105 protein-coding genes, 7 tRNA genes and 1 pseudogene (2 of these 113 running past the window's edge) are annotated in these 112533 nt (G+C 71.0%); 79 read left to right on the forward strand and 34 right to left on the reverse strand.

Annotated elements, in window-relative coordinates; translation table 11 throughout:
• Together AQJ46_RS25770 and AQJ46_RS25775 are read left to right on the forward strand one after the other, a co-directional pair.
• Window positions 1–394, forward strand: the 3' portion of a protein-coding gene (locus tag AQJ46_RS25770; protein ID WP_059207872.1) for a 3-oxoacyl-ACP reductase. It extends 389 nt beyond the left edge of the window; 394 of the gene's 783 nt are visible here — the last part of the coding sequence; the start codon falls outside the window, past its left edge; the stop codon is at window positions 392–394.
• A gap of 21 nt (window positions 395–415) precedes the next feature.
• Window positions 416–1171, forward strand: a complete 756-nt coding sequence (locus AQJ46_RS25775; RefSeq protein WP_059207873.1) for a DUF2510 domain-containing protein — start codon at window positions 416–418, stop codon at window positions 1169–1171.
• A gap of 1 nt (window position 1172) precedes the next feature.
• On the opposite strand, the gene AQJ46_RS25780 is transcribed toward AQJ46_RS25775, so the two are convergent.
• On the reverse strand, window positions 1173–2375 hold the full coding sequence (locus tag AQJ46_RS25780) for an amino acid deaminase/aldolase (RefSeq protein ID WP_059207874.1): 1203 nt from the start codon (window positions 2373–2375) through the stop codon (window positions 1173–1175).
• Between the two features lie 1503 nt (window positions 2376–3878).
• On the opposite strand from AQJ46_RS25780, the gene AQJ46_RS59090 reads away from it, so the two are divergent.
• Together AQJ46_RS59090 and mycP are read left to right on the forward strand one after the other, a co-directional pair.
• Window positions 3879–4682, forward strand: a complete 804-nt coding sequence (locus AQJ46_RS59090) for a hypothetical protein (protein WP_059207876.1) — start codon at window positions 3879–3881, stop codon at window positions 4680–4682.
• A complete protein-coding gene (gene mycP, locus AQJ46_RS25795) occupies window positions 4679–5863 on the forward strand; it encodes a type VII secretion-associated serine protease mycosin (RefSeq protein WP_059207877.1) in 1185 nt (394 codons plus the stop codon). Before AQJ46_RS59090 ends, mycP begins: the two co-directional genes overlap by 4 nt.
• 13 nt (window positions 5864–5876) lie before the next feature.
• Here mycP and AQJ46_RS25800 read toward each other — a convergent pair whose 3' ends face one another.
• On the reverse strand, window positions 5877–6875 hold the full coding sequence (locus tag AQJ46_RS25800) for a serine hydrolase (RefSeq protein WP_059207878.1): 999 nt from the start codon (window positions 6873–6875) through the stop codon (window positions 5877–5879).
• A gap of 150 nt (window positions 6876–7025) precedes the next feature.
• Between AQJ46_RS25800 and AQJ46_RS25805 the strand changes: the two genes are divergently transcribed.
• Window positions 7026–7805, forward strand: coding sequence for an SseB family protein (locus tag AQJ46_RS25805; protein WP_059207879.1), 780 nt, complete (start codon window positions 7026–7028; stop codon window positions 7803–7805).
• 1 nt (window position 7806) lies between these two features.
• Here AQJ46_RS25805 and AQJ46_RS25810 read toward each other — a convergent pair whose 3' ends face one another.
• Window positions 7807–8181 carry a DUF1844 domain-containing protein gene (locus tag AQJ46_RS25810; RefSeq protein WP_059207880.1) on the reverse strand — a complete coding sequence of 125 codons (375 nt, stop codon included), beginning with the start codon at window positions 8179–8181 and terminating at the stop codon, window positions 7807–7809.
• A 332-nt stretch (window positions 8182–8513) separates the two neighbouring features.
• Here AQJ46_RS25810 and infC point away from each other — a divergent pair.
• The 10 genes and pseudogenes from infC (at window position 8514) to AQJ46_RS25860 (ending at window position 19236) form a co-directional block, all read left to right on the forward strand.
• Window positions 8514–9210, forward strand: a pseudogene (gene infC / locus AQJ46_RS25815) (translation initiation factor IF-3).
• 110 nt (window positions 9211–9320) lie between these two features.
• Window positions 9321–9515: a 50S ribosomal protein L35 gene (gene rpmI / locus AQJ46_RS25820; RefSeq protein WP_057614273.1), complete on the forward strand. Its 195-nt coding sequence runs from the start codon at window positions 9321–9323 to the stop codon at window positions 9513–9515.
• 101 nt (window positions 9516–9616) lie between these two features.
• Window positions 9617–10000 carry a 50S ribosomal protein L20 gene (gene rplT, locus AQJ46_RS25825; protein ID WP_057614272.1) on the forward strand — a complete coding sequence of 128 codons (384 nt, stop codon included), beginning with the start codon at window positions 9617–9619 and terminating at the stop codon, window positions 9998–10000.
• 96 nt (window positions 10001–10096) lie between these two features.
• On the forward strand, window positions 10097–10942 hold the full coding sequence (locus AQJ46_RS25830) for a TrmH family RNA methyltransferase (RefSeq protein WP_057614271.1): 846 nt from the start codon (window positions 10097–10099) through the stop codon (window positions 10940–10942).
• 48 nt (window positions 10943–10990) lie between these two features.
• Window positions 10991–12109, forward strand: coding sequence for a sensor histidine kinase (locus AQJ46_RS25835; RefSeq protein ID WP_059207881.1), 1119 nt, complete (start codon window positions 10991–10993; stop codon window positions 12107–12109).
• Window positions 12110–12253: 144 nt separating this feature from the next.
• Window positions 12254–13375 carry a phenylalanine--tRNA ligase subunit alpha gene (pheS, locus tag AQJ46_RS25840; protein WP_059207882.1) on the forward strand — a complete coding sequence of 374 codons (1122 nt, stop codon included), beginning with the start codon at window positions 12254–12256 and terminating at the stop codon, window positions 13373–13375.
• The gene (gene pheT / locus AQJ46_RS25845) at window positions 13375–15885 is read left to right on the forward strand and encodes a phenylalanine--tRNA ligase subunit beta (RefSeq protein WP_059207883.1); all 2511 of its coding nucleotides are present in this window, start codon (window positions 13375–13377) and stop codon (window positions 15883–15885) included. Before pheS ends, pheT begins: the two co-directional genes overlap by 1 nt.
• Window positions 15886–16031: 146 nt before the next feature.
• Window positions 16032–17087, forward strand: a complete 1056-nt coding sequence (locus AQJ46_RS25850) for a PP2C family protein-serine/threonine phosphatase (RefSeq protein ID WP_079072427.1) — start codon at window positions 16032–16034, stop codon at window positions 17085–17087.
• A gap of 194 nt (window positions 17088–17281) precedes the next feature.
• Window positions 17282–18622: a hypothetical protein gene (locus tag AQJ46_RS25855; protein ID WP_059207885.1), complete on the forward strand. Its 1341-nt coding sequence runs from the start codon at window positions 17282–17284 to the stop codon at window positions 18620–18622.
• A gap of 74 nt (window positions 18623–18696) precedes the next feature.
• Complete coding sequence (locus tag AQJ46_RS25860; RefSeq protein WP_037715720.1) at window positions 18697–19236, forward strand: NUDIX hydrolase; 540 nt, start codon at window positions 18697–18699, stop codon at window positions 19234–19236.
• A gap of 56 nt (window positions 19237–19292) precedes the next feature.
• Here the strand turns inward: AQJ46_RS25860 and AQJ46_RS25865 are convergent, their stop codons facing one another.
• Both AQJ46_RS25865 and AQJ46_RS25870 read right to left on the reverse strand, forming a co-directional pair.
• The gene (locus AQJ46_RS25865) at window positions 19293–19550 is read right to left on the reverse strand and encodes a hypothetical protein (protein ID WP_059207886.1); all 258 of its coding nucleotides are present in this window, start codon (window positions 19548–19550) and stop codon (window positions 19293–19295) included.
• A 210-nt stretch (window positions 19551–19760) separates the two neighbouring features.
• A complete protein-coding gene (locus AQJ46_RS25870; protein WP_277922227.1) occupies window positions 19761–20660 on the reverse strand; it encodes a 3-hydroxybutyryl-CoA dehydrogenase in 900 nt (299 codons plus the stop codon).
• Between the two features lie 158 nt (window positions 20661–20818).
• On the opposite strand from AQJ46_RS25870, the gene AQJ46_RS25875 reads away from it, so the two are divergent.
• The gene (locus AQJ46_RS25875) at window positions 20819–22078 is read left to right on the forward strand and encodes a glycoside hydrolase family 10 protein (RefSeq protein ID WP_059207887.1); all 1260 of its coding nucleotides are present in this window, start codon (window positions 20819–20821) and stop codon (window positions 22076–22078) included.
• Here AQJ46_RS25875 and AQJ46_RS25880 read toward each other — a convergent pair.
• Window positions 22047–22247: a DUF1918 domain-containing protein gene (locus tag AQJ46_RS25880; RefSeq protein WP_057614264.1), complete on the reverse strand. Its 201-nt coding sequence runs from the start codon at window positions 22245–22247 to the stop codon at window positions 22047–22049. The two genes, AQJ46_RS25875 and AQJ46_RS25880, sit on opposite strands and share 32 nt — an antisense overlap.
• 93 nt (window positions 22248–22340) lie before the next feature.
• A complete protein-coding gene (locus AQJ46_RS25885) occupies window positions 22341–23252 on the reverse strand; it encodes a DMT family transporter (protein ID WP_059207888.1) in 912 nt (303 codons plus the stop codon).
• Between AQJ46_RS25885 and AQJ46_RS25890 the strand changes: the two genes are divergently transcribed.
• Window positions 23251–24684 carry an aminotransferase-like domain-containing protein gene (locus tag AQJ46_RS25890; protein WP_059207889.1) on the forward strand — a complete coding sequence of 478 codons (1434 nt, stop codon included), beginning with the start codon at window positions 23251–23253 and terminating at the stop codon, window positions 24682–24684. The two genes, AQJ46_RS25885 and AQJ46_RS25890, sit on opposite strands and share 2 nt — an antisense overlap.
• On the opposite strand, the gene AQJ46_RS25895 is transcribed toward AQJ46_RS25890, so the two are convergent.
• Entirely contained in the window at window positions 24681–25307 is a 627-nt protein-coding gene (locus AQJ46_RS25895) for a DUF6461 domain-containing protein (RefSeq protein ID WP_159064049.1), read from the reverse strand. The two genes, AQJ46_RS25890 and AQJ46_RS25895, sit on opposite strands and share 4 nt — an antisense overlap.
• Window positions 25308–25392: 85 nt before the next feature.
• On the opposite strand from AQJ46_RS25895, the gene AQJ46_RS25900 reads away from it, so the two are divergent.
• Both AQJ46_RS25900 and AQJ46_RS25905 read left to right on the forward strand, forming a co-directional pair.
• Entirely contained in the window at window positions 25393–25833 is a 441-nt protein-coding gene (locus tag AQJ46_RS25900) for a GNAT family N-acetyltransferase (RefSeq protein WP_059207891.1), read from the forward strand.
• 73 nt (window positions 25834–25906) lie between these two features.
• Window positions 25907–26500 (forward strand): histidine phosphatase family protein, encoded by a 594-nt coding sequence (locus tag AQJ46_RS25905; RefSeq protein ID WP_059207892.1) that lies wholly within the window; start codon window positions 25907–25909, stop codon window positions 26498–26500.
• Between the two features lie 223 nt (window positions 26501–26723).
• Here the strand turns inward: AQJ46_RS25905 and AQJ46_RS25910 are convergent, their stop codons facing one another.
• Complete coding sequence (locus AQJ46_RS25910) at window positions 26724–27197, reverse strand: DUF6314 family protein (protein ID WP_059207893.1); 474 nt, start codon at window positions 27195–27197, stop codon at window positions 26724–26726.
• 138 nt (window positions 27198–27335) lie between these two features.
• Here AQJ46_RS25910 and AQJ46_RS25915 point away from each other — a divergent pair, with 138 nt between their 5' ends.
• Entirely contained in the window at window positions 27336–29813 is a 2478-nt protein-coding gene (locus AQJ46_RS25915; RefSeq protein WP_059207894.1) for an alpha-L-arabinofuranosidase C-terminal domain-containing protein, read from the forward strand.
• Here the strand turns inward: AQJ46_RS25915 and AQJ46_RS25920 are convergent.
• Window positions 29800–30237: a carboxymuconolactone decarboxylase family protein gene (locus tag AQJ46_RS25920; protein ID WP_059207895.1), complete on the reverse strand. Its 438-nt coding sequence runs from the start codon at window positions 30235–30237 to the stop codon at window positions 29800–29802. The genes AQJ46_RS25915 and AQJ46_RS25920 overlap by 14 nt on opposite strands.
• 183 nt (window positions 30238–30420) lie before the next feature.
• Between AQJ46_RS25920 and AQJ46_RS25925 the strand changes: the two genes are divergently transcribed.
• The 6 genes from AQJ46_RS25925 (at window position 30421) to AQJ46_RS25950 (ending at window position 37890) form a co-directional block, all read left to right on the forward strand.
• Window positions 30421–33003: a YfhO family protein gene (locus tag AQJ46_RS25925; RefSeq protein ID WP_225887398.1), complete on the forward strand. Its 2583-nt coding sequence runs from the start codon at window positions 30421–30423 to the stop codon at window positions 33001–33003.
• A gap of 65 nt (window positions 33004–33068) precedes the next feature.
• Window positions 33069–34097 carry an N-acetyl-gamma-glutamyl-phosphate reductase gene (argC, locus tag AQJ46_RS25930; RefSeq protein ID WP_059207896.1) on the forward strand — a complete coding sequence of 343 codons (1029 nt, stop codon included), beginning with the start codon at window positions 33069–33071 and terminating at the stop codon, window positions 34095–34097.
• The gene (gene argJ / locus AQJ46_RS25935) at window positions 34094–35245 is read left to right on the forward strand and encodes a bifunctional glutamate N-acetyltransferase/amino-acid acetyltransferase ArgJ (protein ID WP_059207897.1); all 1152 of its coding nucleotides are present in this window, start codon (window positions 34094–34096) and stop codon (window positions 35243–35245) included. Before argC ends, argJ begins: the two co-directional genes overlap by 4 nt.
• Entirely contained in the window at window positions 35242–36144 is a 903-nt protein-coding gene (gene argB, locus AQJ46_RS25940; RefSeq protein WP_057614250.1) for an acetylglutamate kinase, read from the forward strand. The genes argJ and argB overlap by 4 nt, the downstream gene beginning before the upstream one ends.
• Window positions 36141–37325: an acetylornithine transaminase gene (locus tag AQJ46_RS25945; RefSeq protein WP_059207898.1), complete on the forward strand. Its 1185-nt coding sequence runs from the start codon at window positions 36141–36143 to the stop codon at window positions 37323–37325. Before argB ends, AQJ46_RS25945 begins: the two co-directional genes overlap by 4 nt.
• A 19-nt stretch (window positions 37326–37344) precedes the next feature.
• Window positions 37345–37890, forward strand: a complete 546-nt coding sequence (locus AQJ46_RS25950) for an arginine repressor (protein ID WP_057614247.1) — start codon at window positions 37345–37347, stop codon at window positions 37888–37890.
• 91 nt (window positions 37891–37981) lie between these two features.
• Here AQJ46_RS25950 and AQJ46_RS25955 read toward each other — a convergent pair whose 3' ends face one another.
• The 5 genes from AQJ46_RS25955 to AQJ46_RS25975 form a co-directional block, all read right to left on the reverse strand.
• The gene (locus AQJ46_RS25955; protein WP_225887399.1) at window positions 37982–38782 is read right to left on the reverse strand and encodes an FAD:protein FMN transferase; all 801 of its coding nucleotides are present in this window, start codon (window positions 38780–38782) and stop codon (window positions 37982–37984) included.
• Window positions 38775–39566: an FMN-binding protein gene (locus AQJ46_RS25960; RefSeq protein WP_059207899.1), complete on the reverse strand. Its 792-nt coding sequence runs from the start codon at window positions 39564–39566 to the stop codon at window positions 38775–38777. The genes AQJ46_RS25955 and AQJ46_RS25960 overlap by 8 nt, the downstream gene beginning before the upstream one ends.
• 28 nt (window positions 39567–39594) lie before the next feature.
• Window positions 39595–40977, reverse strand: coding sequence for a ferredoxin reductase family protein (locus AQJ46_RS25965; protein ID WP_059207900.1), 1383 nt, complete (start codon window positions 40975–40977; stop codon window positions 39595–39597).
• A 78-nt stretch (window positions 40978–41055) separates the two neighbouring features.
• On the reverse strand, window positions 41056–41484 hold the full coding sequence (locus AQJ46_RS25970; protein WP_059207901.1) for an FMN-binding protein: 429 nt from the start codon (window positions 41482–41484) through the stop codon (window positions 41056–41058).
• 10 nt (window positions 41485–41494) lie between these two features.
• Entirely contained in the window at window positions 41495–42847 is a 1353-nt protein-coding gene (locus AQJ46_RS25975) for a ferredoxin reductase family protein (RefSeq protein ID WP_059207902.1), read from the reverse strand.
• Between the two features lie 150 nt (window positions 42848–42997).
• Here AQJ46_RS25975 and AQJ46_RS25980 point away from each other — a divergent pair, with 150 nt between their 5' ends.
• The gene (locus tag AQJ46_RS25980) at window positions 42998–43738 is read left to right on the forward strand and encodes a response regulator transcription factor (protein WP_059207903.1); all 741 of its coding nucleotides are present in this window, start codon (window positions 42998–43000) and stop codon (window positions 43736–43738) included.
• Complete coding sequence (locus AQJ46_RS25985; protein ID WP_059207904.1) at window positions 43735–45177, forward strand: sensor histidine kinase; 1443 nt, start codon at window positions 43735–43737, stop codon at window positions 45175–45177. Before AQJ46_RS25980 ends, AQJ46_RS25985 begins: the two co-directional genes overlap by 4 nt.
• Window position 45178: 1 nt before the next feature.
• Here AQJ46_RS25985 and AQJ46_RS25990 read toward each other — a convergent pair whose 3' ends face one another.
• Together AQJ46_RS25990 and AQJ46_RS25995 are read right to left on the reverse strand one after the other, a co-directional pair.
• Window positions 45179–45766 carry a pyridoxamine 5'-phosphate oxidase family protein gene (locus AQJ46_RS25990; RefSeq protein ID WP_059207905.1) on the reverse strand — a complete coding sequence of 196 codons (588 nt, stop codon included), beginning with the start codon at window positions 45764–45766 and terminating at the stop codon, window positions 45179–45181.
• 121 nt (window positions 45767–45887) lie between these two features.
• Window positions 45888–46787, reverse strand: a complete 900-nt coding sequence (locus AQJ46_RS25995) for a hypothetical protein (RefSeq protein ID WP_059207906.1) — start codon at window positions 46785–46787, stop codon at window positions 45888–45890.
• Between the two features lie 195 nt (window positions 46788–46982).
• Here AQJ46_RS25995 and argH point away from each other — a divergent pair, with 195 nt between their 5' ends.
• From argH to AQJ46_RS26015, 4 genes are all read left to right on the forward strand, one after another.
• Window positions 46983–48413: an argininosuccinate lyase gene (gene argH / locus AQJ46_RS26000; RefSeq protein ID WP_059207907.1), complete on the forward strand. Its 1431-nt coding sequence runs from the start codon at window positions 46983–46985 to the stop codon at window positions 48411–48413.
• 154 nt (window positions 48414–48567) lie between these two features.
• Window positions 48568–49539 carry an aldo/keto reductase gene (locus tag AQJ46_RS26005; RefSeq protein ID WP_059207908.1) on the forward strand — a complete coding sequence of 324 codons (972 nt, stop codon included), beginning with the start codon at window positions 48568–48570 and terminating at the stop codon, window positions 49537–49539.
• An 83-nt stretch (window positions 49540–49622) separates the two neighbouring features.
• A complete protein-coding gene (locus AQJ46_RS26010; protein ID WP_059207909.1) occupies window positions 49623–50189 on the forward strand; it encodes a TetR/AcrR family transcriptional regulator in 567 nt (188 codons plus the stop codon).
• Entirely contained in the window at window positions 50186–51709 is a 1524-nt protein-coding gene (locus AQJ46_RS26015) for an MFS transporter (protein WP_059207910.1), read from the forward strand. The genes AQJ46_RS26010 and AQJ46_RS26015 overlap by 4 nt, the downstream gene beginning before the upstream one ends.
• 80 nt (window positions 51710–51789) lie before the next feature.
• Here the strand turns inward: AQJ46_RS26015 and AQJ46_RS26020 are convergent, their stop codons facing one another.
• The gene (locus AQJ46_RS26020; RefSeq protein WP_059207911.1) at window positions 51790–52461 is read right to left on the reverse strand and encodes a lysophospholipid acyltransferase family protein; all 672 of its coding nucleotides are present in this window, start codon (window positions 52459–52461) and stop codon (window positions 51790–51792) included.
• A gap of 371 nt (window positions 52462–52832) precedes the next feature.
• Here AQJ46_RS26020 and AQJ46_RS26025 point away from each other — a divergent pair, with 371 nt between their 5' ends.
• From AQJ46_RS26025 to AQJ46_RS26035, 3 genes are all read left to right on the forward strand, one after another.
• Window positions 52833–53999, forward strand: coding sequence for a glycerophosphodiester phosphodiesterase (locus tag AQJ46_RS26025; protein ID WP_059207912.1), 1167 nt, complete (start codon window positions 52833–52835; stop codon window positions 53997–53999).
• Window positions 54000–54073: 74 nt separating this feature from the next.
• The gene (locus tag AQJ46_RS26030; RefSeq protein WP_059207913.1) at window positions 54074–54580 is read left to right on the forward strand and encodes a sigma-70 family RNA polymerase sigma factor; all 507 of its coding nucleotides are present in this window, start codon (window positions 54074–54076) and stop codon (window positions 54578–54580) included.
• 45 nt (window positions 54581–54625) lie between these two features.
• Window positions 54626–55123 (forward strand): GNAT family N-acetyltransferase, encoded by a 498-nt coding sequence (locus tag AQJ46_RS26035; protein WP_059207914.1) that lies wholly within the window; start codon window positions 54626–54628, stop codon window positions 55121–55123.
• A 62-nt stretch (window positions 55124–55185) separates the two neighbouring features.
• Here AQJ46_RS26035 and AQJ46_RS26040 read toward each other — a convergent pair whose 3' ends face one another.
• Complete coding sequence (locus AQJ46_RS26040; RefSeq protein WP_059207915.1) at window positions 55186–55614, reverse strand: hypothetical protein; 429 nt, start codon at window positions 55612–55614, stop codon at window positions 55186–55188.
• Window positions 55595–55954: a hypothetical protein gene (locus AQJ46_RS26045; protein ID WP_057614223.1), complete on the reverse strand. Its 360-nt coding sequence runs from the start codon at window positions 55952–55954 to the stop codon at window positions 55595–55597. The genes AQJ46_RS26040 and AQJ46_RS26045 overlap by 20 nt, the downstream gene beginning before the upstream one ends.
• Window positions 55955–56023: 69 nt before the next feature.
• Between AQJ46_RS26045 and AQJ46_RS26050 the strand changes: the two genes are divergently transcribed.
• From AQJ46_RS26050 to AQJ46_RS26090, 9 genes are all read left to right on the forward strand, one after another.
• On the forward strand, window positions 56024–56674 hold the full coding sequence (locus AQJ46_RS26050; RefSeq protein WP_059207916.1) for an HAD family hydrolase: 651 nt from the start codon (window positions 56024–56026) through the stop codon (window positions 56672–56674).
• A gap of 320 nt (window positions 56675–56994) precedes the next feature.
• On the forward strand, window positions 56995–58026 hold the full coding sequence (locus AQJ46_RS26055) for a methionine ABC transporter ATP-binding protein (protein WP_059207917.1): 1032 nt from the start codon (window positions 56995–56997) through the stop codon (window positions 58024–58026).
• Window positions 58023–58748: a methionine ABC transporter permease gene (locus tag AQJ46_RS26060; RefSeq protein WP_057614220.1), complete on the forward strand. Its 726-nt coding sequence runs from the start codon at window positions 58023–58025 to the stop codon at window positions 58746–58748. Before AQJ46_RS26055 ends, AQJ46_RS26060 begins: the two co-directional genes overlap by 4 nt.
• A gap of 67 nt (window positions 58749–58815) precedes the next feature.
• Window positions 58816–59643, forward strand: coding sequence for a MetQ/NlpA family ABC transporter substrate-binding protein (locus tag AQJ46_RS26065; protein ID WP_059207918.1), 828 nt, complete (start codon window positions 58816–58818; stop codon window positions 59641–59643).
• A gap of 146 nt (window positions 59644–59789) precedes the next feature.
• The gene (locus AQJ46_RS26070) at window positions 59790–60428 is read left to right on the forward strand and encodes a GNAT family N-acetyltransferase (RefSeq protein WP_059207919.1); all 639 of its coding nucleotides are present in this window, start codon (window positions 59790–59792) and stop codon (window positions 60426–60428) included.
• 121 nt (window positions 60429–60549) lie between these two features.
• Complete coding sequence (gene cbiE / locus AQJ46_RS26075) at window positions 60550–61761, forward strand: precorrin-6y C5,15-methyltransferase (decarboxylating) subunit CbiE (RefSeq protein ID WP_059207920.1); 1212 nt, start codon at window positions 60550–60552, stop codon at window positions 61759–61761.
• Between the two features lie 377 nt (window positions 61762–62138).
• Window positions 62139–65933 carry a nicotinate-nucleotide--dimethylbenzimidazole phosphoribosyltransferase gene (cobT, locus tag AQJ46_RS26080; protein ID WP_059207921.1) on the forward strand — a complete coding sequence of 1265 codons (3795 nt, stop codon included), beginning with the start codon at window positions 62139–62141 and terminating at the stop codon, window positions 65931–65933.
• Between the two features lie 167 nt (window positions 65934–66100).
• Complete coding sequence (gene cobA / locus AQJ46_RS26085) at window positions 66101–67342, forward strand: uroporphyrinogen-III C-methyltransferase (RefSeq protein WP_059207922.1); 1242 nt, start codon at window positions 66101–66103, stop codon at window positions 67340–67342.
• A 64-nt stretch (window positions 67343–67406) separates the two neighbouring features.
• The gene (locus tag AQJ46_RS26090; protein WP_059207923.1) at window positions 67407–68225 is read left to right on the forward strand and encodes a TrmH family RNA methyltransferase; all 819 of its coding nucleotides are present in this window, start codon (window positions 67407–67409) and stop codon (window positions 68223–68225) included.
• A gap of 62 nt (window positions 68226–68287) precedes the next feature.
• Here AQJ46_RS26090 and AQJ46_RS26095 read toward each other — a convergent pair whose 3' ends face one another.
• Complete coding sequence (locus tag AQJ46_RS26095; protein WP_208616990.1) at window positions 68288–69700, reverse strand: serine/threonine-protein kinase; 1413 nt, start codon at window positions 69698–69700, stop codon at window positions 68288–68290.
• Between the two features lie 196 nt (window positions 69701–69896).
• Between AQJ46_RS26095 and AQJ46_RS26100 the strand changes: the two genes are divergently transcribed.
• The 4 genes from AQJ46_RS26100 to AQJ46_RS26115 all read left to right on the forward strand — a co-directional run bounded on the left by AQJ46_RS26100 (window position 69897) and on the right by AQJ46_RS26115 (window position 72497).
• Window positions 69897–70172, forward strand: a complete 276-nt coding sequence (locus tag AQJ46_RS26100) for a hypothetical protein (RefSeq protein ID WP_057614212.1) — start codon at window positions 69897–69899, stop codon at window positions 70170–70172.
• Window positions 70173–70368: 196 nt separating this feature from the next.
• Complete coding sequence (locus tag AQJ46_RS26105) at window positions 70369–70551, forward strand: hypothetical protein (protein WP_057614211.1); 183 nt, start codon at window positions 70369–70371, stop codon at window positions 70549–70551.
• A gap of 618 nt (window positions 70552–71169) precedes the next feature.
• Window positions 71170–72108 carry an aminoglycoside phosphotransferase family protein gene (locus tag AQJ46_RS26110; RefSeq protein WP_059207925.1) on the forward strand — a complete coding sequence of 313 codons (939 nt, stop codon included), beginning with the start codon at window positions 71170–71172 and terminating at the stop codon, window positions 72106–72108.
• Window positions 72109–72188: 80 nt separating this feature from the next.
• Window positions 72189–72497 (forward strand): TFIIB-type zinc ribbon-containing protein, encoded by a 309-nt coding sequence (locus AQJ46_RS26115; RefSeq protein WP_057614209.1) that lies wholly within the window; start codon window positions 72189–72191, stop codon window positions 72495–72497.
• 48 nt (window positions 72498–72545) lie between these two features.
• On the opposite strand, the gene AQJ46_RS26120 is transcribed toward AQJ46_RS26115, so the two are convergent.
• From AQJ46_RS26120 to AQJ46_RS26140, 5 genes are all read right to left on the reverse strand, one after another.
• A tRNA-Val gene (locus tag AQJ46_RS26120) sits at window positions 72546–72617 on the reverse strand.
• Between the two features lie 31 nt (window positions 72618–72648).
• Window positions 72649–72720: transfer RNA gene (locus AQJ46_RS26125), tRNA-Val, on the reverse strand.
• A gap of 34 nt (window positions 72721–72754) precedes the next feature.
• Window positions 72755–72826, reverse strand: a tRNA-Val gene (locus tag AQJ46_RS26130).
• A 1-nt stretch (window position 72827) separates the two neighbouring features.
• A tRNA-Cys gene (locus AQJ46_RS26135) sits at window positions 72828–72901 on the reverse strand.
• Window positions 72902–72940: 39 nt separating this feature from the next.
• Window positions 72941–73013 (reverse strand) — tRNA-Gly (locus AQJ46_RS26140).
• Between the two features lie 178 nt (window positions 73014–73191).
• Here AQJ46_RS26140 and AQJ46_RS26145 point away from each other — a divergent pair.
• From AQJ46_RS26145 to AQJ46_RS26155, 3 genes are read left to right on the forward strand one after another with little or no spacing between them, the layout of a single operon-like run.
• Window positions 73192–74235, forward strand: a complete 1044-nt coding sequence (locus tag AQJ46_RS26145) for a chorismate-binding protein (RefSeq protein ID WP_059207927.1) — start codon at window positions 73192–73194, stop codon at window positions 74233–74235.
• Entirely contained in the window at window positions 74232–75053 is an 822-nt protein-coding gene (locus AQJ46_RS26150; RefSeq protein ID WP_059207928.1) for an aminotransferase class IV, read from the forward strand. The genes AQJ46_RS26145 and AQJ46_RS26150 overlap by 4 nt, the downstream gene beginning before the upstream one ends.
• A 49-nt stretch (window positions 75054–75102) precedes the next feature.
• Entirely contained in the window at window positions 75103–75930 is an 828-nt protein-coding gene (locus AQJ46_RS26155) for a GNAT family N-acetyltransferase (RefSeq protein WP_059207929.1), read from the forward strand.
• Window positions 75931–75937: 7 nt separating this feature from the next.
• Here AQJ46_RS26155 and AQJ46_RS26160 read toward each other — a convergent pair whose 3' ends face one another.
• On the reverse strand, window positions 75938–76456 hold the full coding sequence (locus AQJ46_RS26160) for a DsbA family protein (protein WP_208616986.1): 519 nt from the start codon (window positions 76454–76456) through the stop codon (window positions 75938–75940).
• A 224-nt stretch (window positions 76457–76680) separates the two neighbouring features.
• On the opposite strand from AQJ46_RS26160, the gene AQJ46_RS26165 reads away from it, so the two are divergent.
• Window positions 76681–77130: a hypothetical protein gene (locus tag AQJ46_RS26165; RefSeq protein WP_059208045.1), complete on the forward strand. Its 450-nt coding sequence runs from the start codon at window positions 76681–76683 to the stop codon at window positions 77128–77130.
• Between the two features lie 156 nt (window positions 77131–77286).
• On the forward strand, window positions 77287–77439 hold the full coding sequence (locus tag AQJ46_RS56270) for a hypothetical protein (protein ID WP_167363017.1): 153 nt from the start codon (window positions 77287–77289) through the stop codon (window positions 77437–77439).
• A gap of 80 nt (window positions 77440–77519) precedes the next feature.
• Here AQJ46_RS56270 and AQJ46_RS26170 read toward each other — a convergent pair whose 3' ends face one another.
• Both AQJ46_RS26170 and AQJ46_RS26175 read right to left on the reverse strand, forming a co-directional pair.
• Window positions 77520–78080 carry a CGNR zinc finger domain-containing protein gene (locus AQJ46_RS26170; protein ID WP_057614205.1) on the reverse strand — a complete coding sequence of 187 codons (561 nt, stop codon included), beginning with the start codon at window positions 78078–78080 and terminating at the stop codon, window positions 77520–77522.
• A gap of 210 nt (window positions 78081–78290) precedes the next feature.
• Window positions 78291–78704 carry an SsgA family sporulation/cell division regulator gene (locus AQJ46_RS26175; protein ID WP_004002642.1) on the reverse strand — a complete coding sequence of 138 codons (414 nt, stop codon included), beginning with the start codon at window positions 78702–78704 and terminating at the stop codon, window positions 78291–78293.
• A gap of 191 nt (window positions 78705–78895) precedes the next feature.
• Here AQJ46_RS26175 and AQJ46_RS26180 point away from each other — a divergent pair, with 191 nt between their 5' ends.
• From AQJ46_RS26180 to AQJ46_RS26210, 7 genes are all read left to right on the forward strand, one after another.
• On the forward strand, window positions 78896–79357 hold the full coding sequence (locus AQJ46_RS26180) for a TIGR02611 family protein (RefSeq protein ID WP_057614204.1): 462 nt from the start codon (window positions 78896–78898) through the stop codon (window positions 79355–79357).
• A 76-nt stretch (window positions 79358–79433) separates the two neighbouring features.
• A tRNA-Val gene (locus AQJ46_RS26185) sits at window positions 79434–79505 on the forward strand.
• A 382-nt stretch (window positions 79506–79887) separates the two neighbouring features.
• The gene (locus AQJ46_RS26190; protein ID WP_059207930.1) at window positions 79888–81177 is read left to right on the forward strand and encodes an extracellular solute-binding protein; all 1290 of its coding nucleotides are present in this window, start codon (window positions 79888–79890) and stop codon (window positions 81175–81177) included.
• Window positions 81178–81191: 14 nt separating this feature from the next.
• Complete coding sequence (locus AQJ46_RS26195; protein WP_057614202.1) at window positions 81192–82148, forward strand: carbohydrate ABC transporter permease; 957 nt, start codon at window positions 81192–81194, stop codon at window positions 82146–82148.
• Window positions 82145–83017, forward strand: coding sequence for a carbohydrate ABC transporter permease (locus AQJ46_RS26200; protein WP_057614201.1), 873 nt, complete (start codon window positions 82145–82147; stop codon window positions 83015–83017). The genes AQJ46_RS26195 and AQJ46_RS26200 overlap by 4 nt, the downstream gene beginning before the upstream one ends.
• Window positions 83018–83027: 10 nt before the next feature.
• Complete coding sequence (locus AQJ46_RS26205) at window positions 83028–83624, forward strand: hypothetical protein (protein WP_057614200.1); 597 nt, start codon at window positions 83028–83030, stop codon at window positions 83622–83624.
• A gap of 89 nt (window positions 83625–83713) precedes the next feature.
• A complete protein-coding gene (locus tag AQJ46_RS26210; protein WP_059207932.1) occupies window positions 83714–86449 on the forward strand; it encodes an exo-rhamnogalacturonan lyase family protein in 2736 nt (911 codons plus the stop codon).
• A gap of 69 nt (window positions 86450–86518) precedes the next feature.
• Here the strand turns inward: AQJ46_RS26210 and AQJ46_RS26215 are convergent, their stop codons facing one another.
• Window positions 86519–88897, reverse strand: coding sequence for an SCO7613 C-terminal domain-containing membrane protein (locus AQJ46_RS26215; RefSeq protein ID WP_225887400.1), 2379 nt, complete (start codon window positions 88895–88897; stop codon window positions 86519–86521).
• Window positions 88898–88981: 84 nt separating this feature from the next.
• On the opposite strand from AQJ46_RS26215, the gene AQJ46_RS26220 reads away from it, so the two are divergent.
• From AQJ46_RS26220 to AQJ46_RS55520, 3 genes are all read left to right on the forward strand, one after another.
• Window positions 88982–89428, forward strand: coding sequence for an SRPBCC family protein (locus AQJ46_RS26220; protein ID WP_059207934.1), 447 nt, complete (start codon window positions 88982–88984; stop codon window positions 89426–89428).
• Window positions 89429–89467: 39 nt separating this feature from the next.
• A tRNA-Val gene (locus tag AQJ46_RS26225) sits at window positions 89468–89539 on the forward strand.
• Window positions 89540–89667: 128 nt separating this feature from the next.
• Window positions 89668–91413: a DUF2207 domain-containing protein gene (locus AQJ46_RS55520; RefSeq protein WP_059207935.1), complete on the forward strand. Its 1746-nt coding sequence runs from the start codon at window positions 89668–89670 to the stop codon at window positions 91411–91413.
• 75 nt (window positions 91414–91488) lie between these two features.
• Here the strand turns inward: AQJ46_RS55520 and AQJ46_RS26235 are convergent, their stop codons facing one another.
• Entirely contained in the window at window positions 91489–92214 is a 726-nt protein-coding gene (locus AQJ46_RS26235; protein ID WP_059207936.1) for a 3'-5' exonuclease, read from the reverse strand.
• A 191-nt stretch (window positions 92215–92405) separates the two neighbouring features.
• On the opposite strand from AQJ46_RS26235, the gene AQJ46_RS26240 reads away from it, so the two are divergent.
• The 3 genes from AQJ46_RS26240 to thrS all read left to right on the forward strand — a co-directional run bounded on the left by AQJ46_RS26240 (window position 92406) and on the right by thrS (window position 96262).
• A complete protein-coding gene (locus AQJ46_RS26240; protein WP_057614194.1) occupies window positions 92406–92972 on the forward strand; it encodes a DUF4365 domain-containing protein in 567 nt (188 codons plus the stop codon).
• On the forward strand, window positions 92969–94183 hold the full coding sequence (locus AQJ46_RS26245; RefSeq protein WP_059207937.1) for a hypothetical protein: 1215 nt from the start codon (window positions 92969–92971) through the stop codon (window positions 94181–94183). Before AQJ46_RS26240 ends, AQJ46_RS26245 begins: the two co-directional genes overlap by 4 nt.
• A 102-nt stretch (window positions 94184–94285) precedes the next feature.
• Window positions 94286–96262 carry a threonine--tRNA ligase gene (gene thrS, locus AQJ46_RS26250; protein ID WP_059207938.1) on the forward strand — a complete coding sequence of 659 codons (1977 nt, stop codon included), beginning with the start codon at window positions 94286–94288 and terminating at the stop codon, window positions 96260–96262.
• A gap of 30 nt (window positions 96263–96292) precedes the next feature.
• Here the strand turns inward: thrS and AQJ46_RS26255 are convergent, their stop codons facing one another.
• Entirely contained in the window at window positions 96293–96907 is a 615-nt protein-coding gene (locus AQJ46_RS26255; protein WP_059208046.1) for a potassium channel family protein, read from the reverse strand.
• A 268-nt stretch (window positions 96908–97175) separates the two neighbouring features.
• Between AQJ46_RS26255 and AQJ46_RS26260 the strand changes: the two genes are divergently transcribed.
• Entirely contained in the window at window positions 97176–97736 is a 561-nt protein-coding gene (locus AQJ46_RS26260; protein WP_057614191.1) for an HIT family protein, read from the forward strand.
• A gap of 39 nt (window positions 97737–97775) precedes the next feature.
• On the opposite strand, the gene AQJ46_RS26265 is transcribed toward AQJ46_RS26260, so the two are convergent.
• Both AQJ46_RS26265 and AQJ46_RS26270 read right to left on the reverse strand, forming a co-directional pair.
• Entirely contained in the window at window positions 97776–99437 is a 1662-nt protein-coding gene (locus AQJ46_RS26265; protein WP_059207939.1) for a hypothetical protein, read from the reverse strand.
• Window positions 99438–99706: 269 nt separating this feature from the next.
• Window positions 99707–101905, reverse strand: a complete 2199-nt coding sequence (locus AQJ46_RS26270) for an elongation factor G-like protein EF-G2 (protein ID WP_059207940.1) — start codon at window positions 101903–101905, stop codon at window positions 99707–99709.
• Between the two features lie 273 nt (window positions 101906–102178).
• Here AQJ46_RS26270 and pgsA point away from each other — a divergent pair, with 273 nt between their 5' ends.
• The 12 genes from pgsA to secD all read left to right on the forward strand — a co-directional run.
• Window positions 102179–102943 carry a phosphatidylinositol phosphate synthase gene (gene pgsA / locus AQJ46_RS26275; RefSeq protein ID WP_059207941.1) on the forward strand — a complete coding sequence of 255 codons (765 nt, stop codon included), beginning with the start codon at window positions 102179–102181 and terminating at the stop codon, window positions 102941–102943.
• Window positions 102940–103857, forward strand: a complete 918-nt coding sequence (locus tag AQJ46_RS26280; protein ID WP_059207942.1) for a phosphatidylinositol mannoside acyltransferase — start codon at window positions 102940–102942, stop codon at window positions 103855–103857. Before pgsA ends, AQJ46_RS26280 begins: the two co-directional genes overlap by 4 nt.
• Window positions 103854–105023 carry a glycosyltransferase family 4 protein gene (locus tag AQJ46_RS26285; protein WP_059207943.1) on the forward strand — a complete coding sequence of 390 codons (1170 nt, stop codon included), beginning with the start codon at window positions 103854–103856 and terminating at the stop codon, window positions 105021–105023. The genes AQJ46_RS26280 and AQJ46_RS26285 overlap by 4 nt, the downstream gene beginning before the upstream one ends.
• A 544-nt stretch (window positions 105024–105567) precedes the next feature.
• Complete coding sequence (locus AQJ46_RS26290) at window positions 105568–106110, forward strand: LemA family protein (RefSeq protein ID WP_059208047.1); 543 nt, start codon at window positions 105568–105570, stop codon at window positions 106108–106110.
• A gap of 115 nt (window positions 106111–106225) precedes the next feature.
• Complete coding sequence (gene pdxS, locus AQJ46_RS26295; protein ID WP_057614185.1) at window positions 106226–107131, forward strand: pyridoxal 5'-phosphate synthase lyase subunit PdxS; 906 nt, start codon at window positions 106226–106228, stop codon at window positions 107129–107131.
• Between the two features lie 6 nt (window positions 107132–107137).
• On the forward strand, window positions 107138–107743 hold the full coding sequence (gene pdxT / locus AQJ46_RS26300) for a pyridoxal 5'-phosphate synthase glutaminase subunit PdxT (protein WP_059207944.1): 606 nt from the start codon (window positions 107138–107140) through the stop codon (window positions 107741–107743).
• Between the two features lie 49 nt (window positions 107744–107792).
• Complete coding sequence (locus AQJ46_RS26305) at window positions 107793–108545, forward strand: YebC/PmpR family DNA-binding transcriptional regulator (RefSeq protein WP_057614183.1); 753 nt, start codon at window positions 107793–107795, stop codon at window positions 108543–108545.
• Between the two features lie 129 nt (window positions 108546–108674).
• Entirely contained in the window at window positions 108675–109214 is a 540-nt protein-coding gene (gene ruvC / locus AQJ46_RS26310; RefSeq protein WP_059207945.1) for a crossover junction endodeoxyribonuclease RuvC, read from the forward strand.
• Window positions 109211–109816: a Holliday junction branch migration protein RuvA gene (gene ruvA / locus AQJ46_RS26315; protein WP_059207946.1), complete on the forward strand. Its 606-nt coding sequence runs from the start codon at window positions 109211–109213 to the stop codon at window positions 109814–109816. Before ruvC ends, ruvA begins: the two co-directional genes overlap by 4 nt.
• 25 nt (window positions 109817–109841) lie before the next feature.
• Window positions 109842–110912, forward strand: coding sequence for a Holliday junction branch migration DNA helicase RuvB (gene ruvB / locus AQJ46_RS26320; protein ID WP_059207947.1), 1071 nt, complete (start codon window positions 109842–109844; stop codon window positions 110910–110912).
• A 174-nt stretch (window positions 110913–111086) separates the two neighbouring features.
• The gene (yajC, locus tag AQJ46_RS26325; RefSeq protein WP_057614180.1) at window positions 111087–111614 is read left to right on the forward strand and encodes a preprotein translocase subunit YajC; all 528 of its coding nucleotides are present in this window, start codon (window positions 111087–111089) and stop codon (window positions 111612–111614) included.
• A gap of 131 nt (window positions 111615–111745) precedes the next feature.
• Window positions 111746–112533: the beginning of a protein translocase subunit SecD gene (gene secD, locus AQJ46_RS26330; RefSeq protein WP_208616987.1), read on the forward strand. It continues 976 nt past the right edge of the window; the window shows 788 of its 1764 coding nt (coding positions 1–788); it begins with the start codon at window positions 111746–111748; the stop codon falls past the right edge of the window.

Consider the following 112533-nt stretch of genomic DNA (forward strand, 5'->3'; position numbering starts at 1 on the left):
CTATATGCGGCGCCAGGGCAAGGGCTCCATCATCAACACGGCGTCCTTCGTGGCCCGGATGGGCGCGGCCACCTCACAGATCTCGTACACCGCCTCCAAGGGCGGCGTGCTCGCCATGTCCCGCGAACTGGGCGTGCAGTTCGCGAGGGAGGGCATCCGCGTGAACGCCCTCTGCCCGGGCCCGGTCAACACCCCGCTGCTCCAGGAGCTGTTCGCCAAGGACCCCGAGCGGGCCGCGCGCCGGCTCGTGCACATTCCGGTCGGCCGGTTCGCCGAGGCCGAGGAGATCGCCGCCGCCGTCGCCTTCCTGGCCAGCGACGACTCCTCGTTCGTCAACGCCAGCGACTTCCTCGTGGACGGCGGTATCTCGGGGGCGTACGTCACACCGCTGTAGGTCTCGTCCTACAGTGCCCCCATGAGCAGGACGCTCCCGCCCGGCTGGTACCCGGACCCCAACGCTCCGCACCTGGAGCGCTGGTGGGACGGGACGGCCTGGACGGACCACCGGCGCGCCCCGGAGGGCCCCGGCCCGCCACGGCCGGCCGGCGGGGCCTCGGGGCGCGCGAAGGCCGTGGCTCTGACCACCTCGGGGGTCGTCCTCGTCGCCGCGATCGTCAGCGGGGCCTTCGCCCTGGTCCGCCACGACGGGGACGACGTCGTGGCGGACACGGCACCGACGGCCGTGACGCCCCCGCCTTCCCCGGCCGCTCCGGCCCCGTCCCGCCTGGACGACGAACTCGACGGCATCAGCCTGCCGTTGCCCGACGGCTGGGCCCCGGCGAAGTACGTCACCCGCGACAACGTCGTGATGACCACCGACGGCGGCAGGGTCTTCACGCACACCCTGCCCGCGAACTCCGGGGCGTCCCCGGCGTCCCTCGCGAAGAAGGACATACCGCAGGCCGCCGACAGTTCCTACGGCGGCATCCGCAGCCACCGGGTCGTCGGATCGGAGCGTGTCGCCGTCGCCGGATGCACCGGATACCTGGTGCGCTGGCGGGTGAAGACGGCCAAGGGAACCGAGGGTTACGTCCAGTCGCTGGCCTTCACGCCCGCCCCCGGGCCCCCGGGCGCCGTCGTCGTCCGCTTCGCCTTCGACGCGGGTCCTGACGGGCCACCGCTCGCCGACATGGACCGGATCACCGAAGGGATCCGGTCGGTCGGCCGTTGACCTAGAGGAACGTGTGGCCTTCTCCGCGGTACGTCGGGACGGTCGCCGTCACCGCGTCCCCCTCGATCAGGTGCAGCGTCTCGAACCGCTCGCACAGCTCACCGGCCTTCGCGTGCCGGAACCACACCTTGTCGCCGAGCAGCAGATCGTCCGCGGGCGCCCCGAGCAGCGGGGTCTGCACCTCGCCGGGCCCCTCCTGCGGGTCGTACTTCAGGCCCTCCGGCAGATACGGCACCGGCAGCCGGTCGGGTCCGGCCGCGCCGGAGGCCGGGTAGCCACCGCCGAGGACGGTCACGACGCCGACCCCCGGCCTGCGCACGACGGGCTGGGCGAAGAGCGCGGCCGGACGTCCGCTGAAGGACGTGTAGTTGTCGAACAGCCTCGGCACGTACAGCCCCGACCCGGCGCCGATCTCCGTGACGGCGTCCTCGGCGGCCGTGTGCTGCACACTGCCCGTGCCGCCGCCGTTGACGAACTCCAGGTCCGGTACGACGGCCCGCACCGCGCGCACGACCGCGGCGCGCCGCTCGGCGAGCTCCCGGCGGGCGGTGGCCTGCATCAGCCGGACGGCCCGGGAACGCAACGGCCGTCCGGCGATCGCGTCCCCGACACCGGCGATGTGACCCTCGTAGGCCATGATCCCCACGACCTGGAACCCGGGGCGCCTGGCCACCGCGCGTGCCATGTCGGCGACCTGGGCGGGGGAGTGCAGCGGCGAACGCCGGGCACCGACCCGCACCTTGCCGCCTAGCAGCTTCAGCGAGGTGTCCAACTCCAGGCAGACCCGGATGACTTCGGTGCCGCCCGCGCGGGCCCCGTCGATGAAGGCGAGCTGCGCCGGGTCATCCACCATCACCGTCACGGCGGCGGCGAGCTTGGGATCGGCGGCGAGTTCGGCGTATCCGGCGCGGTCGGCGGAGGGGTAGGCGAGCAGGATGTCGTCGAAGCCGCTCCGGGCCAGCCACAGGGACTCGGCGAGCGTGAAGGACATGATGCCCGCGAACCCGTCCCTCGCCAGGACGCGTTCGAGCAGCGCCCGGCACCGCACGGACTTGCTGGCGACGCGGAGGGGTTTCCCCGCCGCCCGGCGGACGAGATCGTCCGCGTTGGCGTCGAAGGCGTCCAGGTCCACGATCGCGAGTGGGGCGTCGAGATGGGCGGTGGCCCGGTCGTAACGGGCCCGGTCGGCGGCGCGCGCAGTCATGAACGAAGACTGCCAGACAGGATTACCGCAGGGTAGGGGGACGTTCCGGGCAGATGCCCCCGGCCTGGCGGACTGGTTCCCGTTCGCCCAGGAACAACCCGTAGAGTGACGCGCACGCACGCAGGGCTGTACGCCCCCCGTCGCCGCCGCGCCGGGATGCCGGCCCTTCCGTGCGGGTATGCGTGCCCGGACGGCCGTCTTCCCGGCCGGCGACTCCGACGAGGGCCCGCGCACGACCGAACGGCCCGGACATGAGGAAACGGGGGGTGCATGAGCACCGAAGCACGCCGCGCCTCGATTCCTCCACGCCCGACGACCCCACCGAGACCGGCCCAGCCGCCGGCGGTGGGCGAGGACGGGCCGGGTTCCGAGGAGTCGGAGCACCGGGAAGCCGTCGAGCCGGGCCGGCGGGAGATCGTCGAGCCGGGCGGGCGGATGAGCGAGGACACCGACTGGCAGGCCTTCGGTGAGCGGAGCCGACGAGGCCCGGGAGCGCAGGGTCGGGCGACGTTCGGCGGGTTCGACTGGCAGGGGTCCGAGGACAGCGGCGCACGGATGTCCGGCGGTCCGGACACGTCGGGTCGCCGGGCACCCGGTGACGCAGGCGGCGACATGAACGTGCGACGGGAGACCGACGTGCCGGGCGGGGAGCGGTCCCGGGCAACGGGTGCCACCGGTCGGCCGCCGATACCGGCGACCAACGACGCGGGCTCTGGCGTCACGCCGCCACCACGCCCAACTGGCAACGCACCGGCGAACCCTCGTACGGGCACGGGGCGGCCCCCTGCCCCCTCCGACACCGACGCCCGGTCCGGCCCCGGGAACTCGAGCACCCCGCCTCCGCCCCCGGCCTCGGCCCGCTTCCCGGACACCCCTCCGGCGCCGGACCCGAACACCCCCGGGGTTCCCGCGCAGGGTTCGCCGTCGGTGCCCGGTGTCGTGCCGCCCCGGCCCGGCGCTCAGCCCTCCGTGCCCCCGCGTCGTGCCGAGGCCCCCGCCGAGAGCCCGTCCGAGACGACCTTCCGGATGCGGCCGGTGCCGGCGGGGCCGGCGGGGCCGGCGGGGCCGGCGGATGGTGACGGGCGTTCCGGCTCGGTGTCCACGCCCTCCGCCCCGCGGGGGGCTTCCGGCGGCACCCTCATACCGCCCCTGCCCGACGCCCGCCCCGGCTCCGGTCGTCCCGGAGCCGATCCACACCGTCCGGGTGCCGCCGCAGGGCCCCAGTCCGGTGCGCGGCCGGGTGCGCCCGCCCGCCCCGGATTCCCGCCGCGTCCCACGCGTGAGGCGTCGGGCACCGGTGCCATGCGCACGCCCTCGGGCCCGCCGACCGTGCCACCGCCGCCCACGGGTCCGCCGAGAACGCCCCCGGCGCCCACCAACCGGCCCTCCACACCCCCCGCCTCCGCAGAATCGTCGGCCACCTCCCTCGCACCCGACCCCGCCCTGTCCTGGAGCGCCCCCCTGCCCCCGCTTGCCGGAACGCCCGGCAACGGGCGGCCCGTTGTGTCGTTCGGAGAGCCCGAGGTCGGCTACAGGCAGCGGTCGTGGGTGGTGCGGATTCCTCCCCGGATCGCCGCCGTGGCCGCGTGCGTCGTGCTCGGGCTCGGCCTCATCGGCGGTGCCGTGACCGGGAGTTGGCTGATCGGGGACTCCGGGGACGAAGGCGGCGGCGACAGGTTCACCCAGGCCGGTGAGCTGTGGCACAGCGTGCCCGTCGACCAGCTGTTCCCGCCGACCGTGGACGGCCAGGGCGCCGGGCCCGGCGGAGCCGACCGCACCTGGACGCGGATCGCCGTCGCCCCCGACAGCGGCTGCACGAACGCCTTCGACCCCCTGCTGCGCAAGGCCCTCGCCCCCGTCGGCTGCGAACGCCTCCTGCGCGCCACCTACACGGACGCCACCCAGAGCTACGTCACCACCGTCGGCCTCCTCTTCACCGACGCCGACGCCACCTCCATGCGCGACCTCGACACCCGCTTCACCCGCGACGGCCTGGCCGACCGCACCGACCTGATGCCCCTCCCGTACGCCGCGAAGAACACCCTCGCCGCGGACTTCGGTGCGGCGCAGCGGGCCTCCTGGACGATCTCCGTCCTCACCGACGCCCCCGTGGTCGCGTTCGCCGTCTCGGGCTGGGCGGACGGCCGTACGGTCGACACCCCGGAGCCCGCCGAGAAGGCCATGGAGTCCGGCGACACCACCCCCGCCGCCCAGGCCGGTCTCGGCAACGAGGCCCAGGGGCTGGCCGACCGTGTCGAACGCGCCCTGCGCAAGACCGTCACCTCGCCCCCGGAGCAGTCCTCATGAGTGTCACGACCCGCCGGGCAGGTCTCCTGAGCGTCCTGCTCGCCGCCTCCGTCGCCCTCGTCCCGCCCACCGCCGCGCACGCCGACGGCATCCGCGCCAAGCAGTGGGCCCTGGACGCCATGCACACCCAGGAGGCCTGGCAGACCACCAAGGGCGCGGGCGTCACCGTCGCGGTCCTGGACACCGGCGTCGAGAACGACCACCCCGACCTCGTCGGCAACGTCCTCACCGGCAAGGACATGATCGGATTCGGCGCCGTGCGAGGGCAGCGGCCCTGGGCGCGGCACGGCACCGCCATGGCCGGCATCATCGCCGGTCACGGACACGGCGTGGGCAACGGCGACGGAGTCATGGGCATCGCCCCCGAGGCCAAGATCCTCCCCGTCCGCGTGATCCTGGAGGACGGCGACCCGGCCCGCTCCAAGGCCCGCAACACCCGCGGCAACGCCCTGGCCGAGGGCATCCGCTGGGCCGCCGACCACGGAGCCGACGTCATCAACCTCTCCCTCGGCGACGACTCCGCCTCCGCGCACCCCGAGGCCGGTGAGGACGACGCCGTCCAGTACGCCCTCCAGAAGGGCGCCGTCGTCGTCGCCTCGGCGGGCAACGGCGGCGAGAAGGGCGACCACATCTCCTACCCGGCCGCCTACCCGGGCGTCATCGCCGCCACCGCCGTCGACAAGTTCGGCACCCGCGCCTCCTTCTCCACCCGCCGCTGGTACGCCACGGTCGCGGCCCCCGGCGACGACGTCGTCATCGCCGACCCCGACCACAAGTACTACGAGGGCTGGGGAACCAGCGCGGCCTCCGCGTTCGTCTCGGGCGCGGTCGCCCTCGTCAAGGCCGCCCACCCGGACCTGCCGCCCGCACAGATCAAGAAGCTCCTGGAGGACACGGCCCGCAACGCCCCCTCAGGCGGCCGCGACGACTCCCGCGGCTTCGGCTTCGTCGACCCCTCGGCAGCCCTGAAGGCCGCGGCCCGCCTGAAGCCGCAGGGTCTGCAGCCGGCGTCCTACGGCGAGAAGTACTTCGGCTCCGGCCCCGATGCCGCCACGTCGGGGAGCGACACGGCCAGTTGGGCGGCCCCGCTCGCGGGCGGCGTGGGCGTGGCCCTGCTGATCACCGGGGTGGTCCTGTGGCGCGGCCGCCGGGGCCCCCGCCGGTCCCACGAGGGCTTCTGAGCGGGGCGAAGCCTCAACGGGCCGCCGCACCCGTGGCGTTCGCCGACGCGGATGCCGAGGCATCCGCTCCCGTGAACACCGACACCGCCGCCTGCGCCGCCGCCTCCACCAGCGAGATCCCCTTCGCCTGGGTGGAGCTCCCCTTCGAGAGCACGGCCACCAGATACGCGTGGCCGTCCGCCGTCACCCGCCCGATGCTGTTGACGTCCCACAGCCCGGTCGTGCTGCGCGGCAGCCACCCGTTCTTCAGCGCCCACCCGGAGCCGTCGGCCGCCGCCGACACCCCCCACTGCTGGTCGGCCTCTATCCGGCCCATGAGCCCCTGAAGGTACGACCGCGAGGTCTCGCTCAGCTCCGAGTCGTCCCCGAACACCTGCTGCAGCAGGGTGAGCTGGTCGGCCGCCGTGGTCTGGGTCAGCCCCCACAGCGCCCCCTCGCCGGCCGCCGTGCCGGTCAGCCCGAACTTCTTGTTGGCGGCGTCCAGCCCGGAGGCCTTCCCGATGATGTCCCACAGCGCCGACGCCGAGGTGTTGTCGCTGTTCTCGATCATCGTGGTGGCGTACGCCTTCTCCCCCGCGCTGAGCCGCGTGCCCGCCTCCTGGTGCTGCAGCAGCAGCGCCGCCAGGATGTCGACCTTCACGATGCTCGCCGTGTCGAAGGCGCCGTCGCCGTGAACCGCGCTGTCGCCCGACTCCAGGGCGAGCACCGCGGCCGAGACCTTCTCGTCGCCCGTCGCGCCCACCGCCTTCATGGCGTCGGACAGCCGCTCGTCGAGATCCACCACCGGCTCCGTCACAGCCGCCGCCTCCTCAGTCGTGGCCGCCGGGGAGGACGAGAACGACGGCATCGGCGCCGACGATACGGTGCCGCCCCCGGAGTGCGCCTGCGCCTTCACGTACACGGTCCCCCCGGCCGTGACGCCGGCGATGGCGACGCAGGCGAGCGCGGTGTACATCAAAGGCCGCAAGGGGAGCCTGCGGACGCGGCGGCCGGTGGCTCTGGAGGACTCCATGCCGCCGATGCTCCGGCCGCCGACTGTGCGGGCCGTTAGACGGACGTTAGAGCTGTGTCAGCGAACTCTGAGAAACCCGTGAAAGCGGTCACGGGCGGGTTTCCGGGCCCGCACAACCGCAGCAGCAAGCCCCCTATAGGGTCGGTGACCGTGGCGAACAAGAACATTCCCGACCCCGGCTTCTCCGACGACGACGGCTCCGCCGATCCCCGGCTGAGCGCGGCGCTCGCGGCCTGGGCCGAGGACCGCGCCGCCGTGGGCCCGGTCCTGGACGCCCTCAAGGGCGCCCGGCTGCTCGTCCCCGTGGTGGCCGTGCTCGGCGAGGTCGAGGAGGACGGTCAAGAGGGGCGCGAAGCTCGTGGGAAGGGTGGTGGTGGGAGACGGGCGGGCGGGCTGCGCCGCGAGAAGACCAGCGACATGGCCGTCCCCACCCTCAAGGCCGGATCCCGGACCGCCCTGCCGGCCTTCACCTCCACCGCGTCGCTGGCCCGCTGGGACCCCGAGGCCCGTCCGGTCGCCGTACCCCTGCACCAGGCGCTGCAGGCCGCCGCGCACGAGAAGGCCGACACGGTCGTACTGGATCTGGCGGGGCCGGTTCCCTTCGAGCTGACCGGCTCCGCGTTGCTCGCCCTTGCCGAGGGGCGGACCACCACGGATCCGCTCGCCGACCCGGCGGTCGTGGACGCGGTGCGCGCCGTGGTCGCCGACGTGAGTGCGGTGCTGCGCGCCTACCTCGGTCCGGGCCGGGCCGACGGCACCCTCGCCCTGGTCTTCGAGCCGGCCGTGCCGCACGACGCCGGCGTCCACGCGGTCGCGCGGCGCCTGGCCGCCGACGAAACACTGAGGGCCCGCCTGGTACGCGGCCTCGACCTGGCAGTCCTGCCGGCCGGGGCCACGCCTCCGGGCGAGCCCTTGTACGTACGGGGATGAGCTAGCCGTAGATCGGCCCTGTGTACTTCTCGCCGGGGCCCTGGCCCGGCTCGTCCGGGACCAGGGACGCCTCGCGGAAGGCCAGCTGGAGGGACTTCAGGCCGTCCCGCAGCGGGGCCGCGTGGAAGGAGCTGATCTCCGTCGCGCTCCCGTCCAGCAGACCGGCGAGGGCGTGGATCAGCTTGCGGGCCTCGTCCAGGTCCTTGTACTTGTCGCCCTCCTCGGTCAGACCGAGCTTCACCGCGGCGGCGCTCATCAGATTGACGGCGACCGTCACGATCACCTCGACTGCGGGGACCTCGGCGATGTCGCGGGTCATCTCGTCGAAGTCGGGGGAGCCGGGAGCGTCGGAGGACGCGGGAGGGGTGTCACTCATGGCCCCCACGATAGGGCCCGGCGCACGTCGGTTCGCACCACCCCCGGGTTGCTGCTAACCTTGTGTAACGACCGGCTGGACATTCGCGTGTCCGGCCCACAAGTGGAGGCTCCGAACTCCCACCCGGCCATCCCCTGGGACGGCGGGTCACCCCGGTCAGGCGGCCACCATCGTTCCGTACGGACGATGGAGTCGCCCGAAAGTGCGCCCCGCGTCATCGTGGCGGTGCTCCGGCAGTGTTGGAGCCCCGTCTGTGATCCGCCGGGGCATTTTTTGTTCCTCGGTGCGGTTAGGTCTGACAAAAGACATACGCGGCTGTCCGCCAGACCGCCGTGTGGTGCTAACCGAGGAGGATCCATCAGCGCCGAGCCCCGCATCAACGACCGGATTCGCGTTCCCGAGGTGCGACTTGTCGGTCCCAGTGGCGAGCAGGTGGGCATCGTCCCCCTGGCCAAGGCACTGGAGCTTGCGCAGGAGTACGACCTGGACCTGGTCGAGGTCGCGGCGAACGCCCGTCCGCCCGTGTGCAAGCTCATGGACTACGGGAAGTTCAAGTACGAGTCGGCCATGAAGGCCCGTGAGGCGCGCAAGAACCAGGCGCACACGGTCATCAAGGAGATGAAGCTCCGGCCGAAGATCGACCCGCACGACTATGACACCAAGAAGGGTCACGTCGTCCGGTTCCTCAAGCAGGGCGACAAGGTCAAGATCACGATCATGTTCCGTGGTCGCGAGCAGTCCCGGCCCGAACTGGGCTACCGACTGCTGCAGCGTCTCGCGGAGGACGTCCAGGACCTCGGCTTCATCGAGTCGAATCCGAAGCAGGACGGCCGAAACATGATCATGGTTCTCGGTCCGCACAAGAAGAAGACCGAGGCGATGGCCGAGGCCCGCCAGGCGCAGGAAGCCCGCAAGGCAGACGCGAAGGCCAACCCCGGCAAGTCGCAGAACGCCGCGGAGGGCGACCACGTCGAGGACGAGGCCGAGGTCGAGGTCGAGGCCCCGGCAGAGGCTTCCGCCGAGGCGTGACCCCGGGGGACGCGAGTCCCCAGGACACAAACCGATACAAGAGCGACGCTCACCGTGCCCGGTTTCAGGACCGGGCACCGGAGCGCCACCGACGAGGAGAGAACGGCGCTATGCCGAAGAACAAGACGCACAGCGGTTCCAGCAAGCGCTTCAAGATCACCGGCTCCGGCAAGGTGCTCCGCGAGCGCGCCGGCAAGCGCCACTACCTCGAGCACAAGACGTCGCGCCTGACGCGGCGCCTCACCGGCAACGCCGAGATGGCCCCGGGCGACGCCAAGAAGATCAAGAAGCTTCTCGGCAAGTGACGTACCCGGCGCCTTCACCGAGCGCCGTACGTCTGGACCGGGACCCCATCGATACCGGGCCGTGTGAGTCCAACCACGGCCCCGCTACAAGGAGTTAACAAGTGGCACGCGTCAAGCGGGCAGTCAACGCCCACAAGAAGCGCCGGGCGATCCTCGAGGCGGCCTCCGGCTACCGCGGTCAGCGTTCGCGCCTGTACCGCAAGGCCAAGGAGCAGGTCACCCACTCGCTGGTCTACAACTACAACGACCGCAAGAAGCGCAAGGGCGACTTCCGTCGGCTGTGGATCCAGCGCATCAACGCCGCTGCCCGCGCCAACGGCATCACGTACAACCGCTTCATCCAGGGTCTGAACGCGGCGAACATCGAGGTCGACCGCAAGATCCTGGCCGAGCTGGCCGTCAACGACGCGCCGGCGTTCGCCGCGCTCGTCGAGGTCGCGCAGAAGGCTCTGCCGGCGGACGTGAACGCGCCCAAGGCCGCGTGACGCTGCGCCGGCCCTAGGCCGACGTGACTGTGTGGACCCGCAGGCAGTGATGCCTGCGGGTCCGCTGTTTCCGGAACACATCCGAAGGTGAAGAGCATGCCCCCCGTCACCCCCGAGCTCATCTCCCCCCGTTCCCCCCGGGTGTCCGCCGCGCGGCGGCTCGCCAAGCGGAACTTCCGGGGCAAGGAGCGGCTGTTCCTGGCCGAGGGGCCGCAGGCGGTGCGGGAGGCCTCCGGGCACGGTCTGGTGGAGCTGTTCGCCACCGTGGAGGCGGCGGAACGGTACGCCGACATCGTCGGAGAGGCCCGCGCCGTAGGGGCCCGTGTGCACCTCGCCGCCGAGGACGTCATCGCCGACATCTCGACGACCGTCACCCCGCAGGGCCTCGTCGGGATCTGCCGGTTCCTCGACACCCCCTTCGAAGAGATCCTCGCCGCCCGGCCCCGACTCGTCGCCGTGCTCGCCAACGTGCGGGATCCCGGGAACGCCGGCACCGTACTGCGGTGCGCCGACGCGGCCGGTGCCGAGGCCGTCGTACTGACCGACGCGTCCGTCGATCTCTACAACCCCAAGGCCGTACGGGCCTCCGTGGGCTCCCTCTTCCACCTGCCCGTCGCCGTCGGTGTGCCCGTGGAGGAGGCCGTCGAGGGGCTCAGGAGGGCCGGTGTGCGGATCCTCGCCGCCGACGGCGCCGGGACCGACGACCTCGACGCCGAGCTCGACCAGGGCACCATGGGCGGGCCGACCGCCTGGGTGTTCGGCAACGAGGCATGGGGGCTTCCGGAGGAGACCCGCGCACTCGCGGACGCCGTGGTGCGCGTCCCGATCCACGGGAAGGCCGAGAGCCTGAACCTCGCCACCGCGGCCGCCGTATGTCTCTATGCGTCAGCCCGTGCACAGCGCGCCCCCGGAGGGTGCCGCTCCGTCACCCAGAACCAGTAGGGTGACCAGCTCGGGGGCCCTGCGCCGTCGGAGAGGTGGGGTACGGGGATGAGTGTCGGCACGAGGAGCGCCCACGACGTGTCCGGAGCCTGTGCCGGTGGTGCCGCCGAGCTCGGCATCGATCCCGACCAGCTGCCCGACGGTCTCGTCGTCGCGGACGAACAGGGCCGTGTGATCTGCTTCAACGCCGCCGCTGCCCGGATCACCGCCCTCCCCGCCCAGGACGCCCTCGGACAGCGGCTGGAGAAGGCCCTTCCATTAGAGGACCTCGAGGGACGGCGCTGGTGGCAGCTGACCGATCCGTACGGCGGCCTCGCCATCCGCAGGCGGCAGCCCGAACGGAATCTGCTGTTGCCGGGCGGCCGTGAGGTCCTCGTCTCCGCGCAGTACGTGCGCACCCGGCCGACCGGGCCCGTCCACCGTGTCGTCGTCGCCCTCCGGGACACCGAGGCACGCCGCCGCACCGAGCGCAGCCACGCCGAGCTGATCGCCACCGTGGCGCATGAGCTCAGGTCCCCGCTCACCTCCGTCAAGGGCTTCACCGCGACCCTCCTCGCCAAGTGGGAGCGGTTCACCGACGACCAGAAACGGCTGATGCTGGAGACCGTCGACGCGGACGCCGACCGGGTCACCCGGCTCATCGCCGAGCTCCTCGACATCTCCCGCATCGACTCCGGGCGCCTGGAGGTCAGGCGCCAGCCCGTCGACATCGGCGCCGCCGTCGGGCGCCACATCCAGGCCTACGTCGCCGCGGGCCTCGCCGCCGACCGGTTCCTGCTCCGCCTCGAGCAGCCGCTGCCCGCCCTGTGGGCCGATCCCGACAAGATCGACCAGGTGCTCAGCAACCTGCTGGAAAATGCGGTGCGGCACGGCGAGGGAACCGTCACGATTGACATCACGCCCTCGGCGTCCCCCCGCGAAGGGGAGGACACCGGCACGTCGGTCACCGTGAGCGACGAGGGCGCCGGCATCCCGGAGGAGTCCATGAACCGCGTCTTCACCCGCTTCTGGCGGGGCAGCAAGCGCGGTGGCACCGGCCTCGGGCTCTACATCGTCAAGGGCATCGTCGAAGCCCACGGCGGCACCATCACGGTCGGCCGCGCCCCCCGGGGCGGCGCCGAGTTCCGATTTACGTTGCCCGTGAGCGCTCCGGCCTATCTCACCTGAGATCCGCCCGAGCCGCCCGCGGGCGCATTCGCATTCATCAACCCCGTTAGACTCGGCCTTTGGCACCTTTGTGTCCCATGGACGGCCCTCCGAGTGAGTCGGTGACGGGGACCTTCAGCCAGCCAATCGGAAGCACGGGAAGAGATGTCGGCACCGAACAAGTCGTACGACCCTGTAGAGGTCGAGGCCCTGAAACCGGAAGAGATCGAGCGCATGCGGGACGAGGCGCTCGCCGCCTTCGCCGCCGCGGACTCCCTCGACGCGCTCCAGGAGGCCAAGGTCGCCCACACCGGGGGCACCTCCCCGCTGGCCCTCGCCAACCGCGAGATCGGCGCCCTGCCCCCGCACGCCAAGGCCGCCGCAGGCAAGCTCGTCGGCCAGGCCCGGGGCGCGGTGAACAAGGCCCTCGCCGGCCGTCAGGCCGAGCTGGAGGCCGAGCGCGACCAGCGCGTGCTGGTCGAGGAGGCGGTGGACGTCACGCTGCCGTACGACCGCGTACCGGCCGGCGCCCGCCACCCGCTCACCACGCTCTCCGAGCGCATCGAGGACGTCTTCGTGGCCATGGGCTACGAGGTCGCCGAGGGCCCGCAGGTCGAGGCCGAGTGGTTCAACTTCGACGCGCTCAACATCGGCCCGGACCACCCGGCCCGCGGCGAGCAGGACACGTTCTTCGTCGAGGGCCCAGAAGGCGGCACCGAGTCCGGTGTCGTGCTGCGCACCCACACCTCGCCCGTGCAGATCCGCTCGCTGCTGAGCCGTGAGCTGCCGGTGTACGTGATCTGTCCCGGTGTCGTCTACCGCACCGACGAGCTGGACGCCACGCACACCCCCGTCTTCCGCCAGGTCGAGCTGCTGGCCGTCGACGAGGGCCTGACCATGGCCGACCTCAAGGGCACCATGGACCACATGGTCCAGGCCCTGTTCGGCGAGGGCATGAAGACCCGGCTGCGCCCGAACTTCTTCCCCTTCACCGAGCCGTCCGCCGAGATGGACATGGTGTGCTACGTCTGCCGCGGCGAGTCCGTCGGCAACCCCGACCGCCCCTGCCGTACCTGCTCCTCCGAGGGCTGGATCGAGCTCGGCGGCTGCGGAATGGTCAACCCCAAGGTGCTGACCGCCTGTGGTGTCGACCCGCAGAAGTACAGCGGCTTCGCCTTCGGGTTCGGTATCGAGCGGATGCTGATGTTCCGCCACAACGTCGAGGACATGCGAGACATGGTCGAGGGTGACGTCCGGTTCACCCGGCCGTTCGGGATGGAGATCTGATGCGGGTCCCGCTTTCTTGGCTGCGGGAGTACGTCGACCTGCCGGCGACCGAAACCGGCCGTGACGTCCAGGCCAAGCTCGTTTCCGCAGGGCTCGAGGTCGAGACCGTCGAGCACCTCGGCGCCGACCTCAAGGGCCCCCTGGTCGTCGGCCAGGTGCTGACCATCGAGGAGCTGGAGGGCTTCAAGAAGCCGATCCGCTTCTGCACGGTCGACGTCGGCCAGGCCAACGGCACCGGCGAGCCGCAGGAGATCGTCTGCGGTGCCCGGAACTTCCAGGTCGGTGACAAGGTCGTCGTCGTGCTGCCCGGCGCGACCCTGCCCGGCGGTTTCTCGATCTCCGCCCGCAAGACCTACGGCAGGACCTCCCACGGCATGATCTGCTCCGGCGACGAGCTGGGCATGGGCGACGACGGCAGCCACGGCATCATCGTGCTGCCGCCGGAGACCGAGGTCGGCAAGGACGCCATCGAGCTCCTGGAGCTGGTCGACGAGGTCCTGGACATCGCCGTCACCGCCAACCGCGGCGACTGCCTGTCCATCCGGGGCGTGGCCCGCGAGGCCGCGATCGCCTACGGCCTGCCGCTGCGCGACCCGGCCCTGCTCGACGTCCCGGGCCCGAACGCCTTCGGCTACCCGGTGCAGGTCTCCGACCCGCTCGGCTGCGACCGCTTCACGGCCCGTACGGTGACCGGCCTCAGCCCCGAGGCGCGCTCCCCGCTCTGGCTCCAGCGCCGTCTGCAGAAGGTCGGCATGCGCCCGATCTCGCTCGCCGTCGACGTCACCAACTACGTGATGATGGAGCTCGGCCAGCCGCTGCACGCCTACGACCGCACGCTGGTCCGGGGCACCATCGGCGTCCGCCGGGCCGAGGAGGGCGAGCAGATCGTCACCCTCGACGGTGTCGAGCGGAAGCTGCACGCCGAGGACCTGGTCATCACGGACGAGCGTGGTCCGATCGGCCTCGCCGGCGTGATGGGCGGCGCCAACACCGAGATCGCCGACCACGCCGAGGGCGAAGGCACCACCGACGTGGTCATCGAGGCCGCCCACTTCGACGCGGTCGCCATCGCGCGTACGGCCCGTCGCCACAAGCTGTCCTCGGAGGCGTCCCGGCGCTTCGAGCGTGGTGTCGACCCGCAGGCCGCCGCCGCTGCCGCGCAGCGCACGGTCGACCTGCTGGTGCTGCTCGCGGGCGGCACCGCCGAGGCCGGTGTCACCGAGGTCGTCGCCCCGTCGGCGCCGCACACCATCAGCGTCCCGGCGGACCACCCGGACAAGGTCGCGGGTGTCTCCTACGGCCGCGAGACCGTCGTACGCCGCCTCCAGGAGGTCGGCTGTGACGTGTACGGGCAGGACGAGCTGATCGTCACCGTGCCGTCCTGGCGTCCCGACCTCCAGGAGATCAACGACCTGGCCGAAGAGGTCATCCGGCTGGAGGGCTACGAGAACCTGCCCTCCACGCTGCCCAGGCCGCCGGCCGGCCGTGGCCTGACCCACCGCCAGCGGCTGCACCGCAGGGCCGGGCGGGTGCTCGCCGGTGCCGGGTATGTCGAGGCGCCGAACTACCCCTTCGTCTCCGAGCAGGTCTTCGACCAGCTGGGCCTGGAGGCCGACGACCCGGCTCGCCGTGTCGTCAGACTGACCAACCCGCTGAACGACGAGGAGCCCGCGCTGCGTACGTCGCTGCTGCCGGGGCTGCTCGGTGCGCTGCGGCGCAACGACGGGCGGGGTTCGCACGATCTGGCGCTGTTCGAGACCGGGCTGGTCTTCCTGCCGCGCTCGGAGCAGCGGGTCGCCGCGGTGCTGCCGGTGGACCGGCGTCCCACGGACGCCGAGATCGCCGAACTGGACGCCGCGCTGCCGGAACAGCCGCGGCACGTGGCCGTGGTGCTCGCCGGTGCGCGGGAGCAGGCCGGCTGGTGGGGCAAGGGCCGTCCGGCCGACTGGGCCGACGCGGTCGAGGCCGGGCGTCTGGTCGCGCGTGAGGCCGGCGCCGAACTGGTCGTGCGGGGCGGTCAGTACGGGCCGTGGCACCCGGGGCGCTGTGCCGAGTTCGTGGTCGTCGTGGACGGGGCCGAGACGGTCGTCGGTCACGCCGGAGAGCTTCATCCGCGGGTGGTGAAGGCGTTCGGGCTGCCGGCACGCACCTCCGCGATGGAGCTGGACCTGGATGTCCTCGAGGCGGTCGGCGACGACACCCCGCAGGCGCCGGCCATCTCCACGTTCCCGGTGGCCACGCAGGATGTCGCCCTGGTCGTCGACAAGTTCGTGCCGCACGCCGACGTCGAGACCGCGCTGCGTGAGGGCGCGGGTGAACTCCTCGAAGGGATCCGGCTGTTCGACGTGTACGAGAACGAGGAGCAGCTGGGGGACGGCAAGAGGTCGCTGGCCTATGCGCTGCGGTTCCGTGCCGGGGACCGGACCCTGACCGTGGACGAGGCTTCCGCGGCCCGGGACGCGGCGGTCGCCCTCGCCGGGGAGCGTACGGGGGCTGTGCTCCGAGGTTGAGCGCGCGGGGAGTGCGGTCACCTCACTCGATAGGGTGAGTTCCCCCAGTGATCTGGCCCTTTCGGCCCATGTGGTCGACAGAATCGGACCGGCCTTTCGAGGTCGGTCCGATTGCGTGTGCAGGGCCTAGTTGGGGGGCCATCGGCATGATGTGCTTGAGGGCTGCGGTGCCTCGTGTCGGGCGTGCCGCTCGCCTCGCGGTCCGCAGAGGTCACCGGAAGTCGCGCCGTGCGCTGACGCTCGGCCTCCCCACGGTGTGGGGTGCCGTCGCGATCACGTACAAGATGACCTGTCCGCTCGCGCAGCAGAACAGCCTGGGCGCGCGGGCCGCCGGCAGCGCCGTCTTCTTTGCGGTGGGCACCGGGCTGATCTTCCATGTCCGGCGGACCCTGCTGCGTGAGCTCAGACAAGCCCGCCAGGTCGCGGGCGCCGCCCAGAGCGCGCTGCTGCGGCCGTTGCCCCCGCGCGTCAACGGGCTCACCGTCGCCGCGGCCCAGATGTCCGCCGACCGGGGCGCCACCATCGGCGGCGACCTGTACGAGGCCGTCGCCACGGAACACGGTGTACGAGTCGTCATGGGCGATGTCCGCGGCCACGGCCTCGCCGCCGTCGGTACGGCCGCCGCGGTCCTCGGCAGCTTCCGCGAGGCCGTCCACGACGAGCCCGAACTCGCCGGGGTGCTGCGCAGACTGGACCGTGCGCTCGCCCGGAACTTGAGGGAGCGCGCCGAACGGGACGGCACGGTCGCCGAGGAGTTCGTCACGGTGCTGCTGCTGGAGATCGGCAGGGACGGCGGGCTCTCCGCCCTCAACTGCGGCCACCTGTGGCCGTACCTGTTGAGTGGCCCCAGGGTCGAGCCTCTGTCGTGCGCGGATCCGTTGCCGCCCCTCGGCCCGTTTCGGCTGCCGAGGGACCTTCAGCCCCTGGAGTGCGGCCATCTGTTACCGGGCGAGACCCTGGTCCTGCACACGGACGGTGCCGAGGACGCGAGGGACGCTCATGGCCGGTTCTTCTCCCTGCCGGAGGTACTTCGTGAGGCTGCGCAGGGCGCTCCCGACGTCGTACTGGGCGCTGTATTCACCGCTCTCCTGAACCACACGGGCGGCACCCCGACGGACGACGTCGCCCTCCTGGTGCTGAGAAACGAACGGCAGCACTCAGCTACCCCGGGAACCGCGCGACCAGCCACGACGCACCTCTGAAGCCCACGGCCGGGCCACCGCACTGTACGAGGGGGAGCCGGCGGCCCGGCCGGCCTCTTGCGAGGTATTTCAGTCAACCGGGCGGAAACTCTCCGCAACAGTGCGCACACGCTGCGGATTCGAGCACTCCGTTCACACCCCGTGTGAAGACGAACCCACTACTCTGACGGCACCGAGCCACCCGGGGGGCATATATGCAGCCCAACACTCTGCTCGACGCGATCCTCGACGAAGCCGGGATCTCGCACGCCGGGCTAGCCGCACATGTGAACCAGGCCGGGAGGACACGCGGCCTCGCGCTCAGGTACGAACACACCGCCGTGGCGCGGTGGTTGAAGGGCCAGCGCCCGCGCGGTCAGGTGCCCGACCTGATCTGCGAGGTGCTGGCCGGCCGGCTCCGACGTCCCGTCACCCTCGACGACATCGGCCTCGGCGTGCCCGGCGAACCTTCCGCCCCGCACGGCACCTCGCTGTCCGGTTTCGTCGAGCGGGCCACCGCCCTGTGGCGCTCCGACGAACAGCAGCGCCCGCACATCCTGGGCGCCCCCGCGGTCACCGGCACCCCCGCCGTCATGCCCGTGTGGGAGTGGGAGAACCCGCCCGAGGACGTCGACGTCTCCCGGGGCGGCCGGCACCGGGTCACCCACTCCGACATCGCGATGCTCCGCGCTGCCCGCACCCACTACGAGCAGATGTACCGGAAGGCCGGCGGTATAGCGACCCGCACCCGGATCGTCGGCTTCCTCAACGCCGAGGCCGCCCCGCTGCTGCGCGGCAGCTACACCGACGAGACGGGCCGCCAACTGCACCGCGCCACCGGCGGGTTGGTCGCCGTCGCCGGGATCTGCGCCTACGACTCCGACGCCCACGGTCTCGCTCAGCGCTACTTCCACCAGGCCCTCAGGCTCGCCAAGGCCAGCGGCGACCGCGGACTCGGCGCGTATGTCATCGCGCTGCTGGTCAACCAGGCCCTGTTCATGCGGGAGTACCGCCAGGCGGTCGCCTTCGCGGAGGCCGCGTTGCGGGCCGCCGGCAAGCACATCACCCCGGCGCTCGCCTGCGATCTCTACGCGATGCAGGCCAAGGCGTACGCCCACCTCGGCGACGGTACGACCGCGCTGTCCTGCATCCGGCGGGCCGAGCAGGCCGCCGAACGCATCCGGCGGGGATACGAGCCCGACGAGACCGGCTATGTCCAGCCGGGCCTCGTCAACGTCCAGGTGGCGGAGGCGCTCCTCAGCCTCGGAGAACTCGCGGCGGCGGCCGCGCACGCCGCGGCCGCTGTCGACAACCCGGCCCACGACCGGGGCCGGGTGCACCGCCTCGCCATGCTCAGCACGATCGAACTGCGTCAGGGCAACGCGGACAAGGCGGTGGCCACCGCCGTGCAGATGGCCGAACAGGCCAGGGGAATGGAGTCCCAGCGCCTGCGCGACAGACTCAGAGCGGTCCGCGAACACCTGGTCCGCAGCGGCTGCGCGGGCACCGCCGAGGCAGCCGAACTGATCGACGGCGCACTGCGCGTACCGCTGTAGGAGGGCACGCGTACGCCGACAGCCACAGTCCCTGCTGCGATATTGCCACTTACTCGACGGAAGGTGGCAGAACCGTGCAGTGGACGAAACAGAACGAACAAACTGTGTATGAAAACCGCTGGTTCAGCGTCAATCTCGCCGATGTCGAGCTGCCGGACGGCCGGCACCTCGACCACTTCCTGATACGACTGCGGCCCGTCGCCGTCGCCACGGTGGTGAACGAGGCCAACGAGGTCCTCCTGCTGTGGCGCCACCGTTTCATCACCGACAGCTGGGGATGGGAACTCGCCGCGGGTGTGGTCGAGGATGGCGAGGACATCGCCGTCGCGGCCGCCAGGGAACTCGAGGAAGAGACCGGCTGGCGACCGGGCCCGCTCCAGCACCTCATGAGCGTGGAGCCCTCCAACGGGCTCACCGACGCCCGGCACCACATCTACTGGGCCGACGAGGGCGAGTACATCGGGCACCCCGTGGACGACTTTGAGTCGGACCGCCGGGAATGGGTCCCCCTGAAGCTCGTTCCCGACATGGTCGCCCGTGGGGAGGTCCCGGCCGCCAACATGGCGGCCGCGTTACTCCTGTTGCACCATCTGAGGCTCGGTCAGGACACTTAGGGCCTGTCCGGCGGACTGGCCCTGGCCCTGATCCCCCACCCGAGCGTCCCGAAGCCTCAGTGGCCGAGGGCCTGCCAGATCGCCACGACGAGCGCGCCCGCGGCGGTGATCGCCGCAACCGCGGGAAGCGGCCAGCGGGCGTGCTCCAGGGCGATGATCCGTGCGCTCAGATCGTCGATCTCCTTGTCCGTCTCCTCCGTACGGTGACTGAGCAGAGCGAGGCCTCCCTCGACGCGTGCGTACGCGACATCGAGGCGGCGTCGTAACTCTGCGAGTTCTCCATGGATCACGGGATGCTCCGGTTCGGCGGTCACAAGTCCGCTCCTTTCCGTGGTCGTCACATCCCTTGCATGCGCATGAAGAGTCAACTCGCCTGGTGGGCGCGTGGGGAGAGTGTGCGACGGGCATATGCGGGCCCGACGCGCACACGGTGTGTGAATGACGCGGGCCCGGCACTCGGAAGAGCGCCGGGCCCGCGTTCGTAGCACTGTGTCATCAGCACCCTGGAACGGACAGGGTGCGGGTCAGTCGTAGGTGTAGAAGCCGGAGCCGGACTTCCGGCCGAGCCGGCCCGCGTCGACCATGCGCTGGAGCAGCGGGGGAGCGGCGTACAGCGGCTCCTTGTACTCCTCGTACATCGAGAAGGCGACCGAGGCGACGGTGTCCAGGCCGATCAGGTCGGACAGCTTCAGCGGGCCCATCGGGTGGGCGCAGCCCAGCTCCATGCCGTTGTCGATGTCCTCGCGGCTCGCGATGCCCGACTCGAACATCCGGATCGCGGACAGGAGATACGGGATCAGCAGCGCGTTGACCACGAAGCCGGAGCGGTCCTGGGCGCGGATCGCGTGCTTGCCGAGCAGCTTCTCGGCGAACTGCTGGGCGCGGGCCAGCGTGCCCTCGGACGTGGTGAGCGCCGGGATCAGCTCGACGAGCTTCTGCACCGGGGCCGGGTTGAAGAAGTGGATGCCGACGACCTGGTCGGGCCGCGAGGTGGCGACCGCCAGCCGCACCAGCGGGATGGACGAGGTGTTGGAGGCCAGGATCGCGTCCGGGCGGGTCACCACCTGGTCGAGCACCTGGAAGATCTCGGTCTTGACCTGCTCGTTCTCCACGACGGCCTCGACGACCAGGTCGCGGTCGGCGAACTCGCCGAGGTCGGTGGTGAAGCTCAGACGTGCCTGCGTCTCCGCCAGCTCGTCCGCAGTGATCTTGCCGCGTTCGGCGGCCTTGGTCAGGGAGTTGAACAGCCGGGTGCGGCCGATCTCCAGGGCCTCGCCGGTGGTCTCGGCGACCTTCACGTCCAGACCGGCGCGGGCGCACACCTCGGCGATGCCCGCCCCCATCTGGCCGCAGCCCACCACTCCGACGCGCGCGATGTCTCCCGCCGGGAAGTCCGTCACTTCGTCCCTTTCGCTGATCTTCACCTGGTGGCAGGTCGGCCGTTGTCCGGTTCCTGCTCCGTTCGTGCACGTTACTCCCAAGTATCGATGATCGATCGCCGGGGTCCGCCATCCGTCGGGCATTCTGGGGCGCGGAGACGATCCGTGACCGAGCGGATCCATGGTGTTGGGGGAGTGTGCACATGGGGCGTCTGTCGCGCCGGGCCTTCGCGTTGGCCGCGCTGTCGACCATGACCTCGGCCTCGGGAGCGGCGGCGGCACCGCGCCGTCCGAGGCGGGCGGCGACCGGGATGCGGGGCGTGTGGCTCGCCACCGTGTCCAACCGGGACTGGCCCTCGAAGCCGGGGCTGACCGCGGCACAGCAGCGCGCGGAGCTGATCGCCCACCTCGACCGGGCGGCGGCGGACCGCCTGAACGCGGTGATGTTCCAGGTACGGCCCACCGCGGACGCCCTGTGGCCCTCGCCGTACGAGCCCTGGTCGCAGTACCTCACCGGGACCCAGGGCAAGGACCCCGGCTGGGACCCGCTCGGCACCGCCGTCGCCGAGGCGCACCGGCGGGGCCTGCAACTGCACGCCTGGTTCAACCCGTACCGCATCGCCAACCACGGCGACCCGACCCGGCTGGTCGCCTCCCACCCCGCCCGCCGGCACCCGGACTGGGTGGTGACGTACGGCGGGAAGCTCTACTACAACCCCGGGCTGCCCGAGGTCCGCGCCTTCGTCCAGGACGCGATCCTCGACGCGGTGCACCGGTACCCGGTGGACGCGGTCCACTTCGACGACTATTTCTACCCGTACCCGGTGGCAGGTCAGACCTTCGACGATGACGCGGCCTACGACGCGTACGGCGGCGCCTTCCCGAACCGGGCCGACTGGCGGCGGGACAACATCGACAAGCTGGTCCTGGAGACCGCGGCCCGCATCAAGCGGATCCGGCCCACCGCACAGTTCGGCATCAGCCCCTTCGGAGTGTGGCGCAACGCCGTCACCGACCCGCTCGGCTCGGACACGCGCGCGGGTGTGCAGTCGTACGACGACAACTTCGCGGACACCCGCAAGTGGGTGCGCGAGGGCTGGATCGACTACCTCGTGCCGCAGCTCTACTGGAACATCGGTTTCGCCGCCGCCGACTACGCGAAGCTGGTGCCCTGGTGGGCGAAGCAGGCGCAGGGGAGCAGGACCAAGCTGTACCTGGGCGAGGCCCTCTACAAGGCGGGGGATCCGGCGCAGCCCGCGGCCTGGCAGGACCCCGCGGAACTGTCCAGGCACCTCACGCTCGCGCGCGACCACAAGCAGGTGCGCGGACATGTCTTCTTCGCCGCGCGGGAGGTCTCCTCGGACCCGATCGGGGCGATGGCGCGGGTGGTCGCCGACCACTACCAGGAGTCGGCGGTTCCCCCGCGCCGACTCACCGGCCGGTCTGCTGGAACCGGTGCCTGATCTCGGTGTCGGGGCCGGGTGAGCACACGCCCTCGTGCCCGTCCTCGAAGCGGACGCGATACGGGGGGTTGCCCCCCGGACCCATCACTTCGACGATCTCGCCGACCTTGTCCTGCTGTCCGACCACCCTGCCGTGCTGGACAAGCTGGTCGCCCACGGTTGCACGCATCGTCTGGGGCCTCCTCACAAGTGCGGGAGCAGCGGTCCGTGGCCCCGATTCTACGGCGCGGGAGCCCGATTGCGACCGGCGCGGGCGCGCCGGTCAGCCCCGCGCCCGCTGGGTGACGGCGATGCACACGAGCACCGCCGCGGCCGTCAGCGGGGCGGCCACCGTCAGGTGCTCGCCGAGCAGCAGCACCGACCACACCAGTGTGAGCAGGGGCTGGGCCAACTGCAACTGGCTGGCCTTGGGGATCCCGATCGCCGCCATGCCCCGGTACCAGACGACCAGGCCGAGGAACTGCGAGCCAGCCGCCACCCACAGCAGCCCGGCGACGCTGTGCGCGGTGAGGTGCACCGGTTCGTACGCCAGCGCGAGCGCCGCCGCGGGCACGCCGATCGGCAGGCACAGCACCAGCGCCCAGGCGATGACCTGCCAGCCGGGCATGACTCTGGCCAGCCTCCCGCCCTCGGTGTAGCCGGCTGCGCACACCAGGAGCGCGGCGAAGAGATACAGGTCGGCGGTGGTCAGGGCGCCCCCGCTCTGCTGCACCGTGAAGGCGACCACCGCGGCCGCGCCCGCGAGGGCGGCCGTCCAGAAGGTGCGCGAGGGGCGGGTGCCCATGCGCAGGGCCGACAGGAGCGCGGTCGTCAGGGGGAGCAGACCCACCACGACGGCGGCGTGCGCGGTGGTCGACGTCTGCAGGGCGAGCGTGGTCAGCAACGGGAAGCCGACCACCACCCCGACGGCGACGACCGCGAGCCCCGGCCGGTCACGGCGGCTCGGCACCGGGACGCGCAGCGCCGCCAGACAGCCCGCGGCGATGAGGGCCGCGAGGACGCTGCGCACGGCGACGAGGGACCAGGGCCCGAAGCCCTCGAGCCCCCACGCCGTGGCGGGGAAGGTGAGGGAGAAGGCGGCGACGCCGAGGGCGGCCTGGAGGGTGCCGAAGCTCTTGGCGGGAGCGGGGACCGCTATCCCGGTCGGTGCGGTAGCGCTACTCTGTACTCTCATGCAAGAGCGTAGCAGCATCATCTACCTGGTAGAACAGCTGCGGCGAGAGCTCGACCGCTACTCTCCCGGTGGAAAGCTCCCGTCGAGCCGGGTCCTGGTCGACCGGTTCAGGGTCAGCCCGGTGACCGTCTCGCGTGCCCTCGCCCAGCTCGCCGCCGAGGGACTGGTGGTCACCCGGCCGGGCGCGGGTGCCTTCCGGGCGGCGGCGCGCACCGCCGCCGCTCCGGCCGGGGACACCTCCTGGCAGGAGGTCGCGCTCAGCGCGGACGGCGCCGCCGACCTCGTACCGCGCTCGGTGGACGCGTCCGGTGTCCTGGTCTCGCTGGCCGCCCCGCCGCCCGGGGTGGTCGAGTTCAACGGCGGGTATCTGCACCCCTCCCTGCAGCCGGAGCGCGCGATGTCCGCGGCCCTGGCCCGCGCCGGCCGCCGCCCCGGAGCCTGGGGCCGACCGCCGACGGAGGGCCTGCCGGAATTGCGCGAGTGGTTCGCGCGGAGCATCGGCGGCGCCGTCACGGCCGCGGAGGTGCTGATCACCGCGGGCGGCCAGTCGGCGCTCACGACGGCGTTGCGCGCGCTGGCCCCGCCCGGCGCACCCGTGCTCGTCGAGTCGCCCACCTATCCCGGCATGCTGGCGATCGCGCGTTCCGCCGGCCTTCGCCCCGTGCCCGTCCCGGTGGACGCGGACGGCGTGAAAACGGCCCTGCTCGCCGACGCCTTCCGGGCGACCGGCGCCCGGGTGTTCGTCTGCCAGCCGCTGTTCCAGAACCCGACCGGCGCGGTGCTGGCCCCCGAGCGCCGGGGCGAGGTGCTGAGCATCGCCCGCGAGGCCGGCGCCTTCGTCGTCGAGGACGATTTCGTACGACGGCTCGTGCACCAGGACGCCGGCCCGCTGCCGCGTCCGCTGGCCGCCGACGATCCCGACGGAGTCGTCGTCCATGTCGGCTCGCTGACCAAGGCGACCTCGCCCAGCTTCCGGGTGAGCGCGCTCACCGCACGCGGCCCGGTGCTGGACCGACTCCGCGCGATCCAGGTCGTCGACACCTTCTTCGTCCCCCGCCCGCTCCAGGAAGCGGCCCTGGAACTCGTCGGCTCGCCGGCCTGGCCCCGTCATCTGCGCACGATCTCGGCGGAGTTGAAGGCCCGCCGGGACGCCATGACCGCCGCCCTCCGCCTCGACCTGCCCGAACTCGTCCTCCCGCACATCCCGTCGGGCGGCTACCACCTCTGGCTCCGCCTCCCGGACGGCACGGACGAGACCGCCCTGACCGCCGCGGCCCTGCGAGCGGGCGTCGCGATCACCCCCGGTCGCCCGTACTTCAGCGCGGAACCCCCGGCCGGACACGTCCGGCTGAGCTTCGCGGCGGTGGCGGGGCCGCAGGAGATCAATGAAGGCGTACGCAGGCTTCGAACCGCCTGCGACGAGGTGCTCTAGCCGCGCGGCACCGGCGCGACCGCGCACAGGAACTCGGCGGTGGAGAAGAGCTCCGGGGTCAGGGGTATGCCGGTGAGGCGGTGGGCGAGGGCGAAGGAGGCGCCGGTCAGGGCCGCGTAGTACGCGTCGTGATCACCGTCCTCCTCGCGTTCTTCGAGGTCGAAGCCGGACTCCCGCATCTCGGTGAGCAGTTCGTCGGGGTGGCTGCCGTAACGCGCGTCGGCGAAGAGGGGCTCGAAATGCAGGCGCAGATCGCCGTTCTCGTACCAGCAGAAGCGGTCCACGGCGTTGACGTTGAGGAAGTGCGAGACCACTGTGCGGCCGCGCGAGACGGGCAGCATGGCCTTGTCGGTGATGCCCAGGTAGCCGTTGAACTCCACCATCAGCGTCCAGTGGCCGATCGCCGTCGCCCCGACGAACAGCCGGGAGGGAGCGCAGAGCTCGTACGACGGCCCGCTCAGCCCGGCCACGCCGACGATCCGGCTCCGTCCGTCGGCCCCCAGCTCCTCCAGCAGTTCCTCGGGCGCGATGTCCCGGACCAGCGTGATGCAGTACCCCTCCAGCAGAAGCGCGTACCGCTCCTTCAGCCACCCGTAGTCGGTGGCGGTCGTCATCCCCGTCATGCTTCGCAGCATCGCACCCGGCACTGACAACGCCCCTCAGGAAAACAGTTCGACGCCGGTGGCCGGGGCCTGCGAATCTCCCGGCATGACCGACGCCCCGCCCCTCCCCGAGGGCTACGAGATCTCCACCGACCCCGACCGCGTCGACGCCGGGCGGGTGCACCACTGGCTGTCGACCGACGCGTACTGGGCGATCGGCCGGCCACGGGAGAAACAGGACCGGGCGATTGCCGGGTCGCTCAACTTCGGGGTGTACGCGGTGGAATCGGGGGATCAGGTGGCTTATGCCCGCGTGATCACCGACCTGGCCACTTTCGCCTGGCTGTGCGACGTGTACGTGGACCGGTCCGTGCGGGGCGAGGGGATCGGTACGGCGTTGGTCGGTGCCGTGCGTGAGCACCTGCGGCCCTACGGCCTCAAACGCATTCTGCTCGCCACCCACGACGCCCAAGGGGTGTACGGGAAGCTCGGGTTCGCGCCGCTCGCCAAGCTGGATCACTGGATGACGCTCGTCTTCGGGCAGTGAGCCCCGGCGCACCCTGGGTAACTCCACGGTAACGCCTCTTGACCTGCGCACTTCCACAGCTCACGATCGCCGCATGCAACTTCGGGTCACGTTCGTCGCCGCCGCGCGCAGCTCCTCGCTGCTCGCCGAGCGGTTCGAGGACGACCGTCCCCTCGACCAGGCCGGCTGGGACGAGGTGCTGGGCGTGGCGCACGATCTGCTGCCGCTCGCGGCGGCCGAGCTGCGGTACTGCTCGCCCACTCCGCGCAGCCGCGCCACCGGGGACGCCCTCGGTTACTCCCCTCTGGTCCAACTCGCTCTGCGCGACTGTGACATGGGGCGCTGGCGCGGGCTGACCCTCGGCGAGGCGATGGCCCGGGATCCGGAGTCCGTGGACGCCTGGCTCGCCGACCCGCGGGCGACCCCGCACGGCGGCGAGTCACTGCTCGACTTCATCACCCGCGTCGGCGGCTGGCTCGACACCCGGCCCGTCGGCGACGGCGGCCGTATCGTCGCCGTCGCCGAACCGGCCGTGATCCGAGCCGCCCTGGTCTACGCGCTGAAGGCCCCGCCGTCGACCTACTGGAACATCGACGTACGTCCGCTGTCGGCGACCACCGTGACCGGCAGGGCCGGCCGCTGGAGCCTCCGCTTCGAGGGCGCCCCGGCTCAGCCTGCGCGGACGTAGCCAGGGGCTCGGCGTGGCAGGCTGCCGGCCGTCCTGTGCGGATGGCCGCCGGGCGGCCCCGTGCGCTGAGTCGTCGGCCGCCTTGTGCTGGTGCCTGCCGGTGGGCTGGCGGGTGTAGTGGGTCGTCAGGGCCAGGTCCTTGGCCGGGCGGCTGACCCGCCGCACGGTGCGCCGTTGGTGCGCGTCGAGCTGTGTACTGGTGGCGGCCGGTGGTCTTGCGCGGTCAGTGGTCGGGCGTGCCTGCGTGGCCGCCGGTGGGCTCGCGCGTGTAGTGGGTCGTGAGGACCAGGTCCTTCGCCGGGCCGCCGACCCGCCACACCGTGCGCCAGTGGTCCGCGTCCAGGACGCTGAACTCGCCGCGGTACAGGTCCGCGGCGCAGGGGTGGTCGGCGACATGGTGGCCGGACGTGAGGTCCAGGTGGTGGAAGGGGCGCCCGTCGGAGAAGAGGACGTCGGCCGTGCCAGGCGTCCCGCCCGGCAGGAAGCGGAGCGTCCGTTCCGCGGGGCGCGGGACGCCCTGCCAGACGAAGACGCCCGACTCCCGGGACAGCAGTCCGCCGTCTTCCAGTCGGCCGAAAGCGGTCGTACCGGAGAACTCCCCTTCGTCTCCGCTCGCCAGATCCCGCACGGTTCGCTCGGTCCGCCAGATCCCGGCCAGATACGTCAGCGCATCCACCACTGGCCAGAACTCGCCCATCCGTCCCTCACTTCCGACACTTTCGGTCCCGCGCGACCCGTTGACGCTCCCCGGCACCCTCCCTATCTTGCCGTTCGAAGTGCTGATCATCGTCTGATATTTCGAACGTCACCTTCGACAGAGAGCCGCGGAGTATTCATGTCACGCACCCGCTGGAGACTCGGTCTCGGTGCCACCGCCTTCCTGGTGGCCGCCGGCCTGGTCCCCGCCCCCGCCCATGCCGAGGACGTCACCGACTACGCGATCACCGTCGACCCGGCCGCCCGGGGGGCGAAGATCGACGACACGATGTACGGCGTCTTCTTCGAGGACATCAACCGGGCCGCCGACGGCGGTCTGTACGCCGAGCTCGTGCAGAACCGGTCCTTCGAGTACTCCACCGCCGACAACTCCTCGTACACCCCGCTGACCTCGTGGACGGTCGCCGGCGCCGGCCAGGTGGTGGACGACGCCGGACGGCTGGGCGAGCGCAACCGCAACTACCTCTCCCTGGGCGCCGGTTCGTCCGTCACGAATGCCGGATACAACACCGGCATCCACCTGGAGGAGGGCAAGAAGTACGACTTCTCGGTGTGGGCCCGCGCGGACGCCGGTACGGCTCTCACGGTCTCGTTGCAGGACGCCGAGGGGACGCTCGCCGCCGCCCGCGAGGTGACCGTGACGAAGAGCGGCTGGGCCCAGTACAAAGCCACCTTCACCGCGACCCGGACCGGCTCCGACGGCCGCCTCACCGTGGCCTCCTCCGCCGCGGCCGCCCTCGACATGGTGTCCCTCTTCCCGCGCGACACCTACCGCGGTGAACGCAACGGGCTGCGCAAGGACCTCGCCGAGAAGATCGCCGCTCTGCAGCCGGGCTTCGTGCGCTTCCCCGGCGGTTGCCTGGTGAACACGGGATCCATGGAGGACTACAGCGCGGCCTCCGGCTGGCAGCGCCGGCGCTCGTACCAGTGGAAGGACACCATCGGCCCGGTCGAGCAGCGCGCGACCAACGCCAACTTCTGGGGCTACAACCAGAGTTACGGCCTCGGCTACTACGAGTACTTCCGCCTCTCCGAGGACATCGGCGCCATGCCGCTGCCCGTGGTCCCCGCGCTGGTGACCGGCTGCGGTCAGAACAAGGCCGTCGTCGACGAGGCCCTGCTCAAGCGGCACATCCAGGACACCCTCGACCTCATCGAGTTCGCCAACGGCCCGGCGAGCTCCACGTGGGGCAAGGTGCGGGCGAAGATGGGCCACGCCAAGCCCTTCCATCTCACCCACATCGAGGTCGGCAACGAGGAGAACCTGCCGAGCGAGTTCTTCGCCCGGTTCAAGGAGTTCCGCGCCGCCATCCAGGCGAAGTACCCGGACATCCAGGTCATCTCCAACTCCGGCCCGGACGACTCCGGTACGACCTTCGACACGGCCTGGCAGCTCAACAAGGACGCCAAGGTCGACATGGTCGACGAGCACTACTACAACAGCCCGCAGTGGTTCCTGCAGAACAACGACCGCTACGACTCCTACGACCGCAGCGGCCCGAAGGTCTTCCTCGGCGAGTACGCCTCCCAGGGCAACACCTTCAAGAACGGCCTCACCGAGGCGGCGTTCATGACGGGCCTGGAGCGCAACGCCGACGTCGTCAAACTCGCCTCCTACGCCCCGCTGTTCGCCAACGAGGACTACGTCCAGTGGCGCCCGGACCTGATCTGGTTCAACAACCACGCCTCCTGGAACTCCGCCAACTACGAGGTCCAGAAGCTGTTCATGACCAACGTCGGCGACCGCGTGGTGCCCTCGACGGCCACCGGCACGCCCTCACTGCTCGCCCCGATCACCGGAGCCGTGGGCCTTTCGACGTGGGCGACGACGGCGGCGTACGACGATGTGCGGGTCACCGGTGCCGACGGGAACACCCTGCTCACCGACGACTTCAGCGGTGACGCCTCGCAGTGGACCCACACCGGTGGCGGCAGCTGGAGCGTCCAGGACGGGCAGTACGTGCAGACGGACGTGAACGCCGAGAACACCATGGTCTCGGCGGGTGACCCGTCCTGGCACGACTACGACCTGAAGGCGAAGGCCACCAAGAAGGCCGGCAAGGAGGGCTTCCTCGTCGCCTTCGGCGTCAAGGACACCGGCAACTACTACTGGTGGAACATCGGCGGCTGGAACAACACCCAGACCGCCGTCGAACAGGCCGTGGACGGCGGCAAGTCGACGCTGATCTCCAAGGCCGGATCGGTCGAGACCGGCCGTACCTACGACATCGACGTCAAGGTGCGCGGCCGTCAGGTGACCCTCTACCTCGACGGACAGGAGTGGGGCAGCTTCACCGACGACAAGCCGGCCGAGCCGTTCCGCCAGGTGGTCACCAAGGATCAGAAGACCGGTGACTTGATCGTCAAGGTCGTCAACGCCCAGAACGCGGCCGCCCGCACGGCGATCGACCTGGGCGGCGCCAAGGTCGCCTCCAGGGCCCGGGTGACCACGCTGGCGGCCGGCCCGGACGCCGTGAACAGTGAGACGTCGACCGCGGTCGCCCCGGTGAAGTCCACGTTCGACGGGGTCGCCGGGAAGTTCTCCTACACCTTCCCGGCGAACTCGGTCACCTTCCTGAGGATCAGGCAGAGGTAGCCGGTGGGTCGGCGGGCTGCTGTCCGACGGGCAGCAGCCCCCGCTCGCCGAACACCTTCTTCGCCACGGCCGTGGCGTTGAGGGCCCTGGGGAACCCGCAGTAGCCGGCCGACTGCAACAGGGCCTCGACGATCTGCTCGGGGGTGAGGCCCACATTGAGGGCCGTGTTGATGTGCACGTCCAGCTGGGTCTCGCAGCCGCCGAGCGCGGTGAGCATGCCCAGCGTCACCAACTGGCGGTCACGGGGCGCGAGTTGTGGTCGGGAGTAGATCTCGCCGAACCCCCAGGCGATGACCTGGTGGCCCATCTCCGGGCTGATGTCGGCGAGTGAGTCGACGACCAGCTGTCCTGCCTCGGGATTGACGCTCCCCAGCATCTCCAGGCCGCGCGCGAAACGCTCCTCGCGGGTGGTGCTCTCGCTCATGTCGGCTCCCTCCGCCCGTACATCCCCCTCGGCCGCCGTTGGCTTCCGGGTCGTACGGAGTTCACTTCACCGCCATCGGCGGTCGGACAACCAACCGTATGCACCCCTCGTCTAAATCTGCGCAGCAACAACGCACGGGGTGAACGCCCCGGACGGGGGCCTGAATTGACCAGCAAACAGGGCGTGCGACCGACCGTCCCGCCCGAACCGAAGACCGCGGACGACCACATAGGTGAGCGGCCGCCGCCCGGGCCGGGGCAGGCCGCTCTGCTGGCGGCGACGATCACCGTCGTCGTGCTCTGCGCGGCCGACGCCGTCGCCCGCAGCTACCCCTTCGGACCGCGCACCCGGAACGTCAACGACCTGGGAAACCAGTACGTGCCGTTCCATGCGCACCTGTGGGACCTGTTGCACGGGCGGGCCACCGGTGGGCTCCTCGTCAACTGGCAGTCTGGATTCGGCACCAGCTTCCTGCCCGACCTCGGCACCTACCTCACCAGCCCGTTCGCCCTGCTCGTGGCGGTGTTCCCGAGAGACGAGATCGACCTCGCGGTGTACGTCATCACCGTGCTGAAGATCGCGTGCGCCGGTGCGGCCATGGCCTGGCTGCTGCTGAGGCTGCGGCCCGGGCACTGGTGGGCGGCGGGCCTGCTGGGCGCGTCCTACGCCCTGTGCGGATGGACCGTGGCGACCGCCTCGTACAACCTCATGTGGCTCGACGGGCTGATCGCCCTGCCGCTGCTGTGCCTGGTCGGCGAGTGGATCCTGAGCGGCAGGCGCCCGCTCGTCGGGGTGCTGGTCGTGACGGCCGCCTGGATCGCCAACTTCTACACCGCGTACATGGCCACCCTCGCCGCCGCTCTCGTGTTCCTGCTGCGGCTGTGGCTCGCCGACCTGCCCCGCCGACGCAGGCTCACGGCCGCGGGCCGGGCCGCCCTGACCTTCGCGCTGGGCATGGGCCTGGCCGCCCCCCTGGTGACGGTCGTGTACTTCGGGAGCGCGCACGCCTCCGAGGGCCGGTTCACCCGGTTCGCTCCGGTGGGCGCGGAGGACCTGCTGGCCCGGCTGCTGCCGACGACGTACAGCTTCGGCTCCCCGGCCCTCTTCGTCGGCACCACGGCCCTGCTGCTCGCTCTCGCCCTGCCCTTCCACCGTGCGGCACCCCGCCGGGTGCGCGCCGGGTGGACGCTGCTGGTGCTCGTCGTGACCCTGTCGATGCAGTGGGGCCCGACCCATCTGCTCTGGCACGCCTTCGCCGAGCCGCAGGGCAGTTCGTACCGCCAGACCTTCGTGGTGTGCGCGCTGCTGGTGATCGCCGCCTGGCACACGCTCTCCTACGGCCCCCTCGACCGGCGGGCCCTCGCCGCGGCGGCCGGACTGCTCGCGCTGATCGCGGTCGTCGCGAGCAGCAGCAGGCTGGTCCGTTCCTTCGCCTGGCCGGTGCTCCTGATGGCGGCCCTGGCCGCGCTGCTCGGGCTGATCCTGCTCGGCCGCAGGCGGCCCGTACTGCGCATGGCCCCGGCGGCGCTCGCCGCCGTACTGCTCGTCGTGGCGCAGCTGGGCGAGGCCACCGCCACCGACGCCGTGGCCACCCGGATGCGGTTCGGGCACATGGACGACTACGCCCCCTGGGGCGCCCGGCAGCAGGACCAGGCCGACGCGGTCGCGCAGGCCGACGGCTGGCCCCGCTATCGCACCGACCCGGGCCGGGAACAGACCGTCGCCAACGACCCGCTGGAGGTCGGCGGGCAGGGCGCCCAGTACTACAGCAGCCACACCTCCGCCGTGCTCAGCAGCACGCTCACCGCCCTCGGCGGCGGCTGGACCTCCGGCGGCCGCAGCCTCCAGAGCCTGGACAACGCGGTGACGGACGTCCTGTTCTCCGTCGGCGCCCGGGTGCGCTCCCCGCCGGACCCGCATCAGAACTGGTTCCCGCAGGACGGCACCGGGGAGACCGTGACCCGCGAGGACGTCCCGCCGCTGGTGACGGTACGGCCGTCCGCCGCGACCGGTGCCTTCGGGCCGTCGCCGTACCGCAACCAGGAGCTGCTGCTGGGCGCCCGCGTCTACACCCTGCCCCGCATCACCGTCCTCAATGGCGCCGGCAAGCGGCCGGACCGCAGTACCGACCGGCGGCAGGGAGTGCGCATCGGTGGCAGGGCGACGATCACCGCGCAGTGCCGGGCAGGCAGCGAGGTCTACCTCTGGGCGCCGTACTTCGCGGGCACGGCACGGCTGGCCGGGCCCTCCGCGCACGGCTTGACCGGACGGTTCCGGGCAGACTGGCGGCCCCTCACCAAGATCGCCGCCATGCAGCGGCTCGGCACCGTCCCGGAGTCCGGGCGCCTCACGATCGAGCTGTCCCCGAACCGGCTGGGCGTGGTGCCGGACCAGGCGGTCGGGTGTCTGGACACCGGCCGCCTGCACACCGTCGTACGACAGCTCAAGGCCACCGGCGCCACCAAGGTGACCGTCTCGGGCTCCGGCGGCACGATCCGGGCCCAGCTTCCGGCGGGCAGCAAGGGCGTCGCCGTCGTGGCCGCGCCCCGGATCGCCGGCTGGCGCTGCGCCGCCGGTGACGCGGCCGCCGTACCCGCGAAGGAGTACCACGGGCTGATCGCCGTGCCGCTCGACGGCACCTCGTCGACTGTCACCTGCAGTTTCCGTCCGCCCGGGCTGCGGCTGGGGACGGCGGTCGGGGGCGGTGCGCTCGTCGCTCTCGCCGGGCTCGGCACGTTCGGGGCCCTGCGCCGGCGGAGGGCGTGAGTATGCATGTGGTTGCATAAACGTGCAGCGAAACGTATAGTCATGCCATCCAGGAGGAGGATGACATGGCGGTACGTGCGGCGGTGGCCGGAGCGAGCGGATACGCGGGCGGTGAGGTCCTGCGGCTGCTCCTGGCGCACCCCGAGGTCGAGATCGGCGCCCTGACCGGCAACTCCAACGCCGGACAGAAGCTCGGCGCGCTGCAGCCGCACCTGCTGCCGCTGGCCGACCGGGTACTCCAGGAGACCACGGCCGACGTCCTCGCCGGACACGACGTCGTCTTCCTCGCCCTTCCCCACGGACAGTCCGCCGCCGTCGCCGAACAGCTCGGCCCGGACGTCCTCGTCGTCGACATGGGCGCCGACTTCCGGCTCGAGGACGCCGCCGACTGGGAGAAGTTCTACGGCTCCGCGCACGCCGGCACCTGGCCCTACGGCCTTCCCGAACTGCCGGGTGCCCGCGCCCGGCTCACCGGGACCAGGCGCATCGCGGTGCCCGGCTGCTACCCGACCGCCGTCACGCTCGCCCTCTTCCCGGCCTACGCCGCCGGAATCGCCGAGAACGAGGCCGTGATCGTCGCCGCCTCCGGCACCTCCGGCGCGGGCAAGGCGCCCAAGCCGAACCTGCTGGGCAGCGAGGTCATGGGCTCCATGTCGCCGTACGGCGTCGGCGGCGGCCACCGGCACACGCCCGAAATCGTCCAGAACCTCAGCGCGGCGGCCGGTGCCAGGGTGAGCGTCTCCTTCACGCCGACCCTCGCGCCGATGCCCCGCGGCATCCTCGCCACGTGCAGCGCCAAGGCGAAGCCCGGCGTCACCGCCGAGTCCGTCCGCGCCGCCTACGAGAAGGCCCTCGCCGACGAGCCGTTCGTCCATCTGCTCCCCGAGGGCCAGTGGCCCGCCACGGCGTCCGTCTACGGTTCGAACGGCGTTCAGGTGCAGGTCGTCCTCGACGAGTCCGTGGGCCGCATCATCGCGATCAGCGCCATCGACAACCTGGCCAAGGGCACCGCGGGCGGTGCCGTCCAGAGCATGAACATCGCCCTCGGTCTCCCCGAGGAGCTCGGTCTTTCCACGATCGGAGTCGCACCGTGAGCGTCACGGCAGCCAAGGGATTCCAGGCGGCGGGCATCGCCGCCGGAATCAAGGAGAACGGCAACCCGGACCTGGCCCTCGTGGTCAACACCGGGCCGCGCCGCGCCGCCGCAGGCGTCTTCACCTCCAACCGTGTGAAGGCCGCGCCGGTGCTGTGGTCCGAGCAGGTCCTCAAGTCCGGTCAGCTCTCCGCCGTCGTCCTCAACTCCGGTGGCGCCAACGCCTGTACGGGTCCCAAGGGCTTCCAGGACACGCACGCCACCGCCGAGAAGGTCGCCGAGGTGCTGGACATCGGCGCGGGTGAGGTGGCCGTCGCCTCCACCGGGCTCATCGGCCTGCTGCTCCCGATGGACAAGCTGCTGCCGGGAGTCGAGGCCGCCGCGGCTCAACTGTCCGAACACGGGGGTGAGAAGGCCGCCATCGCCATCAAGACCACCGACACCGTCCACAAGACGTCCGTCGTGACCAAGGACGGCTGGACCGTCGGCGGCATGGCCAAGGGCGCGGGCATGCTCGCCCCCGGCCTCGCCACCATGCTGGTCGTCCTCACCACCGACGCGGACCTGGAGAGCGAGGCCCTGGACAGGGCCCTGCGGGCCGCCACCCGGACCACCTTCGACCGCGTCGACTCCGACGGCTGCATGTCCACCAACGACACCGTGCTGCTGCTCGCCTCCGGCGCCTCCGAAGCCACCCCGGAATACGCGGAATTCGCCGAGGCGGTACGGACCGTCTGCGACGACCTCGGCCAGCAGCTGATCCGGGACGCCGAGGGCGCCAGCAAGGACATCAAGGTCGAGGTGGTGGGCGCCGCGAGCGAGGACGACGCCGTCGAGGTCGGCCGCTCCATCGCCCGCAACAACCTCCTCAAGTGCGCGATCCACGGCGAGGACCCCAACTGGGGGCGCGTCCTGAGCGCCATCGGCACCACGAAGGCCGCTTTCGAGCCCGACCGGCTCAACGTCGCCATCAACGGCGTCTGGGTCTGCAAGAACGGCGGCGTCGGCGAGGACCGCGACAAGGTCGACATGCGCTACCGCGAGGTGCACATCGTGGCGGATCTCGCGGCCGGCTCCGAGACCGCCACCATCTGGACCAACGACCTCACCGCCGACTACGTCCACGAGAACAGCGCCTACTCCTCATGAGCACCACGCGAAAGCACACCGCGCTCCCCAAGGCCCAGATCCTCATCGAGGCGCTGCCCTGGCTGGTCCGCCACAACGGCAAGACCGTCGTCATCAAGTTCGGCGGCAACGCCATGATCGACGAGGACCTGAAGGCCGCCTTCGCCCAGGACGTCGTCTTCCTGCACCACGCGGGGCTCAAGCCGGTCGTCGTGCACGGCGGCGGCCCGCAGATCAGCGCGGCCCTCGACAAGCACGGCATCGTCAGCGAGTTCAAGGCCGGCCTGCGCGTCACCACCGAGGACGCCATGGACGTCGTACGGATGGTGCTGGCCGGGCAGGTGCAGCGCGAGCTGGTCAATCTGCTCAACGAACACGGGCCGCTCGCCGTCGGGTTGACCGGCGAGGACGCCCACACCATCAGCGCCACCAAGCACCGGCCCGAGATCGACGGAGAGTTGGTCGACATCGGGCGGGTGGGCGAGATCACCGCGATCGACACGGGCGCGATCGAGGCACTGCTCGCCGACGGCCGTATCCCGGTCGTCTCGTCGATCGCCCGTAGCCAGGACGACGGACATGTCTACAACGTCAATGCTGATACGGCGGCTGCGGCACTCGCTGCTGCTCTTGACGCCGAAACCCTCATGGTCCTCACGGACGTCGAGGGCCTCTACGAGGACTGGCCGCACAGCGACGAGGTGATCAGCCGCCTCACGGCTTCCCAACTGGAGAAGCTGCTGCCGGAGTTGAGCTCCGGCATGGTCCCGAAGATGGAGGGCTGTCTGCACGCCGTACGCAACGGCGTGACCACGGCCCGGGTCATCGACGGGCGGGTCCAGCACTCGATCCTGCTGGAGATCTTCACCGACGAGGGGATCGGCACGATGGTCGTGCCGGACGGACAGGGGGATTCATGAGCAACGCGGAACTGACCGAGCGGTGGCAGGGCTCGCTCATGAACAACTACGGCACCCCGAGGCTGCCGTTGGTCCGCGGTGCGGGCCTCAAGGTCTGGGACGCCGAGGGCAGGCAGTACCTCGACTTCGTCGGCGGCATCGCCACCAACGCGCTCGGCCACGCCCACCCGGCGATCGTCGAGGCCGTCAGCAAGCAGATCGCCTCCCTCGGCCACATCTCCAACTTCTTCATGGCCGAGCCGACCGTCACCCTCGCCGAACGGCTGCTTCAGCTCTTCGGCCGGGACGGCAAGGTCTTCTTCTGCAACTCCGGCGCCGAGTCGGTCGAGGCGGCCTTCAAGATCGGCCGGCTGACCGGGCGCACCCACATGGTCGCGACCGAGGGCGGCTTCCACGGCCGGACCATGGGCGCCCTCGCGCTCACCGGCCAGCCCGCCAAGCAGACCCCCTTCCTGCCGCTGCCGGGTGACGTCACGCATGTGCCGTACGGCGACGCGCAGGCGCTGGCCGCCGCGGTCACCGAGGACACCGCGCTTGTCGTCATCGAGCCGATCCAGGGCGAGAACGGCGTTGTGGTGCCGCCGGCCGGCTACCTCAAGGCGGCCCGGGCGATCACGGCCGCCAAGGGCGCCCTGCTGGTCCTCGACGAGGTGCAGACCGGCATCGGCCGCACCGGACACTGGTTCGAGTACCAGGCCCACGAGGGCGTCCTCCCGGACGTCGTCACCCTCGCCAAGCAGCTCGGCGGCGGACTGCCGCTCGGCGCGACCGTCGCCTTCGGGCGGGCCGCGGAGCTGCTGCAGCCGGGGCAGCACGGGACGACGTTCGGCGGGAACCCGGTCGCGTGTGCCGCCGGTCTCGCCGTCCTCGACACCATCGCGAACGACGGGTTGCTGGAGAACGTCAAGCAGCAGAGCGAGAGGCTGCGGGACGGAATCGAGTCACTCGGACACCCCCTGATCTCCCACGTCCGGGGTGCGGGGCTCCTCCTGGGTATCGTGCTCACCGAGCCGCTCGCGCCGAAGGTGCAGCAGGCGGCTCAGGAGGCCGGATTCCTGGTGAACGCGCCCGCCCCCGACGTCGTACGGCTGATGCCGCCGCTGAACCTCGGCGACGACGAAGTGGACGCGCTTGTGCAGGCTCTCCCCGGCATCCTGGGTGTCGCCGAGGGAGACGGATGATCCGGGGAATGAGACGACGATGAGTCATGCGCAGGATCACGAGCACAACGGGGTCGCGGGGGCTGCCGTGCCGCAGACGCGTACCGCGCGCCACCGCCGGATCGTGGACATCCTCAACCGGCAGCCGGTCCGGTCGCAGAGCCAGTTGGCCAAGCTGCTGTCCGACGACGGGCTGAACGTCACTCAGGCGACGCTCTCCCGGGACCTCGACGAGCTGAACGCGGTGAAGATCCGTAACACCGACGGGGATCTCATCTACGCGGTGCCCAGTGAGGGGGGTTTCCGGACCCCTCGGGCGCCGTTGGGGGAGTCCGCCAAGGAGGAGCGGATGCGGCGGCTCTCTCAGGAGTTGCTGATTTCCGCGGAGGCTTCGGCGAATCTCGTGGTGGTCCGGACTCCTCCGGGTGCCGCGCAGTTCTTGGCGTCGGCGATTGATCAGGCCGAGCTGCATGACATTCTCGGGACGATCGCCGGTGACGACACGTTGATGCTGATCAGCCGGAACCCTACGGGTGGGCAGGCGCTGGCAGAGCATTTGTTGCGGTTGGCTCAGAACGGGCACTAGCGGTCGTCTGTCGGGTGCGGGTTCGTGGGGGCTGGTCGCGCCCACGCGGGGGAGCCGCATATCGACACAGCCCCGCGCCCCTGAAAAGCCATCACCCGAGCCGGGCTGCCAAGCCCCCCGTGCACCGCACCTCATCGCCCGCCGTGATCAGCAGCGCCTCCACGTCCGGCAGGCTCTCCAGCCACGCCAGGCCCTCCCTCGATCCCATCGCGAAGGCCGCGGTTGCCCAGCAGTCCGCCCACGTCACCGCCGGGGCCACTACCGTCACCGCCAGCAGGTCCGTCACCGCGGAGTGGCCCGTGCGGGGGTCGATGATGTGGGCGCCGCGTTCGGCCGTACCGGAAGTCGCCACCGCCAGCTCGGCCGCACCCGCCGCCGAGACCACCGCCGCCAGGCCACCCGGGCGCAGGGGGTCCGAGACCCCTACCCGCCACGGGCGTTCCGGGCCCGGTACGCCCAACAGCTGGACGTCTCCGCCGCCGTTGACGCTGACCCCGGTCGCCCCCGCGAGAGCCATACGTCGAGCCGCGCGTTCCACGGCCCAGCCCTTGACGATGCCGGTGGGGTCGAGGCGGCCCCCGTAGCGCAGGCTGAACCAGCCGTCGCTCAACCGCTCGGCCTCGGCGCCGAGTTCGAGTACCTCGGCCACCTCCGGGTCGCACTCGGCGACCGTCAGCTCGCCGCGGGCCAGGCGGGAGACCTGGCTGTCGTCGCGGTAGGTGCTGAACACCTCGTTCACGCGGTGCAGTTCCGCCACCGCCTCCCGCAGTGCCGTCTGCACGGCAACGGGTTCCCCGCCGCGGACGTCGAAGGAGAAGACCGTCCCCATGACCTCCTCCGCGTGACGCACCGCGGCGGGAGCTTGTGCCGGCTCGGCCACCGTGTCAGCCACCGGCCTGGTCCAGCGCCGATTGCAGCGACTTCTTGTAGCCCTCGCTGGTGTAGGTGGCCCCGGAGACCGAGTCGATGTCCGCGCTGCCGGCCGCCACGGCCTCCTGGTTGAGCTTCGGGATGGACAGCGCCGTCTTCTGGTCGCTCGTCCCGCCCTTCGGCGCCTGCACCGCCTCGGCGTTGGTGATCTTGCCGCCGCTGACCGTGATCCGGACCTGGACCGGGCCGTACTGGGTCTGCGACACGGCACCGGTCACGGTCTTGGCGGCCGACCCGGCGCTGCCGCCCGCCGTCTGGGACGGCTGAGCTGACGGCTGGGCCTGCGAGGCCGCCTCGTTCGCCTTGTCGATCGCCGACTGGAGCGCCTTCTTGTAGCCCTCGCTCGTGTAGGTCGCCCCGGAGACCGTGTCGACCTGCGAGGTCTGCTTGGCGAGCGTGTCCTGGGTGAGCTTCGGAATGGACAGAGCGGTCTTCGCGTCGCTCTCCCCGCCCTTGGGCGCCTGGACCGCCTCGGCCTTGGTGATCTTGTTGCCGCTGACGGTGATACGGACCTGGACGGGACCGTACTGGGTCTGGACCGCGTCCCCGGTGACCGCGCCGCCGGCGGCCGCCCCGGTGCCGCCCTGGGCCGACTCCTGCGCCGCCGCCGTCTGCTGCGGGATCGTTCCGCCCGCCTGGGCGGACGCCGGGTCCGAGGACGGCTTCAGCGACAGCATCAGCACGACACCGGAGACGGTGGCGGCGGTCGCGAGCACGACTCGACGGACGGGGTGACTCTTCCTCATCGCTTCAACAGCTCCTGAATTCCCGTCGTCACATCTCGAACGACTCGTGATGGATGCGGCGGGCGGGCACACCCGCGCCGCGCAGTGCTTCGTACACGGACTGCGCGAAACCGTTCGGCCCGCACATGAACACGTCGTGCTTGTCGATGTCGGGCAGCTTGCGCTGGAGGGACTCCGCGGAGATGTCCGGGCGCTCCCCGTCCGGACTGTTGACCGCGTACATCAGCCGGGCGCCGCGCTCGTCCGCGATGGCGGCGAGCTCGTCCCACAGGGCCAGATCCTGGGTGGTGTTGGCCCGGTACAGCAGGGTGATGTCACCGGCCGCGCCCGGCAGCGTCTCGAACAGGGCCCGCATCGGCGTGATGCCGACGCCGCCGGCCACCAGCAGCACCTTGCCCCGGCTGCGGCGCTGGGCGGTGAGCGCGCCGTACGGTCCCTCGGCCCACACCTTGGTGCCGGGCACCAGCTCGCGCAGCCGTTCGCTGTGGTCGCCGATCGCCTTCACCGTGATCCGCAGCATGCCCGGCCGGGGCGCCGCCGACAGCGAGTACGGGTGGGAGCTGAACCGCATGCCCGGCGCGAGGAAGCGCCAGCGGAAGAACTGGCCGGCCTCCGCGCCCATCCGGTGCAGCTTGCGCCCGCCGATGAGCACGGACACGACGCCCGGCGTCTCCTCGACGACCGCCTCCACATACATCCGGTGGCGCAGGTTCAACCGGATCGGCGTGAGGATCCGGTACCAGAGGACCAGCGCGGTGACCGAGCCGTACAGCGCGTACCAGACGGTCTTGGCGATCGGCTCGACCGCGAAGTCGTTGCCGGTGGTCAGCTGGTGCCAGAAGGTCAGGAAGACCGCCGCGTACGTCAGCAGGTGCACGTGGTACCAGGTGTCGTACGGGATCCTGCGCCGCACCCCGCCGATGGACATCAGCCCGATGACGAACAGCAGACCGGTGCCGATGGCCGCCTTGCCCATGTCCGGCAGCTGGTTGATGGAGTCCATCGTCTGCTGGACGATGTCGCCGAGCCCCTTGCCGGCCTGCAGGGCGTAACCCCACATGATCAGGAAGACGTGGGCGACGACCAGGCAGAGGGTGTAGCGGCCGGTCATCGCGTGCCAGCGGGCGACCCGGTCGGAGCCCACCCGGCGTTCCAGCGCGGGCACCCGGGCCATCTGCAGCACCACGAGCGCCATCAGATACCCGGCCAGCAGACCGGTGATCCGGCCCGCGTTGAGGATCTTGCTGTTGTCGTCGGCGACGGACGGTGTGTTGTGCCACCAGAGCCACAGCACACCGGCGGCCCCCGCCCATACGGCGAGCAGCAGGACGGTCGCCGGGGAACGGCGCGGGCGGATGCGGCGCATCGTCTGGCGGCGGGCGGCGCGGCCGCCTGCGAGCGTCGTGGTCACGTTTCCTCCGGGGACGGGGGCAAGGGGGGGTGGGCGTGGTCCCTTGGTCCTGAGATACGTGCCGTGACGCCGGTGTGTTCAGCTGCCCGCGGAGTCCAGTGCGGACTGGAGTGACTGGCGGTAACCGTCGCTTGTGTAGGTGGCCCCCGAGACCGTGTCGATCTCCGCGCTCTGGGCCTGCAGCGCTTCGGTCCGCAGCCGCGGGAGCGCGTAGCTGTTGATCTCCTGGTCCCGGGGGTTGTCCGTGGGGTAGACGACGGCGGTCACGTCGGTGAGCTTGCCGTTCTTCACGGTGACCCGCACCTGTACGGGCCCCCAGCGGGTCTGGACGGAATCGCCGGTGACGGTTCGGGTTCCCGTGACCGCGGGGGCGGTCGACCCGGACGTCACCGCGAGGGCCGGCGAGGCGTGCGGCTTCAGCGACAGCAGCATCACCATGCCGGAGACGGTGGCGGCGCTCGCCAGCACGATCCGGCGCAGCGGGCGGTTCTTCTTCAACGCGTGCACGTGTGAGGCCTCACAGCTCGAAGGATTCGTGGTGGATACGGCGATCGGGAACTCCCGCGGCGCGCAGCTCCTCGTACAGCTCCCGGGCGAACCCGTGCGGGCCGCAGAGATAGACGTCGTGACCGGCCAGGTCGGGGACGGCCGCCCGCAGCGACTCGGCGGTGATACGCGGCCGTTGCCCTTCCGGCCTGTTGAGCAGGTACTGCACCTTCGCCCCGCGCCACCGCGCGACGGCCTCCAACTCCCCGCCCAGCGCGAGGTCCTCGACCGTGCGCGCCCGGTACAGGAGGGTGACCTCGCCCGGCAGCGTCTCGAACAGCGCCCGCAGCGGGGTGATGCCGACCCCGCCGCCGATCAGCAGGGACCTGGGCGAGGTCTGCCGCTCGGCGGTCAGCGATCCGTACGGCCCCTCCGCCCACACCCGCGTGCCCGGCCGCAGCAGGGCCACGGCCGTGCTGTGGTCGCCGAGCGCTTTGACCGTGATCCGCATACGGTCGGGGCGGGGCGGTGCCGACAGGGAGTACGGCGTCGAGGTCCACCGCAGGCCCGGGGCGAGGAACCGCCAGCGGAAGAACTGCCCCGCCCGCGCGCCGAGTCGATCCAGCTCCCGCCCGTGCACGACGACGGACCACACGCCCCGCGCCTCCTGGTGCACGGACTCCACCCGCAGCCGGTGCCGCAGGTTCAGCTTCACCGGCGCGAGGATCCGGAACCACAGCACGAGGGCCGCGACACCGAGGTAGAGCGTGTACCAGGCCGCCGTGGCCGCGGTGTTGCCGTTGAAGTCGTTCCCGAGGGCCAGTTGGTGTCCGAAGGCGAGGAACACGGCCGCGTAGGTGAGGAGATGGACGTAGTACCAGAACTCGTGACCGGTACGGCGGCGCACCGCCCGTGCCGAGGTGACACCGACCGCGAGGAGGACCACCGTGCCGGCGGTCGCCTTGAGCATCTCCGGATAGTCCAGGACCACCGTGACGGTCTCGTGCCACAGCGAGGCGCCGTCCTGAGCCGCGTACCCGGAGAGGATCAGCCCGATGTGCGCGAGCAGCAGGCAGACGGTGTAGCGCCCGGCCATCGCGTGCCAGCGGGCCACCCGGTCCGAACCCACCTGTCGCTCCAGCACCGGCACCCGCGCCATCAGACCCACCAGCACCGCGCAGGCGTACCCGCACAGCAGCCCGGCGATCCGCCCGGCGCCGGTCAGCCACCCGGCCGTACCGACCACGGAACCGGTGTCCGCCCACCACAGGGCGATCACGGCCGCCGCCCCGGCCCACAGCAGGGCCAGCACGGCACCCGCGGGGGAGCGTCGCGCGGGCGGCGCCACGGCCGGTGCGGCCCGCCGCTCGTACACGGTGGTCATAGGTGCGTCCTTTCGCCTGTCCGGGACACCACTGTGCGAGGGGAACCTCTCAGGACCCTCTGAACGGCCACCCCGCAGAGCGCACTCAGAGGAAACTCAGAGCTTCCCGGGGCCCCCGCCGCCCCGGCCAGGGGTGATCCTGGAGAGGTCATGAACACCGCACGCTCCGGCCGCCCCGCTCTCACCCGCCCCGACGGCACCCCGCTGCGGGTCCTCGTCGTCGACGACGACCCGGACCTCGCCGAGGTCCTCTCCGGCGCCCTGCGCTACGAGGGCTGGCAGGTCCGCACGGCCGGCGACGGTGCCTCGGCGGTGACGGCGGCCCGGGAGCTGCTGCCCGACGCCGTCGTCCTGGACGTGATGCTCCCGGACACCGACGGCTTCGCGGTCCTGCGCGCCCTGCACACCGTGAAGGCGGACGTCTGCGTGCTCTTCCTGACCGCCCGGGACGCGGTCGAGGACCGCATCAAGGGCATCACGGCGGGCGGCGACGACTACGTCACCAAGCCCTTCAGCCTGGAGGAGGTCGTCGCCCGGCTGCGCGGACTGCTGCGCCGCGCGGGCATGGCCCGGCAACTCGACGAGGGCCCCCGGCTGACCGTCGGCGACCTGGTCATGGACGAGGAGGCCCGAGAGGTCGCCCGCGGCGGCGAGCTGATCGAACTGTCCCCGACCGAGTTCGAGCTGCTGCGCTTCCTCATGCGCAACCCTCGCCGCGTGCTCAGCAAGGCGCAGATTCTCGACCGGGTGTGGTCCTACGACTTCGGCGGCCGCGCCCATGTCGTCGAGCTGTACATCTCGTATCTGCGCAAGAAGGTGGACGCCGGCCGCGAGCCGATGATCCACACCGTGCGCGGGGCCGGGTACGTGATCAAACCGGTGACGCCATGAGAAGCCTGCGGCCCCACACGCTGCGGGCCCGGCTCACCCTCGGCCTCCTGGTGCTCCTCGCGGTGAGCTGTGCCGCCGTCGGGCTGGCCGCCGTGGTGGAGCTGAACGGCTTCCTCACCAGCCGGCTCGACGAGCAGCTGACCGAGGCCGGGAACAGGTTCGCGGTCAGCCTGGAGCACAAGGAAGAGCCCCAGAAGGACGACCACGACGGCGACGAGCACGCCGACACCCGCCGACAGGCAACGGGCACGTTCGGCGCCCGGCTGCTGAACGGCACGGTCACCAACGCCGCGGTGGTCCGTCCCAGCGGCACCCTGAACGTCGACCTGACCGCCGCCGACCGGGAGCGGCTCGCGGATGTCCCGGTGGACGGCCGGGGCCACAGCGTCGGCCTCTCCGCCCTGGACGACTACCGGGTGATCGCCACCCGAGGGCTGGACGGCGACGTCCTCATCACGGGGATGCCCCTGGAACCCGTCGAGGCCGCCGTTCACCGACTGGAGCTGGTCGCCGGGATCGTCTTCGGCGCCGCCCTCACCGCCGCCGGTGTCGCGGGCGCCCTGTGGGTGCGCTGGTCACTGCGCCCGCTCAGCCGGGTCGCCGCGACCGCCACCCGGGTCAGCGAACTCCCGCTGGCCAGCGGTGAGGTGGCCCTTCCGCCCCGCGCCCCCGAGTCCGATCCGCGCGGTGAGGTGGGCCGGGTCGCCGGCGCCTTCAACCGCATGCTCGGCCATGTCGAGGACGCCCTCACCAAACGCCACGCCAGCGAGGAACGGCTGCGCAGCTTCGCCGCCGACGCCAGCCACGAACTGCGCACCCCGGTCGCCTCGGTGCGCGGCCACGCCGAACTCGCCCTGCTGCACCCCGGCCCGCTGCCGCCGGAGATCACCCGGGCCCTGCAGCGCATCGCCGCCGAGTCGACCCGCATGGGCGCGATGGTCGACGACCTGCTCCTGCTGGCCCGCCTGGACGCGGGCCGCCCCCTGGAGACCGCCCCCGTCGACCTCACCCGCCTGGTCCTCGACGCCCTCACGGACGCGCGGGCCACGGGTTCCGGTCATCGCTGGGAACTGGACCTCCCCGAGGACCCGGTCACGGTGACGGGCGACGCACACCGCCTCCAGCAGGTCCTGGCCAACCTGCTGTCCAACGCCCGGCTGCACACCCCCGAGGGCACCAAGGTGACGGTGACCCTGGAGACCGACGGCACCACGGCGACGTTGAAGGTTCACGACGACGGCCCCGGCATCCCCGCGGACATCCAGCCGGGCGTCTTCGAACGCTTCACCCGCGCCGACCGCAGCACCAAGGCGGAGACCGGCGGCGCGGGCCTGGGACTGTCGATCGTGGTGGCGGTGGTGGAGGCGCACGGGGGGAGCGTGACGGTGGAGAGCGAGCCGGGCTCGACGACCTTCACCGTCCGCATCGGCAAGGCGTGAATCAGACCGCGGACGGCGGCAACGGCAACGGCAGTCCCGGCAGGCCGTCCATGCTCGTGGCGATGTGCTCCTTCTTGGTGAAGTACGCGCTGAGCGAGGCGTCGTCCTCGCGCGCGAACCGCTTGCCGTGCAGCTCGCGGTCGCCTTCGTACGCCATGTAGGGCACCGCGTAACCGCAGGAGTCGCGGACCAGTTCGGCCGTCACGACGACGATCGCCCGCAGCCCGTGCGCGGTCGGGTCGATGTCCGGGAAGCGGGAGAGCAGTTCCCTGAAGCGCGGGTCGTCCCGGAAGACCGGCTCACCGCGCCCGTGCACGCGGACGATGTTGGGCGGCCCCTGGAACGCGCACCACATGAGGGTGATCCGGCCGTTCTCCCGCAGATGCGCGACCGTCTCGGCGCTGGAACCCGCGAAGTCGAGGTAGGCCACGGTGAGTTCGTCGAGGATCGCGAAGGAGCCGCGCAGTCCCTTGGGGGAGAGGTTGACCGTGCCGTCGCCGGACAGGGGCGCGGTCGCGGTGAAGAAGAGGGGCTGCGCCTCGATGAAGGAGCGGAGCCGGCCGTCTATGCGCTCATAGGTCTTTCCCATGTCCAGCCATTATGGGCGCAGACCTTTCGCCTGTCTAAGCAATTTGGGCGTCCCCTCGCGGGAGGACGCCCGTGGCCGCCCCGGCCGGCGCTCACACGGGGCGGCCACAGCGCCTGTCACCTCACTGGGTGAGCGTGCAGGCGGCCAGGGAGCCGAGGCCCTGCGGCTTCTCCGCGGTACGGCCGATGGAGATCGCGATGCGGTCGATGGTCGAGTTCCGCTTGTCGGCCAGCGGGCCGAGGATCGCGTTCTGGACGAAGTTCGGACCGCCCTGGCCGACGGTGTCGACGAGCCGCTTGTTCGCCTCGGCGAGCTGCGTGTCGAGCAGCGCCAGGTTGCGGTCCACCTCGGCCTGCGCCGTGGCGGGGATCGCCGGCAGCTGCGAGGCCACGTCCGGGCAGGAGATGGCGCCCGCGCCGGCGGCCTCACCCGCGTCGCCCGCACCCTCCGCGTTCCCGGTGTCCTCGGCGCCGCCCGCCGCCTCCGAGGCTGCCTCGCTCGGCGTGGCCTCCGCACCCGCGCCGGCCCCGGCCTCCGCACCGGCGCCTGCCTCCTCACCCGCGCCGGCGGCACCGCCGGCGTTCAGGGCGCAGGGAGCCAGGGCGTCGAGGCCCTGCGGCTTGTCGGCCGTACGGCCGATGGCGGTGGCGATGCGGTTGACCGTGGCGATCCGCTTGTCCTCCAGCGGGCCGAGGATGGCGTTCTGGACGAAGTTGGGCCCGCCCTGGCCGACGGTGTCGACGAGCCGCTTGTTGGCCTCGTCGATCTGGGTCTGGAGCAGGGTCAGGTTGCGGTCGACCTCGGCCTGCGCGGTGGCCGGGATCTCCGGCAGCTGGGAGGCCACGTCCGGGCACGTGATGCTGCCGACGTCGGCCAGCGTGCGGGCGGTTGCGGTGCCGCTCTTGGAGGTCTCCCCGGCGAGGGCGGTGCCGGCGACGATCGCCCCGGTCAGTGCCACGGCGGCGGCGCCGCCGATGATCGCCACGCGGCGCTTGTTGTACTTAGGAAGAGCCCTGGACATGCGGATGCCTCACTCGGGGTCGGGAGTGGTCTTCTTGACAAACGCGGCGCCTGCGTTCGGCGGGAAGTACGAGCAAGCGGTTTCCCGTGTTCAAAGGGAGCGCAAATTCCTCACCGCCGGACCCGGATTGACGAATCATGCAGGACTCTGCATAATCATGCATAACGTTGAGTGCAGCCGTGAGGAGCAACGCAAGTGAGCAGCAGCAGCGGTGACGTCCGGCTCTGGGGCGGCCGTTTCGCCGACGGTCCCGCCGAGGCCCTGGCCAGGCTGTCCGCGTCCGTCCACTTCGACTGGCGGCTCGCGCCGTACGACATCGCCGGTTCGCGCGCCCACGCGCGCGTGCTGCACAAGGCGGGACTGCTGAGCGAGGACGAGCTCCAGCGCATGCACGCGGGGCTCGACCAGCTCGAAGCCGATGTGGCCGACGGCTCCTTCGTGGGCACCATCGCCGACGAGGACTGCCACACCGCCCTGGAGCGCGGCCTGCTGGAGCGCGTCGGCCCCGACCTCGGCGGCAAGCTGCGCGCGGGCCGCTCGCGCAACGACCAGATCGCGACCCTCTTCCGCATGTACCTGCGGGACCACGCCCGCATCATCGGCGGCCTGATCGCCGAGCTCCAGGACGCGCTGGTCGGCCTGGCGGAGGCCCACCCGGACGTGGCGATGCCCGGCCGCACCCACCTCCAGCACGCCCAGCCGGTCCTGTTCGCCCACCACGTCCTGGCCCACGTCCAGTCCCTGTCCCGGGACGCGGAGCGGCTGCGCCAGTGGGACGAGCGCACGGCCGTCTCGCCGTACGGCTCGGGCGCCCTGGCCGGTTCCTCCCTGGGCCTTGATCCGGAGGCGGTCGCGAAGGACCTCGGCTTCGAGCACGGCAGCGTCGGCAACTCCATCGACGGCACGGCCTCCCGTGACTTCGTCGCCGAGTTCGCCTTCATCACCGCGATGATCGGCGTCAACCTCTCCCGGATCGCCGAGGAGATCATCATCTGGAACACGAAGGAGTTCTCCTTCGTGACCCTGCACGACGCGTTCTCCACCGGCTCGTCGATCATGCCGCAGAAGAAGAACCCGGACATCGCGGAGCTGGCGCGCGGCAAGTCCGGCCGTCTGATCGGCAACCTGACGGGTCTGATGGCCACGCTCAAGGCCCTGCCCCTCGCCTACAACCGCGACCTCCAGGAGGACAAGGAGCCGGTCTTCGACTCCTGCGACCAGCTGGAGGTCCTGCTCCCCGCCTTCACCGGCATGATGGCGACCCTCACCGTCAACCGCGAGCGCATGGAGGAACTGGCCCCGGCCGGCTTCTCCCTCGCCACCGACATCGCCGAGTGGCTGGTCAAGCAGGGCGTCCCCTTCCGGGTGGCCCACGAGGTGGCCGGCGAGTGCGTCAAGGCGGCGGAGGCCGAGGGCAAGGAACTGAGCGACCTGACGGACGACCAGTTCGCCAAGATCTCCGCCCACCTGACCCCGGAGGTCCGGTCGGTGCTCAACGTCCCCGGCGCCCTGGCCTCCCGCAACAGCAGGGGAGGCACGGCTCCGAGCGCGGTGGCGGTCCAACTCGCGGAAGTGAAGGCGGACGTGGCCGCTCAGCACAAGTGGGCGGAGGCGAAGCGCCCTTAGGGGCGCGGGGAACGGCGCGACAAGCCACGACGGATCCGCACCCGCCCACAAGCCGGTACCCACCGAGCTCTTGGGCGCGCGGTTCCGTCACCGAAGGTCATCGCGGGTTACGTTGGTCGGAAGCCGTACCGGACCCGACCGAACGGAGCCCGCGATGCCCTTCGCCCGACTGGCCGCAGCGACAACCCCCACCTGCCACATCGGACTCGGCCTCGCCGCCGTCGGACGCCCCGGCTACATCAACCTCGGCCGGGACGAAGACCTCGGAGACGATCGCAGCGTAGAGACCCTCCGCACCCGCACCCACGAACTCCTCGACGCCGCCTACTTCCAGGGCGTCCGCTACTTCGACGTGGCCCGCTCCTACGGCCGCTCCGAGGAGTTCCTCGCCGACTGGCTCGACAAGAACCCCGGCATCGACGACGTGGTCGTCGGCAGCAAGTGGGGCTACACCTACACCGCCGACTGGACCACCGACGCCGAACATCACGAGGTCAAGGACCACAGCGTCCAGACCTACGACCGTCAGCGCGCCGAAACCGCCGAACTGCTCGGCGACCGCCTCGACCTCTACCAGATCCACTCGGTGACCCCGGACAGCCCGGCCCTCACCGACAAGGAACTCCACGCGAGGCTCGCCGAGGCGGCCGCCCAGGGCACCTCGATCGGCTTCTCCACCAGCGGCCCCGCCCAGGCGGACACCATCCGCGCCGCCCTCGCCGTGACGGTCGACGGCGAGCCGCTCTTCCGTACCGTCCAGTCGACCTACAACGCCCTGGAGACCTCGGCCGCCCCCGCCCTCGCCGAGGCCCACGACGCGGGCCTCACGGTGATCGTCAAGGAGGGCATGGCCAACGGCAGGCTCGCCGAGCCGCACGCCCCGGACGCCCTGAAGGCCGTAGCGGCGGAAACCTCCCTGGGCTGCGACGCCGTGGCGCTCGCTCTCGTCCTTCGTCAGCCCTGGGCAGGAGTCGTCCTCTCGGGGGCCGCCACCACCGTCCAGCTCGCGTCCAATCTGCACGCGGCCGTCGTGGACCTCGACGACGAGCAGCTGTCCCGGCTGGCGGGGCTGGCCGAGGAGCCGGGCGTGTACTGGGAACGCCGCCGCCGGCTGCCCTGGCACTGACGAGACCTCTGTTCAGCGGTCGCACATGAGACAGTCATGCCCGCTGTGAGACATGAATGTCTCACATGGTCTATAGTCGTCTCATGGCTGTCGATCGTGACCATGTGCTGCGCAGTGCCGCGGCCCTGCTGACCCGCCGATCCACCGCGACCATGGACGAGGTCGCCAAGTCCGCCGGGATCAGCCGGGCCACGCTGCACCGCCACTTCGCCGGACGCGACGCGCTCGTACGCGCACTGGAGTCGCTGGGCATCGAGGAGTGCGAGAAAGCGCTCGACGCCGCCCGGCTGGACGAGGGGCCGGCGAGTGATGCCGTGCGGCGCCTGGTCCGCGAGGCCGAACCCGCGGCCGGACTCCTCGCCTTCCTCTACACGGAGAACCAGCTCTTCGAGGGCGAGGAGCAGCACGACGGCTGGGCCCGGATCGACGCCCGCATCTCCGCGCTGTTCCGGCGCGGCCAGCAGAGCGGCGAGTTCCGCATCGACCTCACGCCGGTCTGGCTCACCGAGGCCCTGTTCGGCCTGCTCGCCTCCGCCGTCTGGCTGCTCCAGAGCGGCAAGGGGGCCCCCAAGGACTTCCACCACATGACCGTCGAGCTGCTGCTCGGTGGCGCACTACGTCATTCCGTACGACCGATAGAGGAATCATGACCAGCACCCTGCAGCCGGCGACCGCGACCGAGGCGGTGAAGCGTCCCGGCCGTTGGCTCGCGCTGTCCGTCCTGGTGCTCGCCGTGCTGCTGGTGGCCGTCGACGCGACCGTCCTCGGCCTCGCGACCCCGTACATCAGCGAGGACCTCGAGCCGACCGGCACCCAGCTCCTGTGGATCGGTGACGTCTACTCGTTCGTCATCGCGGGCCTGCTGGTGTCGATGGGCAGCCTCGGCGACCGCATCGGCCGCAAGCGGATCCTGCTGCTGGGCGCGACGGCGTTCGGCGCGATGTCGGTCCTCAACGCCTATGCGACGACACCGGAGTTGTTGATCCTGGCGCGGGCGCTGCTCGGCGTCGCCGGCGCGACCCTGATGCCCGCCACCCTGGCCCTGATCCGCAACCTCTTCCACGACCCGCGCGAACGCAGCCTCGCCGTCGGCATCTGGGGCGCGGCCGCCTCCGCCGGTACCGCGATCGGACCCATCGTCGGCGGCTTCCTCCTCGAACACTTCTGGTGGGGCTCGGTCTTCCTGATCAACCTGCCCGTGATGGCGGTCCTGGTCCTCGTCGGCATCAGGTTCCTGCCCGAGTCCCGCAACCCGAACCCGGGCCCCTGGGACATGGCCGGCGTCGCGCTGTCCCTGGCCGGCATGATCGGAGTGGTCTACGCCGTCAAGGAGACCGCCGCGCACGGCATCACATGGGAGCCGGCCGCCGCGGGAGTCCTCGGCGCGGCAGCCCTGTACGCCTTCGTCCGCCGCCAGCTCACCCTCCCCGCACCCCTGCTGGACATGCGCCTCTTCCGCAACCGCGGCTTCAGCGGCGCCGTCCTGGCCGACCTCCTGACCATCCTCGGCCTCTCCGGACTGGTCTTCTTCCTCTCCCAGTACCTGCAACTCGTACAGGAAAGAGGCCCGTTGGAGGCGGGCCTGGCCGAACTCCCGGCGGCGGTGGGCGCGGTGGCGGCGGGCCTGGTCGCGGGCACGGTGGCCCGCCGTTACTCGGTGCGCGCGGTCGTCTCCGGGGGCCTGGCGGCCATCGGCGTGGCCCTGGCGGCCCTGACCCTGCTCGACCAGTCCACGGGCTACCCCCTGCTGGGCGCCGCCCTGCTGGTGGTCGGTGTGGGCGCGGGCTTCTCCTTCACGGTGACCGCCGACGTGATCCTGTCGAGCGTCCCCAAGGACCACGCGGGCTCGGCATCGGCGGTGTCGGAGACGGCGTACGAACTGGGCGCGGCCCTGGGCATCGCGGTACTGGGCTCGATCGTGACGGGCGTGTACCGGGGCTTCGCGGCCCCCGCGGGCACGCCGGAAGGGGCGCACGAGTCCCTGGGCGGCGCGGTGGAGGCGGCGTCCGGACTGCCGACGAACACGGCTCAGGACCTGCTGTCGTCCGCTCGAGCGGCTTTCGTGGACGGCCTCACCATCGCCGCGGGCGCGGGAGCAGCGGTCCTGCTCGCGACGGCAGTGGCCGCGTGGTTCATGCTGAAGGACCAACGGCTCGACAGTCGCCCTTAGGGGCGCGGGGCTGTATCCATCTGCGGCTCCGCCGGGTGGGCGCGACCAGCCCCGACGGCGCCGCACCCGACAACGAATCCCTACGCGGCCTTCGCCTTGGTGGCGTACATGTCCACGTACTCCTGCCCGGACAACCGCATGACCTCGGTCATCACGGAGTCCGTCACGGCCCGCAGCACATACCGGTCCCGGTCCATGCCCTCGTACCGGGAGAACTCCATCGCCTCACCGAAGCGAACCGTGACCCGCCCCGGGCGGGGCATCCCCGCACCCCCCGGCTGCAACTTGTCCGTGCCGATCATCGCGAAGGGCACCACCGGCGCCCCCGTCATGAGCGTCAGACGGGCGATACCGGTGCGCCCCCGGTAGAGCCGGCCGTCGGGAGACCGCGTGCCCTCGGGGTAGATCCCGAAGACCTTGCCCTCCTCCAGCACCCGCCGGCCGGTCATCAGCGCGGCGACGCCCCCGCGACCGCCGTCGCGGTCCACCGGGATCATGCCGACGCCGATGAAGAACCACGCCATGAGACGGCCCTTGAGGGTCTTGCCGGTGACGTACTCGTCCTTGCCGATGAAGAACACCTGCCGGTCGCACACCAGCGGAAGGATCATCGAGTCGATGAAGGTGAGGTGGTTGCCGGCCAGGATGACGGGACCGTCACCCGGGATGTGCTCCGCGCCCTCCACCCGTGGGCGGAACATCAGGCGCATGATCGGTCCGAGCACTGCCTTGATGAGCGCGAAGCGGGACAACGGGCCCTCCGGTGTCAAGAGAACGGCCAGGGAAACTGTATGAGTCTGTGCAGGTGAGGACATTACTCGCGGCTCGGGGGATCGTGCACATCGCGCGCCCGCGGTTCACCGAGGTCTTACGCACTATTGACACTCGTTTACCTGCGGATGGACCGCGTTGCCTCCCGGAAACCCGGGCGGAACGATGTGACGGAGGTCGCCCCGATCGACGCGTACCCCGCCCTCCGGTCCCGAAGCCGACGAGTCGTCAGACATTAGTTCCCATGCGACATCCCACGTCACCCGCGTGTTCCGCCGGAGGTCTCCCGTCCGTCATGGACACGCACCTACGATCGGCCCGCATCGAAGAGGCGACGGCAGGAGGGGTCCCCATGGGATCGCAGGACGAGCACACGGACGGCACCGGACGACGGGCACTTCTCGGGGCTGCGATGTTCGGCGCCGGGGGAGCGGTCCTGGGCCTGTCCGGTACGGCGAGAGCCGCCGGGGCCCAGTCCGCCGGGCACGGTGGCGGGTTGAAGAGCCTGCCCGTGCCGACGGTCATCGGCCACCGGGGCGCCAGCGGCTACCGCCCCGAGCACACCTTCGGCTCCTACCAGCTCGCCCTCGACCTGGGCGCCGACGTCGTCGAGGCCGGCGACCTCGTCCCCACCCGGGACGGCCACCTGGTCTGCCGCCACGAACCGGAGATCGGCGGCACCACGAACGTCGCCGACCACCCCGAGTTCGCCGACCGCAGGACCACCAAGGTCCTCGACGGTGTCTCCACGACCGGCTGGTTCACCGAGGACTTCACGCTCGCCGAGCTCAAGACGCTCCGCGCGATCGAGCGCATCCCGGCCAACCGCCCGCACAACACGCTCTACAACGGCCGCTGGTCCATCCCCACCTTCGAGGAAGTCCTGAAGTGGCAGGACGAGCAGACCCGCAAGCGCGGCAAGCAGGTCTGGATCTACCCCGAGACCAAGCACCCCACCTACTTCCGGGCGCTCGGCCTCGGCCTCGAGGAGCGGGTCGCGAAGCTCCTGCACCGGCACGGCAAGGACAAGCGGAACTCCCCGGTCATCCTGCAGTCCTTCGAGCCGACCAGCATCCGGCGCCTGAACAAGCTGGTCGACAACCCCCTCGTCGTGCTCCTGTCCGCCGCGAACACCCGGCCCTGGGACTTCGTCGAGAAGGGCGACCCGCGGACCGTCGCCGACCTGATCACCCCCAAGGGCCTCAGGGAGATCGCGGGCTACGCGCAGGGCATCGGCCCGACCCTCGACCTGGTCATCACGAAGAAGGGGGACGGCAGCCTCGACAAGGAGACGACCCTCGTCGCCGACGCCCACAAGGTCGGGCTGGTCCTGCACCCCTACACCATGCGCAACGAGAACCCCTTCCTTCCGGCGGAGTACCGCAGGGGCACGGACGCGGACGCCTATGGAGACGCCTTCGGCGCGTTCAAGAGGTACTTCGCCACCGGCATCGACGGCGTCTTCACCGACAACGCGGACACGGGCGTCCTCGCCCGCGCGGACTTCGTCAACGGCTGAGCCACCGTGCCCCGATCGGGGTGACTTGCCGACGCCCGGGCAACCCAGGCCCGGGCGGCCGGGTCGTACCGCATATGACGCACGACTTGGTCACCGCCCTGCGCCCGCTGCTGACCGCCGAGGCCTCCGCGGAGGCACATGCCACCGGTACGGAACCGGCCGACCTGGAGCAGGCGGTGTGGCTCCGCCTCCTGGAGCACCTGGAGACGCAGGGCCCGCCCCTCGACCTGCCCGGCTGGCTCCGCCGCGCCGTCCGGTCCGAGTCCCGCCGCAGCCGTCGTACGACCCGCCTGGAACGGCCGTACGACACCGAACCCGCGGCCGACGACGACCGCACCCCCGAACAGCTCACCCTCGCGGCGGCCCGCCGCCGGGCCCTGCACGACGCGGTGCGCCGACTGCCCGGCCGCTGCCCCTCGCTCATGGCGGCCCTCCTCTCCCCGCGGGACCTGACCTACCGGGAGATCGCGGGGGAGTTGGGTATCTCACAGGGCAGTCTTGGTCCGGAACGTTCCAGATGCCTGGGATGTCTTCGCAGATTGCTCACACCGGAGGTTGCGACACACCGGGGGCGGGGATAGGAGTGGGGGACAACAGGCGATCAGGTGAGCGGGAGGCGTGCGCACATGGGCATGAGCGTGACCATCTCTGCGGCGGCCGAGCAGGACGCGGAGCAGATCTTCAGGCTGCAGTACCTGTGCTTCCAGAGTGAGGCGGCGCTGTACGGCAACTACCGCATCGATCCGCTCGTCCAGAGCCTGGACTCGGTCCGCGCGGAGGTGGCCGCGGACTGCGTCTTCGTGGCCCGCCTGGGCGAAGAGGTGGTCGGCTCGGTCCGCGGCCGCGTCACCGAGGACGGCTCCGCCGCCATCGGCAAGCTCTGCGTCCACCCCCGCCTCCAGGGCCACGGCATCGGCGCCCGCCTTCTCCGAGCGGCCGAAGCCGCCCTGGCGGAGGAGCGCGGCGCCACCAGCTTCCGCCTCTTCACCGGCCACCGCAGCGAGGGCAACCTCCGCCTCTACCGCAAGGTCGGCTACCAGACGGTGGGCACGTCGGAGGGCGCGGACGGGGTCCCGATGATCGTCCTGGAGAAGCCCGCAGGCACATATGCGGCAACCGCATAGTTTTTAAGGGGCGCGGGGAACTGCGCGACCAGCCACGGCTGACCGGATGCCGCCCGAGGACCTCAGGCGGCATCCTCCCTGGTCGCAGCCTTCCGCAACCAGTAAATGGCGGAAAGCGGCAAGAGCACGGGGATGAACAGATACCCGATCCCGAAGTCCGACCACACGGTCGCATCCGGAAACGCCGACGGCTCCACCAACGTCCAGGTGCCCACGGTCAGCACGCCCAGCAGCTCAACTACACAGCACACCAGCGCCGCCTTACGGGCCGTCTCACCACCGCGCACCAGCGAGTACGTGATGAAGCCGTACACGACACCCGCAACGGCGGACAGCGAATACGCCAGCGGCGCCCGGTCGAACTCCGTGGAGATCTGCACGGCGGACCGAGACACCGCCCCGACGACCATCACCCCGTACAACCAGACGAGCAGCGTCCCCGGCCCACTGGTCAGCCGTCGCCGACTCACCTCAGCCTCCCCAGATGTCATAGAGCCGCACCTCCAGAACGGCCAGCACCACACCGCCGGCGGCAACCGTCACCGATCCCCACCGCGTCCGCTCCGTGAGCGACATGATCCCCGCCGCCGGCACACACGCGAACGCCCCCAGCAGATAGGCGACGAAGATCGTCGTCCCCTGCTCCGGCTTCTCGCCCCGCGCGAGCTGCACGATCCCGATCACCAGCTGGACCAGCGCCAGCACCGACACCACGGCCATCCCGATGAAGTGCCAGTCCTTGGTCGGCTGATCACGGTACGCGGCCCAGCCGCACCAGGCGGCCAGCAGCAGCGCGGCGACGCCGGTCACCAGCGTCAGGGCATCAAACATGCGGCGAGCCTATTACGGTCCAAAAGGCCTGATGCGGCCGCCCCCGCACGGCACCGTAGGGTCGAAGCCATGAAGATCTCTGCCGAAGCCCTCCTGTTCGACAACGACGGAACCCTCGTCTCCTCCCTGGATTCCGTCCACCGCTGCTGGACGCGCTGGGCCGAGGAGTTCGGCATCACCGCCGAGGAGTTCGCCCGTGTCGAACTGCATGGGCGACCGGCCGTCGAGATAGCCGCCGACCTGCTCCCCGCCGACGTCGTGCCGCGGGCCCTCGCGCGGATCGAACAGCTGGAGGTGGAGGACGTACCCAACGGCGGTGTCCTTCTGCTCCCCGGCACCAGGGCCTTCCTCGACGCCCTGCCCGCCGACCGCTGGGCCGTCGTCACCTCCGCCACCCGCCGGCTCGCCGAGGCCCGTCTCGAAGCGGTCGGCATCCTCCCCAAGACGCTGGTCGCCGCCGACGACGTCACCCGCGGCAAGCCGGACCCCGAGCCCTATCTGCTCGCCGCTCGCGAACTCGGCATCGACCCGGCCCGCTGCGTCGTCTTCGAGGACGCCCCCGCGGGCCTGCGCGCCGGCCGGGCCGCCGGGATGACCACCGTGGCATTGACCACAACTCATCAGGCCCACGAGCTCGATGCCGACCTGGTGGTCGAGAATCTGTCGGCCTTGTCGGCACTGGTCATCGGCGGGAACGTGGAGATCTCCGTCCGGTCCTGAGGCATGTCCACCGTTGTCCGTCATTCGGACAACGGGTTCTTGGTCGCTCCCATACGTCTGCTTTACTGATCGCATGACCATGACGAGCTGCCGCACCCTTGCGACCGAGGCGACCCTGACGCCCGGTGCTCGTTGTATGTGTCGAATGTGCGCCTGCTAGAGGGCCCCCGCACCACCCCCTGAGCTCGCGCCCCGAAGCGAGCCGCCCCGGCACGTCCGTACGCCGTGAACGCCGTACGTGACCCATGTGCCCGCGCACGACTTCTCTCCCGTACCGGGGCACACCCACGCCCGCGTACTCGACAGTGACGGAAACCCCAGTGATCACGACAACAGGCCTCACGAAGGTCTACCGCTCACGCGGGCGAGAGATCACCGCCCTCGACGGCGTCGATCTCCACGTCCGCGAAGGCGAGGTGTACGGCGTCATCGGCCAGTCCGGCGCCGGCAAGTCCTCGCTCATCCGCTGCGTCAACCTGCTGGAGCGCCCCACCGCCGGCACGGTGACCGTCGCCGGACAGGACCTCACCGCCCTCGCGGGCCGCGGACCCCGCGCCGGCAGGGAGCTGCGGCAGGCGCGCAGCCGTATCGGCATGGTCTTCCAGCACTTCAACCTGCTGTCCACCCGGACGGTCCAGGACAACGTCGAGCTGCCGCTCGAAATCCTCGGCAAGTCCGGAAAGGAGCGCTCCCGCAAGGCACTTGAGCTGCTGGACCTCGTCGGACTCGCCGACCGGGCGGGCGCCTACCCGGCCCAGCTCTCCGGCGGCCAGAAGCAGCGCGTCGGCATCGCCCGTGCCCTGGCCGGCGACCCCAAGGTGCTCCTGTCCGACGAGGCCACCAGCGCCCTCGACCCGGAGACCACCCGCTCGATCCTCCAGCTGCTGCGCGACCTGAACCGGCAGTTGGGCCTCACCGTCCTGCTCATCACCCACGAGATGGACGTCGTGAAGTCGGTCTGCGACTCGGCCGCCCTGATGGAGAACGGCCGCATCGTCGAGTCCGGCACGGTCGGCGAGTTGCTCGCGACCCCCGGCTCCGAGCTGGCCTCCGCGCTCTTCCCCGTCGGCGGCGAGGCCACCGGCGAGGACCGGACCGTCATCGACGTCACCTTCCACGGCGAGGCCGCCACCCAGCCGGTCATCTCCCAGCTCTCGCGCACCTACAACATCGACATATCGATCCTCGGTGCCGCCATCGACACCGTCGGCGGCCTCCAGATCGGCCGGATGCGGATCGAACTGCCGGGCCGCTACGAGGACAACGTCGTGCCGGTCGGCTTCCTGCGCGAACAGGGTCTTCAGATCGACGTCGTCGGTGCGCCCCAGCCGGTGAAGGAAGGTGCCAAGTGACCTGGTCCGAGATGCGGCCCCTGCTGGAGCAGGCGTGTTGGGACACCCTCTACATGGTCGGCTGGTCCACGCTCATCGCCGTCGTGGGTGGCCTTCCGCTCGGTGTCCTCCTCGTCCTCACCGACCGCGGCGGACTCCTCCAGAACGTCGTCGCGAACAAGGTCATCGGACAGGTCGTGAACGTCGCCCGCTCGATGCCGTTCATCATCCTGATGGTCGCGCTGATGGGCTTCACCCGCTCGATCACCGGGACCACCATCGGCCGCGAGGCCGCCATCGTGCCGCTCGCCATCGGTGCGATCCCGTTCTTCGCGCGCCTCGTCGAGACGGCTGTCCGCGAAGTGGACGGCGGGCTCGTGGAGGCCGTGCAGTCGATGGGCGGCAACACCTGGACGATCGTCCGCAAGGTTCTCGTCCCCGAGTCCCTGCCCTCGCTGATCGCCAGCACCACGACCACGATCGTCGCCCTCATCGGCTACTCCGCGATGGCCGGCACGGTCGGCGCCGGCGGTCTCGGTGACATCGCCATCCGCTACGGCTACCAGCGCTTCGAGACCCAGCTCATGTGGATCACCGTCGCGATCCTCGCCGTCGTCATCTCGCTCATCCAGTTCGCCGGCGACTACGCGGCCCGGTCCCTGCACAGCCGCGGCGGACGCTCCGGCCCGGCACCGAAGCTGCGGCTGCTGAAGGCCTCCACGGCGGACACCAAGACCGTCTGAGCCACCCCCGATTTCCCCGTGCACCCGTACGCGGGGTTCGCTGCACCCAAAAGGAAAGGCACTTTTCGTGCGTAACGCCATAAAGCTCACCACCGTCCTCGCCGCCGGAGCCCTCACCTTCGGGCTCAGCGCCTGCGGTTCGTCCGGTTCGGACTCCGCCTCCGACACCAGCGGACCGCTGGTCGTCGCCGCGAGCCCCACCCCGCACGCCGAGATCCTGAACTACGTCAAGGAGAACCTGGCGAAGAAGGCGGGCCTCGACCTGGAGGTCAGGGAGTTCACGGACTACGTGACCCCGAACACGGCGACGGAGGACGGCTCGGTCGGCGCCAACTACTTCCAGAACCAGCCGTACCTCGACGACTTCAACAAGAAGCGCGGCACCCACATCGTGCCCGTCGTCACGGTCCACCTGGAGCCGCTCGGCCTCTACTCCCACAAGGTCAAGAGCACCGACGCCCTCAAGAGCGGTGCGACGATCGCCGTCCCCAACGACAGCGTGAACGAGGCCCGTGCCCTCAAGCTGCTCGACGCCAACGGGATCATCACGCTCAAGGACGGCGTCGGCAACGAGGCGACCCCCTCCGACATCGCGAAGAACCCGAAGAACCTCACGTTCAAGGAGCTGGAGGCGGCCCAGACCCCGCGCTCCCTGGACGACGTCGACGCGGCGGTCGTCAACGGCAACTACGCCATCGAGGCCGACCTCAAGCCCGCCACCGACGCCCTCGTGCTGGAGTCCGCCAAGAACAACCCGTACGGCAACTTCCTCGCGGTGAAGGACGGCAACGAGGACGACCCGCGCGTGAAGAAGCTCGCCAAGCTGCTCACCTCCGCCGAGGTCAAGAAGTTCATCGAGGACAAGTACGCCGGTTCCGTCCTCGCCTCCTTCTGATCACCGGCGCGTATACGACGTATCGCCACGCACGGGGTCCACTCCGTCACCAGGTGTGGGCCCCGTGATGCGGTTCGGTGCTTTCATGCTGCATGCTGGGCAGTTCAGCAGGCCCTGCAGGTCTTCCGACGGTTACGGAGTGGCGCATGACTGGCACCTTCCCCAACATCTCCATCAGCACGGAGCGGTTGGTGCTGCGCCCTCTCGACGAGGACGACGTGCCCGCGCTGGCCGAGATGATGAACGACGAGCAGGTCGGGGCCTGGACCGACGTGCCCCAGCCCTTCAGCGAGGAACGGGCGCGCGGCTGGATCACGCGGTACGCGCCGACCGAGCGGGAGGCCGGCCGCGGACTCGACTTCGCCGTCACCGAGTTCCTCACCCAGCGCCTGGTCGGCATCGTCCAGCTCGCCAAGACCGACTGGCACGTGCGCTCCACGGAGTTGTCGTACATCATCGCCCCATGGGCGCGCGGTGAGGGCTACGCCTCCGAGGCCGCGCTCGCCACCGCCCAGTGGCTGTTCACCGACCAGAAGTTCGAGCGGATCGAGCTGCGCACGGCGGCCGACAATACCGCCTCCCAGCAGGTCGCCCAGAAGATCGGCTGTATTAGCGAGGGTGTCCTGAGGAACGCCTGCATAGCGCACGTCCGCGCCGAGGACGGCACCTGGAGCGACGTCCGCACCGACTTCATCGTGTGGAGCCTGCTGCCCGAGGACCTCGACGGAGCGGGCGATCAGCTGGCCGACGCGGACGGCTTCACGACGTACTCCGACTGGAACTGACAGTATTCGACCTCAGGTCGGCGAAAGCGCTTCCGAGGCGCAGCGGGTACCCTCACGGAGCCGCCCGCGGGCTGCCCACCGACGAAGGCCTGCGCACACCCCCCCTGGAGACTGAGAGACGATGGCCGACCGGGTCACGGTGATCGGCTGGGACGGCTCGCCGCTGACCGCAGCGGCACGCTCCGCCCTCGGCGCCGCCACGCTGGTCGCGGGCGCCGCCCACCATCTGGCACTCCCCGAGGTGCCACCCGCCGCCGAACGCATCCGCCTCGGCAGCGTCGCCCTCGCCGCCCGCCGCATCACCGGCCACCGCGGCACCGCGGTCGTGCTCGCCGACGGCGATCCCGGATTCTTCGGAGTCGTACGGACCCTGCGCGCACCCGAGTTCGGCCTGGAGGTCGAGGTCGTCCCCGGCGTCTCCTCGGTTGCCGCCGCCTTCGCGCGGGCCGGTATGCCCTGGGACGACGCCCAGGTGGTCGTCGCCCACCGGCGCACCCTGCGACGCGCGGTGAACGTGTGCCGAGCCCACACCAAGGTCGCCGTCCTCACCTCGCCCGGCGCCGGACCCGCCGAACTCGGTCTGCTGATGGAGGGCGTCCACCGCACCTTCGTCATCTGCGAGGAACTCGGCACAGACCGGGAACAGGTCACGGTCGTCACCTCCGACAAGGCCGCCGACCACACCTGGCGCGACCCGAACCTCGTCATCGTCATCGGCGGCACGGCCGCGGTGACGGAAGGCGGCGGATGGATCGCAGGGCGCGACCCGGCCGCCGCGTCGCGCGGCTGGACCCTGCCCGCCGAGGCCTACGGCGGCCTCATGGGCGAAGGCGAACTGGAACCGCTCCGCGCGGCGCAACTCGCCCGGCTGGGGCCACGCGTCGGCGACCTCGTGTGGGACATCGGCTGCGGCAGCGGCGCCTTCGCCACCGAGGCGGCCCGGGCCGGGGCGGCCGTCATCGCCGTCGACCGCGACCTCAGGGCCTGCGAGCGCACCGAGGCCAACGCCCGCGCCTTCGGGCTCCAGGTCCAGATCGTCCCCGGCACGGCCCCGCACGTCCTGGAGAACCTTCCCGAACCGGACGTCGTCCGCGTCGGCGGCGGGGGAGTGGCCGTGGTCTCCGCGGTCGCCGACCGCCGTCCGCAGCGCATCGTCGCCCACGCGGCCACCCGCGACGAGGCCGAACTCGTCGGCCGGGACCTCACCGAACACGGCTACCGCGTCGAGTGCGCCCTCCTCCAGTCCGTCGAACTCGACACCCGGGCCTGGACGGAGACGGAACGGAGTGTCGCGTTCCTGCTCAGCGGGGTTCTCCCGGACCGCACGGCCTGACGCCTGCGGTCGTCGGTTCGCCGTCCCCGTGATCCTGTTGTCGTACCGCGCGCGGTAGGCTGGCCGACTGTTGTACCGCTTCTGGCTGCCCGGCATTCGTTCGTCAATGTCCGGAAAGCGCGCCCGTTTTGGGGTGGGTGTGGTACGGCAGAACCGGAGGACGCGCAACGTGGCGCAGTCCACAGCGGGCTGTCGCGGATCAACCTGTCGCGACGGAGGAACGGCCGGGACAATGCCAGTTAATGGCTTTGTCGTCTTTCTCGGCGGGCCGTTCGTGCCGCTGGGCACGCACGCTCGTTCTTCACTGCGGGGGCGGTCGGTGCGCCGTCCCCGGCGAGCTGGTCGTAGAAGCACTAACCGATGGGCGAGGGGTACGCATGACCGACACCGGCCAGGTCCCGGGCGAGGGACTGCCGGAGAACGCAGGCATGGTGGAACAGCCGGGCGTCCCGGTTGCGTACACCTACCTCTCCGAGACCACCGCCGAGGACGAAGACCTGTTGCTGCTGCCGGGCGCCCAGAGCCCGTGGGGCAACGAGGTCGCCCCGCCCGCCCCGGAGCCGGTCGTCGAGACCGTCCACGAGCCGGGCCCGCACGAGATGTCCGGCCGCGACAGCGGAGTGCACGATCTGAGCGCCGTCCGCACGCCCCAGCCGCAGGCTCCCTCGACGCCGATCCCGCCCATCACGCCCCGCCGGCCGCTGCACCTCGGTCCGCCGATCCCGGACGCCTCCGCGAGCCCGGTCCGCTCCCTCGCCGACCGCGGCCCCGCGGGCGCACCGGTACGGCAGCCGGCCGCGGCCGTGCCCAGTCCCGAGTACTTCGACACGCCGCAGCCGCAGGGCGCGGTCCCGTGGGGTGCCCCGGCCCAGGCCGCCGTCCAGACGCCGGTGAGCACGGTGGCCCCGGCTGCCGAAACGGTTGTTCCCGCCCAGGAGCCGGTGGGCGCCGCCCGGTCCGCGGAGCCCCACCTCGCTTCCGAGGCGGAGGCCGCGGAGTACGAGGCTCCCGAGGCCCCGGTGCCGGATGCCGTACAGGGCCCGGAGGCCGGGTACGCGCCGGAGCCGGCGCAGACTTCGGTCGCCGAGGCGGGTCAGGTCCTGGCCGACGGTTCCGGGGCTGACGGAGTTCAGCCCGACGGGAGCGAGCAGCAGTTGCCGGGAGACGGCTCCCTGCCCGACGGTGTTCAGCTCGCTCCGGCTGCCGGTGCGGAGCTGCCCGCGGAACAGTTCCTGGCCGACGGCCCTGTGGCCGAGGCGGTCCCGGATTCCGGTGCCGACGCCGAGCAGGCGCCGGACAGTGGCCCCAGCGTCGATGCCGTGGAGGACGCGGTCGCCGTGCCGGACCCGGTCGACCCCGCTGAGGCCATGCCTGTCGTGGAGACGCCGGCTGCGGCGGTCGACGCTGACGACACCCCGCCGGTCGCCGAGGAAGCAGTGGCCGGGCCGGAGGCCGTCGCCGTCCAGGAAGCGGTCGCTTCGGAAGCGGTGACTGCCGAGGACGCCGAAACCGGCACGGTCCAGGAACCGGACGCCTCTCACGAAGCTGTCGTCGTTCCGGAAGCCGAAGCCGCCGTGGAGGAAGCCGCACCCGTCGTCGGCGAAGACGTCGTGCTCCAGGCACCCGTGGAGGCCGAGCAGCCCCCGCAGCCGGCGGATGCCGTCAGCGCACCCCACGAAGTCCCCTCCGCCCCCGCGGAGGACCTCGCGGCCGAGGTTCCCGAGCCACTCGCCGTCGAGGAGGCAGCACCGGCGCCGGAGCGGATCCAGGAGCCCGCCGCTGCCGCTCTGCCCGCCGAGGCCCCGCAGGCCCACCACTTTGTCCCGCCCGCCCCGCAGGGCCCCGTCGCAGGGCCGGCCGACGCGCCCGCCCAGGAAGCGCCGGAGCCCCTCGCGGCGGACGTGGCCGACACCGACGTACAGGCGATGGACCCGGCCGCTCCGGCAGACGAGGTCCAGTCGTCGGACCCGGTCGCGCCGCAGGAGTTCCCGGCCGCCCCCGACCAGGCGCCGCAGGGCCCGCAGACGCCGGCGGCCCAGCCGCTCGCGGCGGAACTCGTCGATGCGCAGACCCAGTTCGCGTACCCCGCCCCCGCCGAGGCCCCCGTCGTACTGCCCGCCGGAGTCCCCTTGGAGCCCCGACCGGGCGAGCCCTTGGGCGAGTTCGTGCCGGTGGAAGGCTCGGTGCCGACCACCCCGCACCTCGCGCCGACCCCGCCGCACGCCACCGACGAGACACAGCAACCGGTGGTCCCGGCCCCGCGTGAGGCGGGCGGCGACCCCGAACCCGCACAGCAGGCGGACGACCTGGACACCCGCGCGGCCGATCAGGAAGACCGGGAAGCCCAGGAAGCCCAGGAAGTCCCGGAAGTCCCGGAAGTTCAGGAAGTTCAGGAAGAAGTGAGCACGGCCGCCGTGGAAGAGGTACGACAGTCCACGGGCCCCGCCGCGCCCGCCTACGACGACGCCGAGCGCGAGGCCGTGCTCAAGGTCATGCGGGAGCGCCGCGACATCCGCAACGGCTTCCGCAGCGACCCGATCCCGCACGAGGTGCTGCTCCGTGTCCTGGAGGCCGCCCACACCGCGCCCTCCGTCGGCCACTCGCAGCCCTGGGACTTCGTCGTCATCCGCTCCGCCGAGACGCGCGCCGCGATGCAGGACCTGGCCCAGCGCCAGCGGGAGGCGTACGCCAAGTCGCTGCCCAAGGGCCGGGCCAAGCAGTTCAAGGAACTGAAGATCGAGGCCATCCTCGAGACCCCGGTGAACATCGTCGTCACCGCGGACCCCACCCGCGGCGGCCGCCACACCCTCGGCCGGCACACCCAGCCGCAGATGGCCCCGTACTCCGCCGCGCTCGCCGTGGAGAACCTGTGGCTCGCGGCCCGCGCCGAGGGCCTCGGCGTCGGCTGGGTCAGCTTCTTCGACGAGCGCGAGATGGTCCGCGCGCTGGGGCTCCCCGAACACCTGGAGGTCATCGCCTACCTGTGCGTCGGGTACGTCGACGAGTTCCCGGACGAGCCCGAGCTGATGCAGGCCGGCTGGTCCAAGCGCCGCCCGCTGTCATGGGTCGTGCACGAGGAGACGTACGGCCGCCGCGCCCTGCCCGGCGAGGAGCCGCACGACCTGCTCGGCGAGACCGTCGCCCAGATCCGCCCGCTGGACGCCAAGGCGCTCGGCGAGGCCTGGGAACGGCAGAAGCGGATGACCAAGCCGGCCGGCGCGCTCGGCATGCTGGAGATCATCTCCGCCCAGCTGTCCGGGCTCTCGCGGCAGTGCCCGCCGCCCATTCCGGAGCCCGCGGCCGTCGCGATCTTCGCCGGTGACCACGGCGTGCACGCCCAGGGCGTCACCCCCTGGCCGCAGGAGGTGACGGCCCAGATGGTGGCCAACTTCCTCGGCGGCGGGGCAGTTTGCAACGCCTTCGCCGCTCAGGTGGGCGCCGAGGTGTGCGTGGTGGACGTCGGCGTGGCGTCCGAACTCCCGGCCACGCCCGGTCTGTTGCCCCGCAAGGTCCGTGCCGGTACGTCCGACATGACCACCGGCCCGGCGATGACCCGCGAGGAGGCCAAGCAGGCCATCGAGGTCGGCATCGAGACCGCGCGTGACCTGGTGGCCGCCGGCAACAAGGCCCTCCTCACGGGCGAGATGGGCATCGCGAACACCACCGCGTCCGCCGCCCTGATCTCGGTCTTCACGGGCACCGACCCCGCAGACGTGACCGGTCGCGGCACGGGCATCAACGACGAGACCCTGGCCCGCAAGACCGAGGTCGTCCGCCGCGCGATCGACCTCCACCAGCCGGATCCCGCGGACCCGATCGGCGTTCTGGCGGCGATCGGAGGCTTCGAACACGCGGCGATGGTGGGCCTGCTGCTGGGCGGCGCATCGCTCCGCACGCCGGTCATCCTGGACGGCGTCAGTGCGGGCGCCGCCGCCCTGGTGGCGCGCGCGATCGCCCCGGAGGTCCTCGCGGCCTGCATCGCGGGCCACCGCAGCGCGGAACCCGGCCACGTGGCCGCCCTGAACAAGCTCGGCCTGCGCCCTCTGGTCGACCTGGACCTCCGCCTCGGCGAGGGCACGGGCGCCCTGCTGGCCCTCCCGCTGGTCCAGAGCACGGCGCGGGCGATGCATGAGGTGGCGACCTTCGATTCCGCAGGGGTGACCGAGAAGTAGGCGCTGCGAGGGGGATCCGGGGACGCGGTCCCCGGGTCCCCCTCGCACATGCGTCCGTGCCCGGCAACGACGCCCAGTCAACGGACACCTGAACCGCCCTCCCCGCTCACCCCGTAAAATCCGCACGTCAGGGCCACTGCACCGCCGTAAAGAGGAGCCGCACCCTCATGGCCGAAAACCCCGCCTACCCCGTAGGCCTCCGCCTCACCGGCCGCAAGGTCGTCGTCCTCGGCGGCGGCCAGGTGGCCCAGCGCCGTCTCCCGGCTCTGATCGCAGCGGGCGCGGACATCGTCCTGGTGTCCCCCTCGGCGACGCCCTCCGTAGAGGCGATGGCGGACACGGGCGAGATCACCTGGGCCCGGCGGCCTTACCAGGAAGGCGACCTGGAGGACGCCTGGTACGCCCTGATCGCCACCGGCGACACGGAGGCGAACACCCGTGCCTCGGCCGAAGCGGAGCGCCACCGCGTCTGGTGCGTCCGTTCCGACGACGCCGACGCCGCCACCGCCTGGACCCCGGCGACGGGTCACAGCGAGGGCGTCACGGTCGCCGTGCTCACGACGAACGCGAAGGGCCGGGACCCCCGCCACACGGCGGCCATCCGGGACGCGGTGGTCGAGGGCCTCCGCGACGGCACCCTCGTCGCCCCCCACCACCGCACCCGCACCCCCGGCGTGGCCCTCGTCGGCGGCGGTCCCGGCGACCCCGACCTGATCACGGTCCGCGGCCGCCGCCTCCTCGCCGAGGCCGACGTCGTCATCGCCGACCGTCTCGGCCCCCGCGACCTCCTCGCCGAGCTCCCGCCGCACGTCGAGGTCATCGACGCGGCGAAGATCCCGTACGGCCGTTTCATGGCCCAGGAGGCCATCAACAACGCCCTGATCGAACACGCCAAGCAGGGCAAGGCGGTCGTACGGCTGAAGGGCGGGGACCCCTATGTCTTCGGCCGGGGCATGGAGGAGCTGCACGCCCTCGCCGAGGCCGGCATCCCCTGCACCGTCGTCCCCGGCATCTCCAGCTCGATCTCGGTCCCGGGCGCGGCAGGCATCCCGGTCACCCACCGGGGCGTGGCACACGAGTTCACGGTGGTCAGCGGCCATGTCGCCCCTGACGACGAGCGCTCCCTGGTCGACTGGCCCTCGCTCGCCAAGCTCACCGGCACCCTCGTGATCCTCATGGGCGTCGACAAGATCGGCCGGATCGCCGAGACCCTGGTGGCCCACGGCAAGTCGCCCGACACCCCGGTCGCCCTGGTCCAGGAGGGCACGACGGCGGCCCAGCGCCGGGTCGACGCCACCCTGGCGACGGTCGGTGACGTGGTCGTGGCCGAGGACGTGAAGCCTCCGGCCGTCATCGTCGTCGGCGAGGTCGTGGCCGTAGGACCGCGGATGTCGGAGCCCTCGGAGTAACCCGGGGTAACACAACCTGCTCCCAGCCGTTGGCACCGCTCCCAGGACAAGGCAGTATCACCCTGTGGCCGATCTCATCACCGTCGAGGACCCCGACGACCCGCGCCTGCACGACTACACGGGCCTGACCGACGTCGAACTGCGACGCAAACGCGAGCCGGCCGAGGGCCTGTTCATCGCCGAGGGCGAGAAGGTCATCCGCCGGGCGAAGGACGCGGGCTACGAGATGCGCTCCATGCTGCTCTCCGCGAAGTGGGTCGATGTCATGCGTGACGTCATCGACGAACTCCCGGCCCCGGTCTACGCCGTCAGCCCGGAGCTCGCCGAACAGGTCACCGGCTACCACGTGCACCGCGGCGCGCTCGCCTCCATGCAGCGCAAACCCCTGCCCACGGCGGCCGAGTTGCTCCGGACCGCCCGCCGGGTGGTGGTCATGGAGTCGGTCAACGACCACACCAACATCGGCGCGATCTTCCGTTCGGCGGCGGCGCTGGGCATGGACGCGGTGCTGCTGTCGCCCGACTGCGCCGACCCCCTGTACCGCCGCAGCGTCAAGGTCTCGATGGGCGCGGTCTTCTCCGTCCCCTACGCCCGCCTCGACTCCTGGCCCAAGGGCCTGGACTCGGTCCGCGAGGCCGGCTTCACCCTCCTCGCCCTCACTCCGGACGCCAAGGCAAAGACCCTCGACGAGGCCGCCCCGCACAAGATGGACCGGGTCGCGCTGATGCTCGGCGCCGAGGGCGACGGCCTGACCACCCAGGCCCTGGTCGCCGCCGACGAATGGGTCCGCATCCCGATGGCCCACGGCGTGGACTCCCTCAACGTGGGCGCGGCGGCCGCGGTCGCGTTCTACGCGGTGGCCACGGGACGCCCACAGGGCTGAGCCGCGGGTCGGGCCGGATCCGCCCAGGGCGCTTACCCTTGACGGCGATCCCGGCGAAGCACTCAGTCCGTCCCGCCGCCGACCAACTGCTGCGGTTCCTGGGGCGGCGGCGCGTGCACCTGTCCCTGCCGCTGTTCCCTCACGACACCGCTGTCGCCGCCGAGTCCGCGCGGCGGCCCCTGGCAGCCCTGGGCGGCGGCGATGCCCAGGGCCACGAGCAGCGTCACGACGACGAACACGAACAGCCGCTGACGCAGGAGACGCGGGTTCGCGGGGCGCAGTCCCGTCTTGGTGTTCCTGGGGGAGGGCCGACCGGTACCGCTGCGCTGCGCGGGGCGGTTTCCGCTGCCGGAGCGGGTCGTGTTCCGCGAGGAGGCCGGGGTGGACCGGGGGCCCGGGCGGGAGGGGGGTACGCCGTTGCCGCGTGGGGTGCTGCCGCCGCGTGACGGGGCCCCGCCGCGCGCGGGGGCCTGGCCCCGGACCTGCCCGGAACCGCGGGCCGGAGGGGTTCCCTGGGGGCTGGGAGTGCCCGGCTGACCCTGGGGGCGTCGTTGGGCGGACCGCTCCGGATAGGTGTCGGCGATGCGTCCGGTGGGCCGGTCCGCCTCGCCGGCGCGCGGGGCGGGCGGCCGCAGATCCGGCAGGCCCTGTGCCTCGCGGGCCGCGATCTCCTTGAGCCGCAGCGACAGTTGGAGCGTGCTCGGCCGCTCTTCGGGGTCCTTCGCCAGACAGGCGCGGATGAGGGGGGCCACCGCGTCGGGCACGCCGTGCAGCTGCGCCTCCTCGTGCACCACGCGGTACAGCATCACCTCGGAACTGCCGTGCCCGAAGGGCGAGTCGCCCATCGAGGCGTACGCCAGGGTCGCGCCCAGGGAGAACACGTCGGTGGCCGGCGTCACCGCGGCGCCGCGCACCTGCTCGGGCGCGAGGAAGCCGGGGGAGCCGACGGCGGTGCCGACATGGGTGAGCGTGGAGGCTCCGGTCGCCCAGGCGATACCGAAGTCGATGATCCGCGGGCCCTTGGGGGACAGGAGGATGTTCGACGGCTTGAGGTCGCGGTGCACCACCCCCGCCTCGTGCACGGCGACGAGCCCCTCCGAGAGGGCGGCCCCGATGGCGGCGACCTCCGCCGCGCGCAGGGAACCCTCGTCGGCGACCTTGTCGTGGAGGGAGGGGCCGGGGACGTACTGGGTGGCGAACCACGGACGGTCCGCTTCCAGGTCCGCCGCCACGAGCCGGGCGGTACAGCCGCCGCGGATCCGCCGCGCGGCGGAGACCTCGCGCGCGAAGCGCGACCGGAACTCCTGGTCCTCCGCGAGATCGGGCCGGATGACCTTCAGCGCGACCCGCTGCCCCTTGCGGTCGGAGCCCAGGTAGACGACGCCCATTCCACCCGCGCCGAGCCGTCTGTGAAGCTTGAACGAGCCGACGACGCGCGGGTCCTCGCGCCTCAGGCGCATCATCGCCATGTTCATCCCCGCTGCCCGGTCCGTGTGACGAGCCACAGCTTACGTTTCCGCGGGCCGCCGCGCGCAGAGGCCGCGCCCTCTCGTCCCGATGGATTGTCAGTGCCGGGTGGGAGACTTGAGGGGTGGTCAGGGAGCCGGAGGGCGGGCGGACTTCGGCGCGCATGTGATCCCAACCACCCGTCGCAGAAGGGGGATTGAACCCGTGAAGGGTGATCGCGTGGAGATAGTCGTGGACGCAGGGGACACGACGCGCACATACGAGGTGGTGGCGAGCAGGGCGGGCCGCCGGGTGGAGACGGCGGTACGACGGGGTGTCGTGGAAGTGAGCGAAGTCACGCGGAACGGATCGGTGGTGCGGACGGCCCGGTTCATGGCGACCCGGGTCCTCGCTCTGGTGGAGCAGCCGGTGCCGCGTGAGGACGGCTCGGAGAAAGCCGGGCAGACCGGGCGACCCCTCCGGGAAGACCCGGAGACCTAGGTCCCCGTCTCCACCCACGGGAGTACTCCGCTGGTCATTGCTCATCCTCGGGGAGGCCCGGCAATCGGTACGAGGGCATGACGTGCGGAGAGCCCCCGACGCCTAGATTTGAGGTCAAGCGGCGGGTGCAGCACTCGTCCCCCGAGGTCAGACACCCGCCGCTGCCAACCACAACAGAACGGTCAGGAGAGGGACCATGGCTCTTACGGCACCGCGGACACTGTCCCGCACATCCAAAACCCGCCGTACGGGCCGCCGTCACCCGCTGGTGGCGACGCTCATGGCCCTTCCTCTGGCGGTCCTGCTCCTCGTCGTCTTCGACGGCTGGGAGACAGTGACCACACAGGCGTCGTCCGTGGGACTGATGCTGGGGCGCTGAGCGGCGACCCCAGGCCCGGAAGAGCGGTCCGGGCGGGGACATCAACCCATGAAACCCCGTGGGGACGGGGGTGCGGCGGACGGCAAAAATGCCGGCGCAGCTGGGGAGCTGCGCCGGCATTGCTTTGCCCTCCGGGGGTTGAGCGGGGTGCCTCCGGCGGTTGAGCGGGTGCGGGTTCGGTGGGGGCGGACGTTGTGCGCAGTTCCCCGCGCCCCTGATGCCTGCGGCGCAGCTGCGACTCCGGTGGGGGGCGGGTGTCGTGCGTGCGGGTGTGTTGGGGGTCGGGGCCGGGGTGGGGGGTGTCCGTCCTCGGTCCGGCGGTTGCTGTTGCTTCAGCGGTTGCTCGGTATCGGACGCCGGCCGCTGCGGGCGGACACCCCCCACCCTGTCCCCTTCGCGCCGTACGCGGCCACGGCCCGCCGTCGTGCAGGGTGCGGCGAGCGGTCCGTCGCAGTGCGGGTGACTGCAACTTCCCAGGGGCGCGGGGAACTGCGCGACCAGCCCCCACCGGTCTGCAGACGCGCAAGGACCCAGCGAGCCACCTCCCATAGGCGCCCAGCTCAAGCCAGCGCAGCGGCTACGCTCGCGAACAGACCACCCCGCCGCCCAGGGAGTCCCGTGACCGCCCACCCCCTGCTCACCGAGCTCACCCTCAGAGCCAGAACCGAGGCTCACTCCCATAAGCAGTCGGCGTGCCCCTGCGGAGCGGCAACCCTTGCCGACCGCCCCGACGCCACAGTCGTCCGGCACGCGGACACCGTCGCGAAGGCCCACGCCCCCGACACCGCCCCCGCCGAGCTGACCCCCCGCCTCGCCACAGCCGCCCACCTCCCCGGCATCCTCCTGCCCCCACTCGGCAGGACCCCCGTCGACCTGCACGGCAGACTCGTCACCTTCTGGCCGTACGGCGAACCCGTGGACCCCGAGAACCCCGACTCCGCCCCCTGGGAAGCCGCCGCCACCCTCCTCGCCCGCCTCCACCGCACCCCCGCCCCACCCGGCCTGCCCCCCATGCGCGGCCCCGCCAAAGCAGCCCTCGCCGTTGCCCGCCTCCTCGCCGCCACCCGCCAAAGGCCCGCCACCCATGTCCTCCGCGCCTGGCGCACCCTCCCGGCCTGGGCCCGCGCCGAGACGCCCATGTCCGACACGACGACCCTCTGCCACGGTGACCTCCACCTCGGTCAACTCGTCCGCCACCCCGTCCCCGACGGCCCCTGGCACCTCATCGACGTCGACGATCTCGGCGTAGGGGAACCCGCCTGGGACCTCGCCCGCCCCGCCGCCTGGTACGCCTGCGGCCTGCTGTCGCCCGACGACTGGTCCCGCTTCCTCGGTGCCTACCGAGCGGCAGGCGGCCCCGCGGTCCCCGCCGACGGCGACCCCTGGCCGGCCCTGGACGTCGCCGCCCGCGCCCTCACCGTGCAGACGGCGGCCCGGGCGATCGTCAAGGCGGCCGAGGCGGACCGTGCGCTGGACGACGTGGAGCAGGCGGTCGTCGACGCCTGTGACCGAATGGGTTCTGCCCCGCCGCAGTTGGCGGGCGGTTTCGCGAAGTAGGGTGCAACCGACCAGGGCCGGACGGAGTCTGTCCAGGCGTAACGCGAAGCAGGACCAACGGGCGAGGAGTTGAGCCGACGATGCAGTGTCCGAAGTGTCACGCACCGATGCACACCTACAACCGCAACGGTGTTCAGATCGAGCAGTGCAGCGGCTGCCGCGGGATCTTTCTCGACTACGGCGAGCTGGAGTCGCTGACCCGCATGGAGTCCCAGTGGGGCGGCGGCCCTGCCGTTCCCCCGCCCCCGGCCGCTCCGCAGTACCCGGCCGCGCCCGGCGGACCTGCCTGGGGCGCGCCGCAGCACGGAGGCGGTCACTACGGCGGCCACGGCGGCCACGGCGGTCACCACCGCAACCGCGGCTTCGGCCACATGCTGTTCTCCAGCTGACCGAGCAACGAGGAAGCCCCCGGCCGCAGGGCCGGGGGCTTCGGTGTGTGCGCGATACTGGGATTGAACCAGTGACCTCTTCCGTGTCAGGGAAGCGCTCTCCCGCTGAGCTAATCGCGCGGGAACCACGATCAAGATCGTGAAGACTGCGTGCGCGATACTGGGATTGAACCAGTGACCTCTTCCGTGTCAGGGAAGCGCTCTCCCGCTGAGCTAATCGCGCGGGTCAGACCTTCGATCATCTGCCGAAGATCCAGTGGACGATACTGGGATTGAACCAGTGACCTCTTCCGTGTCAGGGAAGCGCTCTCCCGCTGAGCTAATCGTCCTTGGAGGTGGAGACGGGATTTGAACCCGTGTAGACGGCTTTGCAGGCCGTTGCCTCGCCTCTCGGCCACTCCACCAGGAGTGCAGGGGCTCGGGAAGATCCCCTGTTTCCATCGAGCGGACGACGAGGCTCGAACTCGCGACCTCAACCTTGGCAAGGTTGCGCTCTACCAACTGAGCTACGTCCGCTTGTCGTTTCGTTCCGCTCTCGCGGCCCGGCGACGAGTTGAACTCTAGCGGATTCCGGGGCCAGTACAAAAACGCGTTTGCGCAGCGTGCTGCGGTGCGCATGTCGACGTACGTGGTCAGGGCGGCCTGAGGGACATGGCCAGGTCACCCGCAGGACACCCGCCATAGACTCGACAGCGTGCTCGACCTCCCTCCTCTCGCCCGTTTCGGCGACCGCCTCGCCACCGGTCTCCTCGATGTCACCAGTGATCCCGCGGCTCTGGAGTCCACCGGCTTCTGGGCCGTCGCCGCGGACTTCGAGGGCGGTCTGACCTGCGCCCGCTTCGCCGACGTACGCCAGGAGCCGGTGCCTTCGCCGCGGCCCGGAGCGTGGCCAGGGCCCCCGGTCGGTGACTGGACGTCATCGCTGGATCGCGCCGCGTACATGGAGGGTGTACGGCGGATCCGCGCGCACATCGCCACCGGCGAGGTCTACCAGGCCAACCTCTGCCGGGTGCTGACCGCGCCCCTCGCACCCGGCGCCGACGCGGACGTGCTGACCGCGCTGCTGGCCCGCGGCAATCCGGCGCCCTATGCAGGAACGATCCGGCTGCCCGGACACGGGGTCGAGATCGCCACCGCCTCCCCCGAGCTGTTCCTGCGCCGGGAGGGCAGGATCGTGGAGTCGGGGCCGATCAAGGGGACCGGGCGGACCGAGGACGACCTGCTGGCCAAGGACTACGCCGAGAACGTGATGATCGTGGACCTGGTCCGCAATGACCTGGGGCGGGTGTGCGCCACGGGCAGCGTGACCGTTCCCGACCTGTGCGCCGTGGAGAAGCACCCCGGTCTCGTCCACCTCGTGTCGACCGTGCGGGGCGAGCTGCGCGAGGGCGCCGGCTGGGCCGAGCTGCTCGACGCGGCCTTCCCGCCCGGCTCGGTCACCGGCGCGCCCAAGTCCAGCGCCCTGCGGATCATCGACGCCCTGGAGACCGCGCCCCGGGGGCCGTACTGCGGAGGCGTCGGCTGGGTCGACGCCGACCGGGGCACCGGGGAGCTGGCCGTCGGCATCCGTACCTTCTGGATCGACCGTGCCGAAGGAGTGCTGCGTTTCGGTACCGGCGCCGGTATCACCTGGGGGTCCGACCCCGAGGGGGAGTGGCGGGAGACCGAGCTGAAGGCGTCCCGGCTGCTCGCGATAGCGTCGGGGACGTACGAGGTGAGTGGAGGGACCCCTACGTGAAGATCTGGCTCGACGGCGGGCTGCAGGACACCGAGACGGCGCGCGTCTCCGTCTTCGATCACGGGCTGACCGTGGGCGACGGCATCTTCGAAACGCTGAAGACGGTGGACGGCCGCCCCTTCGCCCTCACCCGGCATCTCGACCGGCTGACGCTGTCGGCGCGGGGCCTCGGGCTGCCCGACCCCGATCACGACGAGATCCGCCGCGCCTGCGCCGCCGTACTCGAAGCGAATCCCGTGCCCCTCGGGCGGCTGCGCATCACGTACACCGGCGGCCATGGCCCTCTTGGCTCCGACCGGGGAGAGCACGGGCCGACCCTGGTGGTCGCCCTCGGCGAGTCCTCCCGGCGACCCGACTCCACGGCCGTGATCACCGTGCCCTGGACCCGTAACGAGCGCGGCGCCCTCACCGGGCTCAAGACCACCTCGTACGCCGAGAACGTCGTGGCACTCGCACGCGCGCGTGCGGACGGCGCTTCCGAGGCGCTGTTCGCCAACACGGTCGGACAGCTGTGCGAGGGCACCGGGTCGAACGTCTTCGTCGTGCTCGACGGTGAGATCCACACTCCGCCGCTCGCCTCCGGCTGCCTCGCGGGCATCACGCGCGCGTTGACCGTGCAATGGACCGGAGCCAGGGAGACCGACCTGCCGCTCGACGTCCTGGAGCGGGCCGACGAGGTCTTCCTCACCTCGACTCTGCGGGACGTCCAGGCCGTCCATCGCGTCGACGCGCGCGAACTGCCGGGCGCGCCCGGCCCGGTGACCGCGAAGGCCATGCGGATCTTCGAGGAGCGGGCCGGGCACGACCTCGATCCGTAAAGCCCGGGATATTGGGCTGACCTGGCGCGCGGCAGCGGGTAGAACTCCGGTGATGACCACCACCCTGCGGCCGACCGAGCCGCTTCAGCGCGGCTCCGACGGGGCGCTGTCCCGCCACTACACGGTGTGCGTGAACAGCCGTCCCGTCGGGGCGATACACCTCGCGACTCACCCTTCCTTCGGGTCGGCCGTGGCCCAGATCCGCGATCTGCGGATCGAGGAACCGGACCGCAGGCGCGGCCGGGGCACGGTTGCCGCGCTCGCCGCCGAGGAGGTGGCGCGGGGCTGGGGCTGCGGGCAGCTGGAGGTCAGGGTCCCCGCCGACGCCGAGCCCGCGCTGCGGCTCGCCACCATGCTCGGATACGCCCATCGCAACCGCGGTATGGAGAAGCGGCTCGGTCCCGCCGCGCCCGAACTGCCCGCGGGCAGTCGCGCCCGGCCCATGACGGAGGCCGAGTTCGTGCCGTGGGCGGAGCGCGGCATCGCGGAGTACACCCGGGACTGGGCCGACCGCGGGGTGCCCGAGACCGAGGCGAGGGCGAGGTCGGAGAGGGACAACGAACGGTTGACGGAGCGCGGCCTCGCGACCGAGCAAGCGGTGTTCAGCGTGCTGGAGCGCGACGGGGTCAGGGTCGGCGTCCTGTGGGTGGAGTTCATCGGCGACAAGGCGTTCGTCTACGACGTCGAGACCGAGGAGGCCTTCCGCGGCCGTGGGCACGGCCGTTCGCTGATGCTGCTGGCCGAGGCCCAGACGATCGCCTCCGGCAGACGGGTCCTGGGCCTCAACGTCTTCGCGGGCAACACACCGGCCGAGCGGCTGTACGAGTCGCTGGGCTACGAGACGGTGGGTTACTCGATGTACAAGAGCCTGCTCTGAGGCCGGCTCACTGCCCGGCGAGCAGCCGGTCCGCGATCTGCTCGATCCGCTCGCGCAGCCCGTCCTGGCTCTTGCCGCCGTCGAGACGCTCGCCGTCGATGACGTACGTCGGCGTCCCGCTCACGCCGATCGCCTTGCCCTCGGCCTGGTCGGCGTCCACGATCAGGATGTGCCGGCCGTCGATCAGCGCGGTGTCGAACTCCTCGGCGTCGAGCCCCAGTTCACGGGCGACCTCGACCAGGAAGGGTTCCCCCGCACGGTCCAGCTCCTCCACCCGCCCCAGCACGGCCTCGACGAACTCCCAGCCCCTGCCCTGCTCCAGCGCCTCCTCGGCGGCCTGCGCGGCGGCGAAGGAGTGCTTGTGCTTCTCCAACGGGAAGTGCCGCAGCCGCAGCTCCAGACGGTCGCCGTAACGGGCACGCAGGGCCCGGAGGTCGTCCAGCGCGCCACGGCAGTCCGGGCACTGCAGCTCGCACCAGACATCGAGAACCGGCACGGCCGGTCGGACGGGGGAGGGGTCGCTCATGGGCCCAGTCTCCCAGCTTCGGGCCACCCGTCCGAATCGACCCCGGTCGTCCACGACGGCGTCCGCCTGCTTCGTCGGTACGACCCCGACCGGCACCTCGGGAGGAGGTGACCCGGAGATGTCCCTGATGTCCTGCCGGGGCATGGCCCGGTGGGGGTCGGGAGGTGCAGGATGGATAGGGACGAAGCGGCACGTTGCCGATCGAGCACCGCCTGGAGGACCGGATGATTGCCGAGACCGTCTGTTCCGCCGTCGCCGCGGCCGGCCTGGGCATCGCGGCGGTCACCGCGTACCGGAAGCGTTTCCTCGCGGCCACCCGTATCGCCGCCTACTCCCTTGTCCCGCTCGGCCTGGTGATGACCGGCGTCGTCGACTGGCTCGCGGACACCGCCTTCAGCCCGACGGCCTGGGCGGGCTTCTGTGTGCTCGGTCTGTCGTGGGTGCTGTTCTCGACCATGCGTGCCGTGGAGCGCCGCCGTGGCGGCACCCGCAAGGAGCGCAAGGCGGCCCGCGGCGCCCAGCAGGAGGCGGTGGCTCCCGGGGCCTCGGCACCCTCGCTCGGCCCGGCCGTCCGCACCCCGGCGGAACGCCCCGCGGGCAAGCCCCGGGCCACCGAGTCCGCCAAGGACGACTTCAGCGACATCGAGGCCATCCTGAAGAAGCACGGCATATGACGGTCGCGTGGTGAACTGAAACGTTCGCAGATGGATCCGCAGCCGTCCGTGAGCGATCACGACTCGAAACGGACATCACGGAATCCGGCGAACTCCCGCCCATTCCGGGCGTGTTGATCGCGCCGGGGGCGTCGACTGCGTCATCATCGCCGCGAGATGCTGGACACCGAACAGAGCGACACCGCGCCGCCGCAGGACGAGCCGCGTGGATGCCTTTTCGCCCTTTCCCAGCCACCGCTGATGATCTTCCTTGCGGTGATCGGGTGTCTGCTGCTCATGGCTGCGCTGCACGACCTGCTGCTGCTCTGAGCCGTACCCGTGGGTCCCCGGCGCCACCCGCCGGGGACCACGTCGACCACCCCGCCAGGCCCGGCCCCACGGCCGGGACCTCAGCCCGCCGCCTCCTTGCGTCGCGCCCGGTAGGCGGCCACATGCAGACGGTTTCCGCAGGTCCGGCTGTCGCAGTAGCGCCGCGAGCGGTTGCGGGACAGATCGACGAAGGCCCGTCGGCAGTCGGGCGCCTCACAGCGCCGCAGCCGCTCCTGCTCGCCGGCCACCACGAAGAACGCCAGCGCCATCCCGCAGTCGGCCGCCAGGTGGTCGGCGACCGAGGCGCCCGGGGCGAAGTAGTGCACATGCCAGTCGTAGCCGTCGTGATCCGTGAGCTGGGGAGTGGTGCCCGCGGCGGCGACGAGATCGTTGATCAGCGCGGCGGCGGCCCGGGCGTCCGGGGCGGCGAAGACCGAGGCGAACCGGCCGCGGATCTTGCGGACGGCGGACAGATCGAACTCCGAGAGCACCCCGACACCACTGATCTCGTGGTTTCGTACGAAATCCTCGAGCGCCGCGACATCCGACAGTCCGTCCGGCGCCGCGTCGTCCTCCGGTGCGGTGTTCACCAGATCGACCACGGTGTCGAGGGCGCACCGGGTGTCGTGGGTGATCAGCACGATTCGCTCCCTGGCCTGGGGGTCGGGCGGACGCCCGCCGATGCTGGCCGATGGTAGTGGCTCGCCGGGCCCCGGTGACGGGCAGCACGACAGGCGCCGTGGCTGCGGAGCGCTCCGCAGCCACGGCGCCTGTCGTTCCCTATGCGGTTGTACCGGCCCGAGCCGTCTCCCCGAGTGGACGGCGCCGGGCGGCTCTGTGGGACCTCGCCCCTAGCTTTCCGCCAGGATGTGCGAGAGCTCCTGATCCAGATCGAAGTGCCGGTGTTCCGTGCCCGGGGGCACGGCGGCGTCCGTCCGCTTCAGGAACGATTCCAGGGCCCGCGCCGGGGCCTCGAGCAGTGCCTCGCCTTCAGGGGAGCTCAGGGCGATGCAGACGACGCCCTGACCGTGACTGCGCGACGGCCAGACTCGGACGTCGCCGGTTCCGGTGGGCCGGTGGAGGCCCTCCGCGAGGAGGTCGCGGGCGAACACCCACTCGACGGTTTCCTCGGCTCCGGTGTGGAAGGTGGCGTGCACGGCGTAGGGGTCGGCCGTGTCGTACCGCAGGCCTGCGGGGACAGGCAGGGAGGACTCGCTCGACACAACGAGGCGCAGGTGCAGCTCGCAGCTGACCGTGGTGTTCATAAGCGCCAGGGCCTTTCGCTCAGTGTGCGCTCGGGGATTCGCACGTCGGCGAAATCGACATGCCACCTACGGTGCCGTTGTAAACCCCTCTGAGTGTTTTGCGTGCGTTTACGTAACTCTTCCGGCCGAGCGCCTCTTCGAGAGGTACGACCATTCCGGTGACTGGTTTCTCTCGGGTAGGGTTTGGATGTATGAATACGGGGAGTGACGAGCCGGGCGAGGTCGCCGTGTCAGCGGACGGGGAGACCGGCGAGAAGACGGACGGGACGAAGGACGGGCAGGGGCTCGGCTCGCGGGCGCCGGAGTTCGTCAAGGCGCGTCGCCTGCTGCATCTGAGCTGGCAGGTCCTCATCTTCGTCATCGGCCTGGCGGTCGTGGTGGCGGGCATCATCATGCTGCCGCTGCCCGGGCCCGGGTGGGTCGTGATCTTCGGCGGTATGGCGATCTGGGCGACCGAGTTCGTCTGGGCCCAGCTCGTGCTCCGCTGGACCAAGCGCAAGGTGACCGAGGCGGCCCAGCGCGCCCTCGATCCCAAGGTGCGGCGACGCAACATCATCTTGACGGCGATCGGCCTGGTGATCGTGGCCGCGATCCTCGGGGTCTACCTCTGGAAGTTCGGCTTCGAGATGCCCTGGAACATCAAGAACCAGTGAGCCGCGCTGGGGTGCCCAGGCTGTCACCGCTGGTCACGGGCACCCCCTGACATGGGGTAATCTTCTTCCTGCGTCCGGGCGATTAGCTCAGTGGGAGAGCGCTTCGTTCACACCGAAGAGGTCACTGGTTCGAACCCAGTATCGCCCACCCGGACCGACGGCCCGTCTGCGAAAGCGCAGACGGGCCGTCGGCGTGTGCGGGCACCGACGCGAAGCCCGCGGGCTGCCGACTCGCCCGCGTGACCGTCCGCAGCGACGCCTCCCCGCCGCCCGTACTTTTTCGGCCGCCCGCCGATCCCGTACGGCGGCCTGTGCCCCGTTCGACGGGTCGATCCCATGCCTCTCACCTGGGCAGTCGTCAGTTCCCGGACGCCGTCCGGCGGTTGGAGGCGCGCCGACGTCTCACCACACTCACAATAAATTCCTGTCCGAATCATTGACGCACTCCCAGGCCCTCCGTAGCTTGTGCCAGCAAGCGCTTACTTGAAACGATTCATGCAGGCGGCGACGCTGCGGGGAGGGGCCCGACTGTGGGAACCAACAGGAATGTTGAGAGGCGAACGATCCTGAAGGCGGCCGGGGCTACAGCGGCGACGCTGGGGCTGGCCGCGACGACCGGGTGCGGTGGTGACAGCGGCAGTTCCGGAGACGGGACGGTGACCCTCCGTTACGCGTGGTGGGGTGGCGAGCCGCGCACCATCGCCATCAAGAAGACCATCGCGCTCTTCGAGAAGAAGTACCCGAAGATCAAGATCAAGCCTGAATTCACCGACTATCAGGCGTTCTGGGAGAAGTTCCAGACCCAGGCTTCCGGCGGGAATCCGCCAGACGTATTCCAGAATGCGGTCGGCTTCCTGCGCAAGTACGACAAGCGCGGTGTTCTGCTGGATCTCAAGTCGCAGGCGGACGCCGGGAATCTGAGCCTGGACAACTTCCGCAACGGCGTTCTGGCGAACGGTCAGGTCGATGGCAAGCAGCTCGGTATCCCCGTCGGCGCCAACACCATGGCACTCGTCATCGACCTCAAGGCCTTCAAGAAGGCGGGCGTCGAGGCGAAGATGGGCTGGACCTGGGACGAGTACTTCGCCGCGCTCCAGACGATCCAGGACAAGCTGAAGATCGCCGGTGACACCGGCTACCACGGCATCATGTACCTGTACGACCTGTACCTGCGGCAGAACGGCAAGGCCTTCTTCACCGACTCCGATCTCGGTTTCACCGAGGACGACCTGACGCAGTGGTGGACGGACGCGTACAAGCGAGTGAAGTCCGGGCTGGTCGCCGACCCGAAGAAGATCGAGCAGGTCCAACCCAAGTCGGGTCTGTCCGCGGGGCTCGCCGCCTCCGAGTTCACCTGGGACAACTTCTCCATCCGTTACGAGGGTGAGGGCGAGTCGGACTACGGACTCGCGCCGATTCCCACCACGGACGGAAAACACACCGGCCAGTACCTCGGTTCGCTGATGCTCAGTGCCTTCGCCGGGACCAAGCACCCCAAGGAGGCCGCCCAGTTCATCTCCTTCATGGTCCACGACCCCGAGGTCGGCAAGATCATGGGCTACGACCGCGGCATCCTCGCCACGACCGAGCAGTACGACGCGTTCACGCCCACCGATGCCAACAACAAGGGCGTCAAGGCGTACGAGGAAGAGGTCGCCAAGGCCGGCGTGCTCGGGAAGATCACCCCGCATCCGTCGGGCGCCGATGTCATCGAGGCGGCGTTCCTGCGGATCGGCGGCGAGGTCTCCCAGGGCAAGACCAAGCCGGCGGACGCTGCCAAGGCGCTGTTCAGCGAGGCCAAGGCCGCGTTCGCGGGCTGAGGGGACGTACCACCATGACGCTCGTCAAGGAAGCGCCCGTGCGCCCGGCGAAGAAGCGGTCCGCCGCTCCTGCCGCCGGGCGGCGCGGGCGGCGCCGCGAGAACCTCGCCGGCTATCTCTTCATGTCGCCGTGGATCGCGGGGTTCCTGGTCCTCACGGCGGGGCCGATGATCGCGTCGCTGTACTACGCGTTCACCCGGTACAACCTGTTCACCCCGCCCGAGTGGGTGGGCTTCGACAACTTCACGACGATGTTCCAGGACCCGCGCTGGCAGAAGTCGGTCGAGGTCACGCTCAAGTACGTCGTCGTGGCCACACCGCTGAAGCTGCTGCTCGCGCTCGGCGTCGCGCTGCTGCTCGCGCAGAAGCGGCGGGGGCAGGGGCTGTACCGGGCCGCGTTCTACATGCCCTCGCTCATCGGCGCCAGTGTCTCCGTCGGCTTCGTGTGGCGGGCGCTGTTCTCGGACGACGCGATCGTGGATCGCACGCAGAAGGTCTTCGGGCTGGACGTGGGCGGCTGGATCGGCAACCCGGACTACGTCCTCTACTCCCTGGTGGCGCTGAGCATCTGGCAGTTCGGCGCGCCGATGGTCATCTTCCTCGCCGGTCTCAAGCAGGTTCCGCAGGAGCTGTACGAGGCCGCCGAGATGGACGGGGCCGGTCCGCTCCGGCGGTTCTGGAACATCACGCTGCCGATGATCTCCCCGGTGCTGTTCTTCAACGTGCTGCTGGAGTCCATCCACGCGTTCCAGGTCTTCGGGTCCGCGTACGTGGTCTCCAACACCCAGTGCGGGCCGGCCGACGCCACCCTCGTCTACACCTGCTACCTCTACCAGAAGGGCTTCAAGGAGGCTCAGATGGGCTTCGCCGCCGCGATGGCCTGGTCGCTGGTGGTCGCGGTGGCGCTGGTGACGGCGGTCCTGTTCTGGTCGCAGAAGAAGTGGGTGCACTACGAGGAGGCCGCCAAGTGACCACCGTCAGCCCTCCCGTCGTGCGCACCGCGAACGAGCGGCGGCGCACCGGTTCGATCGCCTGGCACCTGGGCGCGCTCGCCGTCCTCGCGGTCGTCCTGTACCCCGTGATCTGGGTGCTCGGCGCCTCGTTCAAGCCCAGCAAGGACATCATTGCCAGCATCGACCTGCTGCCGTCCAAGCCGGTCTGGGCGAACTTCTCCGGTCTCGCCGACGGCATCTCCGGCATCTCCATCGGCACGTTCTTCACGAACTCGCTGATGTACGCGGGACTCGCCGTGGCCGGTGTCGTGATCTCCAGCTCGCTGACCGCGTACGCCTTCGCCAAGATCAGGTTCGCCGGGCGGAACCTGCTGTTCACCCTGATGATCGGCACACTGCTGCTGCCGTATCACGTGCTGCTCATCCCGCAGTACGTGATGTTCCGGAAGCTGGAACTCGTCGACACGCTGGTGCCGCTCGTGGCCGGCAAGTTCCTGGCGACGGAGGCGTTCTTCGTCTTCCTGATGGTGCAGTTCATGCGCGGACTGCCGCGCGAACTGGACGAGGCCGCCAAGCTCGACGGCTGCGGGCACCTGAGGACCTACTGGTCGATCGTGCTGCCGCTGTGCCGCCCTGCCCTCATCACCAGCGCCATCTTCACCTTCATCAACGCGTGGAACGACTTCATGGGGCCGTTGATCTACCTCAACACTCCCGACAAGTACACCGTCTCGCTGGGCCTGATGATGTTCCGCGATCAGGAGGGCATCTCCAACTACGGCAGCATGATCGCGATGTCGCTGGTGGCGCTGGTGCCGGTCATCGCCTTCTTCATGGCCTTCCAGCGCTACCTCATCGACGGCATGGCGACGTCCGGACTGAAGTGAGGCGGTCAGCATGGCGCAAGCGCGTGTGAAGGCGCGTCGCAGGGCCTCCGTGTTCGGCGGCGAGCGCTTCGCTCTCTTCGCCGAGACCCTGCTGACCGGCGTGTGGATCGCCGTGGCCTGTCTCGGACTCGTCACCTACCCGGCGGCCTTCGCCGCCGGGGCACGGCATCTGCGACGGCGTACGGGCCACGAGGGCGGCGGCTGGCGGGAGTTCGTCGCGGACTTCCGTACGGCCGTGCGCCGCGGGTGGCTCGTCGGGGTCGCCGGGTGGGTCGCGGCGGCCGCGGTCTGGGTGGACGTCCAGGCCGCGCGGGCCGGGATCCCCGGCGGCCCTCTCGTCGGGGCCGTCGGCCTGTTCGCGCTGATCGGCCTCGCGGTGGCCGGGCTGCGCGCGGCGGCGGTCTGGACACCGGGCGCCTCCTGGCGGGCGCTGCTCGCGGACGCCGTACGCCGGACCCTGCGCGACCCCGCCGGGTCCTTCCTGATCGTCGCCGGCCTGGCCGTCGTGGCCCTGTCCGCAGGGTTCATCGCGCCGCTGGCGGTCCCGGTCCTCGGGGCCGTCGCGGCGGCGGCCGTCGCCGTGGAGGAGCGCTACCGGCGCCGCTGACGGGCGGCGCCCCCGATCCAGGTCGGCGCCCCCGGCGCCGCACCTCTCTCTGTCATGCCCCTGACCAGCCGCACATGGAAGGAATGGCCATGTCCCCCATCCCCCGCAGGTCCATCCTCAAAGCCGCCGCCGTCGCCGGTGCCGCCGCACAGTTCAGCTGGGCGCTGGGCGCCAAGGACGCGCAGGCCGCGCCGAGAGCCGCCGAGGCCGACGACTCTCCCGTGACCCTGGACTGGCTGGAGGACGGCGGGCTCGGTGCCGCGCCCGGCTCCACCGTCGGTGTCCCGTGGCCGAAGGGCGTCTATCAGCAGGACCAGAAGTTCGCGGTCACGGACGCCGACGGCAAGGCCGTGCCGGCTCAGTCCTGGCCGATCGCCTACTGGCCCGACGGTTCGCTCAAGTGGACCGCCCACGCGGTCAGTTCGGGCAACGGCAAGCTGTCGCTGAGCGCCGGTGACGCCGCCGTACCCGACAAGAAGGTCACCGTCGACCAGAGCGGCGGCACGATCACCGTCTCCACCGGGGTCATCACCGCCAAGATCGGCAAGTCGGGCGCCACGCTCATCAAGTCGGTCACCCGCGGGTCGACGGAGATCGCCAAGAACGGGCGGCTCGTGCTGGTCCGCCAGCCCGAGATCGAGGACGAGGACCAGGGCACGGTCAAGACCGAGCGCTTCGAGGGGGCCATCTCCGAGGTCACCGTCGAACAGTCGGGCCCGGTCCGCGCGGTCGTCAAGATCGACGGCAAGCACCGCAAGGGCAGCCGGAGTTGGCTGCCGTTCTCGATCCGGCTCTACTTCTACGCGGGCGCCGACTCCTTCCGCATGGTGCACACCATCACCTACGACGGCACCCAGGAACCCGGCAAGGCGAGCGGCGACTTCATCCGCGGCCTCGGCGTCCGCTTCACCGTGCCGATGCGCGACCAGTCCTACGACCGGCACATCCGCATCGGCGGCGAGGGCACCGGTCTGCTGCGCGAGGCCGTCAAGGGCATCACCGGTCTGCGCCGCGACCCCGGTGCCGCCGTCCAGGCCGCCCAGTACGCGGGCGAGAAGCTGCCCGACCCGGCCACCTGGGACCAGCGGGTCACCACCCGGCTCCAGTACATCCCCGAGTGGGGCGACTACACCCTCTCCCAGCTCTCCGCCGACGGCTTCACCCTGCGCAAGCGCACCAAGAAGGGACACGGCTGGATCGGTGCCGGCGGCGGCAGGCGGGCCTCCGGGTTCGGTTACGTCGGTGGCGCGAGCGGCGGATTCTCCTTCGGCCTCAGGGACTTCTGGGAGAAGCACCCCTCCCAGCTCGACATCCGCGACGCCCAGACCGACGAGGCCGAGGTCACCCTCTGGCTCTGGTCGCCCGAGGCGCAGCCCATGGACCTGCGCTTCTACCACGACGGCATGGGCCAGGACACCTTCGCGGAGCAGCTCGAAGGCCTCAACATCACCTACGAGGACTACGAGCCCGAGTTCGGCACGCCCTACGGCATCGCCCGCACGTCGGAACTGCTGTTCTGGGCCAACGAGTCGACACCGTCACCGGCGGCCCTGGCCCAACAGGTCGAGGCCGTCAGGGTGTTGCCCCAGCTCGCCGCACCGCCCAAGCAGCTCATCAAGGCGAAGGTCTTCGGGCCGGGTCTGTACTCCGAGCCCGACCGCTCGACCCCGGCCAAGGCGAAGATCGAGGACCACCTCGACTTCCTGTTCACCTACTACAAGGACCAGGTGGAGCAGCGCCGTTGGTACGGCTTCTGGGACTACGGCGACATCATGCACACCTATGACACCGTCAGGCACCAGTGGCGGTACGACATCGGTGGCTATGCCTGGGACAACTCCGAACTGTCGCCGGACCTCTGGCTCTGGTTCGCGTACATCAGGTCGGGTCGCGCGGACATCTTCCGGTTCGCCGAGGCCATGACGCGGCATACCGGCGAAGTGGACGTGTACCACCTGGGGCAGTGGGCCGGACTCGGCACCAGGCACGGTGTGCAGCACTACGCCGACAGCGCCAAGCAACAGCGCATCGCCAACACGACGTACCGGCGCTACTACTACTTCCTCACCGCGGACGAGCGCGTCGGCGACCTCATGCACGCCAACGTCGACTCCGACGAGACGTTCCTCGTGCTCGACCCGCTGCGCAAGGTCCGCACCGACCCCTACACGCCGGACCGGCACGCCCTGTCGGTCGGTTTCGGCACGGACTGGAGCGGGCTGGTCTCGGCCTGGCTGACCGAGTGGGAGCGCAAGGGCCCCAAGTGGGAGAAGGCCAAGGCCCGCGTGCTGTCGACGATGGAGGGCATCGCGGCCCAGCCCAACGGATTCGTGCAGGGCAGCGGACTGTACGACCTCGACACGGGCAAGTTCGCGGTGGCCTCGACGCCCGTCGTCGGGGTCTCGCACCTCTCCGCCGTGTTCGGGCTCAACGAGCTGTGCGCCGAGCTCATCGACCTCGTCGACATGCCGAAGTTCAACGAGGCGTACTTCGACTACTGCCGCTACTTCAACGCGAGCAAGGCCGAGCAGGCCGCGCGTTACGGGTCCAATTTCGGGTCGCTGCTGCTGTTCCAGGGGCACTCGCGGCTGGACGCGTACGCGGCCGTGCAGACCGGGGACGCGAAGCTGGCCACGCGCGCGTGGGAGAAGTTCTACAACTCCGACGGGTACAAGGAGTCCGCGCCCTGGAAGACGGAGGCGTTGAGCGGGCCGGTCTCGTTGGTGGCGGGCAGTGAGGCGGCCTGGGTGTCGACGAACGACACCGCGTTGTACGGGCTCGCCGCCATCGAGAACCTGGCGTTGCTCGGGGACAAGATGCCGTAACGGTTCGTGGGGAACTGCGGGCCCCGTTGTGGCTGGTCGCGCAGTTCCCCGCGCCCCTGAAGGGGCGCTTCAGTGCATCTTGGTCAGGATGCTCCGGGCTCGTCGGGCATCCCGCAGGCGTTGTTCGTACGTCGCTCCCAGGGCCAGGAGCAGGAGGCCGGCCAGGGCCGGGGGCACCCAGCGGGGGAGGGCGTCGGTCACCTGGACGATGTACGGGGCCAGTTCGTGCAGGGCGTCCAGGAGCAGTACCGAGCCGCCCAGCAGGAGCGGGGCCTGGAGGTGGTGGCGGGCGCCGGCCAGGGTGACCAGCAGGGCCGCCACACCTAGCAGCAGGGGGCGCGTCCAGTGCGGGTCGCCCCAGGCGGCGAAGAGGCTCGGGACGAGCGTGGCAGCCAGGCCGGGGGCGTACGCCGTCCAGGACGAGGTCTGTGGGTCGCGGTGGTGGCGCAGGGCACCGACCAGCAGCGCGGGGATCGTGACCGGGAGGGTGTAGGCCTCCGGGGTGTCCACCTCCCAGCCCGCCAGACGGACCCAGGTGGCCGCGAGGAACAGGGCCGCGGCCACGTATCCGGCGGGGCGGCGGTCGGTACGGATCGCCGTGCCCGCGGTGATCACTCCGCACAGGGCCAGGACCGTGGCGAGCAGGGGCAGGTCTGTCGCCGCCAGTGCGATGGCGAGGACTCCGGCCGTCGCTCCGGCCGCCTCGACCGGCACGGTGGCCTTCGAGTCGCCGAGGCGCCGGGCGAGGAAGGCCGCGGCCACGGGGACCACCAGGACCAGCAGGGCGGTGTGCGGCGGCGACCAGTCCGCGGCGGATCCGATCGCGACGGCCAGCGCGGCACCGTAGGCGAGAGCGGTGGGGGCGGTGATGGGGGCCAGGCGCCATGAGGCCGCAGTGAACAGCGCGACCAGGCCACAGAGCACGGTGAGTGTCGCCGGCTGGGAGGCCAGGGCGAGGCAGGCGAGGCTCGAGGACGTGCCCAGTGCCAGGACCAGGGCGGTGAGCCGCTGCCGTTGGAACACGGCCGCCGTGAGGATGCCGGCTGTTGTGGCGCCTTCGATCAACAGGCCCGCCACGTAGGGGAGTTCGAGCACGGCGGGCAGGGTGATTGCGGTGGCGCAGGCCAGGCCCAGCGCGCCGGCCGTCGCCTTGGGCCGCCAGGCCGGGTCCCGTACCACCAGGGCGAGTACGGCCGCGACGGCTGCCAGGACGAGCGGTGCCGCCTCCGCGTGCGGCGGCCACGTCACGTCCACGGTCACGGCGCTGCGGGCGTCCGACGGGGTGCCGGTCCACGCCCGCGAGGCCCAGCCGAGCGGGCCCAGCACGACGACGCCGACGACGGGCAGGGCCCACAGCAGGGACAGCGCCTGTACGGCTCCGGAGGCCCAGGCCAGACCCCGTCGTACGGTGTCCGGCAGCCGGTCGAGCCTGAGGGCCGCCAACAGGGCGATCCCGAAGGCGAGATGGGCCGGGACGGTCCACAGCTCGGGCACCAGGGACCGTGCCGTTCCGCCGAGCGCTCCCACCGCGAGGAGCCCGGAAACGGTGGCGAGCCCGAGGGCCTGCCCGTTCGCCCGCGCTGCCGTACGACCGCCCTGCCACGCAGCGGCCAGCGCGATCGCGCTCGCGAGGAGAAGGAGCGCCGCCGCACGGGCGGCGGCGCTCGGGCCGGAGGCTGTCCAGGTCAGCAAGCCGGCCGCCAGTGCGCCCCAGGCGCCCACTCCGTACGCGCCGATCGCGGCGACCACGCGTACGGACCCGGGCGTCGTCCGGAGCGTCACAACCGTGTCGAAGCCGGCCGTCACCAGGAGCGCGGCCGTGAGGCCGTAGGAGCCCGCGTCGGCCGCGATCGCCCAGAAGAACAGCGGGAGTTGGGCCGCGACCAGGGCGGCCGGGCGGGGCAGGCGCAGGTCGGTGGCGCCCGGCAGCAGGCCGTACGCCGTCCAGAGCGCCGCGAGGAGGGCCGAGGCGACCGCCGTGTACGGCGCCCCGGGTGTCTCAAGGAAGACGGCCTCGTGCAGCGCGACCGCGTCCAGGACCGTCAGTGCCAGCCCCAGTCCCGCCACGGACTCGGCCGTCGAGCGCAGCCCGCGCTTCAGCAGCGGAAGCGGTGCGGCGAGCGCGGCCACCGTGACCGCGCCGAGCACCAGGGTCCGGCCGGTGATGCCCAGGTCACCCCAGCTGACCAGGGTGAACACCATCGCGGCGATCGTGAGCAGGACCCCGCCGAGCACCAGGAGCACGTTCTGCACGCTGGGTGCGCTCGCCTCGGGGCGAGGGGATGCGGCGGGCCTCGGCCCGGTCGGCTGCGGGGCCTGCCACTTCGGCTGGAGCGCCGCGACCAGCCAGGCCCGGCGGGCCAGCAACTGGGCCCGGCGAGCGTCCAGTTGCCACAGCTCGGCGTCGAGGAGGCGGAGCTCCTCGGCCGGGGGCGGGATGTGCGTCATGCCCTGAAGTGTGGGCTGGGTCACGCGGCGCGACATGAGTACGCGTACTCAAAACCTACTCGGATCCGATGCCAGACTCGCTCCATGGACTGGACCCGATACCGCTTCCGCAGCCTGTGGTCCCTGCCCGCGAAGCCCGCGGTCGTCTACGACGTGCTGGAGCGCGCCGAGGAGTATCCGCGCTGGTGGCCCCAGGTGCGCGAGGTGCGACGGCTCGACGACACCAGCGGCGTGGTCACGATCCGCGCCGTGCTGCCGTACGACCTGGTCTTCACCGCGCGCGAGGTGCGGCGCGACCCGGAGGCCGGGGTGCTGGAGATCGAGATGGACGGCGATCTCGACGGCTGGGCGCGCTGGACGATCACCCCGGACGGGGACGGCAGCCTCGCCCGCTACGACCAGGTCACCGAGGTGCACAAACCACTGCTCCGGCGCTTCGCCGTGCCCGGACGGCCGGTCTTCCTGGCCAACCACCGTTGGATGATGCGTGCCGGGCGGCGGGGGCTCGTCGCGTACTTGGAAGCGGTTTGAAGGAAACCCGCGGGGACCTGTATTGTTCAGTGCGTTCCCGGGCGATTAGCTCAGTGGGAGAGCGCTTCGTTCACACCGAAGAGGTCACTGGTTCGAACCCAGTATCGCCCACCCGGAAAAGACCGGTCTGCACTCGCAGGCCGGTTTTTTGTGTCCAGTTGTGCGTCTTGGGGGGCGGCATGAGTGGTGGGGCAGGCAGACGGAGACCGCGGAAGGCGGTCTCGATACGACGGCGCAGGGTGCGGTCCCTGATCGTCATGCTCGTCGTCCTGACGGTGTTCGGTGGGGTCGCCGCTCTGGCGCAGACCCTCGCCAACAAGGAGCGGGTCACCTCGATGTGGGTCGGTGCCGAGATACGCGCCGACGGCAGCGCCCGGATCACCGAGGTCATCGACTACGACTTCGGGCACTCGGGGGACTCGCACGGCATCTTCCGGGACGTCCCGGGCTCGCCCTTCGAGGGGGACGACGTGCGGGTCGCCCTGGACGGCCACAAGGTCCCCTGGGAGGACACGTACGGCGACTACTACCGGGACGTGACGGGCGAGCAGCAGCTCGCCGACCGGCTCAAGGTGGGTGACCCCGACCGTCTCGTCAGCGGCGTCCACCGCTACCGCATCCAGTACACGCTGCCCGAAGTGGTGAAGGGCGGCAAACTGGCGTGGGACGCGGTCGGCACGGGCTGGAAGGTCGACCGCTCGCGTGTGGAGATCCATGTCGTGGGCGCCCATGGGTTCACCGCTCTGCGCTGCCGGCACGGCAGTTGGGACAAGGGGAAGCCCTGCACGGCCGAGCAGAGCGAGCCGGGACACCTCGTGGTCGAGCTGGACAGGCTCAAGGGCAGCGAGGGGCTCACGCTGTACGCCACCGCGGAGAAGGCCAAGGCCGCCCGCGCGGCGGCACTGCCCGCGGCGCCCTCCGGCAAGGCCGTCGGTACGACCCTTCCGCACCCCCTGCACAACGGCGGGCTCTTCCTCGCCGTCGCGCTGGCCTGCGCCGCGCTGACCGTCTGTGCGCTGCGCATGGTGGGACGCGACCGGCTGGCGGGGGACGACGGGAGGGAACGCCGGGTCGAGGTCGAGCGGCTGGCCCGCGGCGTCACACCCTCCGCCGCACCGCCCGAGGAGCTGACTCCGGCGCAGGGCGGCATCCTCCTCACCGAGCAGGTCGACCGACGGCACAAGGTGGCCTGGCTGCTCACCGCCGCGTCGGACGGTCATCTCACCATCCGGGGGGACGAGAAGCACCCGGTCCTGACGCGTCACTACTCCCAGGCGGGAATGGACCTGGAGGGCCGGGACATCCTGCGCACGATGTTCTCCGGTCGTGACAGCCTGACCCTCGGAGCGCGCGACCCCTGGTTCCGGCAGGGCTGGGACGAACTCTCCGGCAAGCTGGAGAACTGGCGTACCACCAGCGGCCTGTGGGACACGGCCGCCAAGAAGCGCGTCCTCGGGTGGGGCGCGGTCGATGTGCTGGCGCTGCTCCTGGGTTTCGCCCTCGTGATCACCGGCGGCATCCTGAACGGCCGCCGGATCGCGGCGGGACTGCCCGTCCTGCTGGCCGGTGCCGTCGTCGCCGGTGTCGGCATCGCCGTCGCGGCCCGCTCCTGGGAGCTGGACCGGCGCACCCCGCGCGGCACCGACCTCTGGCTCCAGGTCGAGGCGTTCCGGCGCTACCTGGCCGACCCGAGCAGCCGCCCCGACGAACCGCCCGTCGGGGAGCAGGCGGACCGCTACGCGGCCTGGGCGGTGGCCCTGGGCGTCGAGTCCGCCTGGGAACGAGCGGTCAGCGCCTCCACGGCACGACCTGGTGGGCGCCGGCGATTCTCCCTCGACGTCACCGACGTCCTGCTCGCCGCGGTCGTGCTGTCCGCCGCCAGCCCGCCTTCCAGCTCCGGTGGATCCAGCAGCTCGGGAGGCGGCGGGTCCACCTCCGGGGACGTCGGCGGTGGCGCCGGGGGCGGAGGCGGCGGCTCCTGGTGACGCGGAGGCGGCGGCCCCCGGCCGGATGCGGGGCGTCGGTTCCGGTGCCCCGTTCCGTCACGCCGCCGCGTTCCGTCACGCCGCCGCGGGCAGATCCGGGCGCAGCGGCCACGCCGGGTCCACCGACTCCTCCGAGCCACTGCGCGCGAACCAGGCCTGCAGGCCCCGCGCCTGCGCCGCGTGCCACACCGCCTGCAGGTCGTGCAGCTCCGGCGGTGCCAGCCGCTCCAGCCGGGCGGCGAAACGGCGCCCCAGCGCCCGTACGACATCCAGCGAGGCCTGTGCGTCGGCCGCCGCGTCGTGCGCGCCCGCCAGTTCGACGCCGTAGTGCTCACACAGGTCGGTGAGGGTGCGGCGGCCCTTGCGGTAGCGGTCCAGATGCTTGTCGAGCACCCGCGGATCCAGCACGAGCAGCGGTGCGGAATCCAGCCAGCGGTCCAGGGACGAGGCCCGGTGGCGGCGCAACTCCCGGTCCAGCAGCGTCAGATCGAACGGAGCGTTCATCACCACCAGCGGACGGCCCGCCGCCGCCTGCTCGGCCAGCGTCTCGGCTATCTCGAACATCACCGGCGCCGGCCAGCGGCCGTTGAGCTGGAGATGTTCGTCCGTCAGCCCGTGCACCGCCGTCGCTCCGGCGGGCACCGGTACGCCCGGATTGACCAGCCACCGGCTCACCCGTGGCCGGGTGCCCGCCGCGTCCTGGACGACGACGGCGGCCGACACGATCCGGTCGGTCTCGACGTCCACGCCCGTGGTCTCGGTGTCGAAAGCGGCCAGGGGCCCTTCGTACCAGCACGTCATAGCTACACAACCCCTCGTTCACCCACGGCAGCTGACGCCCCGTCTTCTGCCTGTTTGGTGATACCCGGGCTGTTTGCGCCGTACGCCGGAAGGACACAACAGGAGTACGGGTCTTTGCAGTTCAGCGGCGCGGCGCGGGATTCATGTGGCCCATGTGTGGGCATGTCACTTGGCTTGGAAGGCTGTTGGTCATGGCGATAGCGCAGCCCGAGCGGGGCGGGCTGCTGCCCGAACGCACGGGCCCTCTTCGCGGCACACTCGCCACCACCGCCTGCATGGAGACATTGCAGGTGGGCTATCTGCACGCCGTCGCGGCGGCGGCCGGCTGCTCGTTGTCGCAACCGTTCCCGGACAACGGCATCGACTGGCACGTCAGTCACGGCTCGCCCGGACACACCGTCGACGACGAGGTCACCATCAAGGTGCAGCTCAAGTGCACCTACCAGGTCGCGCCCAACCCGCCGGGCCGCTTCTTCTCCTTCACGCTCGACAACGACCATCTGCGCAAACTCGCCCGCACGCCGGTGTCGGTCCACAAGATCCTGGTGGTCATGCTCGTGCCGCGAACCCAGGACGACTGGCTGCGCGCCGGCCACGACCGCCTGGACCTCAGACACTGCTGCTACTGGGTCAACCTGGCCGGCCACGCGATCACCGGCCGGACCCGGACCACCGTGCGGATCCCCACCAACCGCATCTTCGACGACCGGGCGCTGTGCGAGATCATGACGCGCGTCGGGACGGGAGGCAGACCATGACCCACCGCCCGCTGGAGGAGCCACTGCGTGCGGTACGGCCCCACCCGGAGGCCCACTGGGACCGTTCGCCGACTCCCGAAGAGGTCGACCCGGCCGTCCTGAGCGCCCTGCTGCACCGGCACGGCTGGCAGCGGCGCGGTGGCGCCCCCGGCCGCTACGGCCGCTGGACGCCACCGGGGCCGGGTGCGAGCGGGACCAGCCTGCTCGTGCCCGAGAGCCGCGCCTTCCCCGACAGCGAGGACCTCCTCGGCGAGGCCCTGGTCGCCCTCTCCCGCAGCGGCACGCCCTCCGCGCGCGAGGTGCTCGTCGGCCTCGCCGTGCCCAGCGACGAGATCCGCTGGTGGCGGGACGTCCCGACCGGCCCCGCCGATGCCACGTCCTGGACCGTCGAGGAGCATCTGCGCGCCGCCGCCCGCCAGACCCTGCTGGCCGGCGCGCTCGCCACACGCGCGCGTGCCGGCTACTACGGCGCCCGTTATCGCCGTACGGCGGTCGCGTCCCTGGAAAACGTCCTGGTCGGCTCGGCCGCCGGTGGCCGCCGGCTCACCGCCTTCGTGCCCGTCGGCACCACCCGCCCCCTCGCCGTACGCCTCCACCAGGCGCTCTACGCCACCCGCGAGGCCATCGACTACCAGCGGGCCACCGGGGGCATGGACGCCTTCGACGGGGCAGTCGAGGCGGGCGTCAGCCGTGAGCTCACCGAGGCGCTGATCGCCCTGGTACGCGGCACGGAGGGCGCGCGGATCGCCGTCGAGTGGGCGCCCGCGGCCGGGGTTCCCGAAGGATGCGCGGCGTCGTCCGAGGCCGTGGAGTTCTCGCCCGGCGACCTTCCCGTGCTGCGCGAGGCAGGGGCCCGCTTCCTGCGCGAGGAGCCCTCCGTCCCGGTGCGGATCACCGGCACGGTGGTGCGGATGGGCAGGTCGGGGCCGCGCGGGGACGGGTCGGTACGGCTGCGGGTGATCGCCGGCGCCGAGATCCCGCACCTGCGGCTGACCCTGGACGAGGAGGCGTACCGGATCGCCGGGCACGCCCACCTCGTCGGGCTGCCGGTGCGGGTGCACGGCAGGCTGGAGAGCCGCGGTGGCTTCCGCAGGCTCACCGGGGCCACCGGGGTCGTGCCCGTGCAGGTGGACGAGGCCGAGCGGGACCGGCTGATGAAGTCCCTCCAGGAGAATCTCGACTTCTTCGAGGAGGCCTGCGGAGGGGACTGAGACCGGGACTGATTTCGCGGAGGTGGGGGCGGGGTCGGTACGATCCCCTATTGCGCGCGCTCCCGGTATGGCGCCGCACCCACCTTCAGTCAGGAGAGACCGGTGTCAGACGTCCGTGTGATCATCCAACGCGATTCCGAGCGGGAAGAGCGCGTGGTGACGACGGGCACTACGGCCGCCGAGCTCTTCGTCGGCGAGCGCTCGATCATCGCCGCGCGCGTGGGAGGCGAGCTCAAGGACCTCGCGTACGTCCTGTCCGAGGGCGAGGAGGTCGAGGGCGTCGAGATCTCCTCCGAGGACGGCCTGAACATCCTGCGCCACTCCACCGCGCACGTGATGGCGCAGGCCGTGCAGGAGCTCTTCCCCGAGGCCAAGCTGGGCATCGGCCCGCCGGTCAAGGACGGCTTCTACTACGACTTCGACGTCGAGAAGCCGTTCACGCCCGAGGATCTCAAGGCCATCGAGAAGAAGATGCAGGAGATCCAGAAGCGGGGGCAGAAATTCTCCCGCCGGGTGGTGACCGACGAGGCGGCTCGCGAGGAGCTGGCGTCCGAGCCGTACAAGCTGGAACTGATCGGCATCAAGGGCTCCGCCTCCACGGACGACGGCGCGGACGTCGAGGTCGGCGCCGGTGAGCTGACGATCTACGACAACCTGGACGCCAAGACCGGCGACCTGTGCTGGAAGGACCTCTGCCGCGGTCCCCACCTGCCGTCGACCCGCAACATCCCGGCGTTCAAGCTGATGCGCAACGCGGCCGCCTACTGGCGCGGCAGCGAGAAGAACCCGATGCTCCAGCGCATCTACGGCACCGCGTGGCCGACCAAGGACGAGCTGAAGGCGCACCTCGACTTCCTCGCCGAGGCCGAGAAGCGCGACCACCGCAAGCTCGGCTCCGAGCTCGACCTGTTCTCCATCCCGGAGCAGATCGGATCCGGCCTCGCGGTGTTCCACCCCAAGGGCGGCATCATCCGCCGCGTGATGGAGGACTACTCGCGCCGCCGCCACGAGGAGGAGGGCTACGAGTTCGTCTACACCCCGCACGCGACGAAGGGGAAGCTCTTCGAGCAGTCGGGCCACCTGGACTGGTACGCCGACGGCATGTACCCGCCCATGCAGCTCGACGAGGGCGTGGACTACTACCTCAAGCCCATGAACTGCCCGATGCACAACCTGATCTTCGACGCGCGCGGCCGCTCGTACCGCGAACTGCCGCTGCGTCTCTTCGAGTTCGGGACCGTGTACCGGTACGAGAAGTCGGGCGTCGTGCACGGCCTCACGCGCGCGCGCGGCTTCACGCAGGACGACGCGCACATCTACTGCACGCGCGAGCAGATGTCCGAGGAGCTCGACAAGACGCTCACCTTCGTCCTCGGCCTGCTGCGCGACTACGGCCTGACCGACTTCTACCTGGAGCTGTCCACCAAGGATCCGGAGAAGTTCGTCGGCTCGGACGAGGTCTGGGAGGAGGCCACGGAGACGCTGCGCCAGGTCGCCGAGAAGCAGGGGCTGCCCCTGGTCCCGGACCCGGGCGGCGCCGCCTTCTATGGCCCGAAGATCTCCGTCCAGACCAAGGACGCCATCGGCCGCACCTGGCAGATGTCGACCATCCAGCTGGACTTCAACCTGCCGGAGCGGTTCGAGCTGGAGTACACCTCGCCGGACGGCTCCAAGCAGCGTCCGGTCATGATCCACCGCGCGCTGTTCGGCTCCATCGAGCGGTTCTTCGCCGTGCTCCTCGAGCACTACGCGGGCGCCTTCCCGGCGTGGCTGGCCCCGGTCCAGGCGGTCGGCATCCCGATCGGCGACGCGCACGTCGAGTACCTGGAGAAGTTCGCCGCGGCCGCCAAGAAGCAGGGGCTGCGGGTCGAGGTCGACTCCTCCTCGGACCGGATGCAGAAGAAGATCCGCAACGCCCAGAAGCAGAAGGTGCCCTTCATGGTCATCGCGGGTGACGAGGACATGTCGGGCGGCTCGGTGTCCTTCCGCTACCGCGATGGCTCCCAGGAGAACGGCATCCCGTTCGACGAGGCCATCGCGAAGATCGTCAAGGTCGTGGAGGAGCGGGCGCAGGTCTGACCCCTGTCGTGCGCGAGGCCCTCGGGAGGTTCAGCTTCCCGGGGGCCTTTCGTCGTCCTCCCGCGCGAACACCTGGAGCAGCCAGGAGGCGAAGGTTCCTGTCACCGCGCCGAGCAGGGCCAGCCCGATGGCCATCACACCGACCGCGATCAGGCGTCCGAGCGGGGTGACCGGGACCACGTCGCCGTAGCCGACGGTGGCGAGGGTGGAACAGGTCCACCAGACGGAGTCGCCGAAGGTGCGGATGCTCGCACCGGGCGCGTCGTGTTCCTGCTGGTAGACGGCGAGGGCACCGGTGAAGCCCAGCAGAAGGACCGCCAGACCGGCGTACACGATCACGCGCGCGTGCAGGGCGAGCCGGGGCTGTCCGTGCCGGCGCTGCACGGTCTCGTACACCTTCACGACCCTGAGGGGGCGCAGCAGCGGCAGAATCAGGACCACGGTGTCCTGCACATGCGTCCGTACGAAGCGCAGGCGCTGCCCGCTCAGGCGCCAGCGCACCGCGTAGTCGACGGCGAACAGCGCCCAGGCGGCCAGCGTCACCGCCAGGCAGAGATCGAGCGCGGCACTCTGGAGGTCGGCCAGGACCCGGAGCGCGTACGCCGTGAGAAAGGCCAGGGAGGCCACGCCGAGGGGGACCTCCATGCGGGCCTCCCAGCGGGCCTGGCGGCTGTCGGGGGCGTGGGCGCCGGTGCGGGTCTGGTGAGCGTCGTGAGGCCCGCGGGGGGTCTTGCGAGTGTCGGTCGTGCGAGGCTCGCGGAGGTCGGCGCCGTCCGTGTCGGGAGCCTCGGTGCCGTCGCTCCCGCCGGTGTCCGCGCTGTCGGCTCCGCGGGTTTCGTCGTCCACCCGTCCAGCTTGGCCCGGACCGCTTTTCCCACAACCCCGCCGACACGGCGCGAACGGGCGAAGTCATATGCTGCACTGCATGACGAGTGAGCCGGAGCAGCAGTCGGGAGTGGGGACGCAGGACGCGTTCCAGCGTCTGTGGACCCCCCACCGGATGGCCTATATCCAGGGCGAGAACAAGCCGACCGGCCCGGGTGCCGACGACGGCTGCCCCTTCTGCTCGATTCCGGCCAAATCCGACGAGGACGGCCTGATCGTCCGGCGCGGCCGGCTGGTGTACGCGGTGCTCAACCTCTACCCCTACACCGGCGGCCATCTGATGGTCGTGCCCTACCGTCATGTGGCCGACTACACCGACCTCACCGAGCCGGAGACCGCTGAGCTGGCCGCGCTGACCAAGCAGGCGATGACGGCCCTGCGGACGGCCTCCGGGGCACACGGCTTCAACATCGGCATGAACCAGGGGACGGTCGCCGGGGCCGGCATCGCCGCCCACCTCCACCAGCACATCGTCCCGCGCTGGGGCGGCGACACGAACTTCATGCCGGTCGTCGGCCACACGAAGGTGCTGCCGCAGCTGCTGGGCGACACCCGCAAGATGCTGGCGGAGGCCTGGCCCAGCGAGTGAGGCAAGGGGGGCCGGTGAATGCGCGGCCCCTCCTCGCACCTACGCGTCGTACACGTCCGCCTTTCGCGGTGACACGTCCTGGACCTGCGTGCTCAGGAAGCCCGCCCGCGTGCCGAACTGTTCCGTGTCCACGCCGTTGTCCGACAGGACCCGGATCGCCGCGGCGTGCACGACCCTCAGGACCGGGGTCGCGGCGCGCAGCGCGTCATCGGCCATGAAGCGGTGCCGCCAGGGCCGGTCCGCCCAGGCATGGCGCAGACCGAAGGGCTCGGGAAGGGTGAGCGAGCCGCCGAGCCAGTTGAGCAGCGGGGGGTAGCGGGTCAGGGGCGCCCGGGCGGTGAGGCGGACCACCTCGTCCGCGTCGACCAGCGGGAGCTTGATCTTCTTGGTCTCCCAGAACCTGAGCTGCTTGGCGACTTCCTTCTCCTTGGCCGCCGGCTTCGAGGTGAACAGCCCGTGCACGGGCCCCAGGGCGTGTCCGGTGACCTCGATGCGCAGCGTCTCGTGCAGCACGGTCACCGTGATCAGCATGGTGAGGACCAGCTGCCCCTCCCAGAGCGTCCACTGGACGCCCAGGTAGTGCCGGTCGCCACCGCCGAACTGCTGCTTGTTGCAGATGTCCTGTATGGCGTGGGTCTTGACCTGGTAGGCGTCCACGTCCGTGCCCCCGGGCCGGGACACCTCCTTCGCGCCCTCCGCGATCGGGGTGACGACCCAGTGGCGTACGGACGGCTTCGGGAAGCCTCCGGTGTTGATGGTGTTGCGTTCCAGCATGCGCAGTTGGTCGTGGATGGAGCGGACGACGTCCCAGCTGCGGAAGGGGTGGATCTCCCGGGTCGGGTCGGCGGACACCAGGTCCTCGGCCAGCTGCCAGCTGCCCCACCGGGTGCCCATGCCGAGTATCCCCTTGGGACCGGCGTAGAAGACGGAGTTGGACTGCTGCTCGGCGCTGAGCATCGCCAGGGACTGGCGCAGCTGCTCGGCCGCGGTCTCGCCGGGGTTGCTCGGCACCGCCTCGGGCACCTTGGCGCCGACGCTGCTGCCTGCCAGCAGACTGGCCCAGCGCTCCCGCAGATCCCTCGCGGTGCGCTCGCAGATCTGTTTGGCCCAGAACCAGCCGACGACGGGGAGGGCCACGCACGCGCGTGCGTACCAGCCCCAGAACCCTCCGAACGGCATCTTGATCAGGAAGAGCACGGCGAGCGCGCCCATCGCCACGAGCAGCGCGGTGCCGAGCGCTCCGGCCTGCTTGTCCTCGCGCCTGGCGATGTTGGTGCGCAGCGTGAAGACCAGCAGCCAGACGAGGAGCCCCGGCAGGAAGAGCACACCGCACAGCACCATCACGGCGGTCAGCCGGTTGTCCCGGTCCCGGCGGATGTTGTTCGCCGCGAGGCAGTGCTCGACCACGACCTGCGGCTCGGCGCCGAAGGACTGGATGAGGGGCTTGCGGCCCTTGCCGAGCATGCGGGTGATCACCGCCGTGGAGAAGGCCTCGCCCAGGTTGGGGCGGAAGATCTTCGCCCAGCTGCGACCGCCCTTGACGGCCGACTCGTGCCATTCGTTGTTGGCCTTGAGGATCTCCTCCACCGGATTGTCCCGATAGGCCGCCGAGGCCAGGGCGAACGTCGCCGTCTGCGCCTCGTCGCCCGTGCGCGGCACCTGCGGACCGAAGAAGTCCGCGTAACCGCTGTCAACGGTCATTCCCGCCCCCGATCGCCGCTGGTGTCACCCACTGCGGCTTTCCCGACTTCCTTGCTTCGCACACCTGTTGATCAGGTCATCAGCGTATCCGTAGGTGCTGACATTCGTCGGCGGACGGCCGAAGCCGTCCGCCGATTCGGAGGGGAGCGTTCCACAAACGTCACTTGTGGGGCGCGGAACGCCATGTGCGCGGTGCCGGAGGTCACTTGTGCGGCGCCGGCGACCGCGTGTGCGGCGTGGACGGCCACTTGCCCGTGGCCCGGCGCCAACTAGGAGGCGTCGCGCGCCTCTTCACGGATCCTCTCTGCGATCTGCGGCGGCATGGGCTCGTGCCGTGCGTAGGACCGACTGAAGCGCGCGGTGCCGTGCGACAGGGACCTGAGGTCCACCGCGTACCGCCCGATCTCGATCTCGGGCACCTCGGCCTTGATCAGCGTGCGCCCGCCGTTGGTCTGCTCGGTGCCGAGCACCCGGCCGCGCCGCCCGGACAGGTCGCTCATCACCGCACCCACGTAGTCGTCGCCGACCAGCACGGACACCTCGGCGACCGGTTCCAGCAGATGGATCCTCGCGTCGGCCGCGGCCTCCCTGAGGGCCAGTGCCCCGGCCGTCTGGAACGCGGCGTCCGAGGAGTCCACGGAGTGCGCCTTGCCGTCCAGCAGCGTCACCCGGACGTCGATGAGCTGATGGCCGGAGGCGACCCCCTTGGCCGCCTGCGCCCGTACGCCCTTCTCCACGGACGGGATGAACTGCCGTGGCACCGCGCCGCCGACGACCTTGTCCACGAACTCGATGCCCGAGCCGCCGGGCAGCGGCTCCACCTCGATCTCGCAGATGGCGAACTGCCCGTGCCCGCCGGACTGCTTCACATGGCGCCCACGCCCGGTCGACTTGTCGGCGAACGTCTCGCGCAGGGAGACCCGGTGCGGTACGACGTCCACCTGCACGCCGTAGCGGCTGCGCAGTCGCTCCAGTGCCACGTCGGCGTGCGCCTCGCCCAGGCACCACAGGACGACCTGGTGGGTGTCCTGGTTCTGTTCGAGGCGCATGGTCGGGTCCTCGGCGACCAGCCGGGCCAGGCCCTGCGAGAGTTTGTCCTCGTCCGCCTTGCTGTGCGCCTGGATGGCGAGCGGCAACAGCGGGTCGGGCATCTCCCACGGCTCCATGAGCAGCGGGTCGTCCTTGGCCGAGAGGGTGTCGCCGGTCTCCGCGCGGCTCAGCTTCGCCACACACGCGAGGTCGCCCGCGATGCAGTGCGTGAGGGAACGCTGCTGTTTGCCGAAGGGGGCGGACAGCGCGCCGATGCGTTCGTCGACGTCGTGGTCCTCGTGCCCGCGGTCGGCGAGCCCGTGCCCGGAGACATGGACCGTCGCGTCCGGGCGCAGGGTGCCGGAGAAGACCCGCACCAGCGAGATCCGGCCGACATACGGATCGGACGCGGTCTTCACGACCTCCGCGACCAGCGGCCCCTCGGTGTCGCACGCCTTGATCTCGCGCGGCTTGCCGTCGATCGTCGTGACGCCCGGCGTGGGGTGCTCGAACGGCGTCGGGAAACCGCCGGTGACCAGCTCGAGGAGTTCGACCGTGCCGAGCCCCTGCCGGGCACCCTCGGCCGCGGGGGCGGCGGCCAGGACAGGGTGGAACACCCCGCGCGCGACAGCCCGCTCCAGGTCCTCCACGAGCGTCTTGAAGTCGATCTCCTCGCCGCCGAGGTAGCGGTCCATGAGGGTCTCGTCCTCGCTCTCCGAGATGATCCCCTCGATCAGCCGGTTGCGGGCCTCCTCGAGGTCCGGCAGCAGGTCCTCGCCGGGCTCTGCCTCCTTGCGCTCCCCGGACGAGTAGTCGAACAGCTTCTGCGACAGCAGACCGGTCAGCCCCGTCACGGGGGCGTGTCCGTCGGGCCCCTGCGGGCCGTGCAGCGGCAGATAGAGCGGGAGTACGGCGTCGGGGTCGTCGCCGCCGAAGGCCTCCGCGCAGATCCGCGTCATCTCCTCGAAGTCCGCCCGGGCGGCCTCCAGATGCGTGACGACGATCGCCCGGGGCATGCCGACGGCCGCGCACTCCTCCCACACCATGCGGGTGGAGCCGTCCACGCCGTCCGAGGCCGAGACGACGAAGAGGGCCGCGTCCGCCGCTCGCAGACCGGCCCTGAGTTCCCCGACGAAGTCGGCGTATCCGGGGGTGTCCAGAAGATTGATCTTGTACCCGTCCCATTCGACGGGTACCAGGGAGAGCTGCACCGAACGTTGCTGCCGGTGCTCGATCTCGTCGTAGTCGGAAACGGTGCCGCCGTCCTCCACGCGGCCCGCCCGGTTCACTGCCCCCGCTGTCAGCGCGAGAGCTTCAACCAATGTCGTCTTGCCCGAACCGGAGTGGCCGACCAGCACCACATTCCGTACGGACGCGGGGTGGTCGGCCGCTGTTGCCCTGCCGGCGGCTCCGGGGTGTGCGTTCGCCTTGTCGCCCATGGCCTTGCCTCCCGTGCACGGTGAGGTCTCTGTGGGCGCGGACATGCGGACCCGCGTGCGGTGCGGCTCCGGTGACGCCCGCGGTCCTTCGAGCTTTCCACTCCCGTCACGGTGCGTCCATACGACGGACGCGATCGCGCCGGGACCCGGAGGGCGCGGGCCGGTGACACGGGCTCCGGGTGCCCGGCCGCCGCCCACGCGCGCGCGTGGCTACGATGGGCCAGCCGGTGGCCAGCAGGGGCCGAGCCGGCCACACCGACCGTCGGGAAGGCCATGCTGAACAAGTACGCGCGTGCATTCTTCACGCGTGTTCTCACGCCGTTCGCCACATTTCTGATCAGAAGGGGCGTCAGCCCCGACACGGTCACGCTCCTCGGTACCGCCGGAGTGGTCGCGGGCGCGCTGGTCTTCTACCCCATGGGCGAGTTCTTCTGGGGCACGGTCGTGATCACGCTCTTCGTGTTCTCCGACCTCGTCGACGGCAACATGGCCCGCCAGCTGGGCCGCTCCAGCCGCTGGGGCGCCTTCCTGGACTCCACCCTCGACCGCGTCGCCGACGGCGCGATCTTCGGCGGCTTCGCCCTCTGGTACGCCGGGGGCGGCGACGACATCGCGCTGTGCGCGGTCTCCATCTTCTGCCTGGCCAGCGGCCAGGTGGTGTCGTACACGAAGGCCCGAGGCGAGTCGATCGGGCTTCCGGTCGCCGTCAACGGCCTCGTCGAGCGCGCCGAGCGGCTGGTCATCTCACTGGTCGCGGCCGGATTCGCGGGCCTGCACAAGTTCGGTGTCCCGGGAATCCAGTACCTGCTGCCGATCGCGCTGTGGATCGTCGCCGTCGGCAGCCTGGTCACGCTGATCCAGCGGGTCGTCACCGTCCGCCGGGAGTCGGCGGAGGCCGAGGCCGAGGCCGGCGCCGCTGAGCCGGGTGCTGTCGCGTCGGGAGCGGCGGAGTCGGCCGCCGAATCGGCGCCCTCCGAGTCGGCCGCCGCCGAGGAGAAGCAGAAGTCGCAGGAACAGGGGAGCGAGGCCGCGAAGTGAGCGCCCAGGAGCGGCTGACGGACTCGCTTTACGGTCTCGGCTGGGGCGTGGTCAAGAAACTCCCCGAGCCGGTCGCCGTGCGACTCGGCCGGAGCATCGCCGACCTGGCCTGGAAACAGCGCGGCAAGGGCGTGCTCCGGCTGGAGAGCAACTACGCGCGCGTGGTGCCCGACGCGAGCCCCGAGCGCCTCGCCGAGCTCTCGCGCGCGGGCATGCGCTCGTATCTGCGCTACTGGATGGAATCCTTCCGGCTGCCCGCCTGGAGCAAGGAACGCATAAGGGGCGGCTTCGACCCCAAGGACCTCCATTACCTGACCGAGGGGCTCGCGGCCGGCAAGGGCGTCATTCTCGCGCTGCCGCACATGGCCAACTGGGACCTCGCCGGCGCCTGGGTCACCACCAAGCTGGAGACGCCGTTCACGACGGTCGCCGAGCGGCTCAAGCCGGAGACCCTGTACGACCGTTTCGTCGCTTACCGCGAGGGCCTCGGGATGGAGGTGCTCCCGCACAGCGGCGGCACCGCCTTCGGCACGCTGGCCCGGCGGCTGCGTGACGGCGGCCTGGTCTGTCTGGTCGCCGAGCGCGACCTGTCGTCGTCCGGGGTCGAGGTGCGGTTCTTCGGCGAGGCGACCCGTATCCCCGCCGGCCCTGCCCTGCTGGCCCAGCAGACGGGCGCGCTGCTGCTGCCGGTGACACTCTGGTACGACGACTCGCCTGTCATGCAGGGAAGGGTGCATCCCCCGGTCGAGGTGCCCGAGACAGGTACCCGGGCCGAAAAGACGTCTGTCATGGCACAGGCGCTGGCCGATGCCTTCGCCACAGGGATCGCCGACCACCCGGAGGACTGGCACATGCTGCAGCGCTTGTGGCTGAAGGACCTCGAGCCCCGCCCGTCGGACGGTGCCCGCCCGTGAGAATCGGCATCGTCTGCCCGTACTCCTGGGATGTGCCAGGTGGCGTCCAGTTCCACATCCGCGATCTCGCCGAGTACTTCATCCGCCTCGGGCACGAGGTGTCCGTCCTCGCCCCGGCCGACGACGACACCCCGCTGCCGCCGTACGTCGTCTCGGCCGGCCGCGCGGTGCCGGTGCCGTACAACGGCTCGGTGGCCCGCCTGAGCTTCGGCTTCCTGTCGGCGGCACGGGTGCGCCGCTGGTTGCACGACGGCGAGTTCGACGTGGTCCACATCCATGAGCCGTCCTCACCGTCGCTCGGCCTGCTGACCTGCTGGATCGCTTCGGGCCCGATCGTCGCCACCTTCCACACCTCGAACCCGCGCTCCCGGGTCATGGTCGCCGCGTACTCGATCCTCCAGGCCGCCCTGGAGAAGATCAGCGCCCGGATCGCCGTCAGCGAGTACGCCCGCCGCACGCTCGTCGAGCACCTCGGCGGGGACGCGGTGGTGATCCCGAACGGTGTGGACGTCGACTTCTTCGCCAAGGCCGAGCCGAAGCCCGAGTGGCAGGGCGACACGATCGGCTTCATGGGGCGCATCGACGAGCCACGCAAGGGCCTGCCGGTGCTGATGAAGGCCCTGCCGAAGATCCTCGCCGAGCGCCCGCGGACCCGGCTGCTGGTGGCCGGGCGCGGCGACGAGGAGGAGGCGGTGGAGTCGCTCCCCGAGGAACTGCGCGCGCGCGTGGAGTTCCTCGGCATGGTCAGCGACGCGGACAAGGCCCGTTTCCTGCGCAGCGTCGACTTGTACGTCGCCCCCAACACCGGCGGCGAGAGCTTCGGGATCATCCTCGTCGAGGCCATGTCGGCGGGCGCCCCGGTGCTCGCCTCCGACCTCGACGCCTTCGCCCAGGTCCTCGACCACGGAGCGGCGGGCGAACTCTTCGCCAACGAGGACGCGGACGCGCTGGCGGCGGCGGCGCTACGGCTCCTCGGGGACCCCGCGAGGCTGACCGAACTGCGAGAGCGCGGCAGGGCGCACGTCCGGCGGTTCGACTGGTCGACCGTCGGGGCGGACATCCTGTCGGTCTACGAGACGGTGACATCGGGCGCAGCGGCGGTGGCCGCGGCGGACGTCGACCGGGGCCCGGGACTGCGCGCCCGTCTGGGACTCGCCCGCGACTGATCGCTGCGCGGGCGCCGGGCGCGGTTGCGGTTGGCGGGGGGCTTATGGGCGACGGTGCGACGGATGCGGCGCGGCTGCCCGAGACCGGCGACTCGCTCGCGGTGGACCGGTGGACCGGTGGACCGGTGGGGCACGGGGGTGCGAGTTCGCCCGCGACTGACCGCCGCATGGGCGCCGGGCGCGGCTGCGGTTGGCGGCGGACTTATGGGCGACGGTACGAGGGACGCGGCGGTTGCCCGAGACCGGCGACTCGCTTGCGGTGGACCGGTGGGGCACGGGTTCGCGGGCTCGCCCGGGACTGATCGCTGCGCGGGCGCCGGGTGCGGCTGCGGTTGGCGGGGGGCTTACGGGCGACGGTGCGACGGATGCGGCGCGGTTGCCCGTGACCGGCGACTCGCCCGCGGTCGACCGGCAAGGCCGTCTGCGTCGGGTCCCAGCTCATCGCCGACCTATCTCGCGCCGGTGAGGCATACCCTCGGGCGGGCCGCGTGCGTCCCGTGCCTGGCCCTCCCCGCCCGAACCCGCCCCGATAGCCTTGCTGCCCGTGACTCCCACCCTCATCTGGATTCTCGTCGCGCTCGTCGCGATCGGCCTTTATCTGAGCTGGACCGCGGGCCGTCTCGACCGGCTGCACGCCAGGATCGACGCCACGCGCGCGGGTTTGGACGCGCAGTTGCTCCGCCGTGCCTCCGTGGCCCAGGAGCTGGCCACCTCGGGCGTGCTCGACCCGGCCGCGTCGATCGTCCTGTACGAGGCCGCGCACGCCGCCCGGCAGGCCGAGGAGGAGCATCGGGAGGTCGCCGAGAGTGACCTGAGCCAGGCGTTGCGGGCCGTCTTCGCGGAGCCCGCCCAGGTGGAGGCGGTCCGCGAGGCGCCCGGGGGAGAGGCTGCGGCCCATGAACTCACCGAGGCTGTACGACGGGTCCCGATGGCTCGCCGCTTCCACAACGACGCGGTCGGCGCCGCCCGCCGCCTCCGCCAGCACCGCAAGGTCCGCTGGTTCCGCCTGGCCGGTCACGCCCCCTTCCCGATGGCCTTCGAGATGGACGACGAGCCCCCCGGGGCCCTGGTCGACCGGGCGGCGTAGGACCAGGGCCGCACCAAAACGATCCACCGCCTCTCCATTGGCCCTTGCTGTGGCCTGGTCCGGTGCCGTTTCCTCGGTGCTGCAGCAGTCCCTTTCACTTCAGCGAGGTCAACCCGTGTCCAGCATCGAGAACCAGGCTCCCGAGACCGGCACCGCGCGCGTGAAGCGCGGTATGGCGGAGCAGCTCAAGGGCGGCGTGATCATGGACGTCGTCACGCCGGAGCAGGCGAAGATCGCGGAGGACGCGGGCGCCGTCGCCGTCATGGCCCTGGAGCGGGTCCCCGCCGACATCCGCAAGGACGGCGGCGTGGCCCGGATGTCCGACCCGGACATGATCGAGGGCATCATCGAGGCCGTCTCGATCCCGGTCATGGCCAAGTCCCGCATCGGCCACTTCGTCGAGGCCCAGGTCCTGCAGTCCCTCGGCGTCGACTACATCGACGAGTCCGAGGTCCTCACACCGGCCGACGAGGTCAACCACTCCGACAAGTGGTCCTTCACAACCCCCTTCGTCTGCGGCGCCACCAACCTGGGCGAGGCCCTGCGCCGCATCGCCGAGGGCGCGGCCATGATCCGCTCCAAGGGCGAGGCCGGCACCGGCAACGTCGTCGAGGCGGTCCGCCACCTGCGCCAGATCAAGAACGAAATCGCCAGGCTGCGCGGCTACGACAACCACGAGCTGTACGCCGCCGCCAAGGAGCTGCGCGCCCCGTACGAGCTCGTCAAGGAGGTCGCCGAACTCGGCAAGCTCCCGGTCGTGCTGTTCTCCGCCGGTGGCGTGGCCACCCCGGCCGACGCCGCGCTGATGCGCCAGCTCGGCGCCGAGGGCGTCTTCGTCGGCTCCGGCATCTTCAAGTCCGGCGACCCGGCCAAGCGCGCCGCCGCCATCGTGAAGGCCACCACCTTCTACGACGACCCGAAGATCATCGCGGACGCGTCCCGCAACCTCGGCGAGGCCATGGTCGGCATCAACTGCGACACCCTCCCCGAGACCGAGCGCTACGCCAACCGCGGCTGGTAACCACTCATGAGCACTCCTGTCATAGGCGTCCTGGCCCTCCAGGGCGACGTCCGGGAGCACCTCGTCGCCCTGGCCGCGGCCGACGCCGTGGCCAGGCCGGTGCGGCGCCCCGAGGAACTCGCCGAGGTGGACGGCCTCGTCATCCCCGGCGGCGAGTCCACCACCATCTCCAAGCTGGCGGTCCTGTTCGGCGTGATGGAGCCGCTACGCGCGCGTGTACGTGCCGGAATGCCTGTCTACGGCACCTGCGCGGGCCTGATCATGCTGGCCGACAAGATCCTCGACCCGCGCTCGGGCCAGGAGACGATCGGCGGCATCGACATGATCGTGCGCCGCAACGCCTTCGGACGTCAGAACGAGTCCTTCGAAGCGGCGGTCGACGTGAAGGGTGTCGAGGGCGATCCTGTAGAGGGCGTTTTCATCCGCGCCCCCTGGGTCGAGTCCGTCGGTGCCGAGGCCGAGGTGCTCGCCGAGCACGAGGGCCACATCGTCGCCGTACGTCAGGGGAACGCGCTCGCCACGTCGTTCCACCCGGAACTGACCGGCGACCACCGCGTGCACTCCCTGTTCGTCGACATGGTGCGCGCGAACCGTACGGCCGAGTCCTTGTAGGATCTCTGGCGTTCGTTGTTTGGATGGGTTACGCGAAGGAGACAGGCAGATGTCCGGCCACTCTAAATGGGCTACGACGAAGCACAAGAAGGCCGTGATTGACGCCAAGCGCGGCAAGCTCTTCGCAAAGCTGATCAAGAACATCGAGGTCGCGGCCCGTATGGGCGGCGTCGACATCGAGGGCAACCCGACTCTCTACGACGCCATTCAGAAGGCGAAGAAGTCGTCGGTCCCGAACAAGAACATCGACTCCGCGGTCAAGCGCGGAGGCGGTCTCGAGGCCGGTGGCGCCGACTACGAGACGATCATGTACGAGGGTTACGGTCCGAACGGTGTCGCGGTGCTCATCGAGTGCCTCACCGACAACCGCAACCGCGCCGCCTCCGACGTCCGCGTCGCCATGACCCGCAACGGCGGTTCCATGGCCGACCCGGGCTCGGTGTCGTACCTCTTCAACCGCAAGGGCGTCGTCATCGTCCCCAAGGGCGAGCTGGGCGAGGACGACGTCCTCGGTGCCGTCCTGGACGCGGGCGCCGAGGAGGTCAACGACCTTGGTGAGTCCTTCGAGGTGATCAGCGAGGCCACCGACCTGGTCGCCGTCCGCACCGCGCTCCAGGACGCCGGGATCGACTATGACTCCGCCGACGCCAACTTCGTCCCGACCATGCAGGTCGAGCTGGACGAGGAAGGCGCCAAGAAGATCTTCAAGCTGATCGACGCCCTCGAGGACAGCGACGACGTCCAGAACGTCTTCGCCAACTTCGACGTGAGCGACGAGGTCATGGAGAAGGTCGACGCCTGAGCCGACGCTCAGCTTCGAACGGGCCGACGGGACACCCCCGTCGGCCCGTCGCGTTGCCGGACGTTGATGCGAGTCGTTGTCGGTGGCACCCGATAGCCTGCACAAACAGGCGATCGAAGGGAGGGGCGCGTGCGCGTACTCGGGGTGGACCCCGGACTGACGCGGTGCGGTGTCGGTGTGGTCGAAGGCGTCGCCGGCCGGCCGCTCACGATGATCGGCGTCGGGGTCGTACGCACGCCCGCGGACGCCGAGTTGGGGCAGCGGCTCGTCGCGATCGAGCAGGGCATCGAGCAGTGGCTGGACGAGCACCGGCCCGAATGCGTCGCTGTCGAGCGGGTGTTCAGCCAGCACAACGTCCGTACGGTGATGGGCACCGCCCAGGCCAGCGCCGTCGCGATGCTGTGCGCCGCCCGCCGCGGCATCCCCGTCGCCCTGCACACCCCGAGCGAGGTCAAGGCCGCCGTCACCGGCAGCGGACGCGCCGACAAGGCCCAGGTCGGCGCCATGGTCACCCGCCTGCTGCGGCTCGACGCCCCGCCCAAGCCGGCCGACGCCGCCGACGCCCTCGCACTCGCCATCTGCCACATCTGGCGCGCACCCGCACAGAACCGACTCCAGCAGGCCGTCGCCCTGCACGCAGCCACAGCACGGAAAGGCCGTACGGCATGATCGCCTTTGTGAGCGGCACGGTCGCCGCACTCGCTCCCGACGCCGCCGTGCTCGAGGTCGGCGGTGTCGGCATGGCAGTGCAATGCACGCCGAACACGCTGTCGACGCTCCGCCTCGGCAAGCCCGCCAAGCTCGCCACCTCCCTCGTCGTACGGGAGGACTCCCTCACCCTCTACGGCTTCGTCGACGACGACGAGCGCCAGGTCTTCGAACTGCTGCAGACCGCGAGTGGAGTCGGCCCGCGGCTGGCCCAGTCCATGCTGGCGGTGCACGCGCCCGACGCGCTGCGCCGAGCGGTGGCCACGGGTGACGAGAAGGCGCTCATCGCCGTACCCGGCATCGGCAAGAAGGGCGCCCAGAAGCTGCTCCTGGAGCTGAAGGACCGGCTGGGCGAGCCGATCGGCGCGCCCGCGATCGGCGCTCCGGTCACCCAGGGCTGGCGCGACCAGCTGCACGCCGCCCTGATCGGCCTCGGATACGCCACGCGCGAGGCCGACGAGGCCGTCACCGCCGTCGCCCCGCAGGCAGAGGCGACCGAGGGCACACCCCAGGTCGGCCAGTTGCTGAAGGCGGCCCTCCAGACCCTGAACCGCGCCCGCTGACCCACCCGACACAGAGGCACACCACATGAACTGGGACGACACCACCGACGCGACCGCCTCCGAGCGGCTCGTCGGTGCGTCCGCCGACCGTGAGGACCAGGCGGTGGAGGCCGCCCTGCGCCCCAAGGACCTGGACGAGTTCATCGGCCAGGAGAAGGTGCGCGAACAGCTCGACCTGGTGCTCAGGGCGGCACGCGCGCGGGGGGCCACCGCCGATCACGTGCTGCTCTCCGGCGCCCCCGGCCTCGGTAAGACCACCCTGTCGATGATCATCGCGGCCGAGATGAACGCCCCGATCCGGATCACCAGCGGCCCCGCCATCCAGCACGCCGGCGACCTCGCGGCGATCCTCTCCTCCCTCCAGGAGGGCGAGGTCCTCTTCCTCGACGAGATCCACCGCATGTCGCGGCCCGCCGAAGAGATGCTCTACATGGCGATGGAGGACTTCCGCGTCGACGTCATCGTCGGCAAGGGCCCCGGCGCCACCGCCATCCCGCTGGAGCTGCCCCCGTTCACGCTGGTCGGCGCCACCACGCGCGCGGGCCTGCTGCCGCCTCCGCTGCGCGACCGTTTCGGCTTCACCGCGCACATGGAGTTCTACGAACCCGCCGAGCTGGAGCGCGTCATCCACCGCTCCGCCAACCTGCTCGACGTCGAGATCGGTTCCGACGGCGCCGCCGAGATCGCGGGCCGCTCCCGCGGCACGCCCCGTATCGCCAACCGTCTGCTGCGCCGGGTCCGGGACTACGCCCAGGTCAGGGCTGACGGAGTCATCACACGCGACATCGCCGCGGCAGCGCTCAAGGTCTACGAGGTCGACGCCCGCGGCCTCGACCGCCTCGACCGCGGAGTCCTGGAGGCCCTGCTCAAGCTCTTCGGCGGCGGCCCGGTCGGCCTGTCCACGCTCGCGGTCGCGGTGGGGGAGGAGCGCGAGACCGTCGAGGAGGTGGCCGAACCCTTCCTCGTGCGCGAGGGTCTCCTCGCCCGCACGCCCCGCGGACGGGTCGCCACTCCCGCCGCATGGGCACATCTCGGCCTCACCCCGCCCCGCTCGGCGTCCACAGGAAACGGACAACAAGACCTGTTCGGGACGTGACGAGATCGTGACGGCGCGGGCATTGGCCGGGTCAGGAACCCTGGTGCCATGCTGAGCGTTGTTCCCTGCGCGCGGACTCGCTTAGACTCCGCCGATGCCGCCTTTGTCGGCGGCAGACATACCCCCAACCATCAGGCCGCTCACCTCGCGGTCGCGTGAAGGAAGTACCGACCCGTGAGTCTCGTGACCCTCCTCCCGTTCATCGTGCTCATCGGGGCCATGTTCCTGATGACCCGCTCGGCCAAGAAGAAGCAGCAGCAGGCCGCGAGCATGCGGAACGACATGCAGCCCGGCAGTGGCGTCCGCACCATCGGGGGCATGTACGCCACTGTCAAGGAGGTCAACGAGGACACGGTCCTCCTCGACGCCGGTCCCGGCATCGATCTTCTCTTCGCGAAGAACGCCATCGGTGCCGTCCTGTCCGACGACGAGTACAACCGCATCGTCCACGGCATCGAGCACGACCTGAAGTCCGACTCCGACGTCGTCCCGGACGACGCCTCCTCCCTCTCCGAGACCGACGAGTCCGCCGACGAAGCTGCCGCCGCCTCCGACGAGAAGTCCGTCGACCTCGGTAAGAAGGACACGGCCGAGGAGCCCGCCGACGACGCGCCCGCCAAGGCCGACGCCGAGAGCGAGGCAGCCGAGGCGAAGTCGGACGACGAGCCGAAGAAGACCGACGGCGACTCCGACGCGAAGTAGTCGCACTCCGGGACGCGCGGACGAGCTCCGCGCGTCCGGGACCTGCGCGGCTCGCACGGGATCCCGACACCAGTCATGGCCGCCCGCCCGCCGACCCGGCGCGAGAGTGGCCCGAGAGGGAGTACGAGAAGGTGGCAGCACCTAAAAGGGGCCGGAGCGCGAGTGCCCAGAGCAAGCCAGGGCGCGCGCTGGCCCTGATCCTGATCGCCATCGTGGCGCTCACCGGTGGAATGTTCCTCTCCGGACACACCACCCCGCGCCTCGGCATCGACCTTGCCGGAGGCACCAGCATCACGCTGGAGGCCAAGGCCGACCAGGGGTCCGCGATCAACAAGGCCAACATGGACACCGCGGTCGAGATCATGAACCGTCGTGTCAACGGCCTGGGCGTCTCCGAGGCGGAGGTGCAGACCCAGGGTGATCGCAACATCATCGTGAACATCCCCAAGGGCACCAACTCCAAGGAGGCCCGCGACCAGGTCGGCACCACCGCCAAGCTGTACTTCCGTCCAGTCCTGGCCCAGGAGGCCACCGGCAGCGCCGCGGCCACCTCGCCGAGCCCGTCCGCGAGCGGCTCCTCGACCGCGTCCCCGAGCCCCTCCGCGAGCAAGTCCGGCTCCACCGGCGAGAAGGCGACCTCGTCGTCCTCCCCGTCGGCCTCCGCCACCTCGCAGGGCCGCGCCGTCACCGACGCGCTGAAGGCGGACTCCACGCCGTCGGCGTCGGCGAGCGCGTCGAGCTCCGCGTCCCCGTCGGCTCCCGCGACCGGCGGCACCGACACCTCCTCCGCCCAGGCCAAGCTCCAGGCCCAGTACACCGCTCTGGACTGCTCCAAGAAGGCGCAGCGCACCACCGCGGGCGAGGGTGCCAAGCCGGCCGACACCACTCTGGGCTGCGGCGAGATCTCCGGCGTCTGGTA

The organism is Streptomyces canus (assembly GCF_001514145.1).
Classification (GTDB): Bacteria; Actinomycetota; Actinomycetes; order Streptomycetales; family Streptomycetaceae; genus Streptomyces; species Streptomyces canus.

What these genes read in the sequence shown, in the direction of transcription:
- AQJ46_RS26175 (WP_004002642.1), bottom strand. Translation starts at nt 78,704, where the DNA reads ATGAACACCACGGTCAGCTGCGAGCTGCACCTGCGCCTCGTTGTGTCG.
- rpmI (WP_057614273.1), top strand. Translation starts at nt 9,321, where the DNA reads ATGCCGAAGAACAAGACGCACAGCGGTTCCAGCAAGCGCTTCAAGATC.
- AQJ46_RS25980 (WP_059207903.1), top strand. Translation starts at nt 42,998, where the DNA reads ATGAACACCGCACGCTCCGGCCGCCCCGCTCTCACCCGCCCCGACGGC.
- AQJ46_RS26255 (WP_059208046.1), bottom strand. Translation starts at nt 96,907, where the DNA reads ATGGAGGTCCCCCTCGGCGTGGCCTCCCTGGCCTTTCTCACGGCGTAC.
- AQJ46_RS56270 (WP_167363017.1), top strand. Translation starts at nt 77,287, where the DNA reads ATGCTGGACACCGAACAGAGCGACACCGCGCCGCCGCAGGACGAGCCG.
- AQJ46_RS25950 (WP_057614247.1), top strand. Translation starts at nt 37,345, where the DNA reads ATGAGTCATGCGCAGGATCACGAGCACAACGGGGTCGCGGGGGCTGCC.
- mycP (WP_059207877.1), top strand. Translation starts at nt 4,679, where the DNA reads ATGAGTGTCACGACCCGCCGGGCAGGTCTCCTGAGCGTCCTGCTCGCC.
- AQJ46_RS26265 (WP_059207939.1), bottom strand. Translation starts at nt 99,437, where the DNA reads ATGACCGTTGACAGCGGTTACGCGGACTTCTTCGGTCCGCAGGTGCCG.
- AQJ46_RS26115 (WP_057614209.1), top strand. Translation starts at nt 72,189, where the DNA reads ATGCAGTGTCCGAAGTGTCACGCACCGATGCACACCTACAACCGCAAC.
- AQJ46_RS26270 (WP_059207940.1), bottom strand. Translation starts at nt 101,905, where the DNA reads ATGGGCGACAAGGCGAACGCACACCCCGGAGCCGCCGGCAGGGCAACA.
- AQJ46_RS26245 (WP_059207937.1), top strand. Translation starts at nt 92,969, where the DNA reads ATGACCCACCGCCCGCTGGAGGAGCCACTGCGTGCGGTACGGCCCCAC.
- AQJ46_RS26160 (WP_208616986.1), bottom strand. Translation starts at nt 76,456, where the DNA reads ATGAGCGACCCCTCCCCCGTCCGACCGGCCGTGCCGGTTCTCGATGTC.
- AQJ46_RS26210 (WP_059207932.1), top strand. Translation starts at nt 83,714, where the DNA reads ATGTCCCCCATCCCCCGCAGGTCCATCCTCAAAGCCGCCGCCGTCGCC.
- AQJ46_RS26070 (WP_059207919.1), top strand. Translation starts at nt 59,790, where the DNA reads ATGACTGGCACCTTCCCCAACATCTCCATCAGCACGGAGCGGTTGGTG.
- AQJ46_RS25995 (WP_059207906.1), bottom strand. Translation starts at nt 46,787, where the DNA reads ATGTCCAGGGCTCTTCCTAAGTACAACAAGCGCCGCGTGGCGATCATC.
- ruvA (WP_059207946.1), top strand. Translation starts at nt 109,211, where the DNA reads ATGATCGCCTTTGTGAGCGGCACGGTCGCCGCACTCGCTCCCGACGCC.
- AQJ46_RS25915 (WP_059207894.1), top strand. Translation starts at nt 27,336, where the DNA reads ATGTCACGCACCCGCTGGAGACTCGGTCTCGGTGCCACCGCCTTCCTG.
- AQJ46_RS25990 (WP_059207905.1), bottom strand. Translation starts at nt 45,766, where the DNA reads ATGGGAAAGACCTATGAGCGCATAGACGGCCGGCTCCGCTCCTTCATC.
- pgsA (WP_059207941.1), top strand. Translation starts at nt 102,179, where the DNA reads ATGCTGAACAAGTACGCGCGTGCATTCTTCACGCGTGTTCTCACGCCG.
- AQJ46_RS26240 (WP_057614194.1), top strand. Translation starts at nt 92,406, where the DNA reads ATGGCGATAGCGCAGCCCGAGCGGGGCGGGCTGCTGCCCGAACGCACG.
- AQJ46_RS25975 (WP_059207902.1), bottom strand. Translation starts at nt 42,847, where the DNA reads ATGACCACCGTGTACGAGCGGCGGGCCGCACCGGCCGTGGCGCCGCCC.
- AQJ46_RS25775 (WP_059207873.1), top strand. Translation starts at nt 416, where the DNA reads ATGAGCAGGACGCTCCCGCCCGGCTGGTACCCGGACCCCAACGCTCCG.
- AQJ46_RS25830 (WP_057614271.1), top strand. Translation starts at nt 10,097, where the DNA reads ATGCCCCCCGTCACCCCCGAGCTCATCTCCCCCCGTTCCCCCCGGGTG.
- AQJ46_RS26105 (WP_057614211.1), top strand. Translation starts at nt 70,369, where the DNA reads ATGGCTCTTACGGCACCGCGGACACTGTCCCGCACATCCAAAACCCGC.
- pheT (WP_059207883.1), top strand. Translation starts at nt 13,375, where the DNA reads ATGCGGGTCCCGCTTTCTTGGCTGCGGGAGTACGTCGACCTGCCGGCG.
- AQJ46_RS26015 (WP_059207910.1), top strand. Translation starts at nt 50,186, where the DNA reads ATGACCAGCACCCTGCAGCCGGCGACCGCGACCGAGGCGGTGAAGCGT.
- pheS (WP_059207882.1), top strand. Translation starts at nt 12,254, where the DNA reads ATGTCGGCACCGAACAAGTCGTACGACCCTGTAGAGGTCGAGGCCCTG.
- AQJ46_RS26040 (WP_059207915.1), bottom strand. Translation starts at nt 55,614, where the DNA reads ATGACATCTGGGGAGGCTGAGGTGAGTCGGCGACGGCTGACCAGTGGG.
- AQJ46_RS26045 (WP_057614223.1), bottom strand. Translation starts at nt 55,954, where the DNA reads ATGTTTGATGCCCTGACGCTGGTGACCGGCGTCGCCGCGCTGCTGCTG.
- pdxT (WP_059207944.1), top strand. Translation starts at nt 107,138, where the DNA reads ATGAGCACTCCTGTCATAGGCGTCCTGGCCCTCCAGGGCGACGTCCGG.
- AQJ46_RS25855 (WP_059207885.1), top strand. Translation starts at nt 17,282, where the DNA reads ATGCAGCCCAACACTCTGCTCGACGCGATCCTCGACGAAGCCGGGATC.
- AQJ46_RS26220 (WP_059207934.1), top strand. Translation starts at nt 88,982, where the DNA reads ATGGACTGGACCCGATACCGCTTCCGCAGCCTGTGGTCCCTGCCCGCG.
- AQJ46_RS25835 (WP_059207881.1), top strand. Translation starts at nt 10,991, where the DNA reads ATGAGTGTCGGCACGAGGAGCGCCCACGACGTGTCCGGAGCCTGTGCC.
- AQJ46_RS25905 (WP_059207892.1), top strand. Translation starts at nt 25,907, where the DNA reads ATGCAACTTCGGGTCACGTTCGTCGCCGCCGCGCGCAGCTCCTCGCTG.
- AQJ46_RS26180 (WP_057614204.1), top strand. Translation starts at nt 78,896, where the DNA reads ATGAATACGGGGAGTGACGAGCCGGGCGAGGTCGCCGTGTCAGCGGAC.
- AQJ46_RS26035 (WP_059207914.1), top strand. Translation starts at nt 54,626, where the DNA reads ATGGGCATGAGCGTGACCATCTCTGCGGCGGCCGAGCAGGACGCGGAG.
- AQJ46_RS25885 (WP_059207888.1), bottom strand. Translation starts at nt 23,252, where the DNA reads ATGAGAGTACAGAGTAGCGCTACCGCACCGACCGGGATAGCGGTCCCC.
- AQJ46_RS26195 (WP_057614202.1), top strand. Translation starts at nt 81,192, where the DNA reads ATGACGCTCGTCAAGGAAGCGCCCGTGCGCCCGGCGAAGAAGCGGTCC.
- argC (WP_059207896.1), top strand. Translation starts at nt 33,069, where the DNA reads ATGGCGGTACGTGCGGCGGTGGCCGGAGCGAGCGGATACGCGGGCGGT.
- AQJ46_RS26025 (WP_059207912.1), top strand. Translation starts at nt 52,833, where the DNA reads ATGGGATCGCAGGACGAGCACACGGACGGCACCGGACGACGGGCACTT.
- AQJ46_RS26215 (WP_225887400.1), bottom strand. Translation starts at nt 88,897, where the DNA reads ATGACGCACATCCCGCCCCCGGCCGAGGAGCTCCGCCTCCTCGACGCC.
- AQJ46_RS25890 (WP_059207889.1), top strand. Translation starts at nt 23,251, where the DNA reads ATGCAAGAGCGTAGCAGCATCATCTACCTGGTAGAACAGCTGCGGCGA.
- AQJ46_RS25920 (WP_059207895.1), bottom strand. Translation starts at nt 30,237, where the DNA reads ATGAGCGAGAGCACCACCCGCGAGGAGCGTTTCGCGCGCGGCCTGGAG.
- AQJ46_RS26205 (WP_057614200.1), top strand. Translation starts at nt 83,028, where the DNA reads ATGGCGCAAGCGCGTGTGAAGGCGCGTCGCAGGGCCTCCGTGTTCGGC.
- AQJ46_RS25780 (WP_059207874.1), bottom strand. Translation starts at nt 2,375, where the DNA reads ATGACTGCGCGCGCCGCCGACCGGGCCCGTTACGACCGGGCCACCGCC.
- AQJ46_RS26010 (WP_059207909.1), top strand. Translation starts at nt 49,623, where the DNA reads ATGGCTGTCGATCGTGACCATGTGCTGCGCAGTGCCGCGGCCCTGCTG.
- AQJ46_RS26305 (WP_057614183.1), top strand. Translation starts at nt 107,793, where the DNA reads ATGTCCGGCCACTCTAAATGGGCTACGACGAAGCACAAGAAGGCCGTG.
- cobT (WP_059207921.1), top strand. Translation starts at nt 62,139, where the DNA reads ATGACCGACACCGGCCAGGTCCCGGGCGAGGGACTGCCGGAGAACGCA.
- ruvB (WP_059207947.1), top strand. Translation starts at nt 109,842, where the DNA reads ATGAACTGGGACGACACCACCGACGCGACCGCCTCCGAGCGGCTCGTC.
- AQJ46_RS26005 (WP_059207908.1), top strand. Translation starts at nt 48,568, where the DNA reads ATGCCCTTCGCCCGACTGGCCGCAGCGACAACCCCCACCTGCCACATC.
- AQJ46_RS25900 (WP_059207891.1), top strand. Translation starts at nt 25,393, where the DNA reads ATGACCGACGCCCCGCCCCTCCCCGAGGGCTACGAGATCTCCACCGAC.
- AQJ46_RS26030 (WP_059207913.1), top strand. Translation starts at nt 54,074, where the DNA reads ATGACGCACGACTTGGTCACCGCCCTGCGCCCGCTGCTGACCGCCGAG.
- AQJ46_RS25985 (WP_059207904.1), top strand. Translation starts at nt 43,735, where the DNA reads ATGAGAAGCCTGCGGCCCCACACGCTGCGGGCCCGGCTCACCCTCGGC.
- AQJ46_RS25875 (WP_059207887.1), top strand. Translation starts at nt 20,819, where the DNA reads ATGGGGCGTCTGTCGCGCCGGGCCTTCGCGTTGGCCGCGCTGTCGACC.
- AQJ46_RS25880 (WP_057614264.1), bottom strand. Translation starts at nt 22,247, where the DNA reads ATGCGTGCAACCGTGGGCGACCAGCTTGTCCAGCACGGCAGGGTGGTC.
- AQJ46_RS26165 (WP_059208045.1), top strand. Translation starts at nt 76,681, where the DNA reads ATGATTGCCGAGACCGTCTGTTCCGCCGTCGCCGCGGCCGGCCTGGGC.
- AQJ46_RS25810 (WP_059207880.1), bottom strand. Translation starts at nt 8,181, where the DNA reads ATGAGTGACACCCCTCCCGCGTCCTCCGACGCTCCCGGCTCCCCCGAC.
- AQJ46_RS25895 (WP_159064049.1), bottom strand. Translation starts at nt 25,307, where the DNA reads ATGACGGGGATGACGACCGCCACCGACTACGGGTGGCTGAAGGAGCGG.
- AQJ46_RS25945 (WP_059207898.1), top strand. Translation starts at nt 36,141, where the DNA reads ATGAGCAACGCGGAACTGACCGAGCGGTGGCAGGGCTCGCTCATGAAC.
- AQJ46_RS25850 (WP_079072427.1), top strand. Translation starts at nt 16,032, where the DNA reads ATGATGTGCTTGAGGGCTGCGGTGCCTCGTGTCGGGCGTGCCGCTCGC.
- AQJ46_RS25960 (WP_059207899.1), bottom strand. Translation starts at nt 39,566, where the DNA reads ATGAGGAAGAGTCACCCCGTCCGTCGAGTCGTGCTCGCGACCGCCGCC.
- AQJ46_RS26260 (WP_057614191.1), top strand. Translation starts at nt 97,176, where the DNA reads ATGCTGCACTGCATGACGAGTGAGCCGGAGCAGCAGTCGGGAGTGGGG.
- cbiE (WP_059207920.1), top strand. Translation starts at nt 60,550, where the DNA reads ATGGCCGACCGGGTCACGGTGATCGGCTGGGACGGCTCGCCGCTGACC.
- AQJ46_RS26235 (WP_059207936.1), bottom strand. Translation starts at nt 92,214, where the DNA reads ATGACGTGCTGGTACGAAGGGCCCCTGGCCGCTTTCGACACCGAGACC.
- AQJ46_RS26050 (WP_059207916.1), top strand. Translation starts at nt 56,024, where the DNA reads ATGAAGATCTCTGCCGAAGCCCTCCTGTTCGACAACGACGGAACCCTC.
- AQJ46_RS25800 (WP_059207878.1), bottom strand. Translation starts at nt 6,875, where the DNA reads ATGGAGTCCTCCAGAGCCACCGGCCGCCGCGTCCGCAGGCTCCCCTTG.
- AQJ46_RS25910 (WP_059207893.1), bottom strand. Translation starts at nt 27,197, where the DNA reads ATGGGCGAGTTCTGGCCAGTGGTGGATGCGCTGACGTATCTGGCCGGG.
- AQJ46_RS26095 (WP_208616990.1), bottom strand. Translation starts at nt 69,700, where the DNA reads ATGAACATGGCGATGATGCGCCTGAGGCGCGAGGACCCGCGCGTCGTC.
- argB (WP_057614250.1), top strand. Translation starts at nt 35,242, where the DNA reads ATGAGCACCACGCGAAAGCACACCGCGCTCCCCAAGGCCCAGATCCTC.
- cobA (WP_059207922.1), top strand. Translation starts at nt 66,101, where the DNA reads ATGGCCGAAAACCCCGCCTACCCCGTAGGCCTCCGCCTCACCGGCCGC.